91 protein-coding genes, 1 tRNA gene, 1 rRNA gene and 1 riboswitch (1 of these 94 only partly in view) are annotated in these 98,926 nt (G+C 64.1%); of the genes, 39 read left to right on the forward strand and 54 right to left on the reverse strand.

Annotated elements, in window-relative coordinates; translation table 11 throughout:
• The 7 genes from CH266_RS13825 to CH266_RS13860 form a co-directional block, all read left to right on the forward strand.
• A protein-coding gene (locus CH266_RS13825) for a GuaB1 family IMP dehydrogenase-related protein (RefSeq protein ID WP_032366171.1) crosses the window boundary here: on the forward strand, positions 1-599 show its final stretch. 838 nt of this gene lie to the left of the window's left edge; 599 of the gene's 1,437 nt are visible here — the last part of the coding sequence; its start codon lies beyond the left edge, outside the window; its stop codon occupies positions 597-599.
• A gap of 331 nt (positions 600-930) precedes the next feature.
• Complete coding sequence (locus CH266_RS13835) at positions 931-2,310, forward strand: hemolysin family protein (protein ID WP_027497158.1); 1,380 nt, start codon at positions 931-933, stop codon at positions 2,308-2,310.
• The gene (locus CH266_RS13840; protein ID WP_032370576.1) at positions 2,303-3,424 is read left to right on the forward strand and encodes a hemolysin family protein; all 1,122 of its coding nucleotides are present in this window, start codon (positions 2,303-2,305) and stop codon (positions 3,422-3,424) included. Before CH266_RS13835 ends, CH266_RS13840 begins: the two co-directional genes overlap by 8 nt.
• Positions 3,425-4,339, forward strand: a complete 915-nt coding sequence (locus tag CH266_RS13845) for a hypothetical protein (protein WP_032370577.1) — start codon at positions 3,425-3,427, stop codon at positions 4,337-4,339. It abuts the gene before it with no gap.
• Between the two features lie 64 nt (positions 4,340-4,403).
• Complete coding sequence (locus tag CH266_RS13850; protein ID WP_094715539.1) at positions 4,404-6,578, forward strand: malate synthase G; 2,175 nt, start codon at positions 4,404-4,406, stop codon at positions 6,576-6,578.
• Positions 6,579-6,645: 67 nt separating this feature from the next.
• On the forward strand, positions 6,646-8,310 hold the full coding sequence (locus CH266_RS13855) for a VWA domain-containing protein (protein ID WP_255175904.1): 1,665 nt from the start codon (positions 6,646-6,648) through the stop codon (positions 8,308-8,310).
• A gap of 3 nt (positions 8,311-8,313) precedes the next feature.
• Entirely contained in the window at positions 8,314-9,453 is a 1,140-nt protein-coding gene (locus CH266_RS13860; protein WP_094715444.1) for a metallophosphoesterase, read from the forward strand.
• Between the two features lie 31 nt (positions 9,454-9,484).
• Here the strand turns inward: CH266_RS13860 and gcvP are convergent, their stop codons facing one another.
• The 12 genes from gcvP to idi all read right to left on the reverse strand — a co-directional run bounded on the left by gcvP (position 9,485) and on the right by idi (position 20,033).
• Positions 9,485-12,325: an aminomethyl-transferring glycine dehydrogenase gene (gene gcvP, locus CH266_RS13865; RefSeq protein WP_094715541.1), complete on the reverse strand. Its 2,841-nt coding sequence runs from the start codon at positions 12,323-12,325 to the stop codon at positions 9,485-9,487.
• A 205-nt stretch (positions 12,326-12,530) separates the two neighbouring features.
• Positions 12,531-12,628, reverse strand: a riboswitch (glycine riboswitch).
• A 12-nt stretch (positions 12,629-12,640) separates the two neighbouring features.
• On the reverse strand, positions 12,641-13,180 hold the full coding sequence (locus CH266_RS13870; RefSeq protein WP_157226114.1) for a MerR family transcriptional regulator: 540 nt from the start codon (positions 13,178-13,180) through the stop codon (positions 12,641-12,643).
• 413 nt (positions 13,181-13,593) lie between these two features.
• On the reverse strand, positions 13,594-14,067 hold the full coding sequence (locus CH266_RS13875) for a bifunctional nuclease family protein (protein ID WP_027497166.1): 474 nt from the start codon (positions 14,065-14,067) through the stop codon (positions 13,594-13,596).
• 97 nt (positions 14,068-14,164) lie between these two features.
• Positions 14,165-14,902 carry a transcriptional regulator FtsR gene (gene ftsR / locus CH266_RS13880; RefSeq protein WP_027497167.1) on the reverse strand — a complete coding sequence of 246 codons (738 nt, stop codon included), beginning with the start codon at positions 14,900-14,902 and terminating at the stop codon, positions 14,165-14,167.
• Positions 14,899-15,396, reverse strand: a complete 498-nt coding sequence (garA, locus tag CH266_RS13885) for a glycogen accumulation regulator GarA (RefSeq protein ID WP_027497168.1) — start codon at positions 15,394-15,396, stop codon at positions 14,899-14,901. The genes ftsR and garA overlap by 4 nt, the downstream gene beginning before the upstream one ends.
• A gap of 229 nt (positions 15,397-15,625) precedes the next feature.
• Entirely contained in the window at positions 15,626-16,030 is a 405-nt protein-coding gene (gene gcvH / locus CH266_RS13890; RefSeq protein WP_094715542.1) for a glycine cleavage system protein GcvH, read from the reverse strand.
• 41 nt (positions 16,031-16,071) lie between these two features.
• Positions 16,072-16,803 (reverse strand): DUF881 domain-containing protein, encoded by a 732-nt coding sequence (locus CH266_RS13895; protein WP_027497170.1) that lies wholly within the window; start codon positions 16,801-16,803, stop codon positions 16,072-16,074.
• 3 nt (positions 16,804-16,806) lie between these two features.
• Positions 16,807-17,130 carry a DUF1290 domain-containing protein gene (locus CH266_RS13900; protein ID WP_205912519.1) on the reverse strand — a complete coding sequence of 108 codons (324 nt, stop codon included), beginning with the start codon at positions 17,128-17,130 and terminating at the stop codon, positions 16,807-16,809.
• 113 nt (positions 17,131-17,243) lie between these two features.
• On the reverse strand, positions 17,244-18,041 hold the full coding sequence (locus tag CH266_RS13905) for a DUF881 domain-containing protein (RefSeq protein ID WP_255175905.1): 798 nt from the start codon (positions 18,039-18,041) through the stop codon (positions 17,244-17,246).
• A 59-nt stretch (positions 18,042-18,100) separates the two neighbouring features.
• Positions 18,101-18,706 (reverse strand): CDP-alcohol phosphatidyltransferase family protein, encoded by a 606-nt coding sequence (locus CH266_RS13910; protein ID WP_094715445.1) that lies wholly within the window; start codon positions 18,704-18,706, stop codon positions 18,101-18,103.
• Positions 18,707-18,773: 67 nt separating this feature from the next.
• On the reverse strand, positions 18,774-19,355 hold the full coding sequence (locus tag CH266_RS13915; RefSeq protein WP_094643265.1) for an NUDIX hydrolase: 582 nt from the start codon (positions 19,353-19,355) through the stop codon (positions 18,774-18,776).
• A 69-nt stretch (positions 19,356-19,424) separates the two neighbouring features.
• On the reverse strand, positions 19,425-20,033 hold the full coding sequence (idi, locus tag CH266_RS13920; RefSeq protein WP_032366164.1) for an isopentenyl-diphosphate Delta-isomerase: 609 nt from the start codon (positions 20,031-20,033) through the stop codon (positions 19,425-19,427).
• A gap of 44 nt (positions 20,034-20,077) precedes the next feature.
• Here idi and CH266_RS25395 point away from each other — a divergent pair, with 44 nt between their 5' ends.
• The 3 genes from CH266_RS25395 to CH266_RS13930 all read left to right on the forward strand — a co-directional run bounded on the left by CH266_RS25395 (position 20,078) and on the right by CH266_RS13930 (position 21,857).
• Positions 20,078-20,239, forward strand: coding sequence for a hypothetical protein (locus CH266_RS25395; protein ID WP_167328012.1), 162 nt, complete (start codon positions 20,078-20,080; stop codon positions 20,237-20,239).
• 104 nt (positions 20,240-20,343) lie between these two features.
• Positions 20,344-20,598: a hypothetical protein gene (locus tag CH266_RS13925; RefSeq protein ID WP_027497175.1), complete on the forward strand. Its 255-nt coding sequence runs from the start codon at positions 20,344-20,346 to the stop codon at positions 20,596-20,598.
• Positions 20,595-21,857, forward strand: coding sequence for a cupin domain-containing protein (locus CH266_RS13930; protein WP_094715446.1), 1,263 nt, complete (start codon positions 20,595-20,597; stop codon positions 21,855-21,857). Before CH266_RS13925 ends, CH266_RS13930 begins: the two co-directional genes overlap by 4 nt.
• A 15-nt stretch (positions 21,858-21,872) precedes the next feature.
• Here CH266_RS13930 and CH266_RS13935 read toward each other — a convergent pair whose 3' ends face one another.
• Together CH266_RS13935 and CH266_RS13940 are read right to left on the reverse strand one after the other, a co-directional pair.
• Positions 21,873-22,634: an SDR family NAD(P)-dependent oxidoreductase gene (locus CH266_RS13935; RefSeq protein WP_094715447.1), complete on the reverse strand. Its 762-nt coding sequence runs from the start codon at positions 22,632-22,634 to the stop codon at positions 21,873-21,875.
• Between the two features lie 34 nt (positions 22,635-22,668).
• Positions 22,669-24,465, reverse strand: coding sequence for an acyl-CoA dehydrogenase (locus CH266_RS13940; protein ID WP_094715448.1), 1,797 nt, complete (start codon positions 24,463-24,465; stop codon positions 22,669-22,671).
• A 332-nt stretch (positions 24,466-24,797) separates the two neighbouring features.
• On the opposite strand from CH266_RS13940, the gene car reads away from it, so the two are divergent.
• Positions 24,798-28,343 (forward strand): carboxylic acid reductase, encoded by a 3,546-nt coding sequence (gene car / locus CH266_RS13945; protein ID WP_441347053.1) that lies wholly within the window; start codon positions 24,798-24,800, stop codon positions 28,341-28,343.
• 41 nt (positions 28,344-28,384) lie between these two features.
• Here car and CH266_RS13950 read toward each other — a convergent pair whose 3' ends face one another.
• The 4 genes from CH266_RS13950 to CH266_RS13965 are packed head-to-tail and all read right to left on the reverse strand — an operon-like array spanning position 28,385 to position 33,257.
• A complete protein-coding gene (locus tag CH266_RS13950) occupies positions 28,385-29,974 on the reverse strand; it encodes a regulator (RefSeq protein WP_094715450.1) in 1,590 nt (529 codons plus the stop codon).
• 8 nt (positions 29,975-29,982) lie between these two features.
• On the reverse strand, positions 29,983-30,696 hold the full coding sequence (locus tag CH266_RS13955) for a cysteine hydrolase family protein (RefSeq protein ID WP_094715451.1): 714 nt from the start codon (positions 30,694-30,696) through the stop codon (positions 29,983-29,985).
• Complete coding sequence (gene atzF, locus CH266_RS13960) at positions 30,693-32,525, reverse strand: allophanate hydrolase (RefSeq protein WP_094715452.1); 1,833 nt, start codon at positions 32,523-32,525, stop codon at positions 30,693-30,695. Before atzF ends, CH266_RS13955 begins: the two co-directional genes overlap by 4 nt.
• 57 nt (positions 32,526-32,582) lie before the next feature.
• A complete protein-coding gene (locus CH266_RS13965; RefSeq protein WP_094715453.1) occupies positions 32,583-33,257 on the reverse strand; it encodes a GntR family transcriptional regulator in 675 nt (224 codons plus the stop codon).
• Positions 33,258-33,359: 102 nt separating this feature from the next.
• On the opposite strand from CH266_RS13965, the gene CH266_RS13970 reads away from it, so the two are divergent.
• Complete coding sequence (locus CH266_RS13970) at positions 33,360-33,656, forward strand: DUF503 domain-containing protein (RefSeq protein WP_027497180.1); 297 nt, start codon at positions 33,360-33,362, stop codon at positions 33,654-33,656.
• A gap of 41 nt (positions 33,657-33,697) precedes the next feature.
• On the opposite strand, the gene CH266_RS13975 is transcribed toward CH266_RS13970, so the two are convergent.
• On the reverse strand, positions 33,698-34,261 hold the full coding sequence (locus CH266_RS13975) for a dihydrofolate reductase family protein (protein WP_032384317.1): 564 nt from the start codon (positions 34,259-34,261) through the stop codon (positions 33,698-33,700).
• Positions 34,262-34,363: 102 nt separating this feature from the next.
• On the opposite strand from CH266_RS13975, the gene CH266_RS13980 reads away from it, so the two are divergent.
• From CH266_RS13980 to CH266_RS13995, 4 genes are all read left to right on the forward strand, one after another.
• Positions 34,364-34,666 (forward strand): hypothetical protein, encoded by a 303-nt coding sequence (locus CH266_RS13980; protein ID WP_094665102.1) that lies wholly within the window; start codon positions 34,364-34,366, stop codon positions 34,664-34,666.
• A gap of 48 nt (positions 34,667-34,714) precedes the next feature.
• Entirely contained in the window at positions 34,715-35,143 is a 429-nt protein-coding gene (locus CH266_RS13985; RefSeq protein WP_032408239.1) for a hypothetical protein, read from the forward strand.
• A complete protein-coding gene (locus tag CH266_RS13990; RefSeq protein ID WP_094715454.1) occupies positions 35,140-35,451 on the forward strand; it encodes a transcriptional regulator in 312 nt (103 codons plus the stop codon). The genes CH266_RS13985 and CH266_RS13990 overlap by 4 nt, the downstream gene beginning before the upstream one ends.
• 87 nt (positions 35,452-35,538) lie before the next feature.
• The gene (locus tag CH266_RS13995; RefSeq protein ID WP_094715455.1) at positions 35,539-35,958 is read left to right on the forward strand and encodes a VOC family protein; all 420 of its coding nucleotides are present in this window, start codon (positions 35,539-35,541) and stop codon (positions 35,956-35,958) included.
• 24 nt (positions 35,959-35,982) lie between these two features.
• Here CH266_RS13995 and CH266_RS14000 read toward each other — a convergent pair whose 3' ends face one another.
• The 4 genes from CH266_RS14000 to CH266_RS14015 all read right to left on the reverse strand — a co-directional run bounded on the left by CH266_RS14000 (position 35,983) and on the right by CH266_RS14015 (position 40,857).
• Positions 35,983-37,254, reverse strand: coding sequence for an MFS transporter (locus tag CH266_RS14000; RefSeq protein WP_094715545.1), 1,272 nt, complete (start codon positions 37,252-37,254; stop codon positions 35,983-35,985).
• A 13-nt stretch (positions 37,255-37,267) separates the two neighbouring features.
• Positions 37,268-37,900 carry a GyrI-like domain-containing protein gene (locus tag CH266_RS14005; RefSeq protein ID WP_094715546.1) on the reverse strand — a complete coding sequence of 211 codons (633 nt, stop codon included), beginning with the start codon at positions 37,898-37,900 and terminating at the stop codon, positions 37,268-37,270.
• Between the two features lie 107 nt (positions 37,901-38,007).
• On the reverse strand, positions 38,008-39,552 hold the full coding sequence (locus tag CH266_RS14010) for an alanine/glycine:cation symporter family protein (RefSeq protein WP_032370587.1): 1,545 nt from the start codon (positions 39,550-39,552) through the stop codon (positions 38,008-38,010).
• A gap of 87 nt (positions 39,553-39,639) precedes the next feature.
• On the reverse strand, positions 39,640-40,857 hold the full coding sequence (locus CH266_RS14015; protein WP_255175906.1) for an EAL domain-containing protein: 1,218 nt from the start codon (positions 40,855-40,857) through the stop codon (positions 39,640-39,642).
• Positions 40,858-41,026: 169 nt separating this feature from the next.
• On the opposite strand from CH266_RS14015, the gene CH266_RS14020 reads away from it, so the two are divergent.
• The 4 genes from CH266_RS14020 to CH266_RS14035 all read left to right on the forward strand — a co-directional run bounded on the left by CH266_RS14020 (position 41,027) and on the right by CH266_RS14035 (position 47,047).
• A complete protein-coding gene (locus tag CH266_RS14020) occupies positions 41,027-42,367 on the forward strand; it encodes a serine/threonine-protein kinase (protein WP_094715457.1) in 1,341 nt (446 codons plus the stop codon).
• Positions 42,255-43,742, forward strand: coding sequence for a flavin monoamine oxidase family protein (locus CH266_RS14025; protein WP_369597413.1), 1,488 nt, complete (start codon positions 42,255-42,257; stop codon positions 43,740-43,742). Before CH266_RS14020 ends, CH266_RS14025 begins: the two co-directional genes overlap by 113 nt.
• Positions 43,743-43,899: 157 nt before the next feature.
• The gene (locus CH266_RS14030; RefSeq protein WP_094715458.1) at positions 43,900-45,963 is read left to right on the forward strand and encodes an AMP-binding protein; all 2,064 of its coding nucleotides are present in this window, start codon (positions 43,900-43,902) and stop codon (positions 45,961-45,963) included.
• Between the two features lie 415 nt (positions 45,964-46,378).
• Positions 46,379-47,047, forward strand: a complete 669-nt coding sequence (locus CH266_RS14035; protein WP_032387389.1) for a response regulator — start codon at positions 46,379-46,381, stop codon at positions 47,045-47,047.
• Between the two features lie 7 nt (positions 47,048-47,054).
• Here CH266_RS14035 and CH266_RS14040 read toward each other — a convergent pair whose 3' ends face one another.
• Positions 47,055-47,423, reverse strand: coding sequence for a response regulator (locus CH266_RS14040; protein ID WP_230591247.1), 369 nt, complete (start codon positions 47,421-47,423; stop codon positions 47,055-47,057).
• Positions 47,424-47,498: 75 nt separating this feature from the next.
• Here CH266_RS14040 and CH266_RS14045 point away from each other — a divergent pair, with 75 nt between their 5' ends.
• The 8 genes from CH266_RS14045 (at position 47,499) to CH266_RS14080 (ending at position 56,575) form a co-directional block, all read left to right on the forward strand.
• Entirely contained in the window at positions 47,499-49,319 is a 1,821-nt protein-coding gene (locus tag CH266_RS14045; protein WP_094715548.1) for a sensor histidine kinase, read from the forward strand.
• A gap of 117 nt (positions 49,320-49,436) precedes the next feature.
• Positions 49,437-50,258, forward strand: a complete 822-nt coding sequence (locus tag CH266_RS14050) for an alpha/beta fold hydrolase (protein WP_032366147.1) — start codon at positions 49,437-49,439, stop codon at positions 50,256-50,258.
• A 40-nt stretch (positions 50,259-50,298) separates the two neighbouring features.
• Positions 50,299-51,132 carry an NmrA family NAD(P)-binding protein gene (locus tag CH266_RS14055; RefSeq protein WP_094715459.1) on the forward strand — a complete coding sequence of 278 codons (834 nt, stop codon included), beginning with the start codon at positions 50,299-50,301 and terminating at the stop codon, positions 51,130-51,132.
• Entirely contained in the window at positions 51,129-52,748 is a 1,620-nt protein-coding gene (locus CH266_RS14060; protein ID WP_369597414.1) for an MFS transporter, read from the forward strand. The genes CH266_RS14055 and CH266_RS14060 overlap by 4 nt, the downstream gene beginning before the upstream one ends.
• Positions 52,745-53,128 (forward strand): VOC family protein, encoded by a 384-nt coding sequence (locus CH266_RS14065; protein ID WP_080729248.1) that lies wholly within the window; start codon positions 52,745-52,747, stop codon positions 53,126-53,128. Before CH266_RS14060 ends, CH266_RS14065 begins: the two co-directional genes overlap by 4 nt.
• Positions 53,129-53,175: 47 nt before the next feature.
• Positions 53,176-53,994, forward strand: a complete 819-nt coding sequence (locus CH266_RS14070) for an Fpg/Nei family DNA glycosylase (RefSeq protein WP_094715461.1) — start codon at positions 53,176-53,178, stop codon at positions 53,992-53,994.
• 527 nt (positions 53,995-54,521) lie between these two features.
• A complete protein-coding gene (locus CH266_RS14075) occupies positions 54,522-56,003 on the forward strand; it encodes a DEAD/DEAH box helicase (RefSeq protein WP_141214526.1) in 1,482 nt (493 codons plus the stop codon).
• Positions 56,003-56,575, forward strand: coding sequence for a hypothetical protein (locus CH266_RS14080; RefSeq protein ID WP_094715463.1), 573 nt, complete (start codon positions 56,003-56,005; stop codon positions 56,573-56,575). Before CH266_RS14075 ends, CH266_RS14080 begins: the two co-directional genes overlap by 1 nt.
• Before the next feature lie 16 nt (positions 56,576-56,591).
• On the opposite strand, the gene CH266_RS14085 is transcribed toward CH266_RS14080, so the two are convergent.
• Positions 56,592-57,056 (reverse strand): SRPBCC family protein, encoded by a 465-nt coding sequence (locus CH266_RS14085; protein WP_027497200.1) that lies wholly within the window; start codon positions 57,054-57,056, stop codon positions 56,592-56,594.
• Positions 57,057-57,187: 131 nt separating this feature from the next.
• On the opposite strand from CH266_RS14085, the gene CH266_RS14090 reads away from it, so the two are divergent.
• Positions 57,188-57,418 (forward strand): hypothetical protein, encoded by a 231-nt coding sequence (locus CH266_RS14090; RefSeq protein ID WP_141214527.1) that lies wholly within the window; start codon positions 57,188-57,190, stop codon positions 57,416-57,418.
• A 284-nt stretch (positions 57,419-57,702) separates the two neighbouring features.
• Here CH266_RS14090 and CH266_RS14095 read toward each other — a convergent pair whose 3' ends face one another.
• Positions 57,703-58,125, reverse strand: a complete 423-nt coding sequence (locus CH266_RS14095; protein ID WP_094665078.1) for a phosphate acetyltransferase — start codon at positions 58,123-58,125, stop codon at positions 57,703-57,705.
• A 701-nt stretch (positions 58,126-58,826) separates the two neighbouring features.
• On the opposite strand from CH266_RS14095, the gene CH266_RS14100 reads away from it, so the two are divergent.
• The 4 genes from CH266_RS14100 (at position 58,827) to CH266_RS25870 (ending at position 61,881) form a co-directional block, all read left to right on the forward strand.
• Complete coding sequence (locus tag CH266_RS14100; RefSeq protein WP_094715464.1) at positions 58,827-59,711, forward strand: PD40 domain-containing protein; 885 nt, start codon at positions 58,827-58,829, stop codon at positions 59,709-59,711.
• A gap of 330 nt (positions 59,712-60,041) precedes the next feature.
• Positions 60,042-60,443: an ester cyclase gene (locus CH266_RS14105; protein WP_032387525.1), complete on the forward strand. Its 402-nt coding sequence runs from the start codon at positions 60,042-60,044 to the stop codon at positions 60,441-60,443.
• A gap of 251 nt (positions 60,444-60,694) precedes the next feature.
• Positions 60,695-61,090 (forward strand): hypothetical protein, encoded by a 396-nt coding sequence (locus CH266_RS14110; protein ID WP_141214528.1) that lies wholly within the window; start codon positions 60,695-60,697, stop codon positions 61,088-61,090.
• 158 nt (positions 61,091-61,248) lie between these two features.
• Positions 61,249-61,881 carry a hypothetical protein gene (locus CH266_RS25870; RefSeq protein ID WP_141214529.1) on the forward strand — a complete coding sequence of 211 codons (633 nt, stop codon included), beginning with the start codon at positions 61,249-61,251 and terminating at the stop codon, positions 61,879-61,881.
• A gap of 43 nt (positions 61,882-61,924) precedes the next feature.
• Here CH266_RS25870 and CH266_RS14120 read toward each other — a convergent pair whose 3' ends face one another.
• The 3 genes from CH266_RS14120 to CH266_RS25880 form a co-directional block, all read right to left on the reverse strand.
• Positions 61,925-62,440 (reverse strand): hypothetical protein, encoded by a 516-nt coding sequence (locus CH266_RS14120; RefSeq protein WP_141214530.1) that lies wholly within the window; start codon positions 62,438-62,440, stop codon positions 61,925-61,927.
• Positions 62,441-62,519: 79 nt separating this feature from the next.
• The gene (locus CH266_RS25875; RefSeq protein WP_255175907.1) at positions 62,520-62,681 is read right to left on the reverse strand and encodes a hypothetical protein; all 162 of its coding nucleotides are present in this window, start codon (positions 62,679-62,681) and stop codon (positions 62,520-62,522) included.
• A 396-nt stretch (positions 62,682-63,077) separates the two neighbouring features.
• Positions 63,078-63,272, reverse strand: coding sequence for a hypothetical protein (locus CH266_RS25880; protein ID WP_135047203.1), 195 nt, complete (start codon positions 63,270-63,272; stop codon positions 63,078-63,080).
• Between the two features lie 159 nt (positions 63,273-63,431).
• Between CH266_RS25880 and CH266_RS14130 the strand changes: the two genes are divergently transcribed.
• Positions 63,432-63,836, forward strand: coding sequence for a hypothetical protein (locus tag CH266_RS14130; RefSeq protein ID WP_230591962.1), 405 nt, complete (start codon positions 63,432-63,434; stop codon positions 63,834-63,836).
• Between the two features lie 33 nt (positions 63,837-63,869).
• Here the strand turns inward: CH266_RS14130 and CH266_RS14135 are convergent, their stop codons facing one another.
• From CH266_RS14135 to CH266_RS14155, 5 genes are read right to left on the reverse strand one after another with little or no spacing between them, the layout of a single operon-like run.
• The gene (locus CH266_RS14135; protein ID WP_094715468.1) at positions 63,870-65,795 is read right to left on the reverse strand and encodes a hypothetical protein; all 1,926 of its coding nucleotides are present in this window, start codon (positions 65,793-65,795) and stop codon (positions 63,870-63,872) included.
• Positions 65,792-66,979, reverse strand: coding sequence for a VWA domain-containing protein (locus CH266_RS14140; RefSeq protein ID WP_094715469.1), 1,188 nt, complete (start codon positions 66,977-66,979; stop codon positions 65,792-65,794). The genes CH266_RS14135 and CH266_RS14140 overlap by 4 nt, the downstream gene beginning before the upstream one ends.
• Entirely contained in the window at positions 66,976-69,168 is a 2,193-nt protein-coding gene (locus CH266_RS14145; protein WP_141214531.1) for a DUF5682 family protein, read from the reverse strand. Before CH266_RS14145 ends, CH266_RS14140 begins: the two co-directional genes overlap by 4 nt.
• Before the next feature lie 2 nt (positions 69,169-69,170).
• The gene (locus CH266_RS14150; RefSeq protein WP_094715471.1) at positions 69,171-70,253 is read right to left on the reverse strand and encodes an ATP-binding protein; all 1,083 of its coding nucleotides are present in this window, start codon (positions 70,251-70,253) and stop codon (positions 69,171-69,173) included.
• On the reverse strand, positions 70,250-73,600 hold the full coding sequence (locus tag CH266_RS14155; RefSeq protein WP_176457085.1) for a DUF4132 domain-containing protein: 3,351 nt from the start codon (positions 73,598-73,600) through the stop codon (positions 70,250-70,252). The genes CH266_RS14150 and CH266_RS14155 overlap by 4 nt, the downstream gene beginning before the upstream one ends.
• Positions 73,601-73,792: 192 nt before the next feature.
• Here CH266_RS14155 and CH266_RS25400 point away from each other — a divergent pair, with 192 nt between their 5' ends.
• From CH266_RS25400 to CH266_RS14170, 4 genes are all read left to right on the forward strand, one after another.
• The gene (locus tag CH266_RS25400) at positions 73,793-74,461 is read left to right on the forward strand and encodes a hypothetical protein (RefSeq protein ID WP_176457086.1); all 669 of its coding nucleotides are present in this window, start codon (positions 73,793-73,795) and stop codon (positions 74,459-74,461) included.
• A 642-nt stretch (positions 74,462-75,103) separates the two neighbouring features.
• Positions 75,104-76,276, forward strand: a complete 1,173-nt coding sequence (locus CH266_RS14160; protein ID WP_141214533.1) for a hypothetical protein — start codon at positions 75,104-75,106, stop codon at positions 76,274-76,276.
• A gap of 53 nt (positions 76,277-76,329) precedes the next feature.
• Positions 76,330-77,310: a hypothetical protein gene (locus tag CH266_RS14165; RefSeq protein ID WP_141214534.1), complete on the forward strand. Its 981-nt coding sequence runs from the start codon at positions 76,330-76,332 to the stop codon at positions 77,308-77,310.
• Between the two features lie 177 nt (positions 77,311-77,487).
• Complete coding sequence (locus CH266_RS14170; protein ID WP_094715475.1) at positions 77,488-78,606, forward strand: hypothetical protein; 1,119 nt, start codon at positions 77,488-77,490, stop codon at positions 78,604-78,606.
• 48 nt (positions 78,607-78,654) lie between these two features.
• Here CH266_RS14170 and CH266_RS14175 read toward each other — a convergent pair whose 3' ends face one another.
• Positions 78,655-79,365, reverse strand: a complete 711-nt coding sequence (locus CH266_RS14175) for a MerR family transcriptional regulator (RefSeq protein ID WP_094715476.1) — start codon at positions 79,363-79,365, stop codon at positions 78,655-78,657.
• Positions 79,366-79,451: 86 nt separating this feature from the next.
• On the opposite strand from CH266_RS14175, the gene CH266_RS14180 reads away from it, so the two are divergent.
• A complete protein-coding gene (locus CH266_RS14180; protein WP_094715550.1) occupies positions 79,452-80,615 on the forward strand; it encodes an erythromycin esterase family protein in 1,164 nt (387 codons plus the stop codon).
• Between the two features lie 396 nt (positions 80,616-81,011).
• Here the strand turns inward: CH266_RS14180 and CH266_RS14185 are convergent.
• From CH266_RS14185 to rrf, 19 genes are all read right to left on the reverse strand, one after another.
• Positions 81,012-81,085: transfer RNA gene (locus CH266_RS14185), tRNA-Pro, on the reverse strand.
• Between the two features lie 85 nt (positions 81,086-81,170).
• On the reverse strand, positions 81,171-82,619 hold the full coding sequence (der, locus tag CH266_RS14190) for a ribosome biogenesis GTPase Der (RefSeq protein ID WP_027497207.1): 1,449 nt from the start codon (positions 82,617-82,619) through the stop codon (positions 81,171-81,173).
• Entirely contained in the window at positions 82,616-83,299 is a 684-nt protein-coding gene (gene cmk, locus CH266_RS14195; protein ID WP_094715477.1) for a (d)CMP kinase, read from the reverse strand. Before cmk ends, der begins: the two co-directional genes overlap by 4 nt.
• On the reverse strand, positions 83,299-84,480 hold the full coding sequence (locus tag CH266_RS14200; protein WP_094715478.1) for a pseudouridine synthase: 1,182 nt from the start codon (positions 84,478-84,480) through the stop codon (positions 83,299-83,301). Before CH266_RS14200 ends, cmk begins: the two co-directional genes overlap by 1 nt.
• Before the next feature lie 12 nt (positions 84,481-84,492).
• Entirely contained in the window at positions 84,493-85,176 is a 684-nt protein-coding gene (gene scpB, locus CH266_RS14205; RefSeq protein ID WP_094715479.1) for an SMC-Scp complex subunit ScpB, read from the reverse strand.
• A complete protein-coding gene (locus tag CH266_RS14210) occupies positions 85,173-86,009 on the reverse strand; it encodes a segregation and condensation protein A (RefSeq protein WP_094715480.1) in 837 nt (278 codons plus the stop codon). The genes scpB and CH266_RS14210 overlap by 4 nt, the downstream gene beginning before the upstream one ends.
• Positions 86,006-87,025, reverse strand: coding sequence for a ParA family protein (locus CH266_RS14215; RefSeq protein WP_027497212.1), 1,020 nt, complete (start codon positions 87,023-87,025; stop codon positions 86,006-86,008). The genes CH266_RS14210 and CH266_RS14215 overlap by 4 nt, the downstream gene beginning before the upstream one ends.
• Positions 87,026-87,135: 110 nt before the next feature.
• On the reverse strand, positions 87,136-88,050 hold the full coding sequence (gene xerD / locus CH266_RS14220) for a site-specific tyrosine recombinase XerD (protein WP_094715481.1): 915 nt from the start codon (positions 88,048-88,050) through the stop codon (positions 87,136-87,138).
• Between the two features lie 5 nt (positions 88,051-88,055).
• Complete coding sequence (locus CH266_RS14225) at positions 88,056-88,691, reverse strand: NUDIX domain-containing protein (protein WP_094715482.1); 636 nt, start codon at positions 88,689-88,691, stop codon at positions 88,056-88,058.
• Complete coding sequence (locus tag CH266_RS14230; protein ID WP_027497215.1) at positions 88,688-90,421, reverse strand: CTP synthase; 1,734 nt, start codon at positions 90,419-90,421, stop codon at positions 88,688-88,690. The genes CH266_RS14225 and CH266_RS14230 overlap by 4 nt, the downstream gene beginning before the upstream one ends.
• 155 nt (positions 90,422-90,576) lie before the next feature.
• Positions 90,577-91,524, reverse strand: a complete 948-nt coding sequence (locus CH266_RS14235; RefSeq protein WP_094715483.1) for a copper transporter — start codon at positions 91,522-91,524, stop codon at positions 90,577-90,579.
• Positions 91,521-92,705 (reverse strand): putative cytokinetic ring protein SteA, encoded by a 1,185-nt coding sequence (gene steA, locus CH266_RS14240; protein WP_032366203.1) that lies wholly within the window; start codon positions 92,703-92,705, stop codon positions 91,521-91,523. The genes CH266_RS14235 and steA overlap by 4 nt, the downstream gene beginning before the upstream one ends.
• An 84-nt stretch (positions 92,706-92,789) precedes the next feature.
• The gene (recN, locus tag CH266_RS14245; protein WP_167327388.1) at positions 92,790-94,559 is read right to left on the reverse strand and encodes a DNA repair protein RecN; all 1,770 of its coding nucleotides are present in this window, start codon (positions 94,557-94,559) and stop codon (positions 92,790-92,792) included.
• A 2-nt stretch (positions 94,560-94,561) separates the two neighbouring features.
• Positions 94,562-95,527 (reverse strand): NAD kinase, encoded by a 966-nt coding sequence (locus CH266_RS14250; RefSeq protein WP_048320277.1) that lies wholly within the window; start codon positions 95,525-95,527, stop codon positions 94,562-94,564.
• Entirely contained in the window at positions 95,524-96,351 is an 828-nt protein-coding gene (locus CH266_RS14255) for a TlyA family RNA methyltransferase (protein ID WP_094715484.1), read from the reverse strand. Before CH266_RS14255 ends, CH266_RS14250 begins: the two co-directional genes overlap by 4 nt.
• A gap of 1 nt (position 96,352) precedes the next feature.
• Positions 96,353-96,595, reverse strand: coding sequence for a hypothetical protein (locus CH266_RS14260; RefSeq protein WP_027497221.1), 243 nt, complete (start codon positions 96,593-96,595; stop codon positions 96,353-96,355).
• Between the two features lie 64 nt (positions 96,596-96,659).
• Positions 96,660-97,649: an HAD-IIA family hydrolase gene (locus CH266_RS14265; RefSeq protein ID WP_094715485.1), complete on the reverse strand. Its 990-nt coding sequence runs from the start codon at positions 97,647-97,649 to the stop codon at positions 96,660-96,662.
• Positions 97,646-98,527, reverse strand: a complete 882-nt coding sequence (locus CH266_RS14270; protein ID WP_094715486.1) for a tetratricopeptide repeat protein — start codon at positions 98,525-98,527, stop codon at positions 97,646-97,648. Before CH266_RS14270 ends, CH266_RS14265 begins: the two co-directional genes overlap by 4 nt.
• A gap of 74 nt (positions 98,528-98,601) precedes the next feature.
• Positions 98,602-98,718: ribosomal RNA gene (gene rrf, locus CH266_RS14275) — 5S ribosomal RNA — on the reverse strand.
• Between the last annotated feature and the right edge of the window lie 208 nt (positions 98,719-98,926).

Here is a 98,926-nt window from a genome sequence, read left to right on the forward strand (position 1 = left end):
GCACCCGTGACCTGGTGGCGGCGGGTGCGGACATCGTCAAGGTCGGTGTCGGCCCCGGGGCCATGTGCACCACTCGCATGATGACCGGCGTGGGTCGGCCGCAGTTCTCCGCCGTGGCCGACTGTTCGGCTGCCGCAGCCGAACTCGGTGCGTCGGTCTGGGCCGACGGCGGTGTTCGCCATCCTCGCGACGTCGCGCTCGCGCTCGCGGCCGGTGCCGCCAACGTCATGATCGGATCCTGGTTCGCGGGCACCTACGAATCTCCCGGAGACCTTCGCGTCGACGCGGCGGGCAACCGATACAAGGAAAGCTTCGGCATGGCGTCCAAGCGTGCCGTCGCGGCGCGCACTGCCACCGACGGGGCCTTCGACCGCGCCCGCAAGGCGTTGTTCGAGGAAGGGATCTCCAGTTCCCGGATGCGACTGGATCCGGATCGTCCCGGCGTCGAAGACCTCATCGATCACATCTGCGCAGGTGTGCGCAGCACATGCACTTATGCCGGGGCACGTTCCCTTCCCGAATTGGCCGAACGAGCCGTCCTCGGGGTCCAGTCGGCCGCAGGATTTGCCGAAGGGCGCCCCCTGCCGTCCGGGTGGTAACGCACCGACACGGTTAGACTCACCTACTACGAGTTCGACGACGTTCGCTGTCGTTGCCCGCGCCGAGACGACAACGTCGACTCGGCGCGGTGCGACGACGCGTCGGCCACCACCGGTGTGCCGCAACGCGAACCAGACAGAAGGGAATCAGGTGCCCGAGGCACCCACTATTTCGGTTGCCGGTTCGGCAACTGCGGAGCAGCACGACGACGGTTCCACATCGGAGGGATCCTCTATCGAGCCGGGAGAGAAACCCGGCGACACCGATTTCGACAGGTTTCCGCAGACGAGCGGAGCGGTACTGCTCTCTCAACTTCGGCGGCGTTGACCTGTGGCCACTCTCGTCACCATCGTCAGCCTGATCGGCTTCGTGGCGCTGACGGCAGGTACTGCCCTCTTCGTCGCGGCAGAGTTCTCCCTCACTGCTCTCGAACGCAGTGCGGTCGAGTCTCAGGCCGAGAACGGCGACCTACGCTCGCGCCAAGTTCTGCATGCTCACAAGACGCTGTCTTTTCAGTTGTCGGGCGCGCAGCTGGGCATCACGATCACCACCCTCATCACCGGTTATCTCGCGGAGCCGGTGCTGGCAGGATTCATTCGGCCGGTGACCACCGCGCTCGGTGCCTCGGACTCTCTCGCGTCGGGAATCTCCCTCGCGGTGGCTCTGATCTTGGCCACGTCGTTCTCGATGATCTTCGGTGAACTGGTCCCCAAGAACATCGCCATCGCGAAACCGATGTCGACCGCGCGGGTCACAGCCGGAGCGATGGCCGGGTTCTCCCTGATCTTCAAATGGGCGATCAACGGACTCAACGGCTCGGCCAACTGGCTCGTGCGACGGCTCGGCATCGAACCGGCCGAGGAACTGCGTTCGGCGAGATCACCGCAGGAGCTCGGTTCACTGGTCCGGACGTCGGCCCAGCAGGGCTCGATCGACGAGAACACCGCACGTCTGGTCGACCGGTCGTTGCAGTTCGGCGACCGCACCGCCGAGGAACTGATGACTCCGCGGGTCAAGATCGAGACTCTCGCCACCGACGCGACCGTCGCCGACCTGATCGAAACCGCTGCGCGAACGGGCTTCTCTCGGTTCCCGGTGGTCGACGGCGACCTGGACGACACCGTCGGTGTCGTACACATCAAGCATGCGTTCACGGTGGCCGGAGCGGACCGCCGGTCCACCACTGTCGAGTCCCTGGCGCGCGACGTTCCGGTCGTTCCGTCGAGCCTGGACGGCGACGCTGTGATGGAACGCGTGCGAGCCGACGGAATGCAGGTGGCCCTCGTGGTGGACGAGTACGGCGGCACCGCAGGCATGGTGACGATGGAAGATCTGATCGAGGAGATCGTCGGCGACGTGCGCGACGAACACGACGAGCCGGAACTGGACGTCGCTCGTTCGGGCGACGGCTGGGACTGCGCGGGGCTGCTTCGCATCGACGAGGTTGCGTCGGCGACGGGCTATTCGGCCCCGGAAGGCGAATACGAAACCATCGGGGGCCTGGTATTGATGCAACTCGGCCGGATTCCATCAGAGGGAGACGCGGTGCTTCTACCGTCCCCGGCGACGGAGGACGTCCCCGACGGCGACGGCGGGTGGATGGCGCGCGTGATCCGCATGGACGGCCGCCGTATCGATCGTGTGCTGATCCTGCCGGTCGACGCCGAAGCAGTGGCGCGTCTGCGATCGGACGGTGAGGTCGATGGGTGACTTTCTCGGGGTAGGTCTGGCAGTTCTGCTGCTGGCCGGAAACGCCTTCTTCGTCGGTGCCGAGTTCGCACTGATCTCAGCTCGCCGTGATCGTCTCGAAGCATTGCTGGCGCAGGGCAAGAAGCGCGCGCAGAGCGTCATCGAGGCCGGTCAAAATCTGTCGCAGATGCTCGCCGCGGCACAACTCGGCATCACGATCTGCTCGATTCTGCTCGGCCGCGTCGCGGAGCCCGCGGTCGCGCACTTGATCGAGGTGCCCCTGGAGCTGGTCGGCATCCCCGGCTCGTTCCTGCACCCGATCGCCTTCGCCATCGCGCTGACGCTCGTCGTGGTTCTGCACATTCTCGTCGGCGAGATGGTCCCGAAGAACATCGCCATCGCCGGCCCGGAGAGCACCGCCATGGTGCTCGTGCCCATCCACCTGATGTTCATCAAGGTGGCGTTGCCCCTGATCTCGTTCTACAACCTGTGCGCCAACCTGACGCTGCGCATGCTTCGCATCGAGCCCAAGGACGAACTGAGTTCGTCCGTCTCGGCGGTGGAGCTGTCGCAGATGATCGGCGAATCGCGCTCGGAGGGACTGATCGACGCCGAGGAACACCGCAGATTGCGCCAGGCTCTCGAGACCTCGGGCCGAACCGTGGCCGAGGTTCTGATTCCCTCGCATCAGGTTCGGAGTATCGAGCTGTCCGGGCCGGACCACACTCTCGGTCCGACCCTCGGTTCGGTGGAACGCGCAGTCATCGAAACCGGGTTCTCTCGGTACCCGGTGCGTGATGCGAGCGGTTCCCTGGTGGGCTATCTGCACCTGAAGGACGTGCTCGACGACATGGCCGACGACTCCGCCGGCCCGGAGACCGTCATTCCCCGCAGCGATGTCAGGGCCCTGCCCGTGGTGTCCATAGACACCGTGCTCGACGACGCGCTGACGAAGCTGCGGCGCGCCAGCAGCCACCTCGGTGCCGTGCACGATGCGACCGGTGCCACGGTCGGCATCGTCGCGCTGGAGGATCTGGTGGAGGAGTTCGTGGGCACGGTTCGAGACGGGACTCACCGTGTCGCCGGTCCCCGACCGGGTCAGTCCGCACCTACCGGTACCCCGCGGAACGTCTGAATGGGCGAATCGGCAACGCTGACCGAGGCGGAGTGGACTGCCCGGCGAGACGCGCACTCGGCTCGGGTGGAGAGTCTCGTCGGCAGCTATCTGGTCGATCGCGGACACGGCAATGTGCATCCGGTGGTGGATTTCTTGTTCACCTACTACAGCCATCGCCCGGGTCAGTTGCGCCGATGGAATCCCGGCCACGGCACGGTTCTGACGGGCGATCGGGCGCGTGACTTCGCCGAGTTCGCCTCGTACGAGCAGGTCGAGACTGCGGACGGTCCAGGATTCCGGGTGCGGTCGGATCTGCTCGAGCGACGCCGGCCCAGCATCGAGTTCGTTCTGGGTCTGCTGTCGGCGACGCGGGAGCGACCGCCCATGCTCGGCTGCTTCGGTCTGCACGAATGGGCGATGGTCTACCGCGGCGGCGACGCGGCAGTCCGGCACAGCCAAGTCCCATTGCGACTCGGTCATGAGGGAACCGACGCCGTGGTCGACTCGATGACGTTGCGGTGCACTCATTACGACGCCTACCGCTTCTTCACCGAGGACGCGGTACCGCGTAACGCCCTCGCGTTGTCCCCCGAGTCGCGCCTGGGGTCCGAGCAGCCCGGTTGCATCCACGCGTCGATGGATCTGTACAAGTGGTGCTACAAATTGGGTCCGTTGATCGACTCGGAGTTCGTGACCGACTGCTTCGAGTTGGCGTTGGAGGCTCGAACGATCGATATGCGCGCAAGTCCGTACGACCTGAGCGAGTACCATCTCGATCCCATCCGAATTGAAACTGCGGCTGGACGGGCAGAGTACGTTCGCGCGCAGGGAGAGCTGTCGGAAAAGGCAGCTCCCCTACGCTCGGCACTGATGGATCGGTGTCGAAATCTGCTCACCGGCGGCGGGTTCGGCGTCGGACCTACCGCCGAGTAACATCGACAGCGTTGTCGTGGGGACACCGTCACCGGTGTCCGTGACCGGAAAGAGTGAGGAATTCATGACCGATCGTGTGCAGGCTGGTGGACTTCAGGTCGCCAAGGTCCTATTCGATTTCGTCGAGAAGGAGGCGCTGCCGGGTACCGACGTAGATTCGGAGGCCTTCTGGGCCGGTGCCGCGTCGGTGATCGCCGATCTCGCTCCCAAGAACAAAGCGTTGCTGGCCGTCCGCGACGAGATTCAGGGCAAGGTCGACGCGTGGCACGGCGAGCATGCCGGTGCCGATTACGACCGCGCAGCGTACAAGGCCTTCCTGAAAGGGATCGGCTACCTGCTCGACGAGCCTGCCGACTTCCAGATCACCACGTCCGGCGTGGACACCGAGATCACCACCACGGCCGGGCCGCAGCTCGTGGTTCCCGTGCTCAATGCACGCTTTGCGATCAATGCCTCCAACGCACGATGGGGCTCGCTCTACGACGCCCTCTACGGAACGGACGCCATCCCCGAGACCGACGGAGCCGAGAAGGGCACGAGCTACAACAAGGTCCGCGGAGACAATGTCATCGCGTTCGCGCGTGACTTCCTGGACGAGGCATTGCCGCTGAGCTCCGGCTCGCACGTCGGGACCACCGGATACGTCGTCGACGCCGCGTCGCTGACGGTGACGTTGGCCGACGGCAGCACCGTCGGCCTGAAGGATCCGTCCCAGCTGTTGGGCTACCAGGGCACACCCGATGCGCCGACGGCAATCTTGTTCGTGCACAACGGTTTGCACTTCGAGATCCAGATCGACCCCGAGAGCCCGATCGGCAAGACCGACGGAGCGGGCGTCAAGGACGTGCTCCTCGAGTCGGCTGTCACCACGATCATGGACTTCGAGGATTCGGTCGCCGCAGTCGATGCCGACGACAAGGTTCTGGGCTACCGCAACTGGCTCGGTCTGATGAAGGGCGATCTCACCGAGGAGGTCTCCAAGGGCGGCAAGACGTTCACTCGCGCGATGAACAGGGACCGCACCTACACCTCGGTCGACGGTTCCGAGCTGACGCTGCACGGCCGTTCGCTGCTGTTCGTCCGCAACGTCGGCCACCTGATGACCTCCGACGCGATCCTCGACGCCGAGGGCAACGAGGTTCCCGAGGGCATTCTCGATGCGCTGTTCACCTCGCTTGCCGGTCTGCATTCGTTGACCCCGGACAACGTGCTCTCGAACTCGCGTACGGGCTCGCTGTACATCGTCAAGCCGAAGATGCACGGACCGGACGAGGTCGCCTTCACCGCCGAATTGTTCGGCCGCGTCGAGCAGGTCCTCGGCCTGCCCACCAACACGCTCAAGGTCGGCATCATGGACGAGGAGCGCCGCACGACGGTCAACCTCAAGGCCTGCATCCAGGCCTCGTCCGAGCGGGTCGTGTTCATCAACACCGGCTTCCTCGACCGCACCGGCGACGAGATTCACACCTCGATGGAGGCAGGGCCCGTCGTTCGTAAGGGAGCGATGAAGGGCGAGAAGTGGATTGCCGCCTACGAGGACTTCAATGTCGACACCGGCCTGGCGGCCGGCCTGCAGGGCAAGGCGCAGATCGGCAAGGGCATGTGGGCCATGCCCGATCTGATGCACGACATGCTCGAGCAGAAGATCGGCCACCCCAAGGCCGGCGCGAACACTGCGTGGGTTCCCTCCCCCACCGCAGCGACCCTGCACGCCTTGCACTATCACAAGGTCGACGTGTTCGCCCGTCAACACGAGATCGCGAAAGCCAAGCGCGCCACCGTCGACGAGATCCTCGAGATCCCTCTCGCGCCGTCCACCGACTGGACCGACGAGGAGAAGCAGAACGAACTCGACAACAATTCGCAGTCCATCCTCGGATACGTCGTGCGCTGGATCGACCACGGCGTCGGATGCTCCAAGGTGCCCGACATCAACGACATCGCACTGATGGAAGACCGTGCGACGCTGCGCATTTCGAGCCAATTCATCGCGAACTGGTTGCGGCACGGCATCGTCACCGAGGAGCAGGTGCGCGAATCGCTGAAGCGAATGGCACCGGTGGTCGACCGGCAGAACGCGTCCGATCCGACGTACAAGCCGTTGGCACCCGATTTCGACACCAACATCGCCTTCCAGGCTGCGAGTGATCTGATCTTCCAGGGCACGAGCCAGCCCAACGGGTACACCGAGCCGATCCTGCATCGTCGCCGACGGGAGTACAAGGCCGTCAACGCCTGACGGACTTGTCGACCACGTGGGTGAACACCGGAACTCAGGGCGCGGACGTTCCATAGCCGCCGGGCCCGTGATCGTCGTACTGACGATCGCGGTCCTGGTGGCAGCCGTGTTCGGATGGTTTGCGCTGCGTGATCGAATTTCGGATCAGGGGATCGAGGCAGCCGACACCTGCGTGGAGGGACCGGCCGTCCTCACCGTGGCGGCCGACCCGGACATCTCCGCCGCGATCGAACAGCTGGCAACACGATTCGACGCGACGGCCCCGGTAATTCGCGATCACTGTGTGACAGTAGAGGTTCGAGCCATCGCGTCCGATGCGGTGCGGGCGGCACTGAACTCCGGCGCCGACAACTGGGATGTCGGTGCGCTCGGCGCTCGTCCGGGTCTGTGGATACCCCAGTCCTCGGCAGACGTCGAGGCCGTCGTCGACCGTGGAGCCATCGACGGTACGCCGCGGCCTGTCGCATCGAGTCCGATCGTCCTCGCTGCACCGAGCGCGGTGGCCGACGCCGTCGTCGCTGCAGGCTCTAGCTGGGCAGATCTGATACGACTGCAACGCAACCCGCAGGCTCTCGGACTCCCCGAGTGGGGTGGGCTTCGACTCGCCGTGCCGTCCGGCTCCGACACCGGCGCGAGCACTCTTGCGGTCACGGCCATCGCGGCAGGCGTACGCGGTGACCCGACCACCGCACTCACCGTCGATGAGGCCTCCTCGACGCCACTGGTGTCGGCGATGTCGGAGTTGGCGGTGACCGATACCGGCGCTGCCGCAACCTCGGCCTCCACCACGTACGACGCCCTCGCGGCGCTCGAGAATGCTGCAGGCCCCGACGCCGCCGTCCACGCGGTCCCGGTCACCGAACAGCAACTCGCGTCGACCGATTCCTCGACGCTGACCGCCGTTCGCCCACAGGGTGCAACGCCTGTCGCCGATCATCCGGCGGTCGTGCTCTCCGGTGACGAGACCTCCACCCGAGCAGCCGCGGCATTCGTGGATTTCGTTCGTCAGCCCGACGGTACGCAGACACTCCTGGACGCGGGGTTCAGCGTGGACGAGCCCCAGGACGCGGGCATCGTCGCCCCACCATCGGGGCCGGTTGCCGACGCTCTGCTCGCTGTGCTTCGCAATCCGGTTCTGCCCCGCCGTGCCACTGTTCTACTCGACGTGTCCGAGTCGATGCGCACCACCGAAGGCGGTGCGACGCGGCTGCAGAACACTGTTCGCGCACTGAGCGAGCAGTTCCGACGAGTCCCCGACGCCACCGAACTCGGTCTGTGGAGTTTCAGCGAAGACCTGAACAACTCGCTGCCCTTCCGGGTGGATGTCCCGACCGGACCGATGACAGTTCCCGTCGGGACCACTCCGAGGCGCTCCGCCCTCGATGCGACCGCTGAGGCGTTGACGCCGGCAACCGGCTCGTACACCTACGCGTCCGTCCTCGTCGCGTATCTCGACGCCGTGGCCGGTTACGTCCCCGGCCGCGTCAATTCGGTCGTGCTGATCACGGACGGCCCGGACGACTCACCCTTGTCGGCGGACGAGCTACTCACCGAACTGACATCGGCGTCCGATCCGGCGCGGCCGGTCGCGGTGAACGTCGTGCGCATCGGCGACGGCAGCCCTGCCCCCGTGTTCACCGACATCGCAGCTCGCACCGGCGGCACCGTGGACACGGTCCCGACATCGGATTCCCCAGACCTCCTCGATCGACTCGGAAAGTTGCTGTACTAGAACATGTCTCGTGTACTTTTTGTCGGCGTCTTCCTACTCCTCGTCACGCTCTTCCTGCACTGGCGGTTTCTCTCCGTAACGAGGGCACCGGCACGTGTCGGACGCCCTGCAGATCTGTTGCTGATACTTCTGTGGTTGTGCGCGGTGGTCGGCTTCGGCAGCGGCGTCGAGTTCGATCCGTCCTGGGCCCGTGGCCCGGCTTTCCTCGGCCTGACCTGGTTGGCGGTGGTGTTGTATCTGTTCCTCGGCACGGTCCTCGTTGCTCTTATCTGCACCGTCGTGCGGGTGATGTTCGCACTGTCGCATCGTGATTCGACTGCTGTTCGGCTGCGCATATCGCGGGTCGGCTCCGTCGTCGTGGCTCTCGTCAGCGTCGTCGCAGTGGGGTACGGCCTCGTCGAAGCCGCCTCGCCTCGTGTCACACGCACCCAGGTTGCGCTCGACCGGTTGCCGGCCGAATTCGACGGTCTGCGAGTGGCATTGGTATCCGATATTCACGCCGGACCGTCTCGCGGTGCGGGCTTCGTGCGCACGGTCGTGGATTCGGTCAACGCGCAGCAGCCTGATGTCGTGCTGCTCGACGGCGATCTCATCGACGGGACAGTGGAGTTGGTCGGAGAAGACCTCGAGCCGCTGCGCGACCTCGAAGCCCCTCTCGGGGTCTTCGCTGTCAGCGGCAACCACGAGTTCTACGCGGGCGACGGCGGAGAGTGGCTCGACTTCTGGTCGACCCTCGACATCGACGTGTTGCGCAACGAGCGCACGACGATCGCCCGTGATGGCGCTGCCATCGATATCGCCGGCATCAACGACGCCACTGCCCCGGAACCGTACGAACCGAATCTCGGCGCTGCGCTCGACGGCATCGACCCGGATCGCTTCGTGCTGTTGATGGCTCATCAGCCCAAGCAGGCTGTGGAGGCCTCCGAGCTGGGCGTGGACATGCAGGTGTCCGGACACACTCACGGCGGGCAGATCTGGCCGATCCGCTATCTGGTGCCGCTCCAGCAGCCCAGTGTCGAGGGGCTGGACACGATCGGTGACACCACGCTCTACACCACCCGCGGTGCAGGCGCGTGGGGTCCGCCGGTACGCGTAGCAGCCCCGCCCGAGATCGCGATGCTCGAACTCACGCGGGGCTGACCATCCGCTCGTCCATCGGGCGAACAGCAGGTCAGGCGAACGCCTCGATCGGCGGGCAGGAACACACCAGGTTGCGGTCGCCGTGCGCGCCGTCGATCCGCCGGACCGCGGGCCACACCTTCGGTCGGTCGTAGCCTGCGGGGTACGCCGCGAGTTCCCGCGAGTACGGGTGGTCCCAGTCTGCGACGAGGCATTGCGCCGTGTGCGGAGCGCCGCGCAACGGGTTGTCCTCTACGGTCCACTCGCCGGAGCCGACGCGGTCGATTTCCCTGCGGATGGAGATCATCGCGTCGCAGAATGCGTCGATCTCCTCCAGATTCTCGCTCTCGGTCGGCTCGACCATCAGGGTCCCCGGCACCGGGAAGCTCATCGTCGGCGCGTGGAAGCCGTAGTCCGCCAGTCTCTTCGCCACGTCGTCGACGGTGACGCCGGTGTCCTTGGTCAGACCTCGCAGATCGAGGATGCACTCGTGCGCCACCATGCCGTTGTCGCCGGTGTAGAGCACGGGGAAGTACTCGTCGAGGCGGCGCGCGATGTAGTTGGCCGACGCGATGGCGGTCAAGGTCGCCCGGCGCAGTCCCTGCGCACCCATCATCGCGATGTATGCCCACGTGATCGTCAGGATCGATGCGCTTCCGTACGGCGCGCCCGCAACGGTCGGACCGTCGCCCAGTTGCGGTGCCAGCGGGTGGCCGGGCAGGTACGGCTGCAGATGCGAACGGACGCCGATGGGTCCGACTCCGGGACCGCCACCGCCGTGCGGGATGCAGAAGGTCTTGTGCAGGTTCAGGTGACTGACGTCTCCGCCGAAACGACCCGGCCGAGCCAACCCGACCAGAGCGTTGAGGTTGGCACCGTCGACGTACACCTGTCCACCCGCGTCATGCACCGCTGCACAGATATCGGATATCTCGTGCTCGTACACACCGTGGGTGGAGGGGTAGGTGATCATGATGGCGGCGAGGGTGTCGGCGTGCTCGGCGATCTTGGCTCGCAAGTCGTCGACGTCGACGTCTCCGTTCGGTCGGCACGCCACCACGACGACGCGCATCCCGACCATCACCGCGGAGGCGGCGTTGGTGCCGTGTGCGCTCGACGGGATCAAGCAGACCGTGCGACCGGTGTCGCCGTTGGCCTGGTGGTATCGGCGGATCGCAAGTAGTCCCGCGTACTCGCCCTGGCTTCCCGCATTCGGCTGCAGGCTGACCGCGTCGTAGCCGGTGATGTCGACGAGCCACTGTTCGAGGTCGGCGATCACCCGGAGTAGTCCGGGGACGTCGGTCGACGGCGCGAACGGGTGTTGGCGCGCGAACTGAGGCCAGGTGATCGACTCCATTTCAGCGGTCGCGTTCAACTTCATCGTGCACGATCCCAGCGGGATCATGCTGCGGTCGAGGGCGATGTCCTTGTCCGACAGCGCCCGAAGGTAGCGCAGCATGGCTGTCTCGGTGCGGTAGCGCGTGAAGGCGGGATGCGTCAGGTACTCGGACGTACGGGCCCAATCGGCCGGGACGGACTCGGCTCCCGGTCCGGCGGGCTCGGCACCGAATGCAGCGAGCACATCGACGATGTGAGCCTCCGTGGTTGCCTCGTCACAGGCGATCGCGACGTGATCGTCGTCGACCGGTCGGAGGTTGATACCGCGTTGTTTGGCGGCATCGACGACGGTGTGGGCCGCGCCGGGGACCGCGGCGAGCACGGTATCGAAGAACTCGGCATGCACCACGTCGATGCCCGCAGCCTGCAACCCTGCTGCGACGGTTCGAGCACGGGTGTTGACGCGAAGTGCGATCGCGCGCAGCCCATCCGCGCCGTGGTAGCTGGCGTACATCGCGGCCACGATGGCCAACAGCACCTGGGCGGTGCAGATGTTGGAGGTCGCCTTCTCACGGCGAATGTGCTGCTCGCGCGTCTGCAGGGCCAAGCGGTAGGCCCGATGTCCGTCTGCATCGACGGACACTCCGACCAACCGCCCGGGCAGCTGGCGCGAGTGCCCGGAGCGCACTGCGAGATAACCGGCATGCGGACCGCCGTACCCCATCGGAACCCCGAAGCGCTGGGTGGTTCCGAAGCAGACGTCGGCACCGATTTCGCCGGGCGCGGTCACCAGGGTGGCGGCCAGCAGATCGACCCCGACTGCAACCAGCGCACCGCGCTCGTGTGCAGCCTCGATCGTGGCGGTGTGGTCCACCAGACGGCCTGACGCTCCCGGCAGCTGCGCCAGCACTCCGAAGAAGTCGCCTTCGGGCAGGCCGTCGGCGAGGTCGGCGTACACCAGCTCGATCCCGAGCGGTTCGGCGCGCGTAGCGAGGACGGCTTTGGTCTGCGGGAAAATATCCGAATCGACGACGAGGCGGGGTGACTTCGAGCCTCGGTTGGCGCGACGCATGAGCGTCATGGATTCGGCTGCGGCAGTGGACTCGTCGAGCATGGAGGCATTCGCGACATCCATACCGGTCAGATCCGACACCATCGTCTGAAAATTGAGCAGTGCCTCGAGTCGGCCTTGACTGATCTCGGGCTGATAAGGGGTGTAGGCGGTGTACCAGGCCGGATTCTCCAGGATGCCGCGCGTGAGCACCGGAGGCGTCAGGGTGTCGTAGTAGCCCAGGCCGATCATCGAGGTGGCCACCGTGTTGCGGCCGGCGAGATCGGCCAGCGCGGCCAGCGCATCGTGCTCGCTCAGAGCAGGCGGCAATGTCGCCAGGCCATCGGGAACCCCGTCGACGACGGTATCGAGAATGGACTCGGGAACAGCCTTGCGGGCCAGCTCGTCGAGGCTGTCGACACCGATTGCATCGAGAATGCGGGCCAGTTCGGTGGTGTCGGGGCCGATGTGTCTGTCGACGAAAGCCGATGCGGTCGAAGTCATTCGGTCGGTCACGGTCTACTCCCAGGGGTCCCAAGACAAGGCGTCGGACGGCCGGGGCATACGCGCCGACCGCTCCTCCCCCTCTGTCGTGTGCTCGCTGACGCGTGCGCCTGAGAGATTCGGTAGAACACGGCGCGCTGACGTGCGCGCACCGGCACCTTTCCCCTTGGGCGGGTGGGTGCTCCCACCACTTTCCAGAGTTGTCGAAGCCCACACGGTCCGTGTGCCTGAGAGATTGACGGGGAGGTATTGCTCCTTCGGCGTCCGAGACTGGATGCCTCGGAACTCTCCCGCGCAGGCGCGACGGTGAGAAGTCTAGCCGGTCTTACGACTCGCGCGATTCTTGCGGCGGGACGCCAGTTCGTCTTCGGGGCTCGGCTGGCTCTCTCCGCCGTCTGCTCGCTCGGCCGGGAAGTCGGCGATGGTGCCGGTGAGCTCGCGCATCGCGCCGTTGACGGCGATACCGAAGACGCCCTGCCCGCCCTGCAGCAGGTCGACTACTTCCTCGGCCGACGTGCACTCGTAGACGGTTGTGCCGTCGGAGAACAGGGTGATGTTGGCGAGGTCGCCGACGCCACGCTGGCGCAGGTGATCCACGGCGACGCGGATGTTCTGCAACGAAATTCCGGTGTCGAGTAGGCGCTTGACGATCTTGAGGACCAGCATGTCCTTGAACGAGTACAGCCGTTGGCTGCCCGAACCTGCTGCGCCTCGGATGGACGGTACGACCAGGCCCGTACGAGCCCAGTAGTCGAGTTGCCGATAGGTGATGCCGGCAATCTGGCACGCGCTGGGTACGCGGTATCCGACGAGTTCGTCGGGGACCGAATCGTCGGGGAACAGGCCGGGTTGAATGTCCTGCGGCTGTGCGACAGGGCGATTCGACGCCTCGTCGGGGGTCTCGACCCGAGCATCGGCTGCGGACGCGTCCTCTGTCCGGCTTGCGGCGTCGGATTCTCGACTGCCGTGATGCTGCTGCGGCTGATCTCCCACTGACTGCTCCCTCTCGGATGTCTCACTGCGTTCGAATCCAGTCAGTACTGGGATCCGTCCGAGGCGCGCCTGAACGCCTCGGTGTACTCGCGTGAAGTCATACCGTGTACCAGGGCCAGACTACGCCTCGGCGGCAACCGAAGAGGCGTGAACTGCGTCGGTCCGAACTGCGGCGGCGATGAACTTCACTGGCACGAACGTTATGGGGGCAATCGACCAGATTCAACGCAACGCGCCGTAAACCTGAACCTAAAGTTGAGGTTGAGACTATTCCGTTACCCGTCGGTGGCCTTGAAGTCGTCCGGCGACACCGATTCGAGGAATTCCTTGAACTTCTCCACCTCGTCCTCACGCTCGTCCGGCATCAGCAGGCCGGCCTCGGCGAGTACAGGCTCCTCCGCATAGATCGGAACTCCGGCACGGAGCGCGATGGCAACCGAATCCGACGGCCTCGCCGACACGCGGATGTCCTTGTCGAATACGAGATCGGCGTAGAAGGTGCCTTCCTGGAGGTCCACGATGCGCACCTCCTTGAGCTCGTGCCCCAACGCAGAGATCAGGTTCTTCACCAGATCGTGCGTCAGCGGCCGAGCCGGCTGCACACCTTGCTGCTCCAAAGCTATTGCGGCAGCTTCGGTTTGGCCGATCCAAATCGGGAGGTACCTATCTCCGTCGGATTCACGCAGCAGCAACACGGGCTGGTTCTGCGGCTGTTCGACACGAATACCGACCACACGCATTTCACTCATCGTGTCCACCTCACACCTCGAGAAATCTTCGCTGGTCGTCGCTGGTCCAGCTCACCAGAACCGAGTCTATTGGAATCCGAACCGGCGCGAGCGAACCTCACCGGTCGAGCGCACCACGCACCGCTGCTTTGACCAGACACGTATGCAAGGTCAACGACAGAGCTGCCAATTCCCGGATCATCTCTTCGGCACGATCACGTGCACCGGCATCGCGCCCCTTGGCGACCGGCCCGGCGATCTGAGCGACGAGACCCGCTTCGCGGTCCGCCGCGAGCTTGAACGCACGGAGGTGACGAACCTCGAGCCCGAACTGCAACATCGCGTGCGCGGTACGAGCGAGCGTGACGGCACCGTCGTCGTAGAACCCGGCCTGCCCGGGCGTGATCAGGCCGCTGCGTAGCAACTCGGTCAGGAAGGCGTCGTCGATGCCGGCCTGAGCCAGTAGATCTGCCTTGCTGATGCGGACCTCGCGATCGGGCAGGAACTCCTCCGGCGAGACTTCACCGGCCGCGATCGTCAACGACCGTGGGCGCTTGACCGAGGCGTCTGCTCTCTCGACGGTTGCAACGCCGTGGTCGATCGCTTCGAGTTGTTCCTTGATCACCTTCAGCGGCAGGTACTGATCACGCTGAGCGGTGAGCACGAACCGCAGCCGTTCGCAGTCCGCGATCGAGAAACGCCGATAGCCCGACGGAGTGCGCTCCGGAGAGATCAGACCCTCGGCTTCGAGGAATCTGATCTTCGAGATGGTCACGTCGGGAAAGTCGGGCCGGAGTCGATCGAGGACGGAGCCAATCGACATCCCCCCGCTGGACTGCTGCCCGACGGCGGTCACTGGCTTCCTGCACCCGCAGACGACTCGCCGACCGCAGATCCATTGCCGCCACGCGGCCCGGTGAGGAAGACCAGACGGAACTTGCCGATCTGCACCTCGTCACCGTTGGCGAGCACGGCGGAGTCGACCGGCTCGCGGTTGACGTAGGTGCCGTTGAGGCTGCCCACGTCGACGACCTGGAAGTCGTCCTCGTCCTGGCGGAACTCTGCATGTCGACGGCTCACGGTGACGTCGTCGAGGAAGATGTCGCTGTCGGGGTGACGACCGGCCGACGTGGTCGGCTGGTCGAGCAGGAATCGGGATCCGGCGTTGGGACCACGCTTGACGACGAGCAGGGCAGCTCCGACAGGCAAGCCCTCGACACCCGATACCGGAGCTTCGGTGCTCTGGGCGGTAGCGGAGTTGTCCAGCTCCTGGAGGAAATCGGCGCGGAAGACCGAGGTGGTCTCGGCCGGCGACTCCCCGTAGTTGCTGTCGTTGTCGTTCTGGCTCACCGTTACTCCTTCTCAGTCCGTTGACCCGGGCAACGATCACCTCGGGTAACGCAGTACATGGTCTTCACTTCTGGTTCTGCTGGCGTTCGGTGGTGCGTTTCGGTTCCTCGGTGCGTGGCAGACCACTCACCATGCGCGACCTTCGCCCCGACAGGCTGTTCGCTCGGTGTCGACCGTACCCTGCGCGCCGAGGACCTGTGGTCGGTTGGCCGGTGTGTACGGCCCTTCGTCACTCAGCTGTGATGAGAGCATATCCGGCGGCATCGAGCATCGGTGCCAGCGCCGCGTCCAATGCCTGCGAGGATGCGACCTCGAGCTCGATCAGCCACCCGCCGGTGTACGGTCCGGAGTTCACCTTCTCGGGTTCGGAATCCAGATCTTCGTTCACGGCAACGACTTTGGCCGTGAGCGGACTGAACACGTCGGACACGCTCTTGGTCGATTCCACTTCACCGAGAGACTCGCCCGCGGTGACGCTGTCACCGATTGCCGGAAGCTGAACGAACACGACGTCGCCCAACTGCGTCTGGGCGTAGTCGGTGATACCGATTCGAACCGTCGCGGGCCCCGTCCGCTGCACCCACTCGTGCTCGGGGGTGTAAAGCAGATCAGCTGGTGTGTCGATGTCGCTCAACGCGGCATTCCCTTCCATCGTGGCCCGGGGCGAGCGGGCGATCAGTTTCCGGGCTGAGCGTATTGACGTGGGCGCGGATCTCGCAAGGCGGAGACCGTGACCTGGTCCGATCGCTCGACTCGCGAGCTCGCCCCGTTGCGGGCGACCGTGTCGATCACCCCTCCCGGAATGTTCAGTGCAGCTTCCAGAGTCGCCGGATCTCCGATGGCAGTGAAGGTGTAGGGAGCGCGTAGTTCTCGGCCGTCCACCACGACTCGGCCGGCCGGTCCGGCCATCCACGAATCCACACCGATGCGGACCGCGACCCCACCACCGTCGATCTGCAACGCCTCGGCACCGGCGGCCCGCAGCTCCTGCAACGCGTCGAGCAGAACCTCTGCTCCGACGCCGGCGTCGGTGTCGTCGATCGTCAACGTGACGCCGGGTCCTCGGGCCGCCACGGTGCCGATCTGAATGGACAACGCGGACAGTCGTTCCTGGGCTTCCGCCACCGCGGCGTCCGACCCTGAACCGGACTGCCGGAGGGTGGCGAGCGTGCCCTGAAGCGCGCTGATCTCGTCGCGGATCGACGCCTCGCGTCGCGTCAGGGAGTCCAACACCACCAACAGGTCCTCGGGCCGCGAATTCTCCAGATTGCCCGACGTGCTCGTTTCGCGCACCTGTGTCGCGATTCCGATTCCGAGGGCACACATCAACACGAGAGCGAGAATGCCGAACCACGTGCGCTGTCCACGTCGGGTGCGCCGACCGTGCCGTCCGGGGCCTGCGTTCATCGGTCAGGCACCGAAAAGCCGTCGGCGCAACGCAGCGGCGTTGCCGAAGATACGTATTCCGAGCACGACGACGATGGCGGTGGACAGTTGCGTTCCGACTCCGAGCTGATCGCCGAGCCACACGATGAGCGCCGCGACGAGGACGTTGAAGACGAAGGACACGACGAACACCTTGGCGTCGAAAATGCCGTCGAGAAAGGCGCGCACGCCGCCGAACACTGCATCGATAGCGGCCACGACGGCGATCGGCAGGTATGGGGCGACGACTGCTGGAACTCGAGGCCCGGCGACGAGACCGATCACGACTCCGACGACGAGCGCGACCAATGCTGCGAGCGCGAATCCGGCGCGGCCGGCCGCGGCGGGCTCGGTGCCGCCGGGCACCTCGGGACCGGGGCTGCCGGAGTCGGATGGCTCGACGTCCGGGACGTCACTCGCCGTCATCGTGGGGCCACCTCCTTCGCCTCGAACGACTCCCTGGCGACGGCCGGCCCGAACTCGAGATCCGTGGCAGGCCGTACCGAGAAACCGACACCGTAGAGCTGAGCGACCGTGCTCATGCGCAGGTACGCATCGCTGACGGCGAACTGCACCTGAATGCGCTGCGGTGGACCGATCGCATCGATGTCGTAGGGCGAGGTGATCGGGCGATTGTCGAGCAGCATCGCGCCGCCTGCCTGTCTGATCGTCACGTTCGGCCCGACTCGATTGCCGTCGACGGACACCGCTTCGGCACCGCTGGCCCACAAGGAGTTGACGACGGCAGCGATGTCGCGGTCGAGAACGGTTGCGCCGGAACCGGTACGGACCGATCTGTCGGATGCACCGCCTGCGGCAGGTTCTGTCACCACGACCGACAAGCCGGGACCGGTCACCGAGTCGATACCGGCGGCCGACTCGACCGCATCGAGACGGTCCAGGAGCTCGCTCCCGGCAGCATCGGACTGGAGCGCGCGATCACGCTCGGTCGATACCTGCGCTGCGAGTTCGTCCCTCGTGACGTCCAGTTCGGCTTCACGCTCCTGGGCAGCCCGCACTGCAGCAGAGGCGTCGGCGCTGGCCCGGTCGATCTCCGCCGCGTCCGAGGCCAGCTGCGACATCGCGCCCCCGAAGACCACTCCGACAGCGACGGCACCGGTGATCAGCCAGAGGACAGGCGGCACTCTCGGGCTACGCACGTGGTGCGCCGACCGTTCGACGGCAGCGGCTGTGTAACCCGGATCGAGGTGATCCGTCAACAGCGATGTGAGCAGTGACGGAGTCGGGTTCCTCTTCGGTCGTGCTGGTGGCTGCACCGTCACCTGCCCGGTGCGGAGGTGGGCGCGATCGCTCGCACGACGGCCACTGCCTTGCCGAGGTACAACCCACCGGTCCACGTGTACAGCACCGTCCCCCAGATCAGGAGCGCGTAGCCGAGGGGCGCAGCGGCGTCGGCCACGGAACCGGTACCCACGGAGACCAACAGCACCGGCAGCGCGATCATGACCACGAATGTGGCGGCCTTCCCGAGATAGATCACGTCCGGAGGCGGGAGGGAGCGACGTCGGTAGACGAACATGGTCAGGCCGAGAACCGCGTCTCGCCCGATCAGGATGGCAGCGACCCACCACGGGATGATGCCGCGCACCACGAATGCGAGCAGCGTGCTGACGACGTACAAGCGATCGACGAGCGGGTCGAGAATGGCCCCCAGCCGCGACGACTGCCCGAGCAAACGCGCGAGTTTTCCGTCGAGCCAGTCGGTGCCGCCGCTGACGAGCAGAATGACCAGCGCCCAGCCGTCTGCCTGGGGGCCGAGCAGAAGAAACAAGAACAGCGGAACGCCGGCGAGTCGCACGGCACTGAGCAGGTTGGGAACAGTTGCGATCCGATCCGTTACCTCGAGTTCGCTCTTGTCCGTCACCGCTCACCTCCTGTCGCCTCGGGCGTCGTGGCAGCCGGCGCGAGCGCACCGGCGGTTCGAGGCCACGTTAGCGCCACGCGAACACCGGCTGCTCGAAGTCCGCGACCCGGGTGTGTCGACCGCGAAGGACCACTTCACGAAACTGGTGCACGATCGCACCCGTGGGAGCATGGATGGCACCGGTTCGGAACGGCCACCGAATCACGGGTCGGGGCGACTCGGGGATCGTGACGAATTCCGCATCGACATCGAGTTCGGCCTCGGTCACCTCGAACACTTCGGCCACCTCGTCGGCACTGGGCTGCAGCGACGACGAGTACTCGCCCACCCACACGACGAACGGTGTGATGACGTAACCCGAACGGGTGACGTAATCGTCGAGGCGCCCGAGTACCTCCCCCGGGTCGGTACGAATGCCCAACTCTTCCTGGAGTTCACGCAGGCAGGCCTGTGCAGGGGTTTCGCCCGGATCGACTCCGCCACCAGGTAGCGCGTACTGACCCGGGTGAGCGCGCAATCGGCTCGGCCGTCTGGTCAACAGCAAGCGACGGTCTCCTCTCTCCCCGCCGACCGCCAGAGCAACAGCTGCGTGGCGCAGACCCTCGGCATCGGCTGTCCGAGACTCGAAGTGGCCGAGTGCACGCTCCATCGAGTCGCGGCCGAGGCAGTCGCTCGATTCGTCGCTACACGCCACGAGTACCCACCGATTCGGTTGCCGTCATGCGGAATCCGCGAGACGCGCTGCCGGAGGAAGGAGTTCGTCGGCGGACGCGGGCCAGGCCAGTGCGTGCTCGGCCAACCCGGCGAGTTGCTCCACTTGTGTTCGACACCAGGGCGATACATCGATTCGGTCTGCGAGCACGTCGGCCGAGAATTCGGACCAGGACACCCATCGCGTTTCGTCGACCTCGTCAGGATCCGGGTCGAGTGTTGCGTCGTCGCCGACCGTCACTCGGTAGACGGGGCAGATCTCGTTCTCGACTATCCCGTTGTCCATCACAGCGCGGTACCGAAAATGCGGCAGCACCAGTTCCGCGGACCGGGCCTGCAGACCCAGCTCCTCGCCGATGCGCCGGAGCACTGCCGACTCCAGGTCCTCGCCGGGTGCTGGATGCCCACAACAACTGTTCGTCAACACGCCGGGCCATGTCGTCTTGCTCGACGCCCGTCGCGTGAGCAACACGGCACCGTCCTCACGCACCACGTAGCTGGAGAACGCCAGGTGCAGCGGGGTCTGTTCGGTGTGCACCGTGGTCTTGTCCTGGGTGCCGACGGCGCGGCCTTCGTCGTCGAGCAGCACCACGTGCTGCGCAGGGGATCGATCCATCGTTCCATGCTCCCACGGACGGACGGCCGGTCTAGTGTCGAACCATGGGACAGGACGACAAGGACAAGACAGACGGCGGCACCTCGACCGAACACGACACGGCGGATTCCCCCAAAGGCGGCCGCCCCGGACCGGTGGACGGCGGAGGCGGCGGTGGGATGGCGACACGGGAGAACGCCCCGGAGATCGCCGACGATCAGGAGTGATATTTCCCGGTGCCGTCGCTGTTTGAATCACAGAGATTGCGTCAATACCCCCGATGTTCCCGCGCTGCGCGAGAGCACGAACCTCCATCAACGGAAGGACCTCGATGAGCATCAACGACGACGACATCACCACCTCAGGCGGATCTGCAGGCGAAGGACCCGCTGACGGCGGATCCAATCCCGGCGGACACGACGGTGGAGCAGACGGCCCGGCCGGAGCAGGCGAAGGACCCGCTGACGGCGGATCGAATCCTGACGGACACGACGGCGGAGCCGACGGCCCAGCGGGTGGAGAAGGCCCGGCCGACGGCGGATCCAACCCCGGCGGACACGACGGCGGTGCGGACGGTTCCGCTTGATCATCGAGTCGAACGACGAGCGCGGACCGGGCAACCGGTCCGCGCTTCGTCGTCTCACCGGAATCGACGCCGCCACTTTCGCGGAGCGTCACTGGGGCACAGCACCCAAGTTCACCCGATCTGCCGAACTGTCCGGATCGTTCGAGGATCTGATGACGGTCGACGCGGTCGACGAGTTGATCGCCGAGCGCGGCGTACGCACCCCGTTCGTGCGGATGGCCAAGGACGGCCGCCTGCTGGAGAAGAACAAGTTCACCGGGTCCGGAGGGTTCGGTGCCGAGATCACCGACCAGGTCGATTCCGCGGCGGTTCTGTCGGCCTTCGCGGCCGGCAACACTCTGGTGCTGCAGGGCCTGCATCGCCTGTGGCCGCCCTTGATTGCTTTCACCGGCGAGCTCGTTCGCGAGCTCGGCCACCCGGTACAGGTCAATTCCTACGTCACTCCGGCTGCGTCCCAGGGCTTTTCGCCGCATTACGATGTTCACGACGTGTTCGTCGTGCAGATCGCCGGAAGTAAGCGGTGGACGATTCACTCGCCGGTGCATCGCCATCCACTGAACAATCAGCCGTGGTCGGACCGACGAGCAGCAGTGGAACGTCACGCCGACGACTCCCCGGAGTTGGACATCGTGCTCGAGCCCGGTGACGTTCTGTATCTCCCGCGCGGCTGGATCCATTCGGCGCAGGCCCTGGGCGAGACGACGGTGCATCTGACGATAGGCGTCGCGTCGTTCAACGATTACGACATCGCCCATCACACCCTCGGTGCTCTTCAGGACGTCGAGGGACTGCGCGCACCGTTGCCGGCCGGATGGGACCCGACCGACTCCGAGTCCGTTCTCCCCCACGTACGCCGCGTGCTCGGCGACATCCGCCGAGCTCTCGACGAGTTGGATCGCGATCCTGAGGCGCTGCATCGGATCACCGAGCGTGTTGCGAGTCGGTACGACGAGCTGGTTCGACCCGAACCGGTGCGCCCCGTTCGCAGTGTTGCCCAGATGGGCGCGCTGCGGGGTCAGGACTCGATTCGGCTCAGGGCCGGGGTGATCGCGCGAGTGGTGCTAACCCCCGAGTCCGCGGCTGTCGTGCTGCGCGACAAAACCGTGTCGATGCCGCCTCAGTGCGCCGATGCCCTCGAATTGTTGCTCGAAGGAGCGCCGTGCCGGTTGGATTCTCTGCCCGGCCTCGACACCGACGATGCTGTCGTGGTCGGTCGCAGGCTCGTGCGCGAAGGCATCGCAGTCACCGCCATCGAGTGATGATGACCCCGACCATCAGGTGATGGTCACGCCGCCGTCCACTGCGATGGTCTGGCCCGTCACGTATCCCCCTGCGTCGGACGCGAGCCAGACCGCGGTGGCGGCCAATTCTTCGGGGTCACCCTTGCGTCCGAGGATCATTCGGGGAGCCAATGCCTCGAGGTATCCCGGCTGGTAGGAATCGGTCATCTCGCTCTCGAAGAAACCAGGCGCAATAGCGTTGACGCGGATGCCTTTTCGAGCGCCCCACTGTTGCGCGAGGTCACGAGTGAGACCGACGATGGCCGCCTTGCTGGCACTGTAGGCAGCCTGAGGCAGACCGGCGGTGGTGAGCCCCAGAATGCTGGATATGTTCACGATCGAGCTCCCGGGCTGCATCACCCGTCCACACGCCTGAGCGGCCCAGTAGCAGCCGTTCAGGTTGATGTCGATGACAGAGCGGAACTGCTCGGGAGTCTCGCGGGTGGCGGGGTACGCCGTGCCGATGCCGGCGTTGTTGATCAGCACGTCCACCTTGCCGAACTCGGCAACGGCGGCCTCGACCATGGCCGTGCACTGGTCGGGATCGACCACATCGGTTGCCACGCTCAGCGAACGCCCACCGACGCTGTCGATCAGTGCGGCAGTCTGTGCCAACTTGTCGACGCGACGGGCGGCCAGCACCACGTCGGCACCGGCCTCGGCCGCCGCTTTCGCGAAAGACACTCCCAAACCGGACGATGCGCCCGTGACGATGACGACGCGGCCGTCGAGGCGGAATTTGTCCAAGATCGACATGTTCTGAAATCTCCTTGTATCGGGTGTCTCGTGCTCAGAACCAGGCGGGTGACATATCGAGGGTCGTGCGATCGAGAAGCGCCAGCAGATCGAGCTGCGTATCGACCTTCGGTAGCTCGTAGACGAAGAAGTACCGTGCAGCAGAGCGCTTTCCGTCGTAGAAGTCTCCGAATCGGTCTCCCACGGCAAGCAACTGCTCGAGCCACATCCACGCGATGACCGTATGGCCCATTGCCTCGAGGTAGGCCGTGGAATTCGCCAACGCCACGGCGGCGTCACCGGTACCCCAGACTGCGGCGGTGACCTCGACGATCCTCGAGAACCTGTCGTGCAGCTCGGTGCCGTACTGCTCGGCCGCTCCCCCGTGAGTCGACGCTCGCGTCACGGTCTCGGCGATTCGCTCGGCGAGCAGCGCCAACCCGGCACCGTTCTGCATGACGACCTTGCGGCCGAGTAGGTCCAAGCCCTGAATGCCGTGTGTACCTTCGTGAATGGGGTTGAGCCGATTGTCGCGGTAGTGCTGTTCCACGTCGTAGTCGCGGGTGTAGCCGTAACCCCCGTGCACCTGAATGGCAAGACTGTTGGCCTCGAGACACCACTGCGAGGGCCAACTCTTGGCGATCGGTGTCAGTACGTCGAGCAACAGTGTCGATCGAGCTGCGTCGGCGGCGTCCGATGCCGAATCCTGGTGGTCCACCAAACGCGAGCAGTAGAGCCCGAGGGCCAATGCCCCCTCGACATACGACTTCTGCGCCAACAACATTCGGCGCACGTCGGCGTGCTCGATCAATGCGACCGGAGGCGCGGCCGGATCCTTGGCTCCCAGTGGCCGTCCCTGGGTGCGCGTCTTCGCGTACTCGACGGACTTCAGGTAGCCGACGTAGCCGAGTGCGATCGCCAGGAATCCGACGCCGATCCGGGCCTCGTTCATCATGTGGAACATGTACGACAGACCACGGTTCTCCTCCGCGACGAGATAGCCGACTGCCCCGGCTTTCCCACCGGGAGAATGGGTTCCGTCGCCGAACGCGAGCAGGGTGTTGGTGGTACCGCGGTTGCCCATCTTGTGATTGAGCCCGGTCAGCACGATGTCGTTACGTTCGGCGATGCCGCCCTCACCGTTCGGCAGGAACTTGGGAACGATGAACAGCGAGATCCCTTTGACGCCGGGAGGTCCACCCGGCGTCTTCGCCAGAACCAGGTGCACGATGTTCTCGGTCAGTTCGTGATCTCCACCGGAGATCCACATCTTGGTTCCGGTGAGCCGGTAGCTGCCGTCGCCCTGCGGCACAGCCTTCGTGGTGATGTCCGCCAGCGACGACCCGGCCTGCGGTTCGGACAAGCACATGGTGCCGAACCAACGCCCGTCGATCATGGGCCGCACGTAGTCGCGCACCTGCCCCGGAGTGCCGTAGGTGGCGATCAGATTGGCGTTGGCCATCGTCAGGAACGGATACGAGGACGTTCCAGCATTTGCAGCCTGGAAGAACGCCATCGCAGCACGAGAGACGGTGGCGGGCAACTGCATACCGCCGATCGATTCGTCGAACTGCCCGGCGATCAACCCCGCGGCGCGGTACACGTCGAGAGCGGCCTTGACCTCGGGGATCAGCTCCACCGAACCGTCCCTGTTCATGGTGGGCTCGTGTGCATCGGCCTTCTTGTTGTGCGGGGCGAAATGCTTGTGGGCGATGTCTGCGCTCAGGTCCAGTACCGCATCGAACGTTTCGCGCGAGTGTTCCGCAAAACGTGGCCGCTCCGTCAACGCAACCACATCGAGCCATTCGTACAACAGAAAATCCAGGTCGCGGCGTGAGAGAACGTCCGACATTTCGCTGCTCCGATCGAGAGGGGTGACGCGTGAGCCGACGGCGTGAGCTCTACGAGGGAGCGGCAACCGCGTCGCACGTGACGTGCAACTCACCATACAAGTCGAGTTCGGTCGTCCACATCGAGTACCTACGCCGCCCGGATACGCGACGGTTGCCCGGCGTAGCAGTACGCGAGAAAGGTTGAAACACAGACATTTCCGGCCAACTGGACTATGAGCAGCGTCACGATTACCTACTCGGCCACGGGCATATACTTACCTTTGATAACGATATTCGACGTACGAGCACGATGATCCGGCGTCGTCCGGTGCATCGTGGAGGGGAGCGAAGCATGACCCGAACAATTGCCATGAAAAGCACAGGGACCGTCGACACCGAACACGATCGAGACATCCGCCAACGAGACCGTTTCCAGCATCTGCACGACAGCGATCCGGAGTTCCGGGCTGCCGAGCCGGATCGGTCGGTTGCCGACGCGGCTCGTGAACTGGCACCCAACCTCGCTCGCGTGGTTGCCGAGATCATGACCAGGTACGCCGACCGCCCCGCCCTGGGACGCCGCGCGCGCACGATCGAGGACACCGAAGGCAGCACTACCGCTCGCTTGCTCCCCCGATTCGACACGGTGACCTACGGGCAGGCCTGGGCCGACGCGGGAGCCTTGGCGTCCGCCCTCGGGCACGACGACGGCGGCATCGCTGCAGGCGACTTCGTGGCCACGCTCGGTTTCGCCGGCATCGACTACGTGATCACCGAACTGGCCACCATCCGTGTGGGCGCAGTCGCAGTTCCACTTCAAGCCGGAGCCACCGCGGGTCAACTGAGGGCCATCGTCGACGAGGTCGAGCCGGTGGTCCTGGCCTCCGACGTGGACAACCTCGCCGTCGCGATGGAGGTCGCCGGTCACTGCCGGTCGATCCGCACAGTGGTCGTACTCGACTACGACGACCGAATCGATGCCGACACCCGCGCGCTGACGTCCGCACGCGAGGGGGTTCACGGGTCCGGCATTGCTGTTCGACCGCTCACCGAACTGGTGGACGAGGGTTCCCGACTCCCCCAGGTGCCGTTGTTCGACGTCGAGGATCCCGAGCGCCTCGCCGCACTGATCTACACCTCCGGCAGCACCGGTACTCCGAAAGGGGCGATGCATACCGAGCAGATCGTGTCCGGTGCGTGGACCGGAGCCTGGCATCGGACGGGTGCCTCGTCCGAGGGTGTCGACGAGCCGGCTTTTCCCGTCATCACTCTCGACTACCTACCGATGAGCCACCTTGCGGGCCGCGGGCTCGTTTTCTCGACTCTGGCGGCGGGCGGCACGGTTCATTTCGCCGGCTCCAGCGACCTGTCCACGTTGTTCGAGGACTTCGCTCTGGCGCGCCCTACGCTGGCGTTGTTGATTCCGCGGGTGTGCGAGATGATCCGCCACACCGTGCTCGCCGAAATCGATCGTGCGGTCGACGGTACCGATGCGGGCGAACACGAGCAGATTTCGCGAGGCGTGCTCGAGCGCGTGCGGTCCGAGCAGTTCGGTGGACGAATCCTGGCTGCAATGGTGGGCACCGCACCCATCGCCGCCGAGGTCAAGGATTTCGTGACCGACTTGCTCGACGTTCGGGTGCGCGACAATTACGGTTCGACCGAAGCCGGCATGGTACTTCTCGACGGGATCGTCGCGCGGCCACCGGTTCTCGAATACAAATTGGACGACGTGCCCGAACTCGGCTATTTCTCCACCGACACTCCCCATCCACGTGGTGAGCTCCTGCTCAAGACGACGTCGATCATCCCCGGTTACTACAAGCGGCCCGATGTGACCGCAGACGTCTTCGATTCGGACGGGTTCTACCGCACCGGCGATGTCGTGGCCGAGTTGGAACCGGACCGGCTCGCATACGTGGATCGTCGCAAGAACGTACTGAAGTTGGCCCAGGGCGAATTCGTCGCGTTGGCGCGCCTCGAAGCGGTGTTCGGTACGAGCGAGCTGGTGGATCAGATCTTCCTGTACGGCAACAGCCAGCGGTCGTATCTGTTGGCGATCGTCGTTCCTGCCCACGCGAACTCGACTGCGGGCGCGATCATGGAGTCGTTACAGCGGATCGCTCGCACGGAGTCGCTGAATTCGTACGAGATACCTCGCGAGGTCGTGCTCGAACGCGAGCCCTTCACTCAGGACAACGGTTTGCTGTCGGGTGCCGGAAAGCAATTGCGTCCCAAACTCGTCGAGCGGTACGGCGACGAACTCGAACGTCGCTACGCAGAACTCGAATCGGGGCAGACCGATCGACTGCGTGAGCTCCGGCGTTCCGGTGCCCAGGCACCCGTGCTCGTCACGGTCGGGGACGCCGCCCAGGCTCTGCTCGGCTGTTCGGGCGCAGACATCCGGCCCGATGCCCACTTCACCGATCTCGGTGGTGACTCGTTGTCGGCGTTGACGTTTTCCACAGTGCTGCGCGACATCTACGACGTCGACGTCCCGGTCGGGGTGATCACCGGACCCGCCATGGACTTGGCGGCTCTTGCCGACTACATCACGTCCGCGATCGACAACGATTCCGACACAGCGACATTCGCGTCGGTTCACGGACGCGACGCTTCCGTCGCGCACGCATCGGATCTGACCCTGTCGGCATTTCTGGACGCCTCCCTGCTCGATGCCGCTCACCGAATTCCAGGCCCTCGGCCGGTAACGAACACCGTGCTGCTGACGGGAGCGAACGGCTACCTGGGCAGGTTTCTGTGCCTCGAATGGCTCGAGAAGATGGCAGCCGCCGGCGGAAGAGTCATCTGCCTGGTGCGCGGACGCTCCGATTCCGATGCCCGCGCTCGGCTCGACGCCGCCTTCGACAGCGGGGACGCGACGTTGTCCGATCGATACCGCGCCTTGGCCGACGCCGCACTCGACGTGATTGCAGGCGATCTGGGCACTCCCCGGTTCGGGTTGACCGACGATGTCTGGGAAGAACTTTCCCGCCGCGTGGACCGCGTCGTGCACCCGGCAGCACTGGTCAATCACGCGCTGCCGTACGAGCACCTCTTCGGACCGAACGTCGTCGGAACGGCCGAGGTGATCCGGTTGGCCTTGACCGACCACATCAAGCCGGTGACCTACCTGTCGACGGTCGCGGTTGCCGTCGGTGTCGACGACTTCCACGAGAACGGTGACATTCGGGTGGACAGTCCGCAACGAGCAGTCGACGAGTCGTACGCCAACGGTTACGGAAACTCCAAGTGGGCGGGCGAAGTGTTGTTGCGCAACGCTTTCGACGAGTACTCGCTGCCCGTCTCGGTCTTCCGGTCCGACATGATCCTCGCCCACAGCAGATGGTCCGGTCAGCTGAACGTGCCCGACGTATTCACGCGGCTGATCCTGTCGGTGGTCACAACCGGGCTGGCACCGAGAAGCTTCTATGCCACCGACACCGGAGCGCCCACCGACGAGCAGGGCAGGCCACTGGCTCACTACGACGGATTGCCTGCGGACTTCAGTGCAGCGGCCATCACCTCGATCGCGGGCGACGACGTGGCAGGCTACCGAACCTTCGACATCTTGAACCCTCACGACGACGACATATCGCTGGATACGTTCGTCGATTGGCTATGTGACGCGGGCTGCACCATCGAGATCGTCGACGACTACGACGAATGGTTCGAAAGGTTCAGCGCGGCAGTTCAGGAACTACCGGAGAAACAACGGTCACACTCGTTGTTGCCGCTGATCCACTCCTACGCGCATCCCCAGCACCCGTCGTCGGGAGCAATCCTGCCGGCAGACGAATTCGCGTCGGCTGTCGGCGATATCCCACACCTCGGGCGAGAACTGATCGAGAAGTATCTGGCCGATCTGGTAGCACTCGGCCTGGTGAGCAAGCGGTAAACGATCTCCCGATGCGGGCGCTACGGCCCGCATCGGGAGCGCTACTCCCCCGACTCGCCGACCGGTTGCGGCTCACCCGTCGTCTTCGGAGTGGGTGACAGCCGGGAGTACATCAGACAGACGAGACCGAAGAAGAAGTAGCCCAGTGCCACTTGCGGATTGGCGGCCCACGCCACCTCGTGTGAATGGATCAAGCCGACCCAGGACAGCGCCGCTGCCACCCCACTCGCGGCGGCAGCGGCGAGAAAACGTTTGTCGAGAACGAATGTGACGATGGTGCCCAGCATCAGCCCGGCCAGAACCGCGCCGGATCCGAACGTCTTCAGACCGTCGTACACGACGCCCGCCTGCCCCAGTGCCTCGCTCCCGACTTGCGTGGCCGACGTGCCTGCAGCACTGAGCGCATTGTCGATCAGGCCCACCGCCCATTCCGCGAGGTTGGGTAGCAGCGCCACGACCACCGCGATGGCATGGAGCTTCGGAACGGATTGAAATGCCTGCGCACCGATCAGCAGGCCGATGTACAGCAGAATCGGGACGATCGCGGGTATCGGCAACAGGGTTGCCAGTAGTCCGAAGAGCCCGAGAAAGCACATGAGGCCGACTGCGACGCCCGACGCGAGCGAGTACCCGGTTCGTCCGCCCGCGTCCTTCCAGCCCGGATGGCCGATGTAGACCGCAGGCGGGAACGGCGATCCGAAGGCGGAGCCGACGATCGCCCCGAATCCGTCGGCGAGCAGCACACTGCGGAGGTTGTAGTTGTCGCCCGCGGCGGATGCGCTTTCGACGTTGCTCATCGCCTCGGTGAAGTTGTACACCCCCAATGGAATTGCGGTAGCAAGCAGCGGGGCCAGATTGCCGAGACCGTCGAGAAGCAGATCGAGGCGCAGATCGGGTAGACCGAGTGCAATGTTGCTCGCCGCCTCGGTCACGTCCGGCACGGACATGTACCCACCGATCCAGCCGATCGCCGTCCCCACCAACAGCGCGGCGAGACCGACCGGGATGTTGCCGGGCAGCTTCACGTCCGTGAAGAAGCCGATCAGAATGATGGCGAGAACGGGCAACCCGATCCAGGCCGCCTCCCACATCTGAGCGGCCGGACGCATCGCGATGAACGTGATGGAAATTCCGGCGAGAGTGCCGAGCATCGCGGCGCGCGGGGTGATCCTGCGGATGTACGGCCCGACGAACGCGCCGATCATGACGATGATGCCGATCATGAACGCCCACGCCAACCCCGCCGCCCACGCCTGCACCGCGTCGCCTGTTGTGAGATAGACCGGCAGCATGACCACGAACACCACGATGAACATGTGTGGAACGCTCGGACCGTAGGGCAGCGCTGTGACATCGGTTCTGTTCTCGCGCTTGGCCAATCGGCGAGCGAGCACCATGTAGTACAGGTTTCCGAGGATCAGAGCGATCCCGAGCGCAGGGAGCAGAGTCCCGAGGACGTCGTCTCCGGGAATGCCGACCACTGCGATGCTGAGCGTGGTCAGCGTGAGCACGTTGACGAGAATGTTGAAGCCGAGTCCGAAGAACGCGTTGGTGTCGCCCTTCGTCCACCACGAGAGACCGAAGGAAGACGACGGGTCGGCAGCGGGTGAGTCTTTCACGTCCATGGTCATGTTCGGTCCTATCGAGTCGCCGAGGTGGAAACGAATGCGCCGAGCGCAGAAGCGACGTCCTGCGACGACGCGGTCCAACCGAAGATCCCGCCCTGAGCCGAGATCATGTCGAGGCCCACACGGTGGAACTCGGGGAAATACGAACCGACACAATCGGTCACCACGAGGCACTCGTACCCGCGATCGTTGGCTTCCCGAACGGTGGTGTGCACGCAGACCTCGGTCGTCACCCCGGCGACGAGCAACGTGGTGATTCCGGCGGCCACCAGGACCTCGGAGAGTTCGGTGGCGTAGAAAGCGCCTTTGCCCGGCTTGTCGATGACGGTCTCACCGACGATCGGAGTCAATTCGTCGATGATGTCGTGACCGTACTCACCTCGAATCAGTATGCGGCCGAACGCTCCTGGATCGCCGATGCGCTGTGCGGGGCTTCCGCGACGCAGCTTGGCCGGTGGACAGTCGGATAGGTCCGGCAGATGGCCCTCCCTTGTGTGGATCACCGGTATGCCCGCCTCTCGGGCTGCTGCGACGAGGCCGACGAGTGGTTCGACCACGCGTCGCAAGAGGCCGACGTCGTTGCCGAGGCTCTCTCCGAACCCTCCGGGCAGCAGAAAGTCCCGTTGCATGTCGATGACCAGCAGTGTCGTCGTCGCGGCGTCGATGGTGAACTCCGATGGCGAGGCGGATGGAACGGTGGATCGGTTTCTGTACGACTGGGTCATGAAGTCTCCTGTGCTGCAATCGGACTGTGGTGCGTCGAAGCAATCGCCCGGGAATACGCGCGCCAGCCACCGAACTCGCTGATGTCGTCGACGGTGTGACGCTCAGCACCGGCCTGCACAGTCGCGTCGCAGACATAGCCGAGAACGTCGGAACCGTCGGCCAGTTGCACTCGTCCCAGAGCGAGCACAGCCGGCAGTCTGCCCGCGAGTACAGCCAGAGAGGCGACGGGCAGACGCCACCTCTCCACGTCTATTGCACTGCCGTCGAACGGAACTCGCAGCAGGCCGGGGGTCGGATCGGCGGTCCCGATCCGAAGTAGTGTGTAGGTCGGTGCCGTGGTGGTCGCTTCCACCAGAGATCCGCCCAATTCGAGCAACTGATAATTGGCCCGCTCCCCCGACAGATGGTGCCCGGCAACAGCGATGTCGATCGTGTCGTCGACAGATCGGTCGGGTATGCGTGCGGGCCCGGCGCTGCGTCCCTCGCCGAGCAACCTGGCCGCAACCGCGAGAACGGTGTCGTCAGACAATGCCGGGCCGATCACCATGAGGCTGACCGGTCGGCCGTCTTCGGTGAGCCCGGAGGGAACGGCCACGGCCGTCAGGTCGAGAAGGTTCCCGAAGTGGGTGTAATGGCCGAGCACGGTATTGCAGCGGATGGGATCGGCCAGCACTTCCGGGACGGTGAAGGTGGTGCCGATGGTCGGCACGATCATCACGTCCATCGACGTCCACAGTGTCGCTACTCGGGCCCGGAGTCGCTGCAGGGTCGCCAGCGCGCGAAATGCATCGACCGCACTGTACTGTCGCCCTCCCTGCAAGATCTCGCGAACCACGGGCACGATCGAATTCGGCTTCTCGGTGAGGAACTCGTCGAATTCCACGAGTCGCTCGGCGACCCATGGACCTTGGTACAGCAACGAACCGGCATCGAGAAACGGTGTCAGATCGACTGTCGTGGTGCGTAATTCGAACTCGGTCAACGATTGTCGTGCGGCCGCATGCGCATCGGCCATTGCCCCGTCACCGAAGAAATCCAGCTGCTCGAGGTTCGGTAGTCCGACCGTGATCTCGTGGCCGTCGTATCGGTGCCCTCGCGGACGTGACCAGCCGTCGTCCGGGTCCTCACGACACATCACGTCGAAGACCAGATCGAGGTCCTCGACGGACAAGGCCATCAACGTGATGCAATCCAGCGATTTGCACGCGGGCACGAGCCCGACGGTGCTGATCAGCCCACGCGAGGGTTTCCATCCGACAATTCCGTTGAGCGCGGCCGGTACTCGACCGGATCCGGCGGTGTCGGTGGCCACGCAGAACGGCACCTGTCCCAGAGCGACCGCCACTGCAGATCCAGAACTCGAACCGCCCGAGATCATGTCGTTTCCGTATACGCTGCGCGGAATCGTGTGCGGTGTCCGAGTGCCGTTCAGGCCCGTCGCGAACTGATCGAGGCTGGTCTTGCCGACGAAAATTGCGCCGGCGTCGAGCAACGCCTGAATTGCGGGTGCCGTCGTATCCGGCGTGTAGGCGTAGTCGGGACAGGCCAGGGTGGTCGGATACCCCGATACATCGATGCTGTCCTTGACTCCGAAAGGAATGCCGTACAGCGGAAGCGACCATGCGTCGGGCGACGCTTCGAGGACTTCGGCCACCGCTCGCAGTTCGTCACGGTCGACAACGGTGATCCACGTCCCGTCGTCGCCGCGCGACGCCACGGCGTCCGAGAAGTCTTCGACGACGTTCGTGGGAGTCGCTGCGCCGGTCCGGTACGCCTCCAACATCCGAGCGACGGACGGACCGAGGGCCGGGACGAGGTCTGAAGTCATACCGTCGATTGTCGACAGTTTCGTGTTTCTGCAGGTTGTCGACGTGTTTCGAGTCTGTTAGGAAATGCTCTCGAGATGCAGGTAGGTCAATTCGCCGTGTTGCTTCAGCGCAGCGAGCGCCACCCCTACGTCGTTGGATTCGATTGCTTCGAGCAACCATTCGTGACGCCGGATCCCATCCACCGGATTGGCGACTCGAGCTTCTTCCCTCAGATTACGAGCCATGGGCAGCTGCAGCTTCAGCAGGATCGGCGCGTATGCCAGATCCAGTTGACGGCTGCCGGCGAGCGCCACGATGGCCTCGTGGAAGCGACGATGGGCGTCGTCCTTTCCCAGCGTGTCCCCTCGGACATCGGCCTCGCGCATCTCGTCGAGAGCCGCGCGTACCGGAGCGAACACCTCGAGGGACGGCGAAGTACAGGGCAGAGCGCGTCCGATCGCGTGACGCTCGAGGACTTGACGCAACTCGAACAGCTCGAGTATGTCTTCCGCCGACCACACGGTCACCCGAAACCCGCGGCGCGGAAGGTGTTCGACGAGACCTTGCTGAGCCAACAGCCGTAGCGCTTCTCGCACCGGTGCCCGGCTGATGCCGAGGCGCGCGCACAGGGTTTCTTCGACCACCCGCGAGCCAGGTTCCAGAGCGCCGCTGAGTACCTCGGATCGCACCTGACGGGTCGCCATTTCGACAAGGCTGGGCGGTAGGGGTCCCGGTCCCGTCGGTGCGGCCATGACGTCAGTCTACGAACACGACCGCCGAACAGCGCGCTACCGCTCCGCTGCAGAATAAATTCAGCGCGCTTGGGGCCGCGACGGCAGTACAGTCGTAACCCTATGTGGATCGGATGGATAGAACTGGATTTCTTGTTGGGCGACGTGCACTCTCTGAAGGAGAAGCGCTCGGTGATTCGGCCCGTGATCTCGGAGCTGCATCGAAAATTCGCGGTGTCGGTCGCCGAAACCGACCATCGCGACCTGCACAGACGGGCCGAAATCGGAGCGTCGGTGGTAGCCGGCGACCTCGACCACGTGACCGACATCCTGGACCGGGTCGAGCGGATGGCGGCGTCCCGACCGGAGCTTCACCTCGTAGCCGTTCGGCGGCGCACCCTGAAGAGCGACGACATCTGAATCGCGCACTGTCGACGAATCCGCGTCATCGACGGTTACGGTCATCGACGGACGTCGAACACCTGCTTCTGGATGCCGTTCCCGTACACCTCATGCTCCACCAGATCCAGGTGAGTCGTGGCCTTGTCGCTGGAGCTGAACAGCCGCTTGCCCGCGCCGAGCAGCATCGGGAAGACCAACAGGTGGTAGCGGTCGACGAGACCGGCATCGGCGAGGCTGCGACCCAGCGTCGCGCTACCGTGCACCGAGATCGGCCCACCTTCGGTCTTCCTGAGTTCGGCGACGTCGTCGATGCTGCGCAGAATGGTTGCCGGCCAACGGTCGTCGCTGCGCTCCAATGTCGTCGACACCACGTATCTGGGCATCGAGTTGTATCCGGCGAAATCGTCCATCGTGGGCCACACGGGAGCGAACGCCTCGTAGGAGGTACGCCCCAGCAGCATGGCCGTGGCCTCGTCCTGCTCGCGGCCCTTGATCTCGTACGCCGCTGGATCGAACTCGATGTCCTTGAACGTCCACCCCGCGTTGCGGTAGCCGACTTCCCCACCCGGCCCCTCCATGACGCCGTCGAGCGAAACGAACGCGGTCACGATCACGGTGCGCATGGCAATCCTCGGTTCGGTGTGAGGCAGAAGCGGAACAGGTGCCGGAATCGTAAACCACGCGTCGAACCGACGACAGGCAGTGTCGGGTGGCAAGGTGGTCTCATGGCCGAGCACGTGGAACGCACCGAAGACGGTCACTATGTCGTCATCAAGGGTCGACGGTGGCGCGCGACCGATCCCGACATTCCCGAGGATCGCAACGCCGAATTGCGCTCGATCCTCATGGCGTGGCGCAGAGACGTCAAACGCACCTCCGGTGCCACAGAGTCTCGCGCGGGCGTTCAGGCCGCCAAAGTCGCCCTGGGAGAACGAGGTACGCCGTGGTGGGAACAATCCCCGGACGAGCGACGGGCCCGCTGGGAGGCCGAGGTGCCGCGGCCGACCGATACCGATCTCGAGAACTGATCACACAATTCGTTGCCATATCGGAAACTATCCAATACGGTTTCCGATATGGAAAGCATCGATAAGCCCACCTCGTCCGAAGCTCGAACGACTCTCGACGACATCGACCGCGTGCAACGCGCCGTGCGCGACACTCCGTGGCCGGTCTGGTTGTACGCCGTCAACGCAGTGCTCATCGGTGCGTTGGCACTCACGCCACTGCTCACCGACTCCCACCGCACTGTCGCCCTGCTGATTCTGGCCGCGGCCATTGTGGCAACGAACGTGATCACCGGGTACCGAATGGGCACACCGTGGGCGCTGCCTACCAGCCGTGGATTTCTGGCGTCGGTCGCACTGTCCGTTGCTTTCGTGGTGGTGGCACTGGCATTCGCGCAGCCATCCCTGCCGAGCTGGACGCTGGTGCTCCTCGCTACAGCAGCGACGGCGACCTACTCGTTCGGTTCGATCGCTCACTACCGGAGCACACACCGATGACGGACGATCTGGATCCGATCATTCATCCGGCAAACCGGCTGCGGATCTGCGCGCTGCTGGCGGCAGGTACGACGCTCGAGCTCGCCGTCGTGAAGGAACACAGTGGATTGAGCGCATCGGCGCTGAGCAAGCAGGTGGCGGCCCTGGTCGACGCCGGCTACGTGGATCAGCAGAGATCACGCACCGACTCGCGGCGGATGTGGCTGTCGCTGACGAGGGAGGGTAGAACCGCCTACCGCCGCCATGTGGCTGCCCTCCGCGCCATTCTCGCCGAGGCCGAGGCGAGCCCATCCGAGCCTGGGCGGTGAGTTCTCCCCCAGCTTCGTGTCTACTTTTTCGACGGATGAAGCCGATGCAGCCCGCACCGGTCGTTCGATTCGAGAAGGAGTCCCGCCATGCCCACACTCAGTCCGTACCTGTCGTTCCGTGACAATGCGCGCACCGCTATGGAGTTCTACCGCACGGTCTTCGGTGGAGAGCTCACGCTGACCACGTTCGGCGAGGGCATGGCCACCGACGATTCATCCGAGAAGAACCTGATCATGCACGGCCAGTTGACAACTCCCAGCGGATTCACACTGATGGGGGCCGACACCCCGTCGTCGATGGAACACATACCCGGAAACACGATGAGCGTCTCGCTCTTCGGTACCGAGCACGAGGAATTGACGGGCTATTGGAACGCGCTGGCCGTCGACGCACAATTCACGATGGGTCTCGACGCAGCACCGTGGGGTGACACATTCGGCATGCTCACCGACAAGTTCGGTGTGCAGTGGATGGTGAACATCTCCGGCTCGGTCGCCGAAAGCTGAGCGACCGAGGAGCAGTGGGTGCCTTCAGTGGGTGCGCGATTCGACTGAGATGACCTCGTGCAGCCCGACGGGCCCCCAGCCCCTGTCGAGCGCCACGATCAGTACCGCGCAACCGACCGCGGACAGCACCAGTGCGGAACCGAACAACGCGGTGTAACCGAACACGTCGCCGATCACGCCCGCCGTAAGTCCGGACGCACCCTGCGCAAAGACGATTGCGCAGGCCATCAGTGTGTAATCGCTTCCTGCATAACGTTTTTCCGATGCGTCCATCATCAGCGCGAAAACGGCAACGGTTGCCGCGCCGCCCAGCACGTGTTCGGTGACGTTGGCCGCGACCAGGAGCGGAAACCCGCCGATGCCGAACGATGCCACTACATACAACGCAAGACTGAGGGTTTGGGCGATTCCGCCGACCAGCAGAGCCTGACGACGTCCGAAGCGAAAGGACAACCACGCGCCGAGCGCAGCACCTCCAAGTGCTGCCACCGACGACAGGCCGCCCTCGACCAGGGCGATCTGAGTCAAGGTCAGTCCGTTGTCCGAAAGGAACGGGCCGACCAGCGCCGAGCCCATCGAGTTTCCGAATTTGAAGCCGACGATGAGAAAAATGAACGCGACCATGCCAGGCCTGCGCAATCGGGACCACCAGGCCACAGCAAGTCGCGCCGGACCCTCGGACTCGGGCTGCCGGTCGGTGTCCACGTCTGCCGCGGCCAGTTGCTTGTTCATGAACCAGACCGGGGCCGTCGCCAACAGGATAAGCAATGCCATTGCAACGAAGAGCACCTGCCATCCGGCAAAGCTGAACAGCCACAACAGCACTCCCCCGCCGCACACCATACCTACCCGGTACGCGCCCACTTGCAGACCGTTACCCAGGCCGCGTTGCGACACCGTCAACGTGCGAACCGCTATCCCATCCGTTGCGATATCCTGGGTGGCCGACAGCGCGTTGATGACAAAGATTCCGACGAACAGCCAGCGCAACGTCGACGACAGATCGAGAAAAGACAGTGCGAGCGCCACCAGCGCGGCGGACACCTGCAGGGACAGAAGCCACCGCCGCCTCGACCCGTAACGATCGACGTACGGTGCCCACAGAAATTTCAGCGCCCACGGCAGAAACAACACCCCGGTTGCACTGATTTTCACCAACGAGAAACCCGACTCTCGAAGCACGACGGGCAGGGCCTGCGTGAAGAAGCCGAACGGCAGCCCCTGAGCGAAGTACAGGGCCCCGAGCAAAGTGAGGGTGCCGACGGTGAACGACGCCGGACGCACCGCATTGGTCATGCCGGTCATCGTGTCAGAGCGAGGCCTCGTCCGCCGAGTACCGCACCGGTTGCCGAAGAATGGTGCGCAGCTTCGCCGGTTCGACCCGTCGTGGGTCACTGAGATAGATCTCGTGATGCCGGCCGGTCATCGTCAGCCCGGCCTGCGGGATGTAGTGGTGGTGCATCTCGTCGAGCACGGCGGCCTCGTCGTCGTAGGAACCGATGTGCAGAGTTTGCACGCACAGGCCCTCGTCGAGGGTGTCGAAGCGCATTCCGGCACGTTGGTCCGAACGGTTCTCGGATGCGTCGACCCCTACGGCGTGCTCGAACATCGTGTGGTCGATCCAGTCGGGCACCATGATCATCACAGTCCAGAGCCAGTTCGACTTGTCCCGGCGCGTGGTGAAGGCCGCCATGTTGGGCGCCCACCACAAGGCTTCGAGCGGTGGGACGACGTAGTCACGCTCCAGGTCGTTCTTACTGATGAATTTCAGCCGATACGCAACGGGGAACAGCGTGGATACAGCATCGGCATATTCCGGCGCGGTGTTCGGATCCCCGTGGCCGTCGATCATCAAGTATTTCGTCGGTGGCACGGTCAGAATTCGAAACACGTTGCGCCGTGCCGAATACGAGTCGAGGGTCTTCTTGAAATCCGTCTTCATGCCCTCATCTCCTGCCGACTGCGGGTCAGTGTACCGACCACTCCGGGCTGGGGTGCCGTGGTGAACGCTGCCCTGTTCGGAAGCAGTTGGTCGGTCGACCGACACTGTCACAGCTCGGCGTCGACTGCCTTCGATTCGCCCCGACGCACTGCCATGTAGTCGGACAGTTCCCGTTTGACGACCGGCAGCAGCAAGTAGAGGCCCGAGATGTTGACCAACGCCAGGAGGAACAGCGTGGCGTCGGCGAAGTCGAGCACCGAGCCGAGCGACAGTACGGTGCCGATGACGGTGAAGGTGCAGAACATGAGGTTGAAGAAATTACGCGACAACCGGCTGCGACCGAACAACGATGTCCAGGCCTGTAGTCCGTAGTACGCCCAGGTGATCGCCGTGGACAACGCGAACAGTGCCACAGCGAGAGTGAGTACGTACGGGAACCACGGCAGGACGGTCTCGAAGGCGTCGGAGGTGAGCGTGACGCCGCCCGCCGGCAACTCACCGGTTTCGGCAACTATGGCGCGCTGGTCCTGCCAGGACACAGTATTGGCGATCACGATGGTCAGGGCCGTCGCCGTGCAGATGACCACAGTGTCGATGAAGGGCTCGAGCATTGCCACGAATCCTTCGGTGACCGGATGTCTGGTCTTGACGGCCGAGTGAGCAATGGAAGCCGATCCCAACCCGGCCTCGTTGGAGAAGGCCGCGCGCTGGAATCCGATGATCATCACTCCGAGTACTCCGCCTGCCACGCCCTCGGGTGAGAACGCGCCGTCGAAGATGGCACCGAACGCCGTCGGAACGGACCGGAAGTTCACGGCGATGACGACGCCGCACGCGACGACATAGACCAACGCCATGGAAGGAACGAGTTTTGCGGTGACGGCCGAAATGGACTTCATGCCGCCGATGATGACCAGGCCGATGATGAGTGCGATCACGAGTCCGAACACTGCCTTCGCACCGTCCGAGCCGAGGAAGCCTTCGTCGCCACCGGTGACCGAGCGGACCTGCGCGTACGTCTGATTGGCCTGAAACATGTTGCCGCCACTGATGGCGAAGAACGTGATGATGACGGCGTAGAAGACAGCCATCACCTTCCCGACCTTCGCAAGACCTCGCTCGGCGAGTCCCTTGGTGAGGTACTTCATCGGCCCGCCCGAGACGGTGCCGTCCTCGTTGATATCCCGATATTTCACGCCGAGGGTGCACTCGACGAACTTCGAGGCCATTCCCAGCAGTCCAGCGAGGATCATCCACAAGGTCGCCCCCGGTCCACCCAGCGTGACTGCCACCGCCACACCTGCAATGTTCCCCAGTCCCACGGTTCCGGACACTGCGGCCGTGAGAGCCCGGAAGTGGCTGACTTCTCCTGGTGCATCGGCTTCGTCTTCTTTGCCGCTCACCAGGATCAGAGATCGCTTGATACCGCGGAACTGAATGAACTTGAACGTGACGGTGAAGACGACGGCACCCAGAATCAGCCACAGAACGATCAGTGGAACTGCGGCACCACCGATGTTCACGGTGAAGAACACGAAGCTGGAGACGGCGGCGGAGATCGGATCGAAAGCATTGTTGATCGCTGTCTCGATGGAACTGATCGTGCCTCCGTCCGCGGCCGAATAGTCGATGGCGAGACGGTGAAAACTCATGACGTCGAGTCAACATCATCCCGGGCACACGTCACGGTCTTTATCGAAAAACGGGCAAATAATTACATATTCTTGACTTGTAGTAGCTCATACACGGGTCCGAGCGGGCAATCGGCGGAGCAGAAGCGTCGCCGCATCGAGGACCATGTGTCGGTCGTAGGTCAGGCAGTAGTCGTACAACACGCTTCCGTCGTGGGCAGTTCCGCTCTCCACCGCGATGAGAGCAACGCTGGACATCGGTGCCACGATGACAATCGAGCGCTCCGACGCCAGTGGTTCGTCCTCGCCGACCGCAACGGTCCGAAACCGATGTTCACCCGGCATCGGCCGCGAGTCGAAGACGGCCACGAGAGACGTGCGCGCAGCGAGGTCGTCGAACAACGCGACACGCTCGGCGGTCGTCCCGGCCGACGCGTTCGTCGTCGCCAATACGACGGTCGACGCACCGGTGCCGTAGACACTGCGAAGCAGACCGTTCTCGATGTCGTCGAGAAGCCGTGCGTCAGCGCGCCGACGGGTTCCGAATCGATGGACCAGACCGTACGGCGTCACGGCAACAGGGGCCCGGACGGTTACGGCCGGCTCCAACTCGAGTGTGTTGGCCGTCCCGCCGGTGGCTCCGAAGGTGGGTAGACGAGTCGGAGCGCCGTACAAGTAGCCCTGGCCGAGAACCGCACCCATGTCGTGCGCAGTCGCTTCGTGCTGCTCCGTTTCGATTCCCTCGGCGAGCACCAGCGCACCGCTGCGTTCGGCCTCTGCGGCGACCGCGGACACCACGGACGCCGTGGCATAGCTCGAACGGCCCTGCACGAGAGACATATCCAGCTTGATCACGTCGGGCCGGAGCAGCGGAATCAGTGCCAGACTCGACGAGTCTGCACCCACATCGTCGAGCGCGACCCGCCATCCCAGGTCGCGGGCATGCTCTACCGCACGCAGCAGCCCGGAGGGGTCACCCATCAGATCTCGCTCGGTGATCTCGACGATGATCGACAACCGAGATGCCTCGGCCATCAATGGCAGGCACTCTCTCGGAGGTGGCGCGTCCAGGGCTGTGGGTTCCGCGTTGACGAACAACGCGAGTCCTTCGGGGAAACCGGCCTCGACAGCCCCGCTCAGGGCGCTGAGTCTGCACCGCCAGTCGAACTCGGCCGACTCGCCTCGATCGGCCGCCTCGCGCAGCAGCTGCGGCGGCGAGATCGTTTGCGCGTCGCCGCAGGTCCGCACCAGGGCTTCGTAACCCACGACAGCTCGGCCGTCCAATGCGACGATCGGCTGATAGGTCGACGTGATATCGATCGTCATCGGCGAAAATTGCGCGTGCGAGGCGTCACGATGCACAGGCGGACCTCCCTCGGTACCCCTCGACGGTCCCCACCCGGGGAACCATCATGCACGATGGTCGCCGGCCGCGCCTTCTTCCCTCGCCGACGGGCTATAGGGTTCTCGGAAGACTTCGAATCGGCGGTGAACAATGGTGGGTGCGAACTCCGACGATCACCTGTTCGCGGGCAGATATCGTCTGGGCAACGTCGTGGGGCGCGGCGGAATGGCAGATGTCGTTCGAGCCGACGACGACGTCCTCGGTAGGCCCGTTGCCGTGAAGATATTCCGTCAGGGTGAACCCACACATACCGATGCACGGATCGATGCCGAGATCAGGACGCTCGCGTCGCTGTCGCATCCTGGCCTGGTGACGTTGTACGACGCGGGTACCGCCCCCGACACCGGCGGCATCCGAGTGCCTTTTCTCGTGATGGAGTTCGTCGACGGCCCCACTCTGAACGGCTACCGCGCAGGCCGCGCACTACCGGGCGATGTCGTCGCCCGGATGGGACACGAGATTGCTCGAGCCCTTGCCTACATCCACCACCGCGGCGTCATCCACCGCGACATCAAACCGGCCAACATCCTGGTCGCCCGAGAGCCGGCGTCGGGCACGGGACACTGCGTCAAGCTCACCGATTTCGGTATCGCTCGCATCGTCGACGCCGACCGCCTCACCGAGCACGGCACCACCGTCGGCACCGCTCACTATCTCAGCCCGGAACAGGCGACGGGCACTTCTGCGGGGCCTGCAACCGATATCTACAGCCTCGGATTGGTTCTCATCGAATGTCTTACCGGCGCAATGGTGTTCGACGGCAGCGCGGTAGCCGCAGCCGTGGCGCGCTTGCACCGCGACCCCGAGGTACCCGAGCAACTCGGGCCCCAGTGGCATTCGCTGCTGACGACGATGACGGCCAGACATCCCGAACACAGGCCGACGGCGGACACCGTGGCCGACGCCTTACACAGTCTCTCCAGCGAACCGCCACCACCGCCGGCCACTGCGGTCCTGCCCGTCGCGAATTCGACAGCGGTTGTCGCCGAGCAGGATTCGGCCCCTCGACCAACGGAGGGTTCACGGCGTCGCGGTCTTGTCCCTGTGGCTGCGGCCGCACTGTTCGTCGCCGTCGCGTCGGCAATTGCCTGGATGGCAACCGGAACAGGCGACGCGCCGATCGAGACATCGCCGTCCACATCGGTCACCGCTCCGACCAGTCCGGCACCCGTGACGACGGCATCCGAGTCCTCGATGCCGGTTGTCTCGAACCTCCCCCAGGACGTGCCCGCCCCCGCCGTCGAACAGGTGCCCGCCGAGCCGCCACAACCTGCGGCTCCACCGCGAAACGGGAACAACGGCAACGGTAATGCGGGCAATGGCAACTCCGGCAACGGGAGTCCAGGCAACGGCAACGGCAACGGCAATTCAGGCAACGGGAACTCCGGCAACGGCAACCCCGGCAACGGCAACCCCGGCCGTGGGAACTGAGCATGTCGGCAACCAATGGAACGGACAGAGCATGACGCACGTCGACACCGTGGTGGTGGGAGCCGGCATTTCCGGTCTCACCGCAGCACGCATTCTGCACCGTGCGGGTCACCGTGTGGTCGTCCTCGAAGCCCGCGACCGCATCGGCGGACGAGTGCACACCCTGCGGACGGACGGACAGATTCTCGATGTCGGTGCGTCCTGGGTTCATGGAATCGACAACAATCCGCTGGCCGACGCGGTACAGGCTTTCGGCATTCCGACCAGCGAGTTCACGGTGGGGAGTTTTCAGCCGGACGGACGACCCATCGCGTACTACTCACCGAACGGACGGCGTCTGAGCGAGGACGAGGTTGCGAGCTTCGCGTCGGACGTACACGTCGTCGACGAGCTGCTGGCGGCGACCATAGCGACATCGACCCTGGGCACGTCGTACGGGGATGCCGTGAACAGCACCGTGAAACGGCTCGCATGGGATCCTGATCGAATCGAACGGGTCCGGGAGTTCCTGGGTCACCGGGCCGAGGAACAGCTGGGTGTCGACCAGGGGATGCTCGATGCGCACGGGTTGGACGACGACGCGATCGAGGGTGACGAGGTCGTGTTCCCCGAGGGGTACGACCGGCTCGCGGTCTGTCTGGCCGACGGGCTGGATGTACGACTCGGCCATGAAGTGACACGCATCGCGTGGGGATCGAACAGCTCCTCCGTCGAGACTCTCACCGAGACGTTCTCGGCCGACCACATCGTGGTGACGGTTCCGATCGGCGTCCTGAAGTCACCGACCTTGCTTATCGAACCGTCTCTTCCCCATCCGGTGTCGACTGCGCTGGACGGACTCGAGATGAACGCGTTCGAGAAGGTGTTCCTACAGTTCCCGCATGCATTCTGGGACGAGGACGTCTACGCGATTCGGCAGCAAGGGGAGGCCGGGCGTTGGTGGCACTCGTGGTATGACGTGACCGTGCCGCAGGGGTTGCCCACGCTGCTCACGTTTGCGGCGGGGCCGTGTGCGCAGACGATCCGGCAGTGGTCCGACGCACGTATTGCCGAGTCGGTGCTCGACGCGCTTCGTGGCCTCTACGGCAAACGCGTGATTTCCCCGCAGCGGGTGCATGTCACGCGATGGCAGGACGACCCGTTCTCCCGCGGTGCTTACTCGTACCCGGCAGTCGGCTCGCGACCGAGCGACCACGATGATCTGTCAACCCCGGTCGGCGGAGTTCTACACCTGGCCGGCGAGGCAACGTGGACGGACGATCCGTCGACGGTGACCGCGGCATTCCTGTCGGGACACCGAGCGGCGGAGCGAATCCTGGCCCGCACGGTTCCGTTCGACGAGATCTGGGGCGGCGGCGAACTTCGTCCCAATTAGACGGAGATTCGCGTTTCCTTCCCGAAACCGCGCACCGGGATTACTATGACGACTTCATCCAGGCGGATGACCCGTTACCGATGTGCGCTGCCATTCTTCTGGTCGGTGCCGATGTGGCAGCGGCGCTGTTCGACACGGCAAGGCACAGGGGTGGACCATGGTTTCCGACGTCATCGACTGCAGCACGGTCTTCGCACACGACGTCGAGCAAGTGTGCGGGGTGCTCAGTGCGGTCGAACTGTACCCGCGATATTTCCCCGGGCTCGGGTACTGCCTTCTCAGCGAGTCGGCGAACCGCTACACGTGCGGCGTCGGTGGGGTCGAACACGCACTCGAAGTCGTGGTGAACAGACGTAACCGGCCGATCATCACCGTCGAGCACGTCGAATCCGGCGGTTTCATCAGATTCACCCTCAGCGCGCGTTCACCGAGCGAGACCAAAATCGATGTGACGATCTTCAGAGCCGGCCTGGCCGGAACCTACTCGCCGCAACCCGAACACAATCGGGCAGTGGTCGAATGGGTCATGGGTGGCCTGAACAGGTTGGCCGAGTCCCTCTCCGGCGCAACGACATCGATCGTGTCCAACGCCGGCGATTCCCGGTCGCTACAGCTTGCGGTCCTCAAAACGATGATCGGTACCGGCGTCGTTCGTGCCGCGCGTCCTGATCGCGCATACCGGCAGCTGAACTCGCTGGCGAAATGGGGCTTCACCCTCGGCGGTGGCTTCGCGGCCGCCGCCGCCAAGTCACCGGACGAAATTGCCGTGATCGACGATCGCGGTACTCGCACGTTCGCAGAGATCCACCTGCGATCGCATCGGATAGCAGCAGGGTTCGCCGCATCCGGAATTCGCCCGGGAAGCACGGTAGGAGTTCTGGCCCGCAATCACACTGCCATGATCGAATGCGTCGTCGCCTGCGGCATGCTCGGTGTCGAGGTCGTACTTCTCAACACCGGCCTCGCGGCCCGCCAGATCGAGACCATCTCGAGTCGTCACCAGCTGCAAGCGTTGTTCGTCGACGACGAATTCGACAAGATGGTTCGCTACCTCCCCAACGACGTCCTCCGCGTCAGCCTGTCGGCTCATACCGTCGTCGCGGGCCGTCGCACTCTGGAGCATTTCGTCGCGGCTCCGTCCGCCACGTTCGACAGACCGCAACGGCCCGGATCCGTTGTCGTGCTGACCTCGGGCACCAGCGGGTCTCCCAAAGGTGCACTTCGCCCGACCCCACGCGGCTTCGGGACCGTCGCGGCCATGTTGTCCCGCATGCCACTTCGTATGAACGAGCGCATGCTGATCGCTGCGCCGATGTTCCACAGCTGGGGGCTGGCGGCGTTGCAGATCAGTACACCGCTGCGGGCAACCGTGGTTCTGCAGGATCGATTCGATCCGGAAGAGTGCTTGCGGGCAATCCAGACTCATCGGTGCACGTCGCTGATCGCCGTCCCGATCATGTTGCAGCGCATACTCGATCTACCCGAGTCCGTGCGATCACGCTACGACACGTCCAGCTTGAAAGTCGTCGCGTGCAGCGGTTCGGCGTTGACGGGGTCGACCGTCTCGCGGTTCATGGATGCGTTCGGAGATGTTCTGTACAACTTCTACGGTTCCACCGAGGTCTCGTGGGCGACCATCGCCACACCGCAGGATCTGCGTGCAGCTCCCACTACCGCGGGTCGGCCGCCGCTCGGCACGACCATCGCCGTACTCGACGCCGACGGCGCAGTGGTTCCGACCGGCACTCTGGGCCGGATATTCGTAGGTAACGACATGCTCTTCGACGGCTACACCAACGCCGAGCCTCCGTCGACTGCTTCGGCTCGCGGTGCAGCACTCATGGATACCGGGGACCTCGGGTACATCGATTGCAACGGGCGGCTCTTCGTGTGCGGGCGGGACGACGAGATGATCATCTCCGGCGGCGAGAACGTGTTTCCCGGGCCGGTGGAGGACGCCATCGCCAACCTTCCTCAGGTCGGCGAGGTAGCGGTGGTCGGCGTACCCGACAACGAGTACGGTCAGCGCCTCGCGGCGTTCGTCGTCGGTCGGGGTGCTGCAGGCCTCGACGCAGATATGGTGCGGGCCTACATCCGAAATCGACTGAGCCGGTTCTCGGTGCCGCGAGACATCACTTTCCTCGAAGAACTCCCCCGAACCGCGACCGGCAAAGTGATCAAGAGGATGCTGATCGAACCTCCCACGGCCGCCGGTATGTAAGCCGGTACGTCGACCTCCTCACCACCCCGCCTTCCGACTCCACCCCGAGAACTCTCAGTTGTTTGACTGTTCAGAATCTGAGACTATTTTGGGAGGAAGCGACACCCGTTCTGCGGGTGAGGGACGGAAGGGACGGAATGGCGATGTCGAGGTCATCGGATGAACCCCGTCAGGCTCGCGCCGCCCAGCCCGGGGATGCGTCGTCGTCCTTCCTGCAGTTGTTTTTCGAGGCAACCCGTGAGAACGGCCTCTCCCCCGGGCCGAGTCCGAACCGTGGAATCCACGACGACCGATCGAGCGACTGAAGAATCGCGAAACCGAGTCGACACTCGAAGCGCGCAATAGAGTCGAATGACTGATGACAGCTCACGACGCCGCAGCCGATACTTCGAACCCGACGGGTTCGAGGAGCGTGATGTCCCAGATACGAGTAGTCATCGCCGATGACGACGTGTTGCTGCGAGAAGGCCTGGCCAGTCTGCTCACCCAGGCGGGCCTCGATGTCGTGGGCCGGGCCGGTGACGCCGAGGAGTTACTGGCGTTGCTCGAGAAAGATCCACCGGACCTGGCGATCATCGACATCAGGATGCCGCCGACCTACACCGCCGAGGGGCTCGACGCGGCCGTGAAGATCCGCGACCGTTTCCCCGACGTCTCTCTGCTGCTCCTGTCTGCTCACGTCGAAGTCGATCACGCACTCGAACTGCTCGACAGCGCGAACAACACCGCCAAGGGTATGGGTTACCTGCTCAAGAGCCGTGTGACCGACATCGCCGACTTCGTCTCGACGATAGATCGGATCGCGGCAGGATCGTCGGTCATCGATCCTGCTCTTGTCTACGAACTGGTTGCGGCCAAGCGCCGAGGTGATCCCCTCGGCGCGTTGAGTTCTCGCGAACGGGACGTCTTGACCTTGATGGCCGAAGGGCTCTCCAACGCGGGCATAGGCAGACGCTTGTGGATCACCGAAGGAACCGTCGAGAAGCACGTCCGAAGCATCCTGACCAAGTTGGACCTGTCGGAAACGGCCGACGATCACCGTCGTGTGCGAGCGGTGATCCTGTATCTGGACACCATCGGGTGACCCGCCGTCAGGTGCCCAGCAGGGCTTCGATCGCGTTCGCCGACAGCTCGAATTTCGACAGGAAACCCAGGGCAGAACTGTTGTTCACCAGGTCTGCAAAGTCCTCCTCGTCGTGCGTCGACACGAGAATGACGGCAGGCGGAGGCGTCAGATCCTGGGCGTCGATCGCTTCGACCACGTCGAATCCACTGTCGGCACCCAAGTCGATATCGACCAGCACGAGATCGGGGTGGGTGGACAGCACTGCATCGATCGCCGAGGTGAGTGAGGTCGCGGTGCCGACCACCGACATCCCTGCCGATTCCAACAGTCGGCGTGCAGCGACACAGAAAGCGTCGCTGTCGTCGACGATCAGGCACTGCAGGCGGGAGGGCATCACTCTGTCGAGAGTGTCAGAGACGGCTCGGGTCGGCATTACCGCTAGCGGTAATTCGAGCAGTCGGATATGCCGATGACGTCGGACGCCGCCCTCCGCGACCGGCTCGTCACTGTGATACTCCGGCCGAGTGCGCCGCCGGTCGCCTGCGGAATCGCAGTGGCCGCAGCCGCCATCGCCGTCGAGATACTCGTTGTGCTGACGCTCAAACGGGTGTCACCCGAGAATGCTTTCGGTGCGATATTCCTGTTCGGAGTGCTGATCGTGTCTGCGGGGTGGGGCTTTCGTCTGTCGATCGCGACATCGGTCGCCAGTGCCGGCGCGTACGCCTACATCCATGTACTCGAAAGCAGTGAGAGCCTCGTCCCTGCACTGATCGTGTTTCTGGCACTGGCGCTTCTGACCAACGTGCTGGTTGGCCAATCACGTTTGCGCGCAACCGAATCCGATCAACGTCGACGAGAAGCAGACATGTTGGCGGCGTTCGCCAAGACCATCTTGCGCTCGGACCACACCCCGACGATGCTCGATGTTGCCAGCACCCGCCTGGCTGCGGTCCTCGACCTGCCCTTCGCGGTGTTGAAGCAAGGGAATGCCGACGCGTCCGTGGGGCAGGAGAAAATCCTGCTTCGGGACGGGGACGTCGTCACCGCGTCGCTGCTGGTTCCCGCCGATCTCGATAGCCTCGATGCCCGCCGTATCCGCCGTGTCGTGCCTTCGTTGGAGGCTCTTCTTGCCGCCGCCCGCGATCGTCAGGACATGCACCTCCGTACCGTCGCGCTGGCACGCCAGCAAGCGTCACTTCGGAAGGTCGCAACATTGGTGGCGCTGCGGGCCGATCCGGATGACGTGTACCTCGCAGCCGCACACGAACTCACCGTCGGGTTGGACAACGAACATGTTTCGGTGATCCGTTACGGCGACGGGTGTTACACGATTCTGGCGATCCGCGACGACTCCGCCGGTGAGCGCGTGCAAGCCGGTGACCGACTGCCGATCGGTGGGCAGAACGTGGCCACGATCGTCGCCGACACCGGCCGCGCCGCTGCCGTCGACTTCACCGAAGCGACCGGCGGTATCGCTGAGCGACTGGAGGGCAGGGGTATTCGCTGGGTCGAAGGTGTACCGATCACTGTCGACGGCAATACCTGGGGTGCCGTCATCATCGGCACGACAGCTACGCAGTATGCGGCCGGCGGTGAGACCCGAGATCGACTGGCCGACTTCGCCGACCTCGTTGCCACTGCGGTCTACAACCACGACACACGAGTTCAGCTGACGCGGTCCCGGTCCCGCGTGGTCGCCGCAGCCGACCAAGCCCGCCGAGGTATCGAGCGTGACCTGCACGACGGTGCCCAACAGCGAATCGTCTCTCTCGGAATGGAATTGCGCGGCGCCCAAGCCGCTGCCCCGGAGAATCTGACCGAGCTCCGCGCGATGTTGGACCGCAGCGTCGAGACGCTGTCGCAGGTGCACACCGACCTCCGCGAACTCAGTCGCGGCATCCATCCCGCAATCCTCTCGCGCGGAGGACTCGCACCGGCACTCAAGACGTTGGCCAGACGCAGTCCGATTCCCGTTGCCCTCACCGCCGACATTTCCTCCCGGATGGACGAATCGGTGGAAGTGGCTGCGTACTACGTGGTCGCCGAGGCTCTGACGAACACGGCCAAATATGCCGAGGCCACCGAAGTCGACATCACCGCGCGCCTGACCGAGGACAGCTTGGAACTGACCGTGACCGACAACGGCCGCGGAGGTGCCGATCCGAGCACAGGGTCGGGTTTGATCGGATTACAGGATCGGGTGGCCGCAGTCGGCGGCGAACTGACCATCGCCAGCCCACCCGGGGGTGGCACGACACTGTCGGTCCACATCGGTCTGTCTACCGGCTAGCAGGTAGCGGCGCCACCGGAATCTCCTCCCCCGCGTTGGATGGCAGCGGCGACGCTTTCGACCCGGGAACGGACGAATGTTGTCGGTACCCAATCGAACCGAACCAGGGAGCAGGCCATGCCGTACATCACCACCACCGACGGAACCGAGATCTACTACACCGAGCAGGGCACCGGAAAGCCAGTTCTGCTCAGTCACGGCTGGCCACTGTCCTCGGATGCCTGGCAGCTCGAACTGAAGCTTCTCGCAGACGCCGGCTACCGCGCCATCGCACATGATCGCCGCGGCCACGGCAGGTCCTCGCAGACTGCCGTCGGCCACGACATGGACACCTACGCCAAGGATCTGGCCGAACTGGTCGAGGCCCTCGACTTGCAGGAACTCACCCTCATCGGACACTCGACCGGTGGCGGCGAGGTCGTGCGGTACGCCGCGCAGCACGGTGGCAGCCGCGTCGCTCGGGTGATCACTGCCGGTGCCGTTCCCCCGGTCATGCTGAAGTCCGAGGCCAACCCCGAGGGCACGCCGATCGAAGCACTCGACGACATCCGCAACGGCGTTCTCTACGATCGATCGCAGTTCTACAAGGACTTGTCCGAGCCGTTCTTCGGTGCCAACCGTGAGGGCTCCGCCATCTCCCAGGGCGCCAAGGACGACTTCTGGCGACAGGGGATGCTGGTCAATCTGACTGCTGCATACGACTGCGTGAAGGCGTTCTCCGAGACCGACTTCACCGAGGATCTCAAAGCGCTGACCGTCCCGATCTTCATCGCCCACGGTGACGACGACCAGATCGTGCCGATCGCCGCGGCGGCACTGAAAACCGCAGAACTCGTCCAGCACGGCACCCTCAAGGTCTACCCCGGTGCACCGCACGGAATCTACGGCGATTACCAGAAGGCCTTGGACGCAGACATTCTCGCCTTCATCGCCCAGTAGCAGCCCCGCTCTCGCCCTCCGGAACAAAGGTGACAACACGATGATCAGACCGTACGCAGTCGTCGGAGCAACCGGAGGGCAGGGCGGCGCGGTGGTGGATGCCCTGCTGGCGCAGGGGCTACCGGTGCGCGCAGTGGTGCGGCGTCATTCGGCCCGCGCGGATCGGCTACGTGAGCGAGGTGCCGAGATCGTCGTCGCGGACATCACCGATCGGGAATCGTCCGCGGCTGCATTGAGAGACAGTGCCGGTGCGTTCGTGATGACGACGCCGTTCGAGGACGGTCCCGCGGCCGAATTGGCTCAGGGCGCAGCCCTCGTCGATGCGGCGATCGCCGCGGAGGTTCCGCACGTGGTGTTCTCCTCGGTTGCGAGCGCTGACCGCCGCACGGGCATACCGCATTTCGAGACGAAGGCCGAAACCGAGGCACTGCTGCGTCGAGCTGGGCTGTCGTACACGATCGTCGGCCCCACCTACTTCTACGACAACCTTCTCGGCGGACTGGACGACGTCAGGGCCGGCCGCCTCGATCTGCCCTTGCCGCTCCACACTCCACTGCAGCAGCTGTCGCGGCGGGATCTGGGGCGGTTCGTCACCCTCGTGTTGACCGAACCCGCGCACTTTCGCGAGATGCGAATCGATCTCGCGTCGGACGATCCGAGCTTGGAGGCCATGGCGAACACTCTCGGCGACGTTCTCGGAACCTCGGTGCAGCCGTCTTCGAGCCGGGCACGGGACATAGGTTCCGAGGACATGAGAGCGATGTTCCAATTCTTGACCGACGTCGGGTACGACGCGGACATCGACGGCTTGCGCACCCGGTATCCCGAGGTCGAATGGCAGACATTCGCGCAATGGTCGGCGGGACTGGCGTGAGCACCACCGCCACCACGCCGGCAGCACCGTCCGCGTGGTCACCGCTACGGAATACCGTCTACCGCAGCCTCTTCGTCGCACAGCTGGTCTCGAACATCGGCGGCTGGATGCAGACCGTCGGCGCGCAGTGGTTCCTGGTCGAACGTGAGGCGTCGACCACCATCATCGCCGCCGTGCAGACAGCAAGTCTGTTACCCACCCTGTTGCTGGCCCTGCTGGCAGGCGCGCTCGCCGACGCGCTCGATCGCCGCGTTCTGCTCATCGCGGTCGGTGCCGGTTCGATGCTGACCGGAATTGTGTTGACCGCACTGGCATGGACCGACACCTTGTCTCCGTGGGGATTGCTCGCCTGCACATTCGTATTGGGTTGCTGGACATCACTGTCCGCTCCCGCCTGGCAGGCGATTCAGCCCGAGCTGGTGAGCCGTGAAGAAATCCCGGCCGCCTCGGCGCTGGGCAGCGTGACCGTCAACGGGGCGCGGGCCGTCGGACCGGCGCTTGCCGGGGTACTGGTGGCGTTGGCCGGGCCGACCTTCGTGTTCGCCATCAACGCCGCCTCCTTTCTCGCAACGTTGAGCGTGCTGATTGCATGGAAACGCCCGAAACATCCACAAACGGATCGAGAAGGCCTTGCCGAGTCGATCCTGTCCGGGGTCCGCTACATCCGATCCGGCCCGATCGTTCGACGAATCATTCTGCGCTCGGCGCTGTTCGCCTTCCCCGCCTCTGCATTGTGGGCGCTACTGCCATCTGCTTCGTCGTCGGTACTGAAACTGGGCTCGGTGGGATACGGCGTGTTGTTGGGCGTACTCGGGGTCGGAGCCGTGATCGGCGTTGCCGCGACGCCGATGCTCCGAAAGCGTTGCAGCGCAAACATCTTGCTCGTCGGTTCTGCTGTCGGGTACGGCGTGGGAATGGCCGCGCTGGCGTGGCTTCCGCTGTGGGCGGTGGTCCCGGCGCTGTTGTTGTCCGGCATTGCCTGGATCACGACGTTGACCGCCCTGAATGCGTCTATCCAGCTTTCGCTCGCCACCTGGGTTCGAGCGCGCGGGATGTCGGTCTACCTCCTGGTCTTCATGGGTTCTCAGGCCATCGGCTCGCTCGTGTGGGGATGGTTGGCGTCGAAGATCGGCATCGTCGACGCACTCGCGGTCGCGCTAGCCGCCTTGGCATTCGTCGCTGCGAGTGTCGCAGTCCTCCCCCTGCGACCCGAGACCGGCGTGCTCGACCGTGCGGTGTCCATGGCGTGGCCGACCCCGACCGTGATGTTCGAGCCCGATCCGGACGACGTGCCGGTACGGATCACCGTTACGTACCGAGTGGTCGACGACGCTCTGGAGCAGTTTCTGACGGCAATGGCTCCGGTCGGGATCGCGCGGAAGCGAACGGGGGCGTACGCCTGGAACCTGTACCGGAGTCTCGACGTCGAGGACACCGTGGTCGAGCAGTTCACTGTGCCGTCGTGGAGCCAGTACCGACGTCAGCGAGAAGAACGGTGGACCGGCTCCGACCACGACGTGGTGCAGAAAGCCCTGGCCCACACCGTCGACGGCACTACCCGAACCGAAACCCACGACATCGCGCTGTCTGCGCGAACGAACCCGAACGGACAATGATGGACAACGCACTCTCGGGCGTGGGGAACGTCTTCTACTTCGCAGACGACCTCGCCGCCGCCGTCGACTGGTACCGAACGCTCCTGGGCACCGACCCCGTCGACGTACACGAGCAACTCGCCGCGTTCGACGTCTCCGGAACCCGGCTCACCGTCCACGTCACCGATTCGTACAACCGCCCCGCGGGGACCGCAGGGTCGGTCTCGTACTGGAACGTCGACGACGTGGACGCAGTAGTTGCCGGCTGCGTCGATCGCGGAGGCGTCGTGCATCGAGGGCCGAAATCGGTGTTCACCGGTGAACGTCTGTGCCAAGTTCTCGATCCGTTCGGCAACCTGATCGGCTTCAGACAGTTCGCCACCGGTAGGAAGCGCGCCTGACGACACAGGCTCGCGCATAGAGCCGGCGAATTGGGTACACCCGCTCCATGCCCGAACTCCCCGAAGTCGAAAACGCTCGACAGGTCGTCGAGAAAGCCCTCGGACGCGTCATCGTCGATATCGATGACACCGACTCGTTCGAGTGCCGTCCACACATGCCGGGCGATATCGCTCACGCCCTTAAGGGCGGCAAGCTCACCGAGGCATGTCGACGTGGCAAGGCGATGTGGTGCGAAACCGTCACCGCCGACGGGTCCAGCGGTCCGACGCTGGGAATCCATCTCGGAATGGGCGGCCGCGTCATCGTCACCGCTCCTGACGGCGATCGCACGTCGCAGTACGGAGGCGGCGATCCGCACGTGGGCGAGCGCGACACCGACAAGCCCGAGTGGACACGCTTTGCCATGACGTTCGAAGACGGGGGTCAGCTCCGGCTCTTCGACAAGCGCCGGCTCGGCCGAGTGCGCCTCGAACCCGATATCGATGCGTTGGGGCCCGATGCTGCGGAGATCACGCGCGACGACTTCCGGCACCGAATCGGTTCCAGCGGAGCACCTCTGAAAGCACGTTTGCTGGACCAAGCAGCAATCGCAGGCGTCGGCAATCTGTTGGCCGACGAGGTGCTGTGGCAGAGCAAGCAATCTCCGTCCAGACGGGCGAAGACTCTCACCACCGAGGAACTCGACGAGCTCCGCGTTGTTCTGCGTCGCGCCATCAGGTCGGCGATCAAGAAGGGTGGCGTGCACACCGGTGAGATCATCCCGTTCCGCAAGGCGGACGCGGCGTGCCCACGCTGCGGTGCTCCGATGACTCGCGGAACGGTGGGCGGCCGCACCACGTGGTGGTGTTCGCGCGAGCAATCCTGATCGGTTCCACGCCGCTGCCCGCTGCTCGATAGCGCTGTAGGACAGCAATTTTCGGAATTGTCAAGCACTGTTGAATGCGGCGAAATCCCGTTCGGGCACGTACCGTGTGGGCAGCTTCGGGTCTACCGAAGCGTTCACTCGGCTGGAGGTTGCATGCTTTCGACGACCGATACGGGCCTCGCTCCGCAGGTCACCTACCTGCCCCGTCGGCACTGTTTCGCTGTCTGGCAACCTGATTCCACAAGGACGGCTACCACCGCGACGACTCCGATCGACCTTGCGCTACCCGATACGGGCGGCACCGTGACCGTACGGACCGTCGAAGCGCAGCTCGTCGAGCCGCGTCGCGTCGACCTCGAAGCGGCCCTGGCACCGTCGGCAGGCCTCCCGGAAAGCGCGTCGGCCCGGGGGTGGTTGGCGGTTCTGCACCATCTGGAGCAGCGGCCCCCTGCGCCGAGATTCCTGCATCGCTGCTGGAATCACTCCCCCCGGCGGCGTACGCGGTACCCAACACGGGTGCGTCCAGCGTGTCGACCGCGCACGGTGCCGTCGACGCCCTACGCACAAGCCTGCACATGCAGGCCAATCTGGGCGACAGTGCGTCCACCTTCACGCCGCGGCCGTATCAGGTGCACGGTGCGTCCTGGATTCCGACCGTCGGAGAAGCCGGGGGTGGAGGAATTCTGGCCGACGAGATGGGGTTGGGCAAGACTCTGCAAGCCATCTCGCACATGATTGTGGGAGCCTCGCGGGGTGAAGGCAATCTTCTGGTGGTGTGCCCGACATCCCTGATCAGCAATTGGCGACGCGAGATCGAGAAGTTCTCTGCCGGCGATCTGACGGTCAATGTCTACCGGGGACCCAACCGCTCGCTCGGTGGATGTGGAGAGGGCGGCTGCGTGACCGTGACCGGATATCCGACACTGCGCTCCGACACCGACCGCCTGGCCGAGATCAGTTGGAACACGGTCTTCTTCGACGAAGCGCACGTCATGAAGAACTCGCGCACCCAGGTTTCCCGTGCTGCGCGACGACTGAGCTCGACAACTCGCATCGCACTGACCGGCACCCCGGTCGAGAACCGTATGGACGAGCTCTGGGCCCTGATCGACCTGACCAACCCGGGTCTGCTCGGGACCAGAGCACGCTTCACTCGGCGATTTTCCGCACCCATCGAGAACGCGGGTTCGGCGGCTGCGCTTGCGCACTTGTCCCATTCCATAGCTCCGGTCGTCCTCCGACGGACGAAAGACGAGGTGGCGACCGACCTTCCACCCAAACAGCAGATAGACGTTCTGTGCCCGATCACGAACGAGCAAGCGATGCTGTACAACTCGACGGTCGAGGCTGCATTCGACACCGGTTTCGGTTCTACACAACGCCGAGGGACTGCGGTGCTCGCTTTGCTGACCTCTCTGAAACTGATCTGCAACCACCCGGGTCTCGTGAACGGCAACATGTCTTCGTCGCCCGACCGTTCCGGGAAACTCGACAGGCTCACCGACATCATCGAGGAGCTCGCCGAATCGTCGCAGACCGCATTGGTTTTCACCCAGTACCGCAAGACCGGTGAGTTTCTCGCCGACCATCTCGCGCGTGTCACTGGAGCCGCCATACCGTTCTTCCACGGCGGACTCGACGTGGACCAGCGCGAGAGAATTGTGGACGAGTTTCAGGGCGGTAGCTGTCCCGTGATGGTGCTGAGCCTCAAAGCGGCCGGCTATGGGTTGAACCTCACCCGGGCCAGCACCGTCATCCATTACGACCGGTGGTGGAATCCGGCGGTGGAATCGCAGGCAACCGACCGGGTACATCGAATCGGACAGACCTCGCCTGTGACAGTCATGGCGCTCACCACCGAAGGAACATTGGAGGAGTACATTGCGTCGCTGCACGCCCGGAAGAAAGCAATTGCAGGGTTGACCGAGGGGAACAACGAGACAGCGCTTGCCGCACTGGATGATTCGACACTCAGACAGACGTTGTCGTTCCGATCGGTGGCACGGTGATGGCATCCACTCCCCTGCCTCCTCCGTTCGGTGCGACTCCATGGGGCAATGAATGGCTGCGTCGAGTCGAGCCGATCACCGCTACCCGACCCAATCCGATGCTTCCTCGAGCGCGGAGCCTGGCTCGTAGCGAGTCGGTCGTCGTGGATACCAACACGATCGGTTCTATTCGCTGCGTGGTCTCGGCAGGAAAGAAAATCGAGACCGCGACATTCGCGGTGCCGCGCTATTCGGCGGCTCACAAAAGGACGGCTCTGCGCATCGTCACCAGTCATCCGACTCACGGCAGAGGCAGCGGGGATCTGCCCGACGCGCTTCACGCGGAGCTGGTATCGCGGGGTCTGGCACCGGTTCCCACGGACGTCGACACGGCATGCACCTGTTCCAGCAGAACTGATCCTTGCGTTCACGTCACCGCAGCAACGTACGCGATCAGTCTGATCGTGGACCAGTCACCCACGACGGCGTTGGCCATACGTGGTCTGGACCTCGTCGAAGCCGCTGCGTCGACGGACTTTCCAACTCGATGGATGCCCATCGAGAGCGTCGACGCAGCGGCGTTCTACGGCTGAACGTATGCCCGAAAGATCAGGACGTTGCCTCGACAGCGAGGCGTGCAAGTGTGTCGTTCAGCTGATCCTCGGTGACCAGGGGAAACCCGATCTGCTGGAGAAGCTTCTTGTCCGTGACCTTCGACCAGTCGTAGGTGTGCCGCACCAATGTCTCGTTGGGTCCCTGAGACTCCAGCTCCCACAACCACTCCCACCCGGGAGGCTCGTTGCCGGCCGGCGCGGTCTTCCATGCCAGTAGCTTGTCCTTGGCGTACCCGGTGACGACATTGTCGGTCTGGTATTCCCCACCCATGTGATCGCCCTGCATGTTCATCGTGAACTTCTCGCCGACCTTCTGAATTCGGTCTGCGTGGTCCACGCCGCGTACGAATCCCGAGCCGTCGAGTGCCTGATGCCGCTCGGGGTTGGACAGGACGTCGAAAATTGCGTCCACGGGCGCTTCGATGGTGCGTTCCACTGTCAGCTTTGCGTTCTCTGTCATATCTGCACGATGCCCAATACGCCGGATCCTCAATCATGGATACAGCCGAAAACAGGTGGACCGCGAAGGCTGCCTGGTGAGATGCTCGGCCGACACCGGGATTGCGGCACCCAGCGCAGCGGGACGGAGGCATGACGAGAATGTCCACCGATCTTGCTCCTTCCACTGCCACCTGGGTTCTCGAACACCTCGAACCCGGCGAACGTGTGACGGCCGTGGACTCGATGACCGGAGGCATCACGGCCGAGGTGCGTCGGCTCACTGTGGCAGATGATCAGCACGCCGTTCGCGTGCTCGTGTTGAAGAGCTACACAGCCGTGTCCGTCTCGGCTAACTGTCGTTGCCGAAGAACCACCAAGTGAGGACAATCGCTACGACTGCGGCAACAGTAAAAAGGACGGCGTTGAGCCAATGTGGGTTGCCAGTATCGAGATCTGCCAGTGCCATGAGTACTCGCCCATCCGTCCGCCCTAGTGGACAAAACCGACTTCTGCAGTCGAGCCTATACACAATGGAACGGATAAGTCCTCATCGTTCGACATCTATCCGATTAATCAATCGCGCGCCATCGTGGTCATCGGAATCGAGCAGACTTCGGGAATCCATGTTCCCAGGCTGGACCGACTCGCCGTACCGATGCGTGGGTCTACTTTTCGGCCAGACCTGTTGCCGTCGCCAAGTATTCGCGTGAGTCTCGAAACGTCTGCGCTACACCGCGTCCAGCGATCGCGTGGTACCGACTGATTTGGTCGTCATCGAGAGCATCGAGAACAGTGCTGGAATCTGCGTGCATCCAACCACCATCTTGGACCAGTTCATGGGCACGTTTGCCGTGCAGGGCAGAAATTCCCTCGACTCTGATCCCCTGGGGATCGGTCGACGCCGCAAGGTAGTAGGCCTTCTTGCCGGGGTAACCGGCCTTGACCTTCTCACGCAACCGGAAGACAGCGGCGGCTGCGTCGTCGATGGCCGACGCCTGCTCGTCGGACCCGGCTTCGGAGGCCGAAACTCGCGCGATCTCCGCGTCCAGCGCAGCGAGCAAAGTGGCGAGGTACTCAAGATCACTCATAGGCCCATGATGCCCTAGTGCAGTGCGCTCTCGAACCAGCACCTGACGGAAAGAAATCGACTATGCCTCCGCCTCTGGGTCCGCGACGCGACGTACCGATACCGTGACCGTCTACAACTCCGTGACCGCGCCGGGTTTGTCCCTCGCAGTTAGGGGGTCTATTGGGTCCTGTCGGAAGTCCTGATACCCGCCGGTAGGGTCATGCGCCGCCGACGACGCGGAGCTCTCCGGACGGTTCGTTACACCACCTGCAGCTCCCGTCGATGTAGTCGTGGCCGTCTTCACGTTCGCACTCATCAACCGCGCATCCGCTGCCGCAAGACAGCATCTGTCCACATCTGCACCGCTCGCCGTCGCACCCCGGGTGGTGAAGCGTTCGCGGCGGGGCACCGCAGTCGTGGCATTTGCTCCTGCCGTTGGGTATTCGACTGGGCCGCCACGTGCAACCCACTGAATCGAGCATTTCCAGATCACACGCCATGCAGATCGCCATGCCGTGCAGAGTCGCACAGAGCACCGACACGAAAATTCTTCGATCGAACTCCACGATGCAACATCCCTGTCCGCGGGCACCGCCGTGGATAGGCACAGCCCTGAGAATCGACAAGTGAGGCATGTCGAACGACAGTTTCACGACCTCGACAAGAGGCCACGCCTCGTAGAAGGGTTCTGCAAGTTGGCAGTTCTGAGATGATTTCCCGATGCACCGGATCCGGCTGATCTTCGCACTCGTCGCGCTGACACTGCTCGCCACAGGATGCGCCGACGAGCCCGCACCCGAGCCGACACCGGTGGTCGTGGCATTCGACGACGGATGGGGCCAACTGTTCGTCATGAACCTCGACGGTTCCGGCTTGCGTCAGGTCACCCCGACCGTGGGCGAAGACAGCCGCGACCCGAACTATGGGAACGGCGCTGCCCTCTCCCCCGATGGCGAGCATCTCGCGTACGCCCGAGGCCGATCCATCGAGATCCTCGACCTCGAGTCGGGTGAATCGAAATCGGTATTCGAAGGTGGCTACCAACCGGCTTTCTCACCCGACGGATCCAAGATCGCGTTCACCGCGAACGGCGGCATCAACATCATGAACGTCGACGGATCCGACGCACACGTCATCGCGCAAGAAGAGTCGGCGTTCGGCGCGACATTCTCCCCAGACAGCTCACGGGTTGTCTACGTCACCGGCGGCTACCTGAACGAAGTGCCTGCCGACGGCGGAGAATCGACAGTGCTTCTGCGCGACCAGTTCTGGAACTCCGACCCGGCCTTTTCGCCTGACGGGTCGACGCTCGTCTTTTCCAGTAACCGAGGCGGCAACAACGGCTCGGAGATCTACGCAATGCCCTCCGCCGGAGGGGAGATCACGCCTCTCACCGATACCTACTCGGTACATCCGAAGTTCACGCCCGACGGCTCGCGCATCCTGTACGACCGAGCGGTCACACAGACGGGTGAACTGGTGACCGATGTCGCTACCGGCTCTCAGGCCGAGATTGCGTCGATGAACCCCGACGGGTCCGACCAGAAGCGGCTGACTCCACGCTCTCTGAGCGGTCAGATGCCGACCGTGGGCGGGGGACGTTGACCCGCAAACTATTTGGCATATTCGGGGTTCGCTCCGCCTCGCCCCGCGTTCAATCTGCAAGATCGACTACGCCCAAGGGCCGAGAACCGGGTCAGTCCATGCACCGAGTTTTCCGCTACTGGCTATGTAGACCGCCGCAGGCGACAATTGCTCGTGAGCACAGTCCGGTCAAGACGTAACCGATACAGGCATGGGGTGTCCGCCGTAACGGTGACTCGAACGGGCTCGTTCACAACAGCCATTAGGCAGTGACGACGGTGAAATGCTGTTCGTGCAGCTGATCCGCTGTCGTCCTGGCCAGGACTACGCGGGGCCTTTACCGTAGATGGTATGGCGATTTTCGCAGACGATCCGCGCGGTACCTACGCTCGTTACATCACCGCCTGCAACGAACGGCGTTTCGGCGACCTCGACGAATTCATCACCACCGATGTCGAAGGTGTCCGCAGCGGCATCGACGGCTACCGCGACGGCCTTCGAGACATCACAGTCGCGTTCCCCGACTTCAGCTGGTGCATGGAGGACTTGGTCGTCGAGGGCCGGTTGATGGCGGCTCGCCTGACGGATACCGGCACCCACCACGGTGAGTTCGATGGGATCGCGGCGACCGGCCGGTATGTGCAGATCCAAGAACTAGCGATGTACCGGCTCGATGACGACGGCAAGATCGCGCGCTGCTGGGGAGATCTCGAGGCTTCATTGCGCTGTGAACTGCTGGGCCGCGGAGAATAGCTGGCTGCGATCAGCAAAGAGACATACGAGGAGTTAGCGAGCGCGGTTGAGCGGCAGTAGCGCAAGTCGTCAGATCTACGCTTTTGCAGCGTCACGTCCGGCGTCAACGGGTCCACATGTGAACGTGAGCGGTCAGACAGCGGCTTCGAGACCGAAGCGCATTGCCGCCGTGTTCTAGTGGAACAGTGGACTGGGTCGAGAAAGAACTAAGGGTCGCTGGTCTTACCGGTACCTGTACAGGGGTGGGTGTCATGCTCCCCTGGGCCCTCGAAGGGACCGGGCTCCGGTTTGCGCTGCTGGTGTTTCCTGCGTTCTGCGGTGCCGTCGCCGGACTGTTGATCGGTGTGATCGCAGTCGGTGGCGGCCGCTACGCCTTATGGTCGAACCGGATGTGGGCCGCACGATCACACCGCACCTGGCGACACCGATTCGCCGCGTGCACCGCAGCAGCGGTCACGCTGACGACCTCTCTTGCATTGTGCTGGCTGGTCGTCGCTGACAGTGAAATCGTCACTGACACAGATGCATTCCCGTCCTGGTGGATTGCACTGGCAGCGATAGCGGCGGCGAGTTACCTATTCGCCTACCTGCTCGCTCCCACGACAGACTGCGCCGCCCGAACACAGGACGGCTTCGGAGAGGTCTAGGTTCCAGCCCCGGTCCTTGCTCGGCCTCATCCTGGCGTGTGTGAGCCGCTGAACACCGTCGATCTGTTGCGATCAGAAAAGATGAGGCGGGGTAATGCTGCTGGACAGTCCGTGCTCGACAACATATTCCACTTTGCGGTATCGGCCATACTGGACACATGGCAAGTCGTGGAGTGGTCCGCACCTGGAATCTGCGCGAGATGCACGGTGTGATCGATTCGGACGACACTCCAGGGGGATGCTGGACATTTGGGGCGACGGTCGCGATTGCGGGATTCCCCAGCCTGGACGAAGGTCAAGTTGTCGAATTCGAGTGGCGACCAACCAACGAGCTCGACGAGAGCTACAACTTCATCACACTTCGCGTGTGGCCGGCAAGTGTCGAGCCGGTGGATCGCCCGTCCGGCTCATCAGCGTGGAACATCGACGCCGATGGCAACGTCCTAGAAGAGACGGACTTGGATTTCCCCGAAGAGCCGCGGATCGGGACCGCGGCGAGTGGCATCGTGTCCGCCTGGCACGGCGACGAAGGCTGGGGCGTAATCGATTCCGCGGGTACCCCTGGCGGATGTTGGACTTACTGGAGTGCCCTGCACCCTGACGAGGTAATCGATTCGCAGGGCATGGGTCAGTTCAACATACGAGGAGGCATCCACGACCTCATCGTCGGCGAGAAGGTCGACTTCGAGTGGGAGTCCGTCACAGATCAGGATGGGTACAAGTTTCGCGCGATCAAAGTGCGACCGCGGAGGGAGATTCCGCCGTGGCAGATCGAGTGGATCCCGTCGTAACAGGGACCTGGAGGTTTCCGTGCGTCCTACGACCGTGGCTGCGTCAGGTCACGGTGAAGCGCACAGTGTTGCCGGCCGGATCGAGCAAGGTCGTATTCAGCGGTGCGTCAGTTGTCACCGTCAAACCCGCTCTACCGGAACCGATATCGATCGCTATCTGCTTGCTCCATTCGCCGCCTTCCGGGGGCACGGATCCGATTGCGGCGGAGTTGAGGGGCACCATCCACGAGCCCCCGGTCGGTTTGGCATCTCTGTACGGGTCGGCCCAGGGTGCATCGAAGTTGTTCATGTTCACGAACACGGTGAGTGGACAGTCGCTGGTGAAGAATGTCCGCCAGGTCAGCGTGACCACCGCGATGCCCGGCCGATCGTGCGGTGTGTACACGTCGCCGCCCACCTCGCCTGCGCACGGTAAAGACATCTCTTTGCCGAGCGAAATGTTGTATGGGAGTGGGGTGAACTCCTGATGGTGGGCTGACGCCACCCCCGGCATACCGAGCAGCGCAGCCCCGAGGGCAGCGCCGACAACTGTGGTTCGCACGGTCCAAGTTCGAGTCACGAAATGGACATTACGGTAAGGGCCTTTCGTTGGGGCCGGGGATCGGTCTCGTCCAGTTTTCTGACCGGCAACCCCTCATCTACGGGCAAGCAGGTGATGGGTTGACGGTGTCGGTATCCCAGGCGAGTTTATGCGTGACAGCTACGGCCAGCGGCTCGAGCTCGACGTTCGTGAGTATTGCGTCGATGCACGAGGTCGACGCACCGATGTAGGTCGTCATCAGGTCGATGTCTGTTGCCATACACCACGCCTTATCATCCGGCCACCACAGGTGGGCGCTCATTCCAAAGGGAAACTGAGCGCTGGCACCGAACTTTGTGTCGGTGAGGCCGATACTGCCTGCGAAGAGCACCACATTTCGAGACGGCACCGGCAGTGAAGCTCATTCGATTGTAAGTCGACATACCCAGATCCTTCCCAGTGCCCGAACCGGCACTCCGCCAGTGCCTGTGTGAAGCGTCGGAGAGTGTCTGCCAAAGCCCGGGTGGTGTTTGTCGGCAACGAACCTTGGATTGGGGGTTCGTGCCAAATGCCCTCCTGTCCACCGGCGTGCCAGCTACCCACGATGGAACCCCACTCCATTGCCGGGTGCGCGAGCCGACCGTTGGCTCGGGAGACGGCCGACCAAGTGACCGGTTCATCGTCGATAGTCCTCGCCGGGTGAAAGATTCGCGCGTACGACGGGAAGATGATTTGGAATCAGTGCGGCCACACCACTGCCGAATTTTCCGATTTCTTCGAGGAGCCACGCCCTTGCGCCGACGTCGTCGGCCACCCGTAGTCCTCGTTCGTCCGAGTCCTGGGAATCGGTCGTCATCGGATCCCACGCCATGTGCCCACTAGATCACACGAAGCCGCATGTCCTGGCCTGCAGATACGTTGCACAACCGAAGCGACGCAGCGACACGGCTGACATAATCGGCCTGTGCAGCTGTTCGAGCGTCGAGAGTCAGTGATGACTGCGAATTGGAGGCCCCGGCGGGGCGTCCATGTGACGCACTCGGATCTTCCCGATGCGTGGCTCGATGCGCTCGATCGTCTGGTCCACGATCTACGCGTACGCCAGTACGGCGGCGATGTCGAGTACATCGACTGGGTAGCCGAATACGAATCGGACAGCGGCATGGTATGGCTCTACAGCGCTGTCACGGTCGTCGCAGGCAGCCGAGGAAGACTTGCCTGCAGTGGAATCGGCGCTTCTGTCGACGATGACGTAGAGCTGGCGCTGCTGTCGATGGCTGACCTTGTTCAGAACGAAGTGGCCGAAGCGGGTACCGCGTGGCCGTGGGGAGACGACGGCGGATTCATGCATGCGGAACTCATCGATGGAGTCGCCATGTGGAAGGACAAGAACTTTCGCGCAACGCGTATAGGGGATCTATCCGAGAAGGACTGATAGAGAACACAATCGGACCGAGAGCATTGACCCTCAAGCAAATTCTTCGGCGACCACCAAGCGTAGAACCGCACGCACCCATGCGTCTGCGGATGCCTCCAGGTCGTGGCCGGTGAGTGCATCGGCAAGGCGATCGAGCGACAGACCCGTCGACTTCATACCTACCGATCTCGAGAGGTCAGCACGCCCGCGAATCGCAACCACGTCAGCCTCCGACACGAACCGCAAGCCACGGTGCGAGAGATCCGCCAGGGTCGACAGACATCCTGCAACAGCATCTACGACGCGATCCTGACTTACCTCGCCCGCCGAGCGGATCAGACTCGACATACCCACACGAGGCGCGAGATCGGGCACGACCACACCGAGATCGCACGCAATCGAGTACGGCGTGATGCAGACCTGCCCTGACCGGACACTCATTCGACCTGCCACCGCCCGCGGACCCGACGACATCGCGTGGAGAACCGCGTCGATAGCACCGGGAGCCTCCGCTCGATGCTCGACCACGATCTGTGCCTGACTCCCCTTACCGTCCGCGACCACCACCGTCAACGTCTGACCTGCCGGAGAGTAGTCGGTGTCGACCACAGCGTCGACGCTCACTATGCCGACCCCGTCCGTCACCAGACGGTTCCGTGCGAACGACGGCCTGCGTTCGGTCAACTGTCGACGCACATCGTCGTAGTCCGAGGAGAGGGCAGGCGAATCAGCCCAAGCGTCGGAACCGAGGGGAAGGATCGATGTCTTGCCGATACCTCTACGTCCCAATCGAATCGAACGGTTCGCGCGCCGAACAGCCGATTCGGTGACGATGGTCGACGAAGCCAACGTCCCGATAGTCGTCCCCGCAACCCTGCGCCCCGCCACCGCATGACCGGTAAGCAACTCCCCCGGCCACTGATGCCGCATCAGATAAACGGCATTCGTATCGATTTCGGAGAAGTAGACGTCGACATTCACGGCGTCACCATTGGCCGTTACGCGGGCACCCAAACCGACCAGACGTGAACGTCTGAGCGGAGTTTCGCCCACAGTCTCGGTTCCCAGTGCCATTCCGGCGAGCGCCGAGTCGGTCGCCCCTCCGAGCTGAACTCGCGCGTAGACCTCTGCGATCAACGACGCCACCCGGACCCGGTTGTGACGGGCATTCCTTGCGGCATAGGCTTCGACCTGATCGGCCAGATCTCTACATGCGTCAGCAAGCCACACCGTCGACGATGCCTCGGCCGAACGAGCAGCCCTCACTGCGGATGCATGTTGCACACCCGACGCCCCAGCCAGTCCGTCTACGAGGATAGTTCGGGCAACAACCTTGGCCAGAGCGGAATTAGCCGAATCCTGAATTAGACCAGCACTACTGACGAACACCTCGTCGCTACCCGATTCGTCAGCCTCTCGTACGGCCCACACCGCAAGGGCGATCGACTCCGGCGCTGCATGCTCGGATGCCGACGAATGAGTGTGACCCACATCGTGGGGTGTCAAGAATCGAACTGTGCAGTGCGGCAACTCGACACGCACAATCGAGTCGGTGCCCTCGGGGCGATGCACTGTCGCCTGATAACCCTCGCCGCGGATGCGCCTGGCCCGCCGCATGGCGGCCGCACCGACGTGCGATTCGACAACTGTGTCGTCGAATTCTCCTGGTGTCCATTCCGGTCCGCCGACATCGGTACCGAATCTCGCACGATAGGCGAGCACCAGACCGAGGCGATGCCTGCACGCCGAACTCGCGCCGCAGGAGCATGACGCGTCGGTGAACGGCAACGAAGCCGGGAGCTCGGTCACGACGCCGTCGGCGAACCGGGCGACGATGCGTTCGATTGATGCCGACAAGTCCGGTGGATTCTCCTCGACCATCCGCACTGCTCTTTTGACCAGGCCACGATTGGTGACGAGCACCAGTGCCTCGTCGGTGAGCGCCGCCACGTCCGGTCGGATGGATTCGGCGTTCATCGGATGCACCCGGCGACGAACTCCGCGAGCCCGCCCGGTGTCATCGCCCCCACGTGCACCCCCAGCCGGACTAGACGCTGGGCGATCTCTCGGTCGTAGTCGGGTTCGCCGGACTCGTCGAGTGCTGCCAACGCCAACACTCGCACGCCCTCGTCGGTCAAGCGAGATACGCTGCGCACGAACCGATCCGCTTGACTCTCGTACAGATCGGAGATGATCACCACGATGGTTCGGCGCGGAGTCTCGACCAGCTGCCCCGCATAGTCCACAGCCTTGGCACCATCGTTGCCGCCACCGAGTTGCACTCCCATCAACAATTCCACCGGATCCAGAACCTCCGACGTGAGGTCGACAACGTTGGTGTCGTACGCGATGAGGTGCGTTCGCAGACCAGGGACGTTCCAGAAGCATGCAGCTGTGACGGCGGAATGGACGACAGAATCGATCATCGATCCTGACTGGTCGACCAGCAGTATGAGTGTCCAGGTGTCAGTGTGTCGCCGGGTGCGCGAAGTGAACAGTGGTTTCTCGATCGCGATGGATCGTGTCTCGGGGTTCCAGTGCTCGAGGTTCGCGAGAACCGTTGCAGGAAAATCGAAGTTGCGAGAGTTCCGGAAGGAGGTGCGCTGCCGGCTGCGCGTGCCGTGGAAGGTCTTGCGGACGTCGACGGACAGCTTCTCGATCAGCTCTTTCACAACCGTGTCGACAGCCTTCTTGGCCAGCGCGAGAACCCGCGGGTCCATCAGATGCTTCGTTCGCAATACCGCACGCAGGAGTGTCACGCTCGGTTCGATTCGCTCGAGAGCCTCGGGATCGGTGACCACCTCGGTGATCTCGTATTTCTCGACTGCGTCTCTTTCGAGGCGGTGAACTGTCTCACGCGGAAACAAGCGGTGGATGTCGTCGAGCCAATCCACTGCGCTCACCACCGTTGTCCCGACTCCGCTCGGCCGTCCGCGACGGTCGCGGTGCAGTGCCCTACCCTCGCCTTTTTGCCCCTTCGCCAGAGCACCGCCTGCTCGAGCGCGTGAACCACCCGAGCGCACGCCCTGGGCGGCACGGGCCGCGTCGCGGCCATACAGCCATTCCAGCGCGGAATCCTGTTCTGCCGCAATACCTGTAGGGTCACCGAGTGCACCGGAGCTGGCGTCACCCAAGATCAATCGCCATCGCTCGGAGTTCATTGCAATCCAATGTTCGCGAGCGCACGATCGACTCGCTCGTCCAGTAGCTCGCCGGACAGTCCCGAGGCCGTAATGGACGGGCCGGCAGGCGCTGGTGCCACGCGTCGAGCGATGACCTCGCGTTCACGCGGAGGAAAGAACTCGAAGGACTGCCTCAGGGCAGGCAGTGCAGTCAGAAAATCATGCTCGGTCATCCGTCCTACGACGGCGTCGACGGCCGTCAACACTGCGTCACCGGAACCGGCATCGAGAAAACGTTCACGCGCGACGCCGAAGAGACCGGACAGCCAGTCGCCGAGCCGATCCGAGGGTATGGACCGCACGGCAGCCGCCGCATCTTCCGGGGTGGTTCGAGTCCACGACGCGCCCAGAGCCGATCCCCTCATATCCACTGCGGCACCGCTGTCACGCGCCAGCAGATCCAGTTCTGTTGACGGGTCGTCGCGCAAGAGGTGCCCTGCGTACTGCATGGCATCGGCGATGGCCGCGACAGCCGCGATTCGACGGAGATCTGCGCCCCCTGTTGCTCGGACTCGCCGGGCGAGCGTAAGCACCTTGGGCGACGCGGCTGCCACCACTTCTCCGAGCAGCGCCGAACCCCGACTCCCGAACAGCGAATCGTGTCGCCACAGATCGAGGGCAGTGCGCAGAAGTAGCCCGGTATCGGCGAGATCGACTGCGTTGTCCAGCGATTGGATCGCCGCCGATGCTGACATATCAGATACGTCGTCGAGTCCGCTCAAGACTGCGTCGAACAGAATTCGCGCGACGGCAGCCATGTCTTTGCCCGCTGACCGCAACGCGGAGACGAGCGCTGCACCCGCCGCGTCCACTAGCGTGTGCCCGTACGCGGCGGCCTCGACGAGTGCCGGAACTCGGCCGCCGTGGTCGGTGATCACCCACTCGTCGATCGACCGCACCTCGGAGACACCGCTCGGTCCGGCAGAGCGCTCGAAGCCAGGAATGCCGAGTAGTCGTAGCTGATGCAGCACGCGACTTCTCGAACGCTCGCGTTCGTCAGTGAGATCCAGAGACAAACTCCCGGTGGTCAATTCGAACTCTTCGAGCAGCATGCCGACGTGATGGACCAGCCCAGGTGCCGGGGCGTCAGGATGTAGTTCCCCTCGCCGCTCTCCCCTCAACGTTCGGATGCATACCTCGATCACCGGGTCAGCTTCGACACCGAGTGGTTCACCCGCACGCGTCCACGGCAGCGGCGAGGGAATGGCCTCGTCGACGAGTGTGCTCGCAGCACCGTCCAGTACGTCACGACGCGTGGGCACCGAGTGACCTCGCATCGCCGCCAGCGCATGGACCTGCGTTCGGAATCCGGCGAAGTCGGTGGTCGAAACCCGGTGCCCGCGGGCCCGCAGGTTCAGCACGACGGCCTCGATCGCGGTGTCCGACGCATGAGCCTGATCTTCCCAAAGCTGCTGGTACCACCACGGTCCCTCGAGTTCGAGGCGACGGTAGGAGTACGGGATCAGATAGCTTCCGACGTCGAGGGCGGAATCCGGAATCGGAACGGTCGGCCAGCTGTCATCGGCCGGTGGTCCCGTCTCGAGCTCCGACATGATCCCGGCACGGTGGAATCCGCCGCAGACGACGACGACCGAACCACCCTGCTCACGAGCTGCTTTCACCCAGGATGCCATGTACTTCTCGCGTTCGGAGACGTCGACACCATCACCGCGGATCAGGATGAAGTAGCTGTCGAGGATATCTCGCATCTCTTCGGTCGTCAGCGCGCCTGCCCGGGCTTCCACGACGTGGTCCCACATCGCATCGATGGTGTCGAGGCCCATCTGCTCGACTGCATCCACAGCGGCTGGGCTGTATTCGGTAGGCCCAGAATCGAAGTCGGGATGCCACGACGGAAGGTCGATGAACCGAACTGACGCACCCGTTCCAGTGGCCGCTTGCATCGCTACCCACTCCGGCGAGAACTCGGTGTAGGCATTCCAGGCCACCTGGGTGTGTGTACCCCTGCGGGCGTGTGAGAACAGCGCGATCGGAAGTCGATGTCCGAGCGTCAACTCGCCGAGGCGGTCTGTGTAATCGACCGGACCTTCGATCAAGACGTGGGCCGGCCGCAATCGTTCGATGGTGTCGGCTACCACGCGCGCGCAGGCAGGACTGTGATGCCGCACGCCGATGACGGCCACCTCGTCGCCATCGTGACGTTCCACCACTAGGTCAGACGTGCGTGAGCTTCGCGCAGCTCGCGCCACGCCTCGCTCGATCGGTAGGACGATCGCTGCTCGATGTAGCGACGCAACCTCGCTGTGTCCTCGGCGTTGTCTTTCGCCGCGGTGCCGGCCAGGGACTCCGCGAGATCGGTGAACGTGCCTGCATCACCGCGCATGTACCAGCCGCGAATTCCGGTGGCATGCGCGAGCGAGACCGCCTCAGCCGTGCTCATCACAGACGACAACCGCTCGACGGGAGCACCGGCTTCGGTGAATCCCGATCTCAGGTCACGGAACAGCGTCACGAGAAGTTCCGCGACCGCCGGATCTTGATCTATCCCCACCCCGGACGCGCGCAACAGCGCCGCCGACTCCGCCCGCACCAGCGCGAGCTCGGTGTCGAAATCTGCAATCGGATGTACCGTCTCGAAATTGAAGCGACGTTTGAGCGCGGCGCTCATTTCGTTCACTCCTCGGTCGCGGGTATTTGCCGTCGCGATGACGTTGAATCCCTCACGCGCGTAGACCATCGCGTCCGTTCCGGTGAGTTCTGGCACCGCGAGAACACGTTCGGACAACAGCGACAGCAGGGTGTCCTGCACTTCGAGTGGGCATCGGGTGATCTCCTCGAAACGCACGATCCGACCCTCGGACATGCCACGCAGCATGGGTGCCGGAACCATCGATCGTGGGGAAGGGCCCTCGGCTACCAACAGCGCGTAGTTCCACGAGTACCTGATCTGATCCTCGGTGGTTGCAGCGCCTCCTTGGATGGTGAGCGTGGAATCTCCACTGACCGCAGCCGCAATGAGTTCGGACAGCATCGATTTCGCAGTACCTGGTTCACCGACCAACATCAATCCGCGTGTGGTCGCCAAGGTGACGAGCGAGCGTTCGACGAGTGACGGGTTACCGACATACTTGGCGACGATTCCACGGTGGGCGTCGCCCATCACGAAGCTGAGGGCCGCCTGCAGACTCAATTTCCACCCGGGTGGCCGCGGACCGCTGTCCTCGTCGGCGAGTCGCTCGAGCTCGTCTGCATACCGCTCCTCGGCAGGTGGCCGCTGTACTCCCGTCGTCACGACGCGAACCCATCCAGATCGGCGATGAGTTCCGAGACGGTCGCACGGTCGACGTCGTTCAAGGTCCCTCCTCGCAAGCTCACCTCGACGAGCTTCTGGTCCGGGTATCCGTTGTAGGGATCACCCGTCCCCATCCCCGGTTCGAGTCCCAGCAGCACCGAGACGTCGTCGCTCAGTTGGTAGAGCAAGCCCTGACCCCAGGACACGGGGTTCTCCCACACCGGTTCCCATCCACGGTAGGTCAACCGGAGGGCCTGGCTCGGGGTCGCAGTCACCCCCGTGAACCTGGCCAGGCCACTGCCGTCGATGTCGCCTGGCAGCGGGTCGTGGACCGATCGGCCCAACTGTGGGAACGGCTGCAGTATTTCGTAATCGGCGAATATGTTCGACCACGTCCCGACCGTGTCGGGTATGTGTGCCGGATGAACCAGACCTATCCGGCCGTCGGGAAGCTCGAGGGCATCGTCGTCGACGTCTGCGAGGGTGCTGTCTTCCGCGACCCGGAACACCACTGCAGGTTTGTTGTTGTCGTCGAACGACGCCCACAGGAGACGACGAGCTACGTGGATCAAGAGCGGATGTCCCAGCACGTATTGGGTGAACTCGTCGGCGGTCCAACGGCGTCCGATCACCATCGACCGATTGAGGCGCTTGATCTGTTCGGTTGCAACAGCTTTGGCTTCGCGCTTGAGCGCGGCGAAGCGTGTCTTGGCTTCCTCCGCGAGGATGGCATCGTCTCGGGTGGTGGGCTTGGGCAGGCTCGTCGTCTTCTTGCCATTCTCGTCGAGCACGTATGGAACAAGTGCTTCGGTGAAGCCGACCGTGAAAGATCGCTCGCCGTAGTCGAACATCATGGTTCCCGACGACGACAAATCGAGAGTGGGGACGATGCGGTCCGCCAACTGCTCACGATCGAGACCGAGGCTTTCTGCGACCTCGGCGACCCGCTGCTGCGCGCCGACCTTGAGGGACTTGAATTTCATCTTCCGTGAGATGTGGTCCAATTCGGTGAGGGCCCGGGTCGAGCCGTGCGCAGCCAGAGCGTCCAGCCCCAGTTGCGCTCTGGCAGTGCCGTTCTCGCCTGGCCAACGCCGGATGAGCGGGGCCAGTTTTCCGATTGTCGAGTCGTCGCCCAGCCACCCGAGTGCGAGGATCACCCAATTGCCTTTCGAGGGCGCACCTGCTCCCCACCATCGCTGAAAGAGCTCCCACGCTGCGTCGGCGAGTAACCCGCGATCGCAGTACGAGGTCACCGTCTCGAGCCCTGCGTACGGTGCATCGATTGTGCTTACCGCGCACATCGTCAAGATATGCGCCGTGGCGGAATCAGGCAGAGCAGCGGACCTGTCCGCGGTCAGTATCGGCGGCAGCGACGGCGCGTCGGCCCAGGCCGGTGTTTTCGGAATGCGCTTCGGCAGTACTTCCAGCGGATCGAGATCGACGATGGTCGCAATCGCTGCCGATACGTCGTCTCCGTACCTGTTTGCTCCGGCCAGCACTGTGTCTCGTGAGGTGGCGCGCGCGAGTCCGCGTAATGCTGCTGCAGCGTGATCTTTCTGCGCCCCAGCTTTTCCCACCGCGTCGGGGATCAACAGCGTTGCTGCGTCCGCCGCATGCCGGACGAGCCATGCCAAAGCGGGCTTGCGCAAGTTCTTCCGGGTGGCGAACATCGTCGCGTGCACGCGCGCGACATCGAGGTCGACGTACGGCATCAGATAGGGTGCCGCTGCACCGGGGTGAGCTCGTGTGAAGCGGAGCATGAGCGGTAAGGCGTCGAGTTCGTAACGCGCAACGACACGCAGCGGATCCTTGAGAGTTGTTCCCTCCCAATCAGTCAGGAACGGTCGGGCAATCTCGTCCGGCGCGATGAGGAAAATGATCCAGGCGTACCGGCCCCCTGCACCTGTCGGTGACGGGTCTGGAATGTACTGCTTGTAACTGTCCCATGTCGTATAGGAGTAATCTCCCGGCCTGTTCTTGATGGCCTCGAGTTCGCCTGGCAGCCAGGCCATCTTGTGAAGATCAGGGACTTCGAGCCCTGTGATGGCGGTCGCGTCGGGCATCTTCTTGCGCGTCGACCACGGCGGACTGACGAGGATCGACGGTAGGTCGGTCGCCATCGGCAACAAGGTTGTCAGTTCTGCGATCCTGCGTTGCGCTCTCTCCGGCAACGTGGAGGCGATCTCGCGCGCCAAGTCCGGATCCCGCCGTACGTGGCGATCGAACAATCCCGAATCAGCCTCTACCAGAACACGGAACGCTCGACGCGGATAGTTCTGCATCGCCCGAAGGACGATTGGCTGCCCGTTCTTCATCCCTCCACGTCGGACCAGAGCCTTGAACGCATCGTCGGTGGGGATAGCCGAAAGGGCGTGCAGTATTCGCAGAAGCCAGGACTCGTCGTGCGCGTTTCCGTACGGATTCGGCGTGTCGAAAGCGTCCAGCAACACAGGCAGTATCGGCGGGCCGATACCGTCCACCACCGCTGCTGTCATCGCATCGTCGAGCAGCCACCGCCGGTGCCCGTAGGCGTCATCGCTTCGATGAAGCTGTTCTGGCGTGTTCGCCGAGACCATCAGCTGCGTGCTCCAGTGGTAGGACTGAGGACGCACCACCATGATCAACTCCTCGGACCACTCCAGCTCGGTCGGGAAAATGAACGTAGCGGTCAGCTTTCGTACGGTGTTGCCTCGCAGCGTCGATGCCACGCTTCGGGCCGCCGCGTAGTCCTCGTCCGACGCCACCGCGATCAACCCGCGCATGCGCTCGAGCATGTACTCGCGCGGAGAATAGGTCAGTTGCTCATCGTACCCATCCACCTGCGCGAAACGTTCTCGCGTCGTGTACTTCGGCACTTCGAACACCGCGTCCGGCGCGGTATGACCGTAGGAAACGACGCTGATTACGGCACCCTCCGGGAGGTCCGCAACCAGCACCCTTTCGCTCACGAAACGCATGTCGGACAACTCCAGAAGCGCCTCGACCGCGAAGACCAAGCCGTGCCTGGCCACCCAGCCGTCGATGATCGAGACAACTCGCAATTCGTCGCGACTTACGAATCGGTTCAGGAGAAAATACAGAGCGGCGGCACCAAGAGCCGAGACGTCGCCTGCCTGGTACTTCCTGGCGTCGATCGTCAATTCGTCGGGGTTGGTGTCGTTGACGAGGTACCAGGACGCGTACTGGAGGCTGAGTTCGTCGGTCTCGATCTTCGCTAGTTCGACGCCTGCGTCAGGATCGACCGGCGCGACGCTGGCGCGATAACCCCCGCGTCGGGGATATTTCATCGGTAGCCACGTCAGCGGCGGCACGGACTTCGACTCGGACTCGGACGTACTGTGGCTCACGCATCTCCTCGAGGTCCCGCACTGTTCGGCGACGTGCCGAGAATGATAGCGGGCAGAACGATCGCCCACCGGTGATCTCGTACCGCGTGGTCTGGCAGCGAAGTGTGGGCGGCGAAAGCAAAACCGACCGGACGGCATGCGGAACGAATTTCTGCCCTGCGCACCGCATCGGTCCGCGGGAGAGTGACGGTCGTGAACGACACACCCGCGTCCGGCCCCCCACCGCGTTTTCGCGGCGTGCCCATCAACGAAATCCCGGCCGTAGTGCCCCTGAGGTTGATTCTGGCCGAAACGGAGAGGATCGGTGCGTGGCTCAGCGGTGCACGGGTCTACAGCACATGCATGACCTTCTCGGTCGAAGCCTGTGTCCGAGAATCTGATCGCTTGCTGGGTATGTACGGGTTCGGTAGACCAGAGTCGAATCACACTCCGCCGATGCTCGTCGGTTTCGAGGATGTCGACGGGACCGTCTCCACAAACCTTCCCGGCAGGCGAACGGGGTTGAGCCCCAGCGGTGGTGAAGGAAACCGCCTGCACAGTCGAGCCGGCCTCATTCTGGAACCCGTCCCGCCCGCCGGTCCTTTGCATGTGTATTTCGCTTGGCCGCACTTCGGGATCGCCGAAACACGTCATAGTGTGGACGCGAGCGAATTCGTCTCGGCGACATCCGAAGTGAGAAAGCTGTGGGACGAGGCCGATCCGGATACGGGCACCCCGTTCGACCTCGACGACAGGACTACACCCGAGATCGAGATTCCACCTGGCGGATGGTTCGAGACGGCCCTCGAACGCCAGAAGCCACCTCCACGCGACCCCAATGCGCCGCGTCGTATCAATTACGCGATCGGGGGTGATGATTAGGCGGTGCATGGTCGCTCCGACCGGCTGCGAGCTGGCAGGATCAACAGCGTGATCGAATCCATTTTCGTCGAGCACCTGCGGTTCTGCTCCGAGTCGAGCGGGCGGTTCAACCGGCATCCGCACCGTGAATTGGCCTCCTTTCGACGCACATCCCAGCAGTCCGATTGCGGTGCCGACATCGACGCGCGAATATCGACCAACGATGTGCTTGTAGGTGGCGAACAGCGGAATGCATAAATCTATTGGTGTCCGCCGCCCTGCGTCCTGCGTTACCAGCCGACACAGAGGTGTTGCCGTCCTCGATAACTCCCCCGCTTCAGTTCCAACCTTGGGAGCGAAACCACTGCGCAGGCTTTAGTAGCGCTGAGGGGCGAGGAGGGTGACCTGACGCATTCGGTGAACATCGGTGGGTACGAGCTCCCGATCTAGTTTCCCCGCCTGTGAATCGACCACGACCCGAACGGGGTGAGATAGTGTCGCGATCATGACACTGCAGAAAGGCGCATGAGCGCCCCGTCGTCCGAGCGCAGACTCTTGCGCCCACGATATACTCGTTTCGCTGCCGGTCGGCTGTGGGTTATCGACGAAACCCAGCCTGTCGCAGCGCTTCTCGAACCGACATCCGGACAGATCGATCGGATCGTGTCCTGGCCGGAGATACCCTCACCATCACCTGCACTGACGATTGCCTCCCACGCAGACCGTGTCTGGCTGCAGTACCGCGGAACCGATGTTCTGTCCTGCGTGACCGTGGACGGGGTACATCACGCCGAGTATCTCGAGGGCTCACATCTGCTGACAGCGGGATCGTCCGGAGCATGGTGTTTTCGACCCACACGCACGCGTGACGACGTCGCTCGCACCGCGGACGAGCCGCCGCTCCCCCGCCCGCGATCGCGACCACCTCTGCTCCTGGCTCACCCGGGCGGAGGCACGTCTCCGATCGACGTCGACGGGGTTCTAGTCGCAGCCGACTTCGACGAACAGTCGGTCCACCTCGCCGTCGAGCACACCCCATGGTCGCGCACCTATCGCGGAACCCCCACTCCGGCAGGATATGTTCTCCAACAATCCAAGTCGTGGATCCATCTACCGCTGGACGCGAGCACGACCCGCATCGAACTCGACGACTACCCTCGATCGCGGGCCGACGGCGCGTGGCACACCAGCGAGTACACGGACATTACCTACAACGAGCTGCACCGCCGCAAGCGCGCGATCGGCGACGGCGTCCGATGGCACTGGGGCGTGACAGGCAGGCACGGCGGTGTTCTTATCGCGAAGGCATTCCGTGCCGGTTCCTCGACGCCCGTGTGTGAGATCGAACTGCCGGAAGTCCGGGCCTACGAAGGCACCGCATACGGTGACCAACTCTGGCTCCTTGTCAGATCTGTGGACGGTGCGAGCCGCCACCTTGTTCGGCTCTCGATAGACACAGCAGAGTCCGAACTCGACACAGCCATAGACGATCTGGACATCACGGGCTACTGCCGCCCCGTCGCTCCCGCGCCGCCTGATCATGCGTCGTACGTCCGCTACTGCATTCGTCGACTCGACGGGCGGCGGTTCTCGAAGAGAATGCACGACGTCCGCGGCGAGTTCATCGGCGACTGGCCGCACGGCCGCTTGCACATCAGTTTCACCCACGATGACTACGAGGGGCTCACTGTGGTGACTCGACTCAACCTGTACGACGAACAGGGTCGACGTCTCGACGATATAACTTGTTATGCCCCTACCGAATTGATGGAGCAGGCAGACACCCGCGCGTACCCGGATCGGTCGCGCGCCGTCGGAGGGGTGTTGTACGTATGACGCATTGGGTCGAAGTGCTACTGAAGATCGTCGACGGTCCGCAGCGGCCGGTCATGGGTATCGCCCGCGCAATTCACGCCGACATCGGTCCTAGAGACGTCTACGACGGGCACTACGGCATCGTTCCGTCGTACGTGGGTTTCGGGCTCGGCGAAGTCCGTCTGTTCCGTTTCGGTCGACAGACACGCATGGAGTCTCTGGAAGGGAAACCGCTGTTCATCGCCGACGGCCATAAGTGTTGGGTGTTCGAAGCCGGTCACGATGATCCGATCGAAACCAACGAGCTCAACACCCGGATACCCGACCCGGGCCGAGAACTGATCGTCTCCCGCCCGGTCGAACACTGGGCGCGACCGGGCCTCACCAGACCTGCACGTCCTATCGAAGAGGTCGAATTCATCGGACGGCGTTGCTGGAAGGTGGAACTGCAAACCGGCAGCAAGGGCTCGCCGATGGTTCTGACGATCGACACCGAGACCGGGGCCGTGTTGAAGCAGGAGTCCGAGGAGGGTAGTGCGGAATACATCGATTGTTCCCTGCCGGAGGAAGTTTCGGACTCGACGTTCGTGTGGAGCGGCCCGGCCAGAAAGGCTCGTAACGTGTTCGCCGAGGATCGGGCGCGTGAGGTGGAACGATCGAAAAACAACATGCAATGGTTCCACGACAACGTCAGCGCGCAGCGGATACGAGCACACGTCTTGGTCGACTTCACCCCGACCGAGGTGCGCCGAGATCCCGAACATCCTGACAGCTTCGAAGCCGATATCGAGAAAGGTGCCGGCCGACTGTGGCGACGCGCGCGATCCAGCGAAGACTGGTTGCTCCCCATAAATTGGTCGGGCAGGAACTACCCGACACCTATCCGAGCATGGTCAACAAAAGATTTCGACTGGGCGTGCGCAATCGATTTGGGACCCGGCAGTTTGACCGATGCGACAGTGGCGCAACTCCAACACGCGCTCCACCCAGGCCAAGACGTGGTTGGCATACCCCCACTGAATCCGCACCTAGCTGAGCAATACGACCAATCTTGATATGCCGGGCTACCGGTAGAGGTCTGCATATTGCGGCAGCACAACAGTTTTCGTGTTACTCGAGTCTCGACGCCGGATCAATCCGACGGGTCCTGACGCCGCGCAGATGCCGTTGGGGTGAGCGCGCGACGTTGTTATTCGATGGCTTGTTGATGGACTGTTTGAGAGGGTGCACGAATGAGTGCGGTCAACTGGTTACTGGCGGGCCCGCGTGGTCGTCGGTTGCTCCTCGAGTATGCGCTGCTCGCGGAAGAGGATTCGGCCGTCGATGTCGAGCATTCGTTCCGCTCTGCGGTGTTCCTGGCGTCCTACCGCCTTGACGTCGACCAAGGTGCCGGAGTGGTGATGTTCGGGCCCGGTGATGAGGAAGCGCGGCAGACCGTGGTGACAGCGGAGGATGTGGCGGATCGCCTGTCTCGGGTGCCGCTCCCGGAAGTGACAGCCGGCGTGCTGCGTTCGGTCCTTGCTGCAGCGGTAGATCACGCGATGTACTGGCAGCCACCGAACGGTGAGGACGTTCTCGCCGCCACCGCATCGGTGCGGGGTGAGCTGGAACGGATAGCCGAACACGTCGCCTCGACGCCGCACGCACAGTGGTGGTCGACGGGTCTCGCGGCTGCTGATCAGTGGATCGTGTGTTGGGACAACGCATACGCGCAATTCCGGGATGACCCGGCGGCCACACTGACCACCGCAGAGACGTTGCACGACTACGGTGCTCGCACGGCGAAAGAAGAAGTGCGAGCGGCGACCGTGCGGCCGGCGGACCCGGCCGCGGGCTTTTCCGGAGAGTGGTGGTCGGTTCCTCCGACACGGAGCTCGACTCGCTCGTTGTTCGATGGCACCCCGGCGGAGCTGTGGTTCGTCGAGGACGGCATGGGATGGAAGCGGGCGGTCTCGCGGCGCATGCGCGTTCCCAGCGGTGTTCGCGCGTACGAGATCGACGGCCCGCAGGCGTGGGCGCAGCTATGCAGAGAGTTCCCTGTCGAGGTCACCGCGCAGAAGCGGCACGACTGGTACCGCGCTACCGGGCGGGCCGGGCGATGGGTCGTTCCCGACTGGCCACGAGTGGCGGAACAGTACGACGGTATTCACCTCACCGTCCGCGGCTACCTCTCCGCAGCCGGGACGGCCATCACCGTGGACGACGCCACAGCGAGTGTCATCGCTGGATGGGCACCCGACGAAACCTATTGGCTCACCGACACCGCAGCAGCCGACGGCGACAAAGCCCAGGTGTGGGTGTGCGACACCGACGGGGAACACCCCGAGTGGACCGCACACAGAGCTCGCTGACGCGGTCTGCACACCGGTAAACGCCAATCCGGTAGTTGTCGTCGGCGTTCACCCAACACTCGAAGAATCCCGATCTCGAAGACGGAGATAAGCATCGAGCCGAGCCGCGCCGACAAGAAGGTCACGGCCCCTCGCGCTCAGCCGCGCCTGCCACGCGTCGAGAAAGGAACGCAACTCGTCGACACCTCCGGCACCGCGCAACGATTCAAGGAAGTGCGCGACTTGACTCAGTCGGTAGCCGCCGCGCCGGAGTTGCAGCGCGATCTCGACGTCCCGGACGGCGTCAGCGGCGTATTCGCGGTAGCCGGTGGTCGGGGCGCGTGTGGGTTGTACGACTCCTTCCGCTTCCCAGGCCCGCAGCGTCGCCGGGTGCAGATCGAGGCGTCGTGCGAGTTCACCCACCGTCAGCGGGCGTCCGTCGATCGGCCGCGGTGCCATCGTCGACAGGCTCTTCAGGGCGGCGGCCGTTTCGCCGTAGGTGCCACGTTCGGAGTGGAGAGCGGCATGGTCGGCGTCGATCGTTCGGTATGCGAAGTCGTCGTCACGGGCGTTGACTGCGCGCATGATGTCGACCGCCGGCCTGTACCCGTGTCCGCGGCGCAGTGCCACGAACGCGTCGAGCGCCGCAGCGTGCATGAGCGTGTAACACCGGTAGCCGGAGTCACTTCGGACCGCGAGAGGTAGGACGCCTACCTCTTCGTAGTTGCGTACCGCCTGTGTGGACAGTCCGTGTCGGCGGGCCAGATCGGTGGGTCTCACAATGCCTCGATTGAGGGTTAACGGGTATTAAGCCGGTGGCATGATGCCGAAGTCTCAATGGAATGCTCAACGATACCGTCGAACATATGCCTGCAGAACTGCACAACATCGCCCGAGAACTCGGCGAAGACCTTGGCCGCGTGGTCGACGCTTTCCTGACCGGGCGTCCGGCCGTCCTCCTGGGCCTCGGTGAGCCGACACACGGAATTCTTGCCTTCACGAGCCTGCGCAACGAGCTGCTCGTCCATCTCGTCGCTCGCGGATTCCGGTCGGTGGCGCTCGAGACCGATATCTTCGCCGCGTCCATCGTCGACGATTACGTGGCCGGTGGAACAGCGGGCCTCGACGAGGTGTTGTCGGCCAGTTTCAGTCACGGGTTCGGCGCAGTTCCCGGTAACCGTGAACTGCTCGAATGGCTGCGTGGTCATAACGCAGCGTGCGCGCCGGAGGACCGGGTCCGATTTCATGGCTTCGACGCGCCCGTCGAGTACTCGGGAGCACCGAGCCCCGGACCGTCCCTGAAGTTCGTATTGGAAGCCCTGGCCCCCGAAGAGGTGTTGCCTCCCCACATAGGGGACCTCGACGAACTCCTCGGTGACGACGCCGACTGGACCGATCCGAACGCGATGTACGACGCCGTCGCGTCGATCGGCGGATCCAACAGAGCCCAGGTTCTCGGCTCGATCGCGGAAGGACTGGCCGCCGCTGCACCACTGGACGCGCCGTGGGAGGTGTCTGCGCACGCGCGCGCTGCGCAGGGTTTGCTTCGCTATCACGCGGCCATGGCGAGTACCGCCCCCGATCGCATCGGGCAACTACTCGGCATACGCGCCGAAATGATGGCCGACAATCTCCGCGACATCGTCACGCGTGAACGCGGTCGCGGGCCGACCCTGGTGTTCGCGCACAACTCGCACCTGCGCCGCGGCGACTCGGCGTTACCGGGCGAGGCGAGCTGGGCTGCAGCCGGTGCGCTCGTGGCCCACGACCTCGGCGATGAATACGTATTCATCGCGACCGACGCCAACCCGTCGGCACCCGTCGGCACACTGCAGGCCATGTTGGCCGATGCCACAGACCGACGCGCGTTGTTCCCGGCGGACGCACTACGCAGCGCACTGCCCGAGTCCGTTACCGCGGGTACGCCGATCGCTCCGGGCCACCTGCCACTTTCTCCCGCAGACCTATCCGGAACCGACGCGATCCTGTTTATCGCCGACACCGATGGGCACCGACACCAATACTGGTGATCCGTCCAAAACGTATATCGAACGTTCAACCACCGACATCATCCCGTGGTGAACGCAAACGCCGGCTGGCAAGAGAGCTTATCGACAGAGCGCTGCCAGCGGATCTTGACGAAACACAAACCGGAGCCAACGATCTAGTCCAAGTTTCAGCTCGACACGGACCCCTATCTACTCCGTAGCTACTTGACTACGAACAAGCTGAATCAAGTGGCTTCGTCCACTCAGGTGCATTCGCTCAAGACACGCAGATCGCCGGACACCAGTGGATCCACCTGGACACCGTCTCAGCGCCAAGTTCGACCGTGTAAGCATTGAGTAGTGACACTCCCGCGGCACGCACACAAAAAAAGACGGCTTCGGATTTCTCCGAAACCGCCTCTGAACTGCATCTACGTGTCGGGCTGACAGGATTTGAACCTGCGACCACTTGACCCCCAGTCAAGTGCGCTACCAAGCTGCGCCACAGCCCGCCGCACCTCGAAAGGCGCTTGCTGAGATTACCCCAGCCCTACCCCTGAGAGGAAATCGCCTGCTCAGGGGCCGGGTCGGACTAGGTCAGCGGTTGTTGCCCTTGCCCGGCCGTTCCCGCTTCTCGCGGATACGTACCGAGACGCGGACGGGGCTGCCGTCGAAGTTGAACTCCTCACGCAGACGCCGCTCGATGAATCGGCGGTAGCCGGCCTCGAGGAAGCCGGTGGTGAAGAGCACGAACGTCGGCGGCCGGGTGCTGGCCTGCGTCGCGAACATGATGCGCGGCAGGCGTCCGCCACGCATCGGCGGCGGGGTGGCTGCCACGACCTCTTTGAGCCACGTGTTGAGGCGTCCGGTGGGGACACGCTTGTCCCACGACTCGAGAGCCGTCTCCAGAGCGGGCACGAGCTTCTGCACGGCGCGGCCGGTGTGCGCCGAGATGTTCACCCGCTGGGCCCACGGGACGCGCGCGAGATCGCGGTCGATTTCCTTCTCGAGCTGCTGACGACGATCGTCGTCCACCAGATCCCACTTGTTGAACGCCAACACCAATGCACGGCCGGCATCGGAGACCATGCTCAGCACGCGCAGATCCTGCTCCGAGATCACCTGTGAAGCATCGAGAAGCAGAATTGCGACCTCGGCTGCTTCGATCGCGGACTTCGTGCGCAACGACGCATAGAACTCGGCGCCGCTGGCATGACTGACGCGCTTGCGTAGTCCTGCGGTATCGACGAATCGCCATGTCTTGCCGCCCAATTCGACCAACGAGTCGACCGGGTCGACAGTGGTGCCTGCAACATCGTGCACCACCGAACGCTCGTCACCCGAGAGCTTGTTGATCAGCGACGACTTGCCGACATTCGGCTTACCGACCAGAGCGACACGCCTCGGTCCCCCACCGGGGATACCTTCGCGCGGAGTCTCAGGCAAGGCCTCGAGCACCCGGTCCAGCAGATCACCGGTACCGCGGCCGTGGGTGGCGGACACCGATAACGGCTCCCCCAGACCCAGAGACCACAGTGCGGCGACCTCGGACTCGGTGCGACCGTCGTCGACCTTGTTGGCCACCAACAGAACCGGAGTCTTCGACCGACGCAACACTCGTGCCACTGCCTCGTCCGTCGTCGTCGAACCAACGCGGGCATCGACGACCAGCAGGATCGCGTCGGCGGTGTTCATAGCCAACTCGGCCTGGCGCGCAACGGACTGTTGCAGCCCCTTGGCGTCGGGCTCCCAACCGCCGGTGTCCTGCACCAGGAAGCGTCGACCACTCCAGTTCGCCTCGTACGACACACGATCGCGAGTGACGCCCGGGACGTCCTCGACCACTGCTTCGCGGCGGCCGATGATGCGGTTGACGAGCGTCGACTTGCCGACGTTCGGTCGGCCCACCACGGCGAGAGTCGGTACGGCAACGGCATCTTCACCGTCTTCACCCTCGTTGAGGTCGACGTACTCCCACTCGCCCTCGTCGCTCCACGTTCCGTCGCCCGCGGTTTCCGCTGCGCCGGAGAAGAATTCTTCACTCACTGGACTGCTCCACTTCTGTCGTTCACCACGAGCAGCAAACGCTCGATCACGCCGTCGAGATCCAGCTCGCTGGTATCGACGATCACCGAATCCTCAGCGGGACGAAGCGGTGACACTGCCCTCGTCGAATCTGCATGATCGCGGCGTTGTACATCCGCGAGCACTGATTCGTAGTCGTCGCCGCGACCTTGTTCGATGTTCTGTTTGTTGCGTCGTTCCGCACGCGCCTCCGGTGACGCCGTCAGGAACACCTTCACGTCGGCGTCGGGAAGCACGACGGTGCCGATGTCGCGACCCTCCACCACAATTCGCGTCGACGAGCTGGCGAGGTCGCGCTGCATCTGCACCAAGAGCTCACGCACCGCAGGCACCGCGGACACAGCCGAGACGGCTTTGGTCACTGCGTCGCCGCGGATTTCGCCGCTGACGTCCTCTCCGTCGAGCAAGACGGTCTCCGACAGTGGATCCTTCCCGATCTCGAGGGGAAGGGCTGCAACAACTTTCGCGACTGCGTCTGCATCGGTGGGCTCGACGCCCGAACGCAGCACCCATACCGTTGCGACGCGGTACATCGCACCGGTGTCGAGGTAGCTTGCTTCGAGTGCCGATGCGAGCCGACGCGATACCGACGACTTACCGGTGCCCGACGGCCCGTCCATCGCCACGACGAGCGCCGCCATCACAGGCCTACGGATTCGTAGAGCTTGCCGATCTCGCCGCGGCCGAGAACACGCAGTGTTCCGGGACGCTGATCGCCGAGCACGATGTTGCCGACGTCGGTACGCACGAGGCGTCCCACCGGGAATCCGACCTTGTCGAACAACCGACGCACGATGTGCTTGCGGCCCTCGTGCAACGTCACCTTGACGAGCGATTTGCCGTCCGAGATATCGAGCAGCTGGAAGCCGTCGACCTTCACCGGGCCGTCGTCGAGAGTGACGCCTTCGCGCAACTGCTTGCCGAGCGTGCGGGGAATCGTGCCGAACAGCGTCGCGAGATATGTCTTGGACACCTCGTACGACGGGTGCATCAGCCGGTGAGCAAGGTCACCGTCGTTGGTGAACAACAACAGTCCCTCGGTGTCGGCATCGAGCCGACCGACGTGGAACAGACGCTGGCCCGCCTGCACGCGCTCGGCGACGATGTCGCCGACGCACGGACGACCCAGATCGTCCGACATGGTGCACTGCCATCCGCGCGGCTTGTTCATCGCGAGATGAACCAGTTCTTCCTTCACGACGACACGAGTGCCGTCGACGCGAACGACGGCGATGTTCGGATCGATGCGGATGCCCTGCTCGGTGACGATGCGTCCGTCCACCTCGACGCGACCGTCGGCGATCAGCTCTTCCGCGGCCCGACGCGACGCGACACCGGCCTGCGCGAGCACCTTCTGCAACCGAACACCCTCACCGGCAGGCACGTGCTTGCGCGGGGACGAATCGGTGTACTGATGCTTCGCCGGCTTGGCGTTGCTGATGGTGGTCGCCGGAGCCTGCTTCTTCTGCGGCTTCGGCGGCTTGGGGCGCGACGGCTTCTTGCGGGGCACCGCGTCGTTGCTGCGATCGTTGATGCCCGTCTCGACGGGCTTGTTCTCGAACGATTCCCCCTGCTCGACGCCTCTGCGCGGGGCCGGTCGGCCACCGGTGCGAGGAGCGCCTGCGCGTGGTCCCCCGGTGCGAGGGGCACCGGTTCGGGGTGCACCGGCGCGGGGAGCGCCGTCCCGGGGTGCGGCGTCGCGGGTGCGATCTCCGCGGCGTGCGTCACGCGGGTTGTCCGACCGACCTGCGGTGGGCTTCCTGCGTGGGTCTTGTCTCTTGTTACGGTCCGGTGTGCCATCACGGCGAGCGGGCTTGTTCACTTGTCTTACCTATCAGTCGTCCGAGTCGAGCTCGGCTGCCGGATCGGGTTTCGATCCGCGGTTCTTGGTGGAGCGGGTCGTTCTGGGGTCGGTGTCCATGCTGTCACTGATCTCGTCGATCAGGTCCACTCCCGGCAACAGCGGTGCCAGTTCGGGTAGATCACCGAGCGATGCGAGCCCGAGCCGTTCGAGGAACAGCTCGGTGGTGCAGTACATCGTGCCGTTGGTCTCCGGGTCCGTTCCTGCTTCGGAGATCAGTCCACGGGCGAGCAACGTACGCATCACTCCATCGACATTGACTCCACGTACGGCGCTGACTCGTGCGCGGGTCAACGGTTGACGATAGGCGATCACGGCCAGGGTTTCCAATGCTGCACGTGTGAGCTTGGACCGAGCGCCGTCGAGAAGCAGCCGTTCGACGTACGGCGCATAGGCGGTTCGGGTGTAGAAACGCCACCCGTCACCGACGTTGCGGAGGTCGATTCCGCTGCGGCGTTCTGTCAGTTCCGCGGCCATCCGCTTCAGCGCGGCACGTACGCGGGCCACCGAAGAACCGACGGCCGATGCCAGTTGTTCGTCGGAGGCCGGAGTGTCGACGATGAGCAGAACCGCCTCGAGTGCCGACGCGAGCGTGGCGTCGTCGAGTTCGCCTGACTCGTCGACATCCTCGAGCTCGAGTTCCGGGTCGGCGTTCATGCGTAGTCCTCTTCCGTGACCACGATGGGTCCTTCGTCCTTGCCGGTCCAGCTCACTCGAAGATCGCCGAGTGGTTCGGGTTGCTCGAAGGCGATCACCTGTTGCCGGAACAGTTCCAGCAACGCGAGGAAGCGCGCGATTATTTCGACCTGCACCTCGCAGTCCTGGACCAGCTCCGAGAACGATGCCCACTCGTTGAGTCCCCGGCCCTGCAGGTTCTCGAGCAACCACTCTGCCTGCTCGGGGATCGAGACCGCATGCTGATGAATGTGGTCGAGGCCCACTTGCGGGATCGGCTTGGGCCGAAACGCTGCGGCTGCGATGTCTGCGAACCTGGCCGGATCGACCCCCAGCAACACCTCGGGAATCAGATCGGCGAATCGCTCTTCCACCGACACCGAGCGCGGATAGCGCCGCAGCGCAGCGGCTTCCAGCTCACCGAACAGCAGGGCCACCTGCTTGTAGGCGCGGTACTGCAGCAACCGGGCGAACAGGAGATCGCGCACCTCGAGCAACGCGAGATCCTCGGCGTCCTCCACATCACCCGACGGCAGCAGACGAGCCGCCTTCAGATCGAGCAACGTCGCCGCGACGACGAGGAACTCCGTTGTCTGATCGAGTCCGACATCGGCACCGAGCGATTTGGTGAACGAGATGAAATCGTCGGTGACCGTGTGCAGCGCCACCTCGGTGACATCCATGCGGTGCTGACTGATCAGCGACAGCAGCAGATCGAACGGGCCCTCGAAGTTGAGCAACCGAACCCGAAATTTCGACGGATCCGCGTCGGCGGGAACCTCGATCGGGGCCTCGTCGGCAGCGTCGACCGTCACGGACCCGACCGGTAGATCACCTCGCGTGCCAGAGCGCGGTACGCCTGCGCGCCGCCGGATTTGGGAGCCCATGTGGTGATCGGCTCACCGGCGACGCTGGTCTCGGGGAACCGGACCGTGCGAGTGATCACGGTGTCGTAGACGACGTCGCCGAACACCTCGACCACCCGCGTCATCACCTCGCGCGAGTGCAGCGTGCGGGCGTCGAACATAGTCACCACGATGCCGGCCAACTTGAGTCGCGGGTTCAGCCGATCGCGCACCTTCTCGACGGTGTCGTTGAGGAGAGCCAGGCCGCGAAGACTGAAGTACTCGCACTCCATCGGAATGAGGACCTCGTCGGCACAGGTCAGCGCATTGACCGTCAGCAGGCCGAGCGAGGGCTGGCAGTCGATGAGCACGTAGTCGTAGCGGTCGAGAATGGGGTGCAGTACCCGTCCGAGCGTTTGCTCACGCCCCACCTCGGTGACCAGCTGGATCTCGGCGGCAGAAAGATCGATGTTGCTCGGCATCAGATCGAGATTGTCGACGCGAGTCCGCATGATGATGTCGTCGGCCGACACCTTCGCCTCCACGAGGAGGTTGTAGACCGTCAGATCGAGTTCGTGATGTGCGACGCCCAAGCCCGCGGACAGTGCGCCCTGCGGGTCGAGGTCGACGAGCAGCACGCGACGGCCGTAACCGGCCAGCGAGGCACCGAGATTGATGGTCGACGTCGTCTTGCCGACGCCACCCTTCTGGTTGCACATCGCGATGATCTTGGCCGGGCCGTGACTGGCCAGCGGCTGCGGATCGGGAACCGGCCTCGTCTTGCGACCGGTGGGTCCGAGCTCGTTCGGAGCAGGAATGATGTCGCGTGTCTCCCGACTGGATTCCGGTTGACGTGTATGGAAAAGAGCGCCATCGCTGTGCGGATGAGACGGATGCGTTTCGCCGGTATCGGGGGTGACGGCGGGCTGCACGCCCCACGACGGTTCCGAGGCTGACTCCGCCGCTGGCGGCTGCGGTGTCGACACGTTCCAGCGCTCCCCTGTCCCGTTCGTCTTCGAGTAGTTCACGCAAACGCTACCGCTTGACGCGACGGCATTGTCATCGGACACGCTGACACACGATTGCCGACCGCGTGCTAGCGCGCTCGCGGGTGCGCACCCGCCCACACTTCACGCAACGTCGTGACGGTGACGAGGGTGTAGATCTGTGTCGTGGTCACCGACGCGTGGCCGAGCAATTCCTGCACGACACGGACGTCGGCACCGCCGTCGAGCAGGTGCGTCGCAAACGAGTGCCGGAGCACGTGCGGCGAGACCCCGGCCGTGATTCCGGCCCGCTGCGCGGAGTCCTGCAATACCTGCCAGGCGCTCTGCCGCGACAGTCGACCGCCCCGCACATTGAGAAACAGCGCCGGATTCGAGCGGGCGACGAGCCCCGGCCGCCCGCGCACGAGGTATGCGTCGACCGCCTCGATGGCCGGCCTCCCCACCGGGACGACTCGATGTTTCCCGCCCTTGCCACGCAGGAGCACCGAGCGAGCCTCGGTGTCGATGTCGTCCACATCCAGACCGACGGCCTCGGAGATGCGCGCACCGGTGGAGTACAGCAGTTCGAGCAGTGCGCGATCTCGCAGACCACGCGGTGCGTCGGGACCGGCAATGGACGCCGATTCGAGCAGCGCCACGACCTGGTCGACGGGCAGCGACTTCGGTAGTCGTTTGGCCGGCTGCGGCGGCTTCACCTCGCTCGCGACGTTGCGCTCCACCATGCCCTCGGCCAGGGCAAAGCGGTGCAGACCACGAACCGCGATCAGCGTTCGAGCCGCCGAACTGGCTGCGAGGGACGGGAATTCGTCGTCGCCGCGCCGGAGGTACAGCACGAACTCGGTGATGTCGTTCTCGGTCACCTTGGCCAGATCGGAAATTCCGTACCCACTCAGAAACCGCTCGTACCGCACCAGATCGCGACGGTACGACGACACCGTGTTCGGTGCCGACCCGCGCTCGACCACCAGATGATCGAGATACGTCGCAATCTGATCGCCGATCACGGTGGCTACTTTCGTGAACTCTTCCGAGACTCGAATGCCGTGGGTCGATCCGCCCACGGGGCGTCGGCCGGACGCAACTCGGTGCCGGTGGCACGAGCTGCCGCCAACGCGAGCACTCCCGACACGGCCGAGGCGTTGACGATCTCCCCGGCCAACGCACGACGGACGGCCTCGTCCATCGGCACGAAGGACAGCTCGATGTCTGCCTCCTCGTCGTGTGCCTCCGGGCGATCGACCTCACTCAGATCCTCTGCGAGGAAAATGCGTACGGCTTCGTCGGTGAATCCGGGCGAGGCCAACACGTCCACCAACACCGACCACTTCCCGGCCGCGAGACCGGTCTCCTCGGCCAGTTCGCGCTGCGCCGCCAGCACGGGCTCCTCCCCCGGCTCGTCGAGCAGGCCCGCGGGCAGCTCCCAGAGACGACGCCCGATGGGGTGCCGGTACTGCTCGATCATCGCCACGCGGTCCTGATCGTCGACGGCAAGAATGCCGACTGCGCCGTGATGCTCGATCACTTCTCGCTCGGCGCGACGCCCGTTCGGCATCGCCACCTGATCGAGCCGCAGCGCGAGGATTGCGCCGGAGTACGGAACCTCCGAACCGAGCGTCGTGAATTCGTGTCTCGCGTTCTCGCTCATCCGACGGTCTCGGCCTCGGCGTCCGACTTCTCCGCCGCAGCGGTGTCACCGTGAATGTCGACCGGCAGCCGCTCGGCAGCCTTGTACTTCAGTGCCGCGTTGATCAGCGATGCGAACAGCGGATGCGGACGGGTCGGCCGGCTCTTGAGCTCCGGATGCGCCTGGGTAGCAACGAAGAACGGGTGCACCGATGCCGGCAACTCCACGAACTCGACCAGATGACCGTCCGGGGACGTACCGCTGAAGACCAAGCCGCTCTTGGCAATTCGATCACGGTAGACATTGTTGACCTCGTAACGGTGACGATGCCGCTCCGAGACGTTCTCGGTCCCGTACGACGCCGCGACGACCGAACCCTTCTGCAGCGTCGCGGGGTACGCACCGAGGCGCATGGTGCCTCCGAGGTCGGCATCGCCGGCGACAGCGTCCTCCTGGTCGGCCATCGTGGAGATCACCGGATCCTTGGTATCCGGATCGAACTCGGCCGAATTGGCATCGGTCAGGCCGACCGAACGAGCCGCCTCGATGACGACGCACTGCAAACCGAGGCACAACCCCAACAGTGGAATCTTGCGGGTACGAGCGAACTCGATGGCACCGAGCTTGCCCTCGATACCGCGAATGCCGAATCCGCCGGGAATGAGCACGGCATCGACATCGCCCAACGCAGCCTGAGCCCCCGCAGGCGTCGAGCACTCGTCGGACGGAACCCACTTGATCTCGACCTTGGCGCGATGAGCGAATCCGCCGGCACGCAGTGCCTCGGTGACCGAGAGGTAGGCGTCGGGCAGGTCGACGTACTTGCCGACGAGGCCGACGCGCACGGTTTCGCGAGGCTGGTGGACGCGCTCGAGCAGTCCGCCCCAGATGGTCCAGTCCACGTCACGGAACGGCAGACCGAGCTGCCGGACGACGTAGGCGTCGAGGCCTTCCTTGTGCAGCACCTTGGGGATGTCGTAGATCGACGGGGCATCGGGTGTGGAGATGCAGCCGTCGACGTCGACGTCGCACATCAGCGCGATCTTGTTCTTGAGCCCAGGCGGCACGTCGCGATCGCACCGCAGGATCAACGCGTCGGGCTGAATGCCGATGCTGCGCAGTGCTGCGACGGAGTGCTGGGTGGGCTTGGTCTTGAGTTCACCGGACGGTGCCAGGAACGGGACCAGCGACACGTGCAGGAAGAACACGTTGTTGCGGCCGACGTCGTGACGGACCTGCCGCGCCGCTTCGAGGAACGGCTGCGATTCGATATCGCCGACGGTGCCGCCGATTTCGGTGATGACGACGTCCGGCTGATGGCCCTGGAGGTCGGGACCGTTCATTGCCAGGATGCGACGTTTGATCTCGTCGGTGATGTGCGGAATGACCTGAACGGTGTCGCCGAGGTACTCGCCGCGACGCTCCTTGGCGATGACCGTCGAATAGACCTGGCCGGTGGTCACATTGGCGAATCCGGACAGATCACGGTCGAGGAAGCGCTCGTAATGGCCGACGTCGAGGTCCGTCTCCGAGCCGTCCTCGGTGACGAAGACTTCACCGTGCTGGAACGGATTCATCGTGCCGGGATCGACGTTCAGATACGGATCGAGCTTCTGCATGGTCACACGCAAGCCGCGTGCGGTCAGTAGCTGGCCGAGGCTGGACGCCGTCAGACCTTTTCCGAGCGAAGACGCGACGCCTCCGCTGACGAAGATGTGCTTGGTGTCGGAACGCGACTGAAGGCGTGACAATGAGGCTCCCGTGACGAGTCTGCAGGGCTTGCTCCTATCAGGGGGCTGATAAGAGAGGTAAAGCGTGGAAATTGGGCCTGCTACCCACGGGACTTCACGGTAACACCAGTACGTACCTCACCGCCAACGACACGCGTATTCGACGCGAGCGCCGATCAACTCACCGGCGCACCCACGGTGACGGCGTTCGCGTTCGCTCCGGTGCCGTAACGGCCCGAAGCACCGTCCAGTTGCTCCGCCAGGGCGAGAACTGTGGTGATTCGGCCTGCTTCACGGTCGACGTTGTCCACCGTGCTGAGCGCAGACGACAACGCCGAGTCGGCTCGCACTACCGCGATCGAGCCGTTGCCCTCGGCCGCACCGGAACGACCTGCCAGTACCGCACCTGCTCCACGTGAATCGAGAGCTCCGGCGAAGCGAGCGACGATGGCACCGCGGTTGCCGTCCTCGACATCCGAGGCACCCGAACCGGTGACCACCACGGCCAACTGCGCCGGCGCGACCGCACCGTTGTCGTAAGCGATGAACCCGCCGCTACGCAACGTCTCGAGAGCGAGAGACAGCTCCTCGGGGGTCGATTGCGGCTGCGCCGTCTGCGCATTGAGCAGCAACACCGAACCCAGCAGGTCGCCCGCCAGACTTCCCTGGTCGACCGCCCCGGTACGCAACTGCACACCGGCCGGAATGACATTGGTCAGTCGCGTGCGCAGATCGTCGCCGTTCGCCGCGGACACGAACGCATCCGTCAGCGACACCCGACCCGTGACCGTGGCACCGGACGCCCCGATCGAACGCGTGACTCCGTCGACATCGCCAGGATCTGCATCGGGCGTGGTGATGACCACGACACTGCGATCGACGAGGGTGTCTCGGAGTACTCGACCCGAGACCGCCGCATCGAAACCGTCGGCCGAGTTCAGTTGCTCGCCGAGCTGATTGTTGGTCGACTGCAGATCGTCGACCTGATTCTCGAGACCCGTCTTGTCGTCTCGCAGACCCGAGACCAGTCCGCTGGACAGCAGGCCCGAGCCGAGGACGATGCCGATGGCCAACGCAACGAACACGGCAGCCAGCGAAATGGCATGTTGGCGAAGCGAAATCACGAAAGCAACCCCTGGAACCACAGTGCGAATCGGTTCCACAGATCGATCGCCCAATCCAAGGATTCGCCGCCGATGTTGGAGACGGCCAACGCCACGATCACCGCAACGAGCGCAGCGAGAATGAGCAGGGCAATTGCACCGCCCGACACGCGGCTTCGGTACAGCGTGGCCACCGCCTTGGCGTCGACCAGCTTGGCACCGACCTTCAGACGCGTCATGAACGCGGCCGGGTTGGTGTTGCGTCGTCCGCGATCGAAGAATTCGTCCAGGCTGGCCGGGCTACCGACCGACACGATCAGCGACGCGCCGTGGTGGTCGGCCAACAGTAGTGCGAGGTCCGCAGCAGCACCGGTCGCCGGGAAGGTCATGGCACCGATACCGAGATCCTGGATGCGTTCGAGACCTTGCGCGTGTCCGTCCGAATCGGCCGGAAGTACCACTTCTGCACCACATTTGAGTGTCTGCGCCGTGACGTCCTCCGGATCGCCGACGATCAGATCCGGGCGGTGTCCCGCTTTCATCGCTGTGTCCGCGCCCGCACCGACGCCGATGATGACGGGCGAGTACTCCTTGATGAACGGCTTCAGATTCTTCAGATCCTCCGCGTGCCCCGGCCCGTCGGCAACGATCACGACGTGACGACCCTTGAGGTCGATGTCGATGTCCGGAACCCCGACGCCGTCGATCAGCAACGGACTCTCGGTCCGAATGAACTCGATCGTGTTGCCCGAGAACGCTTCCAGATGGTCGACCAGCCCGGTCTTGGCCTCGATCATCTTGTCCGAGATCTCGGCTTCGCTCTGCTCCTCACCCTTGGCGAGGCGGCGATCGCCGGTGTAGACGCCACCGTCGTTGAGCCGGATCTTGGTGCCGTCCTTGATCTTCTTGAAGATCTCGGTGCCGGCCGAGTCGATCAAGGTGATCCCGTTGGCGACGATGACCTCGGGGCCGAGGTTGGGATAGCGGCCGGAGATCGACGGCGACGCGTTGACGACCGCGAGCACCCCGGCCTCGACGAGCGCATCTGCGGTCAACCGGTCCAGATCGAGCTCGTCCAGAACGACGATGTCGCCGGGGCCGACCCGCTTGAGCAGCTTGGCCGTGTTGCGATCGACTCGCGCGATCCCGGTGATTCCGGGCAGCGAATCCTGACTACGTGACAGCAGTGCCGGCATCTTCATGCCCACCATGATGACCCGATCGACACGCCCGGCCATGGAGGCGCGCCGAAACAACTACCACACTGATCACATCAGCACCAAAAATTACAGGGCAGCTCTATCTGCGTTTGCGGTGGCCAGCAGCTCCTCGGCGTGCGCCCGACCGGTCTCGGTGTCGTCGAGCCCCGCGAGCATCCGGGCGAGTTCGACGACGCGTTCCGAGGACGACAACGTCCGGACTCCGCTGTTCGCCGCCCCCTTCTTGGCGTCGGTCTTGTCCACCACCAGATGCGTGTCCGCGAATGCAGCAACCTGCGGCAGGTGGGTGACGACGATGACCTGATGGGTACGAGCCAGCCGACCGAGCCGACGACCGACCTCGACCGCGGCCCGACCACCGACTCCGGCGTCGACCTCGTCGAACACCATCGTCGCGCCCTTGTCGGAACCCGCCAGCACCACCTCGAGCGCCAACATCACCCGCGAGAGCTCACCGCCCGACGCGCTCTTGCTGATCGGCAACGCCTGGGCGCCGTCGTGCGCGGACAACCGGAACTCGACCTCGTCGACGCCGGTACTACCCGCATGCAACTCGGTACCGTCGACGACGATCGGTGCCGTGTCCGACGGTCCGGCCGGCAGCGATCGAACATCTATCTGCAGCTTGGCTTTTCCCATCGCCAGTCCGGCCAGCTCGACGCTGACGGCTTTGGACAGCTTCGTCGCCGCTTTCGACCGGGCAGCGCTCAGCTTGGACGCGGCCGCCGCGACGTCGACAGCAGCCGACTCGACACGCGCACTCAGCTCCGCGAGCGCGTCGGCAGAGGTATCGATCCGAGACAAACGTTCGCGAGCGTCCTCGGCCCACGCGATGACACCGTCGACGTCGGCGGCGTACTTGCGCGTCAGAGACTTCAGCTCGGCCTGCCGGTTCAGGATCGTGTCGAGAGCTCCCGGATCCGACGGGAGGTCCGACAGATACGAGGTCAGATCGGCACCGATGTCGCCGACGACGGCCATCGCGTCGTTCAACCGGGGCAGCAGTTCTGTGAGAGCAGCATCGTCGGCGTGTTCGAGACGCGATCGTGCCTCGCCCAACAGATACAGCGCAGACGTGGTGTCCGACGCCTCCTCGGTACTCCCGACGAGGGCTGCGGCGGCACCCTCGGCGGTTTCCCGCAGCGAATCGAGGTCGCCGAGCCTGCGCACATCCTCGGCCACGGAGCGATCCTCACCCGGCTCCGGTGCCAGGGAGTCGATCTCCTGCAGGCCGAACTGCAGCCGGTCCGCTTCCTGCGCCAATTCACGGCTGCGTTCGGTGCGGTCGATCAATTCGTTGCGTGCATCGAGCCACGTCTTGCGGGCGGCGCGATACTTCGCCACCAGAGAGGCCACCGAATCACCGGCGAATCTGTCGAGTGCACCGAGTTGCTGATCGGGGCGCAGCAGCCGCAACTGATCGTTCTGGCCGTGCACTGTCAGCAGCGAATCGGTGAAGTTCGACAGCACCGACGCGGGGACGCTTCGTCCACCCAGGTGCGCACGCGAGCGGCCGTCCGAATTGACCGTTCGCACGGCAATGATCGAATTGTCTTCGTCGCGTTGACCTCCCGAGGATTCGAGCACCTTCTCGACGTCCTCGATCACCTGTTCCGAGGCGGTGTCGGTACTGAATCGACCCTCGACCACGGCCCTTTGGGCACCGAGCCGCACCCGACCTGCATCGGCGCGTGCACCCGACAGCAGATGCAAGCTGGTGACCACCATCGTCTTGCCGGCCCCGGTCTCGCCGGTGAGAACCGTCAACCCCTCGTGAAATTGTGCGCTCGCACCGGAGATGACTCCGAGGCTGTCGATCCGAATCTCTTCGAGCATCCCTACCTCGCTCTCCCCCGCCACCCGGTCACGGGCAGTTCGAATTTCTTGACCATGCGATCGGCGAACGGTGCCGAATCCAGGCGAACCCACTTGATGGGCGATGCTCCCCGCACGACCTCGACGCGTGCTCCCGCCGGCAACCCCAATGTGCGGCGGCCGTCGCAGAACACGAAACCATCGTGTCCGCCGGCATCGATCTCGACGGCGATGATCGACTCGGGGCTGGTGACGAGCGGACGCGCGAAGAGGGCATGGGCGTTGCTCGGAATGACCAGTATGGCTTCGAGTTCCGGCCACACCACCGGCCCGCCTGCAGAGAACGCATACGCCGTCGACCCCGTGGGTGTCGACACGAGCACTCCGTCGCAGCCGAACGCGGAGACCGGACGCCCGTCCACTTCGAGAACGACCTCGAGGACCCCGAGCCTGGAACCGTTCTCGATGCTCGCCTCGTTCAAGGCCCACCCACGCTCGACGACCTGGTCGCCTACACGGACGGCAATGTCCAACGTCATCCGCTGTTCGATGCGATAGTCGCCGGCCATCACCCGCGCCAGCGCGTCCTCGAGATGGTCGGCCTCCGCCTCGGCGAGAAACCCCACGTGGCCGAGGTTGATACCGAGAACCGGGATGTCGGCCGCCTGCGCGAGCTCGGCCGCTCGCAGGAACGTTCCGTCACCACCGAGAACCAGAACCATCTCGCACCCGGCGGCCGCATCGGGACCGAACTCGACGACGTTGAGCCTCATGTCCGCCACGAACACATGGTCGTGTTCCTCGGTGTCCGATGCCTCGATCTTGGACGGTTCCACTTCGTCGACGAGAACCCGCAGGCAGATGCCTGCTTCGTCGAACACCTTGCCCACTCGGCGCGCCGTCTCGGCGATGTCGGGCCGACCGGGGTGTGCGACGAGAAGAATCTCCCGAACGGACTCCTGTGTCGGTGCTGCATGGGACGGAGTCACTGTGGTCCTTCCTCGATCGCGTGACGGACCAACTCGGTGACGTCCATATCGGTACGCGGCGAACCGTCACCTGCGCCCGCCTTCAGCCACAAAAAGTACTCGACGTTGCCCGAAGGTCCCGGCAGTGGGCTTGCGGCGACCGCCTCGACTCGCAGGTTCGACGCAAGCGCGGCATTCGCGACGTCCTCGACGGCCTCCGCCCGCAGCGCCGGGTCTCGCACGACGCCGCCGGAACCGACACGATCCTTGCCGACCTCGAATTGAGGCTTGACCATCAACACCATGTCCGTACCCGACGTGGAGCACGCGACGAAAGCGGGAAGAACGAGTTTCAGAGAGATGAACGACAGGTCTGCCACGATGACGTCGACCGGGCCCCCGATCGTGTCGGCATCTATCGAACGCACATTGGTGCGATCGATGACGTGCACGCGTTCGTCGGATTGCAGCCGCCACACGAGCTGGCCGTAACCCACGTCGACCGCAACGACCTCGCGCACACCGCGACTGAGCAGAACGTCGGTGAAACCTCCCGTGGAGGCACCGGCGTCGAGACACCGCGCGTTCTCGACTTTCAGACCCAGTGGCTCGAACGCGTCGAGGGCACCGAGCAGTTTGTGCGCGCCGCGAGACGCCCAGCTGATTTCGTTGTCTTCCTCGGCCACCAACAGCGGAGTGCCCGGCTCGACGGCGGTAGCGGGCTTCGAAGCCACGGTTCCGGCAATCTTCACCCGGCCTGCTTCGATGAGTTCGGAGGCGTGTTCACGAGATCTGGCCAATCCACGACGGACCAGTTCTGCGTCGACACGTGCGCGACGGGCCACGTCAGGTCTTGTCGACGGTCGTCAAGGCCCGAACCAGCACTTCGTGGGCCCGGTCCAGCACACTCGCATCACGCGCCAGGGCGTCGGAATCGACGGCCTCCGAGTCGAGGCCTGCCTCCGACCCGATGGTGAGCTGCGCGAGCAGCGACGACACCTCGGCCCTGATGCTGTCCGGATCTGCGGACGACTGTTCGCCGGCCGCGTTCGGCCGGTGTTGTCCTGGGAGTGGAATCGACGCGCTCATCACCTCTCACGCTATCGGATGGGTCCGGCCAACGCCCGCTCGCGGCCGACTGCACGAACCCGTGTCAACAACCCAACAACGAGCGCAGATCGGCGAGTCCATCCCCGTCGAAGCGAACGTCCGAGAATTCCGAACCCGACCACGCAATATCGAGGACGGCGAGCAGACCCTCGAAGGCATCCATCTCGGCAGCACCCTCGAACCGCACGGACAGGACCTCGTCGTCGATGCCGACCGTCCAGCCATCCTTACCGGCTACCCGCGACGCCGACTCGTCCTTGTTCAGAACCCCGAGATCGATACCGATGTGCGTGGGACGCAGGTGCTTCGGAGCACGAAGCAACTCTGCAGCGGTACTGACACCCGTCAGGACCAACAGCGACGGCAGCGCAGCTTCGTTCGCGCCTGCTATATCGGTATCGAGCCGGTCTCCGACCACGAGCGCCGACTTGGCACCACTTCGCTCGACGGCGTCACGCATGATGGGAGCCGCGGGCTTGCCTGCAACGATGGGCTCGACGTCGGTGGCATTGCGCACTGCTGCCACCATCGAACCGTTGCCGAGAACGAGGCCGCGCTCGGTCGGAAGAGTCGCATCGACATTGGTCGCGACCCACAGCGCGCCCGCACGCACAGCCAGCACCGCCTCGGCCAACATGGGCCACCCTGTATCGACCGAATGTCCCTGAACCACCGCAACCGGCTGGTCGTCGGCAGAGCGCACCGGCGTCAATCCGACCTTCGCGATCTCGGTCGCCAAGGCGGCGGTACCGACGACGAGGACGCGTGAGCCAGGATCGAGTCTGTCCGCGAGTACTCGGGCTGCTGCTTCGGAACTGGTGACAACAAATTCTGCTGTGGTGTCGAAACCGAGTTCGCGGAGGTGTTCGGCGACATCGCTCGGTGCGCGACTGGCATTGTTGGTGACGAAGAACTGCTTCTCGGAACCACCCGAAAGCGCCTCCACTGCACCCGGAATGGGTTCCTTGCCGGCGTAGACGGTGCCGTCGAGGTCGAGCAGCAGAACGTCGTGGGCGTCGCGCAGTAATGTCACCGACTGCCCCCGGACAACTCCTCGACCCGCTCTTCTGCGTCGGTTTCTCCATCGACATCCGCCGCGGCAGCGTTGAGGAACCACTTCACACCTTCGTCGACGCGACCGGCAGCAACGAGCGCATCGGCGTAGACGTAAAACAGACGAGCCGCAGCCGTACCCGACCGGGACGCGTCGAGATCGGGAGTCTGGAGGGTGACGACGGCCTGGTCGTACTGATTGAGATCCATGCGAGCGCCAGCGACGACGATCCGAAGTTCCGACGCCTCTTCACCGGTCAGTTCCCGCGCTTCGTCGCTGCGACCGAGTTCGATGGCCCGCTCGGGGCGCCCGAGTCCGCGTTCGCAGTCGGCCATGACCGCGATGAGGCCGGGGCCGCCGGCCATTCGACGTGCCGCCCGCAGTTCGGACAGAGCCTCCGCCCATTCACCCGCGTGATACGCCGCGATACCGGCCGTCTCGCGTACGACGGCAATGCGGCCGGCCCGCTGACGAGCAGCGCGCGCGTGCAGCAGCGCCAACTGCGGATCGTCGTCGAGCAGGCGGCTGGTCATCACGAGGTGACGGGCCACAGCAGTGGCATTGTTCTTGTCCAAGCTCAGCAGATCCCGGCGCACTGCCGGCTCCAGCTGCCCGGCTTCGACCTCGTCGGGCAGATCCGGCTCGTCTGGCCGCGGGGGTCGACGGTCGGACGATGCGCTGTTTCCGCGGCGATCGCCGGAGAACCCACCTTCCCCACCACGCCTGCGGGGAGGACCGTCCGAACGACGCGGGTCGGCGCGACGGTCCTGAGCGCGGGGGTTGCGATCTCGGGACTCGCTGGGGCGATTGCCACCGTCTGCTCGGGAGGGGCGACGATCGTTGTTGTCTTCCGACACGGGCGTCCTTTCGGATTTTCGGGTACAAACGCAAAAAGGGGACCCACCAAGTGGGTCCCCTTCTTACAACGGGTGTTCGGCGGTGTCCTACTCTCCCACACCCTGTCGAGTGCAGTACCATCGGCGCTGGAGGGCTTAGCTTCCGGGTTCGGAATGGGACCGGGCGTTTCCCCTCCGCTATGGCCGCCGTAACTCTGCGAAACAGTGTCACGAGCGGTCTCAGTCGGAGAACACATCCCCCACATACTGTCGGGGGTTGGTGTTTCGTTCTTGGACCTGTATTCGGTTGTGTTACTGAACAACTACTCGTGTGTTGTTTCAGATATTGCACAGTGGACGCGTAGCTTCTTTGTGGTAAGTCCTCGGCCTATTAGTACCAGTCACCTGCATACATTGCTG

The sequence above is a fragment of the Rhodococcus sp. 06-1474-1B genome, assembly GCF_002258885.1.
In the GTDB taxonomy this organism is placed as follows: domain Bacteria; phylum Actinomycetota; class Actinomycetes; order Mycobacteriales; family Mycobacteriaceae; genus Rhodococcoides; species Rhodococcoides fascians.

Coding starts and splice junctions, on each gene's coding strand:
- car (WP_441347053.1), top strand. CDS start 24,798: ATGACCCGAACAATTGCCATGAAAAGCACAGGGACCGTCGACACCGAA.
- CH266_RS25395 (WP_167328012.1), top strand. CDS start 20,078: ATGGGACAGGACGACAAGGACAAGACAGACGGCGGCACCTCGACCGAA.
- idi (WP_032366164.1), bottom strand. CDS start 20,033: ATGGATCGATCCCCTGCGCAGCACGTGGTGCTGCTCGACGACGAAGGC.
- CH266_RS14180 (WP_094715550.1), top strand. CDS start 79,452: ATGCCTGCAGAACTGCACAACATCGCCCGAGAACTCGGCGAAGACCTT.
- CH266_RS14025 (WP_369597413.1), top strand. CDS start 42,255: ATGGCAACTCCGGCAACGGGAGTCCAGGCAACGGCAACGGCAACGGCA.
- CH266_RS14085 (WP_027497200.1), bottom strand. CDS start 57,056: ATGACAGAGAACGCAAAGCTGACAGTGGAACGCACCATCGAAGCGCCC.
- CH266_RS14090 (WP_141214527.1), top strand. CDS start 57,188: ATGACGAGAATGTCCACCGATCTTGCTCCTTCCACTGCCACCTGGGTT.
- CH266_RS25880 (WP_135047203.1), bottom strand. CDS start 63,272: ATGGCGTGGGATCCGATGACGACCGATTCCCAGGACTCGGACGAACGA.
- CH266_RS14030 (WP_094715458.1), top strand. CDS start 43,900: ATGGTTTCCGACGTCATCGACTGCAGCACGGTCTTCGCACACGACGTC.
- CH266_RS14095 (WP_094665078.1), bottom strand. CDS start 58,125: ATGAGTGATCTTGAGTACCTCGCCACTTTGCTCGCTGCGCTGGACGCG.
- CH266_RS14080 (WP_094715463.1), top strand. CDS start 56,003: ATGGCATCCACTCCCCTGCCTCCTCCGTTCGGTGCGACTCCATGGGGC.
- CH266_RS13975 (WP_032384317.1), bottom strand. CDS start 34,261: ATGCGCACCGTGATCGTGACCGCGTTCGTTTCGCTCGACGGCGTCATG.
- CH266_RS14140 (WP_094715469.1), bottom strand. CDS start 66,979: ATGAACTCCGAGCGATGGCGATTGATCTTGGGTGACGCCAGCTCCGGT.
- CH266_RS13950 (WP_094715450.1), bottom strand. CDS start 29,974: ATGACCATGGACGTGAAAGACTCACCCGCTGCCGACCCGTCGTCTTCC.
- CH266_RS14055 (WP_094715459.1), top strand. CDS start 50,299: ATGATCAGACCGTACGCAGTCGTCGGAGCAACCGGAGGGCAGGGCGGC.
- CH266_RS13915 (WP_094643265.1), bottom strand. CDS start 19,355: ATGGAGCGTGCACTCGGCCACTTCGAGTCTCGGACAGCCGATGCCGAG.
- CH266_RS13955 (WP_094715451.1), bottom strand. CDS start 30,696: ATGACCCAGTCGTACAGAAACCGATCCACCGTTCCATCCGCCTCGCCA.
- CH266_RS14050 (WP_032366147.1), top strand. CDS start 49,437: ATGCCGTACATCACCACCACCGACGGAACCGAGATCTACTACACCGAG.
- CH266_RS13965 (WP_094715453.1), bottom strand. CDS start 33,257: ATGGCCGCACCGACGGGACCGGGACCCCTACCGCCCAGCCTTGTCGAA.
- CH266_RS13985 (WP_032408239.1), top strand. CDS start 34,715: ATGGAAAGCATCGATAAGCCCACCTCGTCCGAAGCTCGAACGACTCTC.
- CH266_RS14070 (WP_094715461.1), top strand. CDS start 53,176: ATGCCCGAACTCCCCGAAGTCGAAAACGCTCGACAGGTCGTCGAGAAA.
- CH266_RS13840 (WP_032370576.1), top strand. CDS start 2,303: ATGGGTGACTTTCTCGGGGTAGGTCTGGCAGTTCTGCTGCTGGCCGGA.
- CH266_RS14045 (WP_094715548.1), top strand. CDS start 47,499: ATGACGTCGGACGCCGCCCTCCGCGACCGGCTCGTCACTGTGATACTC.
- CH266_RS13980 (WP_094665102.1), top strand. CDS start 34,364: ATGGCCGAGCACGTGGAACGCACCGAAGACGGTCACTATGTCGTCATC.
- CH266_RS13990 (WP_094715454.1), top strand. CDS start 35,140: ATGACGGACGATCTGGATCCGATCATTCATCCGGCAAACCGGCTGCGG.
- scpB (WP_094715479.1), bottom strand. CDS start 85,176: ATGAACGCCGACCCGGAACTCGAGCTCGAGGATGTCGACGAGTCAGGC.
- CH266_RS13875 (WP_027497166.1), bottom strand. CDS start 14,067: ATGAGTGAAATGCGTGTGGTCGGTATTCGTGTCGAACAGCCGCAGAAC.
- CH266_RS14010 (WP_032370587.1), bottom strand. CDS start 39,552: ATGAGTTTTCACCGTCTCGCCATCGACTATTCGGCCGCGGACGGAGGC.
- CH266_RS13925 (WP_027497175.1), top strand. CDS start 20,344: ATGAGCATCAACGACGACGACATCACCACCTCAGGCGGATCTGCAGGC.
- CH266_RS14035 (WP_032387389.1), top strand. CDS start 46,379: ATGTCCCAGATACGAGTAGTCATCGCCGATGACGACGTGTTGCTGCGA.
- CH266_RS14110 (WP_141214528.1), top strand. CDS start 60,695: ATGCTCCCCTGGGCCCTCGAAGGGACCGGGCTCCGGTTTGCGCTGCTG.
- CH266_RS25875 (WP_255175907.1), bottom strand. CDS start 62,681: ATGGCAACAGACATCGACCTGATGACGACCTACATCGGTGCGTCGACC.
- CH266_RS14100 (WP_094715464.1), top strand. CDS start 58,827: ATGCACCGGATCCGGCTGATCTTCGCACTCGTCGCGCTGACACTGCTC.
- CH266_RS14065 (WP_080729248.1), top strand. CDS start 52,745: ATGATGGACAACGCACTCTCGGGCGTGGGGAACGTCTTCTACTTCGCA.
- cmk (WP_094715477.1), bottom strand. CDS start 83,299: ATGGCGGCGCTCGTCGTGGCGATGGACGGGCCGTCGGGCACCGGTAAG.
- CH266_RS14000 (WP_094715545.1), bottom strand. CDS start 37,254: ATGACCAATGCGGTGCGTCCGGCGTCGTTCACCGTCGGCACCCTCACT.
- CH266_RS14015 (WP_255175906.1), bottom strand. CDS start 40,857: ATGACGATCGATATCACGTCGACCTATCAGCCGATCGTCGCATTGGAC.
- CH266_RS14040 (WP_230591247.1), bottom strand. CDS start 47,423: ATGCCCTCCCGCCTGCAGTGCCTGATCGTCGACGACAGCGACGCTTTC.
- CH266_RS14105 (WP_032387525.1), top strand. CDS start 60,042: ATGGCGATTTTCGCAGACGATCCGCGCGGTACCTACGCTCGTTACATC.
- CH266_RS14135 (WP_094715468.1), bottom strand. CDS start 65,795: ATGAACGCCGAATCCATCCGACCGGACGTGGCGGCGCTCACCGACGAG.
- CH266_RS14165 (WP_141214534.1), top strand. CDS start 76,330: ATGGGTATCGCCCGCGCAATTCACGCCGACATCGGTCCTAGAGACGTC.
- CH266_RS13935 (WP_094715447.1), bottom strand. CDS start 22,634: ATGTCGATCTTGGACAAATTCCGCCTCGACGGCCGCGTCGTCATCGTC.
- atzF (WP_094715452.1), bottom strand. CDS start 32,525: ATGACTTCAGACCTCGTCCCGGCCCTCGGTCCGTCCGTCGCTCGGATG.
- steA (WP_032366203.1), bottom strand. CDS start 92,705: ATGAAGATGCCGGCACTGCTGTCACGTAGTCAGGATTCGCTGCCCGGA.
- CH266_RS13845 (WP_032370577.1), top strand. CDS start 3,425: ATGGGCGAATCGGCAACGCTGACCGAGGCGGAGTGGACTGCCCGGCGA.
- CH266_RS14005 (WP_094715546.1), bottom strand. CDS start 37,900: ATGAAGACGGATTTCAAGAAGACCCTCGACTCGTATTCGGCACGGCGC.
- CH266_RS14170 (WP_094715475.1), top strand. CDS start 77,488: ATGAGTGCGGTCAACTGGTTACTGGCGGGCCCGCGTGGTCGTCGGTTG.
- CH266_RS14020 (WP_094715457.1), top strand. CDS start 41,027: ATGGTGGGTGCGAACTCCGACGATCACCTGTTCGCGGGCAGATATCGT.
- CH266_RS13995 (WP_094715455.1), top strand. CDS start 35,539: ATGCCCACACTCAGTCCGTACCTGTCGTTCCGTGACAATGCGCGCACC.
- CH266_RS14260 (WP_027497221.1), bottom strand. CDS start 96,595: ATGAGCGCGTCGATTCCACTCCCAGGACAACACCGGCCGAACGCGGCC.
- CH266_RS13850 (WP_094715539.1), top strand. CDS start 4,404: ATGACCGATCGTGTGCAGGCTGGTGGACTTCAGGTCGCCAAGGTCCTA.
- CH266_RS13895 (WP_027497170.1), bottom strand. CDS start 16,803: ATGAACGCAGGCCCCGGACGGCACGGTCGGCGCACCCGACGTGGACAG.
- CH266_RS13860 (WP_094715444.1), top strand. CDS start 8,314: ATGTCTCGTGTACTTTTTGTCGGCGTCTTCCTACTCCTCGTCACGCTC.
- recN (WP_167327388.1), bottom strand. CDS start 94,559: ATGCTCGAAGAGATTCGGATCGACAGCCTCGGAGTCATCTCCGGTGCG.
- CH266_RS14225 (WP_094715482.1), bottom strand. CDS start 88,691: ATGAGCGAGAACGCGAGACACGAATTCACGACGCTCGGTTCGGAGGTT.
- CH266_RS13940 (WP_094715448.1), bottom strand. CDS start 24,465: ATGTCGGACGTTCTCTCACGCCGCGACCTGGATTTTCTGTTGTACGAA.
- CH266_RS25870 (WP_141214529.1), top strand. CDS start 61,249: ATGGCAAGTCGTGGAGTGGTCCGCACCTGGAATCTGCGCGAGATGCAC.
- CH266_RS13970 (WP_027497180.1), top strand. CDS start 33,360: ATGTGGATCGGATGGATAGAACTGGATTTCTTGTTGGGCGACGTGCAC.
- gcvP (WP_094715541.1), bottom strand. CDS start 12,325: ATGACTTCGACCGCATCGGCTTTCGTCGACAGACACATCGGCCCCGAC.